This window comes from Novosphingobium sp. FG90 (genome assembly GCF_057808725.1).
On record NZ_JBMDIO010000022.1, the window covers coordinates 1 to 90,904 of the forward strand.

At 65.7% G+C, this 90,904-nt stretch carries 83 protein-coding genes; 51 read left to right on the plus strand and 32 right to left on the minus strand.

Features of this window, described 5'->3' with window-relative positions; all coding sequences use genetic code 11:
- Nucleotides 1–143 (minus strand): flagellin N-terminal helical domain-containing protein (locus ACODRZ_RS17615; RefSeq protein WP_488972928.1); only part of this gene is annotated, 143 nt, incomplete at its 3' end.
- Between the two features lie 174 nt (nt 144–317).
- Here ACODRZ_RS17615 and ACODRZ_RS17620 point away from each other — a divergent pair.
- On the plus strand, nt 318–1,262 hold the full coding sequence (locus ACODRZ_RS17620) for a DUF808 domain-containing protein (protein WP_488972912.1): 945 nt from the start codon (nt 318–320) through the stop codon (nt 1,260–1,262).
- Between the two features lie 112 nt (nt 1,263–1,374).
- On the opposite strand, the gene ACODRZ_RS17625 is transcribed toward ACODRZ_RS17620, so the two are convergent.
- The gene (locus ACODRZ_RS17625; protein ID WP_488972913.1) at nt 1,375–2,799 is read right to left on the minus strand and encodes a glutamate ligase domain-containing protein; all 1,425 of its coding nucleotides are present in this window, start codon (nt 2,797–2,799) and stop codon (nt 1,375–1,377) included.
- A gap of 57 nt (nt 2,800–2,856) precedes the next feature.
- On the opposite strand from ACODRZ_RS17625, the gene ACODRZ_RS17630 reads away from it, so the two are divergent.
- From ACODRZ_RS17630 to dnaN, 5 genes are all read left to right on the plus strand, one after another.
- Nucleotides 2,857–3,666: an LD-carboxypeptidase gene (locus ACODRZ_RS17630; protein ID WP_488972914.1), complete on the plus strand. Its 810-nt coding sequence runs from the start codon at nt 2,857–2,859 to the stop codon at nt 3,664–3,666.
- 42 nt (nt 3,667–3,708) lie between these two features.
- Nucleotides 3,709–4,236 carry a VOC family protein gene (locus ACODRZ_RS17635; protein WP_488972915.1) on the plus strand — a complete coding sequence of 176 codons (528 nt, stop codon included), beginning with the start codon at nt 3,709–3,711 and terminating at the stop codon, nt 4,234–4,236.
- 117 nt (nt 4,237–4,353) lie between these two features.
- Complete coding sequence (fabD, locus tag ACODRZ_RS17640) at nt 4,354–5,289, plus strand: ACP S-malonyltransferase (protein ID WP_488972916.1); 936 nt, start codon at nt 4,354–4,356, stop codon at nt 5,287–5,289.
- Between the two features lie 82 nt (nt 5,290–5,371).
- Nucleotides 5,372–6,136, plus strand: a complete 765-nt coding sequence (gene fabG, locus ACODRZ_RS17645) for a 3-oxoacyl-[acyl-carrier-protein] reductase (RefSeq protein WP_330701966.1) — start codon at nt 5,372–5,374, stop codon at nt 6,134–6,136.
- Nucleotides 6,137–6,492: 356 nt separating this feature from the next.
- Nucleotides 6,493–7,611 (plus strand): DNA polymerase III subunit beta, encoded by a 1,119-nt coding sequence (gene dnaN / locus ACODRZ_RS17650; RefSeq protein WP_488972917.1) that lies wholly within the window; start codon nt 6,493–6,495, stop codon nt 7,609–7,611.
- 90 nt (nt 7,612–7,701) lie between these two features.
- On the opposite strand, the gene ACODRZ_RS17655 is transcribed toward dnaN, so the two are convergent.
- Nucleotides 7,702–9,006 carry an FAD-dependent oxidoreductase gene (locus tag ACODRZ_RS17655; RefSeq protein ID WP_488972918.1) on the minus strand — a complete coding sequence of 435 codons (1,305 nt, stop codon included), beginning with the start codon at nt 9,004–9,006 and terminating at the stop codon, nt 7,702–7,704.
- Between the two features lie 171 nt (nt 9,007–9,177).
- Here ACODRZ_RS17655 and ACODRZ_RS17660 point away from each other — a divergent pair, with 171 nt between their 5' ends.
- The 6 genes from ACODRZ_RS17660 (at nt 9,178) to ACODRZ_RS17685 (ending at nt 16,069) form a co-directional block, all read left to right on the plus strand.
- On the plus strand, nt 9,178–11,901 hold the full coding sequence (locus tag ACODRZ_RS17660) for an EAL domain-containing protein (RefSeq protein ID WP_488972919.1): 2,724 nt from the start codon (nt 9,178–9,180) through the stop codon (nt 11,899–11,901).
- Nucleotides 11,902–11,996: 95 nt separating this feature from the next.
- Nucleotides 11,997–13,799: a translation elongation factor 4 gene (gene lepA, locus ACODRZ_RS17665; protein ID WP_488972920.1), complete on the plus strand. Its 1,803-nt coding sequence runs from the start codon at nt 11,997–11,999 to the stop codon at nt 13,797–13,799.
- A gap of 168 nt (nt 13,800–13,967) precedes the next feature.
- Nucleotides 13,968–14,543: a helix-turn-helix transcriptional regulator gene (locus ACODRZ_RS17670; protein WP_488972921.1), complete on the plus strand. Its 576-nt coding sequence runs from the start codon at nt 13,968–13,970 to the stop codon at nt 14,541–14,543.
- 84 nt (nt 14,544–14,627) lie between these two features.
- Nucleotides 14,628–14,966 carry a hypothetical protein gene (locus ACODRZ_RS17675; protein ID WP_488972922.1) on the plus strand — a complete coding sequence of 113 codons (339 nt, stop codon included), beginning with the start codon at nt 14,628–14,630 and terminating at the stop codon, nt 14,964–14,966.
- A gap of 36 nt (nt 14,967–15,002) precedes the next feature.
- Complete coding sequence (locus ACODRZ_RS17680) at nt 15,003–15,533, plus strand: hypothetical protein (RefSeq protein WP_488972923.1); 531 nt, start codon at nt 15,003–15,005, stop codon at nt 15,531–15,533.
- Nucleotides 15,431–16,069 (plus strand): JAB domain-containing protein, encoded by a 639-nt coding sequence (locus ACODRZ_RS17685; protein WP_488972924.1) that lies wholly within the window; start codon nt 15,431–15,433, stop codon nt 16,067–16,069. The genes ACODRZ_RS17680 and ACODRZ_RS17685 overlap by 103 nt, the downstream gene beginning before the upstream one ends.
- Here ACODRZ_RS17685 and ACODRZ_RS17690 read toward each other — a convergent pair.
- The gene (locus ACODRZ_RS17690; RefSeq protein WP_488972925.1) at nt 16,066–18,099 is read right to left on the minus strand and encodes a TonB-dependent receptor plug domain-containing protein; all 2,034 of its coding nucleotides are present in this window, start codon (nt 18,097–18,099) and stop codon (nt 16,066–16,068) included. The genes ACODRZ_RS17685 and ACODRZ_RS17690 overlap by 4 nt on opposite strands.
- 125 nt (nt 18,100–18,224) lie before the next feature.
- On the opposite strand from ACODRZ_RS17690, the gene ACODRZ_RS17695 reads away from it, so the two are divergent.
- On the plus strand, nt 18,225–18,758 hold the full coding sequence (locus ACODRZ_RS17695; protein WP_488972926.1) for a hypothetical protein: 534 nt from the start codon (nt 18,225–18,227) through the stop codon (nt 18,756–18,758).
- Nucleotides 18,755–19,708, plus strand: a complete 954-nt coding sequence (locus tag ACODRZ_RS17700; protein ID WP_488972927.1) for a cytochrome-c peroxidase — start codon at nt 18,755–18,757, stop codon at nt 19,706–19,708. Before ACODRZ_RS17695 ends, ACODRZ_RS17700 begins: the two co-directional genes overlap by 4 nt.
- A 4-nt stretch (nt 19,709–19,712) precedes the next feature.
- Here ACODRZ_RS17700 and ACODRZ_RS17705 read toward each other — a convergent pair whose 3' ends face one another.
- Nucleotides 19,713–20,693 (minus strand): sensor domain-containing diguanylate cyclase, encoded by a 981-nt coding sequence (locus ACODRZ_RS17705; RefSeq protein ID WP_488972929.1) that lies wholly within the window; start codon nt 20,691–20,693, stop codon nt 19,713–19,715.
- Nucleotides 20,694–20,911: 218 nt separating this feature from the next.
- Between ACODRZ_RS17705 and ACODRZ_RS17710 the strand changes: the two genes are divergently transcribed.
- The 3 genes from ACODRZ_RS17710 to ACODRZ_RS17720 all read left to right on the plus strand — a co-directional run bounded on the left by ACODRZ_RS17710 (nt 20,912) and on the right by ACODRZ_RS17720 (nt 25,198).
- Nucleotides 20,912–22,546, plus strand: a complete 1,635-nt coding sequence (locus ACODRZ_RS17710; protein ID WP_488986219.1) for an alpha-D-glucose phosphate-specific phosphoglucomutase — start codon at nt 20,912–20,914, stop codon at nt 22,544–22,546.
- A gap of 181 nt (nt 22,547–22,727) precedes the next feature.
- On the plus strand, nt 22,728–24,032 hold the full coding sequence (locus ACODRZ_RS17715; protein WP_488972164.1) for an NtaA/DmoA family FMN-dependent monooxygenase: 1,305 nt from the start codon (nt 22,728–22,730) through the stop codon (nt 24,030–24,032).
- Entirely contained in the window at nt 24,032–25,198 is a 1,167-nt protein-coding gene (locus ACODRZ_RS17720; RefSeq protein WP_488972165.1) for an alpha-hydroxy acid oxidase, read from the plus strand. The genes ACODRZ_RS17715 and ACODRZ_RS17720 overlap by 1 nt, the downstream gene beginning before the upstream one ends.
- On the opposite strand, the gene malQ is transcribed toward ACODRZ_RS17720, so the two are convergent.
- Complete coding sequence (gene malQ, locus ACODRZ_RS17725; protein WP_488972166.1) at nt 25,188–27,182, minus strand: 4-alpha-glucanotransferase; 1,995 nt, start codon at nt 27,180–27,182, stop codon at nt 25,188–25,190. The genes ACODRZ_RS17720 and malQ overlap by 11 nt on opposite strands.
- Before the next feature lie 34 nt (nt 27,183–27,216).
- The gene (locus tag ACODRZ_RS17730; RefSeq protein ID WP_488972167.1) at nt 27,217–28,455 is read right to left on the minus strand and encodes a glycosyltransferase family 87 protein; all 1,239 of its coding nucleotides are present in this window, start codon (nt 28,453–28,455) and stop codon (nt 27,217–27,219) included.
- A gap of 178 nt (nt 28,456–28,633) precedes the next feature.
- Here ACODRZ_RS17730 and ACODRZ_RS17735 point away from each other — a divergent pair, with 178 nt between their 5' ends.
- Nucleotides 28,634–29,467, plus strand: coding sequence for an arylamine N-acetyltransferase family protein (locus tag ACODRZ_RS17735; protein ID WP_488972168.1), 834 nt, complete (start codon nt 28,634–28,636; stop codon nt 29,465–29,467).
- A gap of 4 nt (nt 29,468–29,471) precedes the next feature.
- On the opposite strand, the gene moaB is transcribed toward ACODRZ_RS17735, so the two are convergent.
- From moaB to ACODRZ_RS17750, 3 genes are read right to left on the minus strand one after another with little or no spacing between them, the layout of a single operon-like run.
- On the minus strand, nt 29,472–29,999 hold the full coding sequence (gene moaB / locus ACODRZ_RS17740) for a molybdenum cofactor biosynthesis protein B (protein ID WP_488972169.1): 528 nt from the start codon (nt 29,997–29,999) through the stop codon (nt 29,472–29,474).
- Nucleotides 29,983–31,845, minus strand: a complete 1,863-nt coding sequence (locus ACODRZ_RS17745; RefSeq protein WP_488972170.1) for a lytic transglycosylase domain-containing protein — start codon at nt 31,843–31,845, stop codon at nt 29,983–29,985. Before ACODRZ_RS17745 ends, moaB begins: the two co-directional genes overlap by 17 nt.
- On the minus strand, nt 31,830–32,669 hold the full coding sequence (locus ACODRZ_RS17750) for a uracil-DNA glycosylase family protein (protein ID WP_488972171.1): 840 nt from the start codon (nt 32,667–32,669) through the stop codon (nt 31,830–31,832). Before ACODRZ_RS17750 ends, ACODRZ_RS17745 begins: the two co-directional genes overlap by 16 nt.
- On the opposite strand from ACODRZ_RS17750, the gene ACODRZ_RS17755 reads away from it, so the two are divergent.
- The 8 genes from ACODRZ_RS17755 (at nt 32,668) to ACODRZ_RS17790 (ending at nt 41,699) form a co-directional block, all read left to right on the plus strand.
- Complete coding sequence (locus tag ACODRZ_RS17755; protein WP_488972172.1) at nt 32,668–34,314, plus strand: electron transfer flavoprotein-ubiquinone oxidoreductase; 1,647 nt, start codon at nt 32,668–32,670, stop codon at nt 34,312–34,314. The two genes, ACODRZ_RS17750 and ACODRZ_RS17755, sit on opposite strands and share 2 nt — an antisense overlap.
- A gap of 113 nt (nt 34,315–34,427) precedes the next feature.
- The gene (locus ACODRZ_RS17760) at nt 34,428–34,865 is read left to right on the plus strand and encodes an endonuclease domain-containing protein (RefSeq protein ID WP_488972173.1); all 438 of its coding nucleotides are present in this window, start codon (nt 34,428–34,430) and stop codon (nt 34,863–34,865) included.
- Nucleotides 34,862–35,668 (plus strand): 4-(cytidine 5'-diphospho)-2-C-methyl-D-erythritol kinase, encoded by an 807-nt coding sequence (locus tag ACODRZ_RS17765; protein ID WP_488972174.1) that lies wholly within the window; start codon nt 34,862–34,864, stop codon nt 35,666–35,668. The genes ACODRZ_RS17760 and ACODRZ_RS17765 overlap by 4 nt, the downstream gene beginning before the upstream one ends.
- 29 nt (nt 35,669–35,697) lie before the next feature.
- A complete protein-coding gene (locus ACODRZ_RS17770; protein WP_488972175.1) occupies nt 35,698–36,420 on the plus strand; it encodes an N-formylglutamate amidohydrolase in 723 nt (240 codons plus the stop codon).
- Between the two features lie 106 nt (nt 36,421–36,526).
- Entirely contained in the window at nt 36,527–38,383 is a 1,857-nt protein-coding gene (gene ilvD / locus ACODRZ_RS17775) for a dihydroxy-acid dehydratase (protein WP_488972176.1), read from the plus strand.
- A gap of 189 nt (nt 38,384–38,572) precedes the next feature.
- Entirely contained in the window at nt 38,573–38,932 is a 360-nt protein-coding gene (locus ACODRZ_RS17780; RefSeq protein WP_488972177.1) for a hypothetical protein, read from the plus strand.
- Nucleotides 38,919–40,316 (plus strand): NAD(P)H-hydrate epimerase, encoded by a 1,398-nt coding sequence (locus ACODRZ_RS17785; RefSeq protein ID WP_488972178.1) that lies wholly within the window; start codon nt 38,919–38,921, stop codon nt 40,314–40,316. Before ACODRZ_RS17780 ends, ACODRZ_RS17785 begins: the two co-directional genes overlap by 14 nt.
- A gap of 108 nt (nt 40,317–40,424) precedes the next feature.
- Nucleotides 40,425–41,699: a class I SAM-dependent RNA methyltransferase gene (locus ACODRZ_RS17790; RefSeq protein ID WP_488972179.1), complete on the plus strand. Its 1,275-nt coding sequence runs from the start codon at nt 40,425–40,427 to the stop codon at nt 41,697–41,699.
- Here the strand turns inward: ACODRZ_RS17790 and ACODRZ_RS17795 are convergent.
- From ACODRZ_RS17795 to ACODRZ_RS17820, 6 genes are all read right to left on the minus strand, one after another.
- On the minus strand, nt 41,696–41,956 hold the full coding sequence (locus ACODRZ_RS17795) for a hypothetical protein (protein WP_488972180.1): 261 nt from the start codon (nt 41,954–41,956) through the stop codon (nt 41,696–41,698). The two genes, ACODRZ_RS17790 and ACODRZ_RS17795, sit on opposite strands and share 4 nt — an antisense overlap.
- Before the next feature lie 59 nt (nt 41,957–42,015).
- On the minus strand, nt 42,016–42,246 hold the full coding sequence (locus tag ACODRZ_RS17800) for a hypothetical protein (protein ID WP_488972181.1): 231 nt from the start codon (nt 42,244–42,246) through the stop codon (nt 42,016–42,018).
- A gap of 91 nt (nt 42,247–42,337) precedes the next feature.
- A complete protein-coding gene (locus tag ACODRZ_RS17805) occupies nt 42,338–43,306 on the minus strand; it encodes a threonine ammonia-lyase (RefSeq protein ID WP_488972182.1) in 969 nt (322 codons plus the stop codon).
- A gap of 333 nt (nt 43,307–43,639) precedes the next feature.
- The gene (locus ACODRZ_RS17810; protein WP_488972183.1) at nt 43,640–44,320 is read right to left on the minus strand and encodes a DUF2490 domain-containing protein; all 681 of its coding nucleotides are present in this window, start codon (nt 44,318–44,320) and stop codon (nt 43,640–43,642) included.
- A gap of 194 nt (nt 44,321–44,514) precedes the next feature.
- The gene (locus ACODRZ_RS17815) at nt 44,515–45,168 is read right to left on the minus strand and encodes a class I SAM-dependent methyltransferase (protein ID WP_488972184.1); all 654 of its coding nucleotides are present in this window, start codon (nt 45,166–45,168) and stop codon (nt 44,515–44,517) included.
- A gap of 4 nt (nt 45,169–45,172) precedes the next feature.
- Nucleotides 45,173–46,387: a BtaA family protein gene (locus ACODRZ_RS17820; protein ID WP_488972185.1), complete on the minus strand. Its 1,215-nt coding sequence runs from the start codon at nt 46,385–46,387 to the stop codon at nt 45,173–45,175.
- Nucleotides 46,388–46,640: 253 nt separating this feature from the next.
- Here ACODRZ_RS17820 and ACODRZ_RS17825 point away from each other — a divergent pair, with 253 nt between their 5' ends.
- From ACODRZ_RS17825 to ACODRZ_RS17850, 6 genes are all read left to right on the plus strand, one after another.
- The gene (locus ACODRZ_RS17825) at nt 46,641–47,852 is read left to right on the plus strand and encodes a saccharopine dehydrogenase family protein (protein ID WP_008828840.1); all 1,212 of its coding nucleotides are present in this window, start codon (nt 46,641–46,643) and stop codon (nt 47,850–47,852) included.
- Nucleotides 47,852–48,280, plus strand: a complete 429-nt coding sequence (locus ACODRZ_RS17830) for a hypothetical protein (protein ID WP_488972186.1) — start codon at nt 47,852–47,854, stop codon at nt 48,278–48,280. The genes ACODRZ_RS17825 and ACODRZ_RS17830 overlap by 1 nt, the downstream gene beginning before the upstream one ends.
- A 5-nt stretch (nt 48,281–48,285) precedes the next feature.
- Nucleotides 48,286–48,636: a DMT family protein gene (locus ACODRZ_RS17835; RefSeq protein ID WP_008828838.1), complete on the plus strand. Its 351-nt coding sequence runs from the start codon at nt 48,286–48,288 to the stop codon at nt 48,634–48,636.
- Nucleotides 48,637–48,652: 16 nt separating this feature from the next.
- Nucleotides 48,653–49,831: a carboxynorspermidine decarboxylase gene (locus ACODRZ_RS17840; protein ID WP_488972187.1), complete on the plus strand. Its 1,179-nt coding sequence runs from the start codon at nt 48,653–48,655 to the stop codon at nt 49,829–49,831.
- Between the two features lie 414 nt (nt 49,832–50,245).
- A complete protein-coding gene (locus tag ACODRZ_RS17845; protein ID WP_488972188.1) occupies nt 50,246–51,454 on the plus strand; it encodes a type III PLP-dependent enzyme in 1,209 nt (402 codons plus the stop codon).
- 114 nt (nt 51,455–51,568) lie between these two features.
- A complete protein-coding gene (locus ACODRZ_RS17850) occupies nt 51,569–53,083 on the plus strand; it encodes a hypothetical protein (RefSeq protein WP_488972189.1) in 1,515 nt (504 codons plus the stop codon).
- Here ACODRZ_RS17850 and ACODRZ_RS17855 read toward each other — a convergent pair.
- The 4 genes from ACODRZ_RS17855 to murI form a co-directional block, all read right to left on the minus strand.
- Nucleotides 53,073–54,173 carry an NADH:flavin oxidoreductase/NADH oxidase gene (locus tag ACODRZ_RS17855; protein WP_488972190.1) on the minus strand — a complete coding sequence of 367 codons (1,101 nt, stop codon included), beginning with the start codon at nt 54,171–54,173 and terminating at the stop codon, nt 53,073–53,075. The genes ACODRZ_RS17850 and ACODRZ_RS17855 overlap by 11 nt on opposite strands.
- A 162-nt stretch (nt 54,174–54,335) precedes the next feature.
- Nucleotides 54,336–55,550, minus strand: coding sequence for a 5-aminolevulinate synthase (hemA, locus tag ACODRZ_RS17860; protein WP_488972222.1), 1,215 nt, complete (start codon nt 55,548–55,550; stop codon nt 54,336–54,338).
- A gap of 128 nt (nt 55,551–55,678) precedes the next feature.
- Nucleotides 55,679–56,503: a hypothetical protein gene (locus ACODRZ_RS17865; RefSeq protein WP_488972191.1), complete on the minus strand. Its 825-nt coding sequence runs from the start codon at nt 56,501–56,503 to the stop codon at nt 55,679–55,681.
- Nucleotides 56,500–57,348, minus strand: a complete 849-nt coding sequence (gene murI / locus ACODRZ_RS17870) for a glutamate racemase (RefSeq protein ID WP_488972192.1) — start codon at nt 57,346–57,348, stop codon at nt 56,500–56,502. The genes ACODRZ_RS17865 and murI overlap by 4 nt, the downstream gene beginning before the upstream one ends.
- A gap of 110 nt (nt 57,349–57,458) precedes the next feature.
- Between murI and plsY the strand changes: the two genes are divergently transcribed.
- From plsY to ACODRZ_RS17890, 4 genes are all read left to right on the plus strand, one after another.
- On the plus strand, nt 57,459–58,046 hold the full coding sequence (plsY, locus tag ACODRZ_RS17875; RefSeq protein WP_488972193.1) for a glycerol-3-phosphate 1-O-acyltransferase PlsY: 588 nt from the start codon (nt 57,459–57,461) through the stop codon (nt 58,044–58,046).
- Nucleotides 58,043–59,152, plus strand: coding sequence for a DNA-processing protein DprA (gene dprA / locus ACODRZ_RS17880; protein WP_488972194.1), 1,110 nt, complete (start codon nt 58,043–58,045; stop codon nt 59,150–59,152). The genes plsY and dprA overlap by 4 nt, the downstream gene beginning before the upstream one ends.
- A 171-nt stretch (nt 59,153–59,323) precedes the next feature.
- Entirely contained in the window at nt 59,324–61,894 is a 2,571-nt protein-coding gene (gene topA, locus ACODRZ_RS17885; RefSeq protein WP_488972195.1) for a type I DNA topoisomerase, read from the plus strand.
- On the plus strand, nt 61,891–62,070 hold the full coding sequence (locus tag ACODRZ_RS17890; protein WP_008828827.1) for a hypothetical protein: 180 nt from the start codon (nt 61,891–61,893) through the stop codon (nt 62,068–62,070). The genes topA and ACODRZ_RS17890 overlap by 4 nt, the downstream gene beginning before the upstream one ends.
- A 21-nt stretch (nt 62,071–62,091) precedes the next feature.
- Here ACODRZ_RS17890 and ACODRZ_RS17895 read toward each other — a convergent pair whose 3' ends face one another.
- The 5 genes from ACODRZ_RS17895 to lepB all read right to left on the minus strand — a co-directional run bounded on the left by ACODRZ_RS17895 (nt 62,092) and on the right by lepB (nt 67,391).
- A complete protein-coding gene (locus ACODRZ_RS17895; RefSeq protein ID WP_488986220.1) occupies nt 62,092–63,414 on the minus strand; it encodes a glycosyltransferase family protein in 1,323 nt (440 codons plus the stop codon).
- A 305-nt stretch (nt 63,415–63,719) separates the two neighbouring features.
- Entirely contained in the window at nt 63,720–64,808 is a 1,089-nt protein-coding gene (locus ACODRZ_RS17900) for an SGNH/GDSL hydrolase family protein (RefSeq protein WP_488972197.1), read from the minus strand.
- Entirely contained in the window at nt 64,808–65,701 is an 894-nt protein-coding gene (era, locus tag ACODRZ_RS17905; protein ID WP_488972198.1) for a GTPase Era, read from the minus strand. The genes ACODRZ_RS17900 and era overlap by 1 nt, the downstream gene beginning before the upstream one ends.
- A gap of 178 nt (nt 65,702–65,879) precedes the next feature.
- The gene (rnc, locus tag ACODRZ_RS17910; RefSeq protein ID WP_488972199.1) at nt 65,880–66,548 is read right to left on the minus strand and encodes a ribonuclease III; all 669 of its coding nucleotides are present in this window, start codon (nt 66,546–66,548) and stop codon (nt 65,880–65,882) included.
- Complete coding sequence (lepB, locus tag ACODRZ_RS17915; protein ID WP_488972200.1) at nt 66,549–67,391, minus strand: signal peptidase I; 843 nt, start codon at nt 67,389–67,391, stop codon at nt 66,549–66,551.
- A 149-nt stretch (nt 67,392–67,540) separates the two neighbouring features.
- Here lepB and pgi point away from each other — a divergent pair, with 149 nt between their 5' ends.
- Nucleotides 67,541–69,061, plus strand: coding sequence for a glucose-6-phosphate isomerase (gene pgi / locus ACODRZ_RS17920; protein WP_488972201.1), 1,521 nt, complete (start codon nt 67,541–67,543; stop codon nt 69,059–69,061).
- Between the two features lie 64 nt (nt 69,062–69,125).
- Here pgi and ACODRZ_RS17925 read toward each other — a convergent pair whose 3' ends face one another.
- Nucleotides 69,126–69,929 (minus strand): RBBP9/YdeN family alpha/beta hydrolase, encoded by an 804-nt coding sequence (locus ACODRZ_RS17925; protein ID WP_488972202.1) that lies wholly within the window; start codon nt 69,927–69,929, stop codon nt 69,126–69,128.
- A gap of 37 nt (nt 69,930–69,966) precedes the next feature.
- Here ACODRZ_RS17925 and gor point away from each other — a divergent pair, with 37 nt between their 5' ends.
- The 9 genes from gor to ACODRZ_RS17970 all read left to right on the plus strand — a co-directional run bounded on the left by gor (nt 69,967) and on the right by ACODRZ_RS17970 (nt 81,365).
- Nucleotides 69,967–71,313 (plus strand): glutathione-disulfide reductase, encoded by a 1,347-nt coding sequence (gene gor, locus ACODRZ_RS17930; protein ID WP_488972203.1) that lies wholly within the window; start codon nt 69,967–69,969, stop codon nt 71,311–71,313.
- A 251-nt stretch (nt 71,314–71,564) separates the two neighbouring features.
- Nucleotides 71,565–73,091 (plus strand): acyl-CoA carboxylase subunit beta, encoded by a 1,527-nt coding sequence (locus ACODRZ_RS17935; RefSeq protein ID WP_488972204.1) that lies wholly within the window; start codon nt 71,565–71,567, stop codon nt 73,089–73,091.
- A gap of 93 nt (nt 73,092–73,184) precedes the next feature.
- Entirely contained in the window at nt 73,185–74,366 is a 1,182-nt protein-coding gene (gene bktB, locus ACODRZ_RS17940) for a beta-ketothiolase BktB (RefSeq protein WP_488972205.1), read from the plus strand.
- Nucleotides 74,367–74,371: 5 nt separating this feature from the next.
- Nucleotides 74,372–74,812, plus strand: coding sequence for a methylmalonyl-CoA epimerase (mce, locus tag ACODRZ_RS17945; RefSeq protein ID WP_488972206.1), 441 nt, complete (start codon nt 74,372–74,374; stop codon nt 74,810–74,812).
- Between the two features lie 51 nt (nt 74,813–74,863).
- Nucleotides 74,864–77,014, plus strand: a complete 2,151-nt coding sequence (gene scpA, locus ACODRZ_RS17950; RefSeq protein WP_488972207.1) for a methylmalonyl-CoA mutase — start codon at nt 74,864–74,866, stop codon at nt 77,012–77,014.
- Nucleotides 77,015–77,085: 71 nt separating this feature from the next.
- Nucleotides 77,086–78,138, plus strand: a complete 1,053-nt coding sequence (bioB, locus tag ACODRZ_RS17955) for a biotin synthase BioB (protein ID WP_488972208.1) — start codon at nt 77,086–77,088, stop codon at nt 78,136–78,138.
- 53 nt (nt 78,139–78,191) lie between these two features.
- Nucleotides 78,192–80,213: an ATP-binding protein gene (locus tag ACODRZ_RS17960; protein WP_488972209.1), complete on the plus strand. Its 2,022-nt coding sequence runs from the start codon at nt 78,192–78,194 to the stop codon at nt 80,211–80,213.
- A 1-nt stretch (nt 80,214) separates the two neighbouring features.
- A complete protein-coding gene (locus ACODRZ_RS17965) occupies nt 80,215–80,586 on the plus strand; it encodes a tRNA-binding protein (protein ID WP_488972210.1) in 372 nt (123 codons plus the stop codon).
- Entirely contained in the window at nt 80,586–81,365 is a 780-nt protein-coding gene (locus ACODRZ_RS17970) for a thioesterase family protein (protein WP_488972211.1), read from the plus strand. Before ACODRZ_RS17965 ends, ACODRZ_RS17970 begins: the two co-directional genes overlap by 1 nt.
- 4 nt (nt 81,366–81,369) lie before the next feature.
- Here the strand turns inward: ACODRZ_RS17970 and ACODRZ_RS17975 are convergent, their stop codons facing one another.
- The 4 genes from ACODRZ_RS17975 to ACODRZ_RS17990 all read right to left on the minus strand — a co-directional run bounded on the left by ACODRZ_RS17975 (nt 81,370) and on the right by ACODRZ_RS17990 (nt 85,085).
- Entirely contained in the window at nt 81,370–81,546 is a 177-nt protein-coding gene (locus tag ACODRZ_RS17975) for a hypothetical protein (RefSeq protein WP_488972212.1), read from the minus strand.
- Nucleotides 81,546–82,931 (minus strand): peptide MFS transporter, encoded by a 1,386-nt coding sequence (locus ACODRZ_RS17980; RefSeq protein ID WP_488972213.1) that lies wholly within the window; start codon nt 82,929–82,931, stop codon nt 81,546–81,548. The genes ACODRZ_RS17975 and ACODRZ_RS17980 overlap by 1 nt, the downstream gene beginning before the upstream one ends.
- Before the next feature lie 472 nt (nt 82,932–83,403).
- Nucleotides 83,404–84,510, minus strand: coding sequence for a 3-dehydroquinate synthase (aroB, locus tag ACODRZ_RS17985; protein ID WP_488972214.1), 1,107 nt, complete (start codon nt 84,508–84,510; stop codon nt 83,404–83,406).
- A complete protein-coding gene (locus ACODRZ_RS17990) occupies nt 84,501–85,085 on the minus strand; it encodes a shikimate kinase (RefSeq protein WP_488972215.1) in 585 nt (194 codons plus the stop codon). Before ACODRZ_RS17990 ends, aroB begins: the two co-directional genes overlap by 10 nt.
- Before the next feature lie 57 nt (nt 85,086–85,142).
- On the opposite strand from ACODRZ_RS17990, the gene ACODRZ_RS17995 reads away from it, so the two are divergent.
- The 4 genes from ACODRZ_RS17995 (at nt 85,143) to ACODRZ_RS18010 (ending at nt 89,670) form a co-directional block, all read left to right on the plus strand.
- A complete protein-coding gene (locus ACODRZ_RS17995) occupies nt 85,143–85,301 on the plus strand; it encodes a hypothetical protein (protein WP_488972216.1) in 159 nt (52 codons plus the stop codon).
- Complete coding sequence (locus ACODRZ_RS18000) at nt 85,298–87,190, plus strand: hypothetical protein (RefSeq protein ID WP_488972217.1); 1,893 nt, start codon at nt 85,298–85,300, stop codon at nt 87,188–87,190. The genes ACODRZ_RS17995 and ACODRZ_RS18000 overlap by 4 nt, the downstream gene beginning before the upstream one ends.
- Before the next feature lie 5 nt (nt 87,191–87,195).
- The gene (locus tag ACODRZ_RS18005; RefSeq protein WP_488972218.1) at nt 87,196–88,086 is read left to right on the plus strand and encodes a tyrosine recombinase; all 891 of its coding nucleotides are present in this window, start codon (nt 87,196–87,198) and stop codon (nt 88,084–88,086) included.
- Nucleotides 88,087–88,176: 90 nt separating this feature from the next.
- Nucleotides 88,177–89,670 (plus strand): M48 family metalloprotease, encoded by a 1,494-nt coding sequence (locus ACODRZ_RS18010; protein ID WP_488972219.1) that lies wholly within the window; start codon nt 88,177–88,179, stop codon nt 89,668–89,670.
- Nucleotides 89,671–89,775: 105 nt separating this feature from the next.
- On the opposite strand, the gene ACODRZ_RS18015 is transcribed toward ACODRZ_RS18010, so the two are convergent.
- Together ACODRZ_RS18015 and ACODRZ_RS18020 are read right to left on the minus strand one after the other, a co-directional pair.
- The gene (locus ACODRZ_RS18015) at nt 89,776–89,949 is read right to left on the minus strand and encodes a Flp family type IVb pilin (protein WP_232493864.1); all 174 of its coding nucleotides are present in this window, start codon (nt 89,947–89,949) and stop codon (nt 89,776–89,778) included.
- Nucleotides 89,950–90,071: 122 nt separating this feature from the next.
- A complete protein-coding gene (locus ACODRZ_RS18020; RefSeq protein ID WP_488972220.1) occupies nt 90,072–90,260 on the minus strand; it encodes a Flp family type IVb pilin in 189 nt (62 codons plus the stop codon).
- Between the two features lie 142 nt (nt 90,261–90,402).
- Here ACODRZ_RS18020 and ACODRZ_RS18025 point away from each other — a divergent pair, with 142 nt between their 5' ends.
- Complete coding sequence (locus ACODRZ_RS18025) at nt 90,403–90,807, plus strand: (deoxy)nucleoside triphosphate pyrophosphohydrolase (protein WP_488972223.1); 405 nt, start codon at nt 90,403–90,405, stop codon at nt 90,805–90,807.
- Nucleotides 90,808–90,904: the final 97 nt, after the last annotated feature.

Sequence of the window (90,904 nt, forward strand, 5' to 3'; positions counted from 1 at the left end):
GCGAGGCCCGCCGCGTCGTCCTTGGCCGAGTTGATGCGCTTGCCGGTCGACAGGCGCTCCATCGCGGTGCCCAGCGCCTTGTTGGCCGAATTCGAAGCGTTCGAAGCGCGGATCGCGCTGATGTTGGTGTTGATGACTGACATGTGTTGAACCCCGGTAAGCCTTTCGAGCGGCCCCGGAAGTGGAGCGCTCTTCACATGTCCAGAAGAACGGCGGGAGCCGCGCAGTTTTAAGTCGGTTTCGCTTTCGCTTGATCGCAGGCTGATTAGACCGCATTGCTGCGTGCTATTTCGCACCTGCAAACAAAAGGAATTAGAATGCCTTCCGGCCTTGTCGCCCTGCTTGACGACGTATCGGTCATCGCCCGCGCCGCCGCCGCATCTGTGGACGACGTGGCGGCGGGGGTGGCCAAGGCCGGGACCAAGGCTGCCGGCGTGGTCATCGACGACGCGGCGGTGACGCCCGGCTACGTCACCGGCTTCACGCCCGATCGCGAACTGCCGATCATCTGGAAGATCACCAAGGGCTCGTTGTTCAACAAGCTGGTGATCCTGCTGCCGATCGCGCTGCTGCTGAGCGCCTTCCTTCCCGGCGCGATCACGCCGATCCTGATGGCGGGCGGTCTCTATCTGGCCTTCGAAGGCGCGGAGAAGGTGCTGGAGAAGCTCGGCGGCGAGAAGCATGGCGAGACGCTGGAAGACCCGATCGAGGACGCCGCGACTTTCGAAAAGACGCGCGTTTCCGGCGCGGTGCGCACCGACCTCATCCTCTCGGCCGAGATCATGGCGATCGCGCTGGCCGAAGTTGGCGACGAGACGCTGATCGCCCGTGCGGTGACGCTGGCGCTGGTCGGCATTGCGATCACGGTCGCGGTCTACGGCGCGGTGGCGCTGATCGTGAAGATGGACGACGTCGGCCTGCACCTGACGAAGAAGCCGGGCGCCAGCGCGCAGGCACTGGGGCGCGGGCTGCTCAAGGCGATGCCGGTGGTGCTCAAGCTGCTCGGCAGCGTGGGTACGGTGGCGATGCTGTGGGTCGGTGGCGGGATCATCCTCCACGGACTTGAGGAACTGGGCGTGCCGGGGCCTGCCCATGTCGCACACGGCATCCAGCACGCGCTGGCCGAGGCGACCGGGCCGGTGGGGCCGGTGTTCGGCTGGCTGGGGTATGCGCTGGCTTCGGCCGTGGTCGGGCTGGTTCTGGGCGCAGTGGTGGCGGTGATCGTTCACCTCGTCGCCAAGGCGCGCGGCAAGGGGCACTGAGGCGGCGTTTGAAGGGTGGGGGCTTCGACAGGCTCAGCCTGATCGGGGGTGAGAGCTGAGCGTCAAATCCCGCGCATCCTGAGTTTTTCGAAGGATGGGGAAGCGCGCTACGTCAGGGTAGCTGGGCCAGAACATCCTTCGCGAACGGCGTCAGCGTATCGTCTCGCGCGCCCATGATGACCACGCGGTCACCGGGACGGGCGATCTCGGCGATGCGCTTGCCACAATCGGCGCGGCTGGGCACGTACTCCGCCTTGCCGCCATGGCTTTCGATCAGCCTCACGATCCGCTCCGAGCCCTCCGAACGGTCCACGGTGCCGCCGAAATAGACCGGGTCGCACAGCAGGGTCACATCGTCCGGCCCGAGTTTGCGGGCGATGACTTCGGCCAGTTCGGCCCCCATCTGTCGCAAGGGGCCGTAGCCATGCGGCTGGAAAAAGGCGATGACGCGGCCCGGATGCACCTTGAGCGTCGAGAGCGTGGCCGAGACCTTGTCCGGGTTGTGCCCGAAGTCGTCGATCACCGCTATGCCCGAGGGCGAGGTGCCGACAATGTCGAACCGCCGTGCCAGCCCTACGAAGCTGCCGAGCGCGGTCACCGCCTCGGCCAGCGATACGCCTGCGGCATTGGCGGCGGCGATCGCGGCGAGCGCATTGTAGAGATTGTGTCGCCCCGGCACTTTGAGCGCCAGTGCATGTTCAGTGCCGTCGCGTCGGTCGAGGATCGTGGCGGACAGCGAGGTCGGTCCTTCCACCACGTCGATCGCGGCGATCTGGGCCTCGGGCGCGGTGATCCCGAATGTCACCAGCGCCTGCGCCCGGTGCGCCAGTGCGGCGGTTTCCCTATCGTCGAGGTTGATCGCCGATACCTCGGCGCGGGCGAGAAAATCGCCGAACAACTCGCGCAGTTCCTCAAGGCTCTTGTGGTCGAGGCTGACGTTGCCCAGCACCGCGACCTTGGGGCGATAGAGCGCGATCGAGCCGTCGCTTTCGTCCACCTCTGACACGAAGGCATCGCCCTGTCCGACGCGGGCGCTGGCGAAGGGAGCGTCGGACGAGGCGAAGTTCTTCATCACCGCACCGTTCATGATCGTCGGATCGCGGCCCGCGGCGGTCATGATCCAGCCGGTCATCCCGGTGACGGTGGACTTGCCCGAAGTGCCGCCGATCGCCACACCAAAAGGAGCCGCGTTGAACAGCGTCGCCAGCAGCTGTGCCCGGCTCATGTGGGGGCAGCCGAGTTCGGTTGCGCGCACCACTTCCGGCACGGTGTCCTCCACCGCCGCCGAGGCCACCAGCGTCTGCTGCGCCGAAGTCACCCCGCTGCCATCCTGCGGGAAAAGGTCGAAGCCCAGCGATTCGAGCCAGGCGAACTTCTCGGGCGTCCTGCCCTGGTCGCGGCTGCGGTCGGAGCCGCCGATGCTCGCGCCGTGGCCCTTGAGGATCAGCGCCAGCGGCAGCATGCCGGAGCCGCCGATGCCGCAGAAGAACCAGGGGTGGGTGGTGAGGTCGGCAGAGGGCGTGGGCGCGTCGGTCATGGTCGCCAAGCCGTATGCGGCCTTGCCCGCCGTGACAACCTCGATAGGAATGGGCGCATGACACGTATCGCCGTCTGCGCACCGTCCACCCCGATCACTCACGAGGATGTCGAGGCCGTCCGCGCGCTCGCCGCTAACGAGTTCCCCGGCGTGGAACTCGTCGTTCACGAACAGTGCTTCGTGCAAGAGGGCCACTTCGCCGGAACTGACGAACAACGCCTCGGTGCTTTGCTGGAGTGCGCCAACGATCCATCCGTCGATGCCGTGTGGTTCGCACGCGGCGGCTACGGCGCCTGCCGGATCGCGGAAAGCGCGCTGGCGCAGATGAACCATGCCGCAGTTGGTAAGACCTACCTCGGCTACTCGGACGCGGGCTATCTGCTGGGCGGGCTCTACCGGGAGAGGATCGGCAGGCCGGTCCACGGCCCGATGCTGGCGGACATTCGTCGCGAAGGTGGCGCCGATGCGGTGCGCCGTGCGCTCGCCTACCTCACGGGTGACAGGCAGGGCCTCGAACCCTCGCTTGGCGGCGAGCGCCACGCTGTCGCCGCCTTCAACCTGATGACGCTGGCCATGCTCGGCGGCACGCGGCTGATGCCGGGACTCGCCAACCACGTGGTCATGGTGGAGGAAGTCTCCGAGTATCTCTACGCCGTCGACCGCCTGTTCTTCCATGCAACGGCGCATCTCGGCGGTATCGCGGGCTTGCGCCTAGGCCGCGTCAGCGACGTGCCGGAGAACGACCGCCCCTTCGGCACCGATGCCGAGCAGATCGCGCGCTACTGGTGCGAACGCCACGCGATCGCTTTCCTCGGCGTGGCGGACATCGGTCACGATGCCGCAAATAAGATAGTTCCCTTCGGCTGACGAAGACGCCACTCTCCGGCTCAAACAGAACGGGAGAGACTGATGGCGCCCTTGCCGATCCGCCAGATCGCCTACTTCGTGCCGGATGTGCGTGCCGCCGCGCAGGCACATTCCGCGGCCTTCGGCTCCGGGCCTTACTACGTGGCTGACCATATCGCGCTGACCCGCGCCGTCCATCGCGGGGTGGAGCGCGAACTCGATCACTCCAGCGCCTACGGCCAGTGGGGCGAAGTGATGATCGAGTTCTGCCAGCAGAACAATCCCGGCCCTTCGGCCTTTCATGACCTCTATCCGGAAGGCTCGGGGAGGGAGGGCCTGCATCACGTCGCCCTGTTCGTCGATAATCTGGATGCAGCCGTCACCAACTTCACCGGGCGAGGGGCTACGCTGGCGCTCGACGCGCGGATGACCGACGGATTCCGCTATGTTTTCGTCGATACGATAGCGGCTTACGGCCATATGCTCGAACTGTACGAGCCGACCGACAACCTCAAGGGGTTCTACGAATACGTCCGGCGCAAGGCGGGCGACTTCTCGAAAGGTGTCACCCAGGACATCGCTTTCGGGTGACGCGCGTGTCTCAGGGCTTGCCCTGAGCGGCCAAGGTCAATAACCCGCCGCGCCACAATCGATTCGCAATCGGCGAGAGGCTTCCCGCCCGCCGTGCAAGCCAAGGAGCGGTCGCAGATGCGTGCATTCGTTTTCCCCGGACAGGGTAGCCAGAAGGTCGGCATGGGCGCCGAACTCGCACAGGCAAGCGCCGTCGCGCGCGAGGTCTTCCAGGAGGTCGACGACGCGCTCGGTCAGAACCTGTTCCGCATCATGAGCGAAGGCCCCGAGGACCAGCTCACCCTCACCGAGAACGCTCAGCCTGCGATTATGGCGAACGCCATCGCGGTGCTGCGAGTGCTGGAGAAGGAAGGTGGCATCAGCCTCGCCGACAAGGCGGATTTCGTCGCCGGTCACTCGCTGGGTGAGTACACCGCGCTCTGCGCCGCAGGGGCCTTCAGCCTTGCCGACACCGCGCGCCTGCTGAAGCTGCGCGGCCAGTCGATGCAGGCTGCCGTGCCGGTCGGCGTGGGCGCCATGGCCGCGCTGCTGGGCGCCGACATCGAGAAGGCCACCGCGCTTGCCGAAGCGGCGGCGGAAGGTCAGGTCTGCACCGTCGCCAACGACAACGACCCCACGCAGGTCGTGATCTCGGGCCACAGGGAAGCGATCGAGCGCGCCATCGCGCTGGTCAAGGACCACGGTATCAAGCGCGGCATCGCGCTGCCGGTCTCGGCCCCGTTCCACTGCCCGCTGATGCAGCCCGCCGCCGACGCCATGGCCGAGGCGCTGGCCGCGACTCCTCCGGGCGTGCTGCGCGTTGCTCTGTTCGCCAACGTGACGGCTTCGGTTGTGACGGACCCGGCCGAAGTCCAGCGCCTGCTGGTCGAGCAGGTCACCGGCCGCGTCCGCTGGCGCGAGAGCGCGATCGCGATGCACGCGGCGGGTGTGGAGCGCTTCGTCGAGATCGGCGGCAAGGTCGTCGGCCCGATGATCAAGCGCTCGGCAGGCGAAGTGGATGTGGTCGCCGCGATCTCGATGGCCGAGATCGAGGAACTGGCCAAGAGCCTCTGATTTTCCGCACGGCCTCGGGCTTGACCCGGGGCCGTGCGCCGTCTGATGAAGCATCGCCGGGATGGCGATCTAGGAGTTTCCCATGTTCAACCTCAACGGAATGACTGCCCTGGTGACCGGCGCGAGCGGCGGGATCGGTTCGGCCGTGGCCCGCGCTCTGGCAGCGCAGGGTGCGCGCCTCGCGATCTCGGGCTCGAATGCCGACAAGCTGCGCGCCTTCCGCGACGAACTCGACGAGCACACCCCGCAGCACCTGCAGGAAGTCGATCACGTGTCCATCGCCTGCAACCTTGGCGATGCCGAGCAGGTCGAGAAGCTGGTGCCCGCCGCGCTCGAATCGCTGGGCAAGATCGACATCCTCGTCAACAACGCCGGCATCACGCGCGACAACCTCGCCATGCGGATGAAGGACGAGGAGTGGGATCAGGTGATCCGCATCAACCTCGAATCGACCTTCCGCCTGATGCGCGCGGCCACCAAGCCGATGATGAAGGCGCGCTTCGGCCGCATCATCAATGTGACTTCGGTGGTCGGGACCACCGGCAATCCTGGCCAGATGAACTACTGCGCGGCCAAGGGCGGCATCACCGCGATGTCCAAGAGCCTCGCGCAGGAACTCGCCAGTCGCGGCGTAACGGTGAACTGCATCGCCCCCGGCTTCATCCGCACGCCGATGACGGACGTGCTGCCTGATGCCCAGAAGGACGCGCTCAATGCTCGCATCCCAATCGGCCGCATGGGCGAGGGTGACGAGATCGCCGCCGCGGCTGTTTACCTTGCCAGCAAGGAAGCGGGATACGTCACCGGCCAGACGCTGCACGTCAACGGCGGTATGGTGATGGTGTGATTTGATATGACGGTGGGGCAGTGAAACTTCCCCACCGTCATGCTCCGTCGCCCTGCACTTGTTTCAAGGGCCACTGCGCCTATGGCCCGGTGTAGTGGGGCGCAGGTTGTGAGGGAGGGATGGTGCCCGGTGTTCCGGCGCCGACTGCCCGATGGACCCTGAAGCAAGTTCAGGGTGACTGGGAGGAATCGGACGAGGTTGAGGCGCTTCGTACCGCAAACCCCCGATTTATCCCCAGATTCGCCGTATTTCTGCCACTTCCAGCTTGCCGCGCCCCTGACTCCCGTTAGAGATAGTCGTCCGAATTTGAGGGATCTCCGTATCCCGTGCCCGACCAAGGGGGACTTGAGGCTGTCATGAAGGCCACTATCGAACGTTCCACGCTGCTGCGCTGCCTTTCCCACGTGCAGTCGGTCGTCGAGCGCCGCAATACCATTCCGATCCTGTCCAACGTGCTGATCGAGGCGGCCGCAGGCGGCGCGCTCAAGATCATGGCGACCGACCTCGACCTCCAGGTGGTCGAGACGCTTGGCGCCGTCACGGTGGAGCAGGCCGGTGCGATCACGGTTTCGGCGCACCTGCTGTTCGACATCGCGCGCAAGCTGCCAGAAGGCAGCCAGGTCAGCCTCGATTCGGCGGACAACCGCATGGTCGTGAAGGCCGGTCGCAGCCGCTTCCAGCTGCCGACGCTGCCGCGCGACGACTTCCCGATGATCGCGGAGGGCGAACTGCCCACCAGCTTCGAGATCCCGGCTGCCACGCTGGCGCAGCTGATTGACCGCACCCGCTTCGCGATTTCCACCGAAGAGACGCGCTACTACCTCAACGGCATCTTCCTGCACGTCAGCGATGAGGAACTGAAGGCTGCTGCCACCGACGGTCACCGTCTGGCGCGCTTCACCATCGCACGTCCCGATGGTTCGGAAGGCATGCCCGACGTGATCGTGCCGCGCAAATGCGTAGGCGAACTGCGCAAGCTGCTCGAAGAGGCGCTGGACACCAACGTCCTCGTCGACCTGTCGGCCAGCAAGATCCGTTTCACGCTGGGCGGCGAGCACGGCGTCGTGCTGACCAGCAAGCTGATCGACGGTACGTTCCCGGACTATACCCGGGTCATCCCGACCGGCAACGACAAGCTGCTCAAGGTCGATCCCAAGAGCTTCTTCCAGGGCGTCGACCGCGTGGCGACTATCGCCACCGAGAAGACCCGCGCGGTGAAGATGGCGCTTGATACCGACCGCGTAACGCTTTCGGTGACCTCGCCGGACAACGGCACCGCGGCTGAGGAAGTACCCGCGCAGTATAGCGCGGAAGGCTTCGAGATCGGCTTCAACGCTAACTATCTCAAGGATATCCTTGGCCAGATCGACGGCGACACGGTGGAACTGCACCTTGCCGACGCCGCCGCACCGACGCTGATCCGTCAGGATGAAAAGAGCCCCGCGCTCTACGTGCTGATGCCGATGCGCGTCTGACCCGAGGCTCATCTGACCTTTCGGGCAGGCTGAACAACAAAAAGGGCCGGGGCGAAAGCTCCGGCCCTTTTTGCTTGCGGCACAGAGAGTTCAGACCCTTCCGGTCGCTTCGATCATCTTCTCCACCTCGACGAACTTCTCACGCGGGGCGCCATCGCGGGCAGCAGCGACTTCGGCTTCGTCGATTTTCTGCCAGTCGGTGAACTTCACGACCTGGATACCTCGCTTTTCCGCGAGAGCGTCGAAGCCCGGGCGGCCCGGCTTGCCCGAATCGCCGGCCATGTCGACGGCGATCTTCTCGATGATGGCAAAGCCGTCCGGACGGTTGGTGCCGATCGTCCCGGTTGGTCCGCGCCTCGCCCACCCTACGCAGTAGAGGCCCGGCGCGATGCGGCCCTCGACGTTGGCGAAGCGGCCGCCTTGCTCATCATAGGGCACATCGGGAATCGGCGAGGTCTGGTAGCCGATGCACGCTACGACGATACCCGCCGGGATGCGGTAGGTCTCTCCCGTGCCGATTGCCTTGCCGTTCTCCAGCCGGGTACGCTCGACTTCCACGCCTTCGACGTGGGTGTCGCCGAGGATCGCCTTCGGCGCGGCGAAGAAGTCGAACTCGACCGTGACGTCCTCAGGGCGGGGATTTTCGTTGGTTGCAAAAGTGCGCAGAAGGCCGAGCGACTTGCGCAGGCCGGTTTCGAGGCCTGCATCCGCCTCGACAGGCGGGAGGTCCGAGGCATCGACGACCGGGTGGGCGCGCTCCAGCTTGGCCAGCTCACCCAGTTCCTTTGGGGTCATGGCGATCTGGTGCGGTCCGCGGCGACCGAGGATGACGATGCGCCGCACAGCCGATTTCCGCAGCGAGGCGAGCGCGTGGGCGACGATGTCCGACCCCGAGAACTCCGCTTCCGACTTGGCCAGGATGCGGGCCACGTCGAGGGCGACATTGCCGTTGCCGACGATGACGGCGGTATCGTGGCTCAGCTGCGGATCGAGTCCGGTGAACTGGGGATGGCCATTGTACCAGCCGACGAAGGCGGCGGACCCGAAGACGCCGGGCAACTGCTCGCCTGGAAGGCCGAGCTTGCGGTCATGCGGGGCGCCGGTGGCCAGCACGACGGCGTCGTAAAGCTCCTGCAGTTCCGCCACCGTAACGTCGCGGCCGAGCATCACGTTGCCGACGAAACGGACGTTGCGGGTAAGCGCCGTATTCTCATAGCGGCGAGCTACGGCCTTGATGGATTGATGGTCGGGCGCGACGCCTGTGCGGATCAGGCCGAAGGGTACGGGCAGGGTGTCGAATATGTCGACGCGAACCTCGTCCCCCCACTGCTTGAGCGCGGCTTCGGCGGTGTAGTAGCCCGCCGGGCCAGTTCCGACGATGGCGATATGCCGCATGGCTATGTCTCCCGTTCATGGCCGACTTCGTTGCCGGCCGGTTACAGGGAAGCAAGCACGGCGGCGAAGCGGTATCAAGTGAAATGCTTCGGATTTCGGATCGTTGCGCGCTCGATTTGCAGTGGCCGCGCTTAACGGTTTCGCAATGGCGATAAGGGCATGGTTGCAGGCATGAAGAAACCGGGTCTGCGTGGTGAACGACAGGCGGCGCATTCGGGCGCCGGGCGAGGGCTCGTACCCTCGGCACAAGTCGCGAAGGATGATCCGGAAGGTATGGCGGTTGCCGCTTCTCCTTCGGCCTTCGCCAGTTTCGCCCGGTGGGGAGGTCGGCCTGATGCGGGCGACTGCCTCCACTACTTTACCTGTCGTCGCTGGGTGCTGATGGGGCCGACGCTGCTTGTCGCAGCGATTCTCATGAGCCTGATTTCGGGCACGCTGCCGGATATGGTCGCGGCCTCGTGCATGGCTGTCGGCATGGCGCTTTGCCTGCCGGCCTCGCTTTATGCGCGCATCGAGCGTCGCATCGTGCACAACGGATGGCAACGCTACCCCCTGCTGTTCGTCGCGATCCTGCTGCCGATGATGCTGTTCGGCTTTGGGGCGGCGCGCTGGACGAACCTGCACCCCCATCTCGGCTGGGAAGTGACGGTCAACATCTTCGTCATCGTCGTGCTGATGGCGACGGCGCTGCTGGAGAACCGCCTGACCTCGATCATCGGCGCGACGATCGGGCTTTGGGGCGGGGGTTCGCTGCACGACGGTTCGATGGCTTCGTTCACCCTGCTTACGGTAGGCGCGGTGCTTGGCGTGCTGATGACGATTCGCCAGGCGCGCACGGCATCATCGCAGTCGCATCGCCATGCCGAACGTGAAAGGGAACAGCGCCGCGCCGAGCAATTGCTACACGAATACGAACAGACCGGGCAGGGCTGGTTCTGGGAAACCGACCGGCAGGGCAAGATCACTTACGTGACCCAGAGCATCGCCTCGCTGCTGGGAAGCACCGTCGGCGAACTGGAGGGCAAGCCCTTCACCGGCATGTTCATGCTGGAAGCGGCCGGTCAGCAGGGTGAACGCACACTGGTGTTCCACCTCAACACGCGCTCGTCGTTTCAGGATCTCGGAGTGCGTGCCGCGACCGGCGAGAAGGACGAGCGCTGGTGGTCGATTTCCGGCCGTCCGGTGCTCGATCAGTTCAACAATTTCATGGGCTTTCGCGGTTCGGGCACGGACCTGACCGAGAAGCGCCGGTCGCAGCAGCACGTCACGCAGCTGGCCCGCTTCGATTCGCTGACCAAGCTGGCGAACCGTTTCCAGATGTCGGAGTGGCTGGAGAAGATTCTCACCAGCCCGCGCATCGAGACACGCGCCTGCGCGGTGTTCCTGCTCGACCTCGACCGGTTCAAGCAGGTCAATGACACCATGGGCCACCCCGCGGGCGATGCCCTGCTGAAGCAAGTGGCCGAGCGCCTGAGCAGCACCGTGGGCGATCGCGGCCGCGTGGGTCGCCTCGGCGGTGACGAGTTCCAGGTCATCCTCCACGGCGCGCAGAACCGCGAAGGCCTGGCGCATCTGGCGCGGCGCATCATCGAGAACCTGTCGCAACCCTATACCATCGAGGGGGCGCGGGTGACGATCGGCGCCTCCGTAGGCATCGCGCTGTGTCCGGACGACGGCATGACGTCGGATGCGCTGATCCGCAACGCCGACCTTGCGCTCTACGCGGCTAAGGGCGGCGGGCGCGGGCGGCACCACTTCTACGACGAGGACCTGCATTCCGACGCGAAGGAGCGCCAGCAGCTCGAGCAGGATTTGCGCGATGCCATCGCCAGCGGGTCGCTGGAGCTGCATTATCAGCCGCAAGTGCGCACCACGAGCGAGAAGATCACCGGGTTCGAGGCGCTCTTGCGCTGGAATCACCCGGTCCACGGTTATATCTCCCCTGCCAAGTTCGTGCCGGTGGCCGAGGAAACCGGCCTTGTCGCCCAGATCGGCGAGTGGGCCTTGCGCACCGCTTGCTCCGACCTTGCTACGTGGCCCGAAGAAGTGCGCGTGGCGGTAAACGTCTCGCCCCTGCAGTTCGCCAACCCGGCGCTGCCGGCGATCGTCACCAGCGCCATCGCCGCTGCCGGCGTCACGCCGGGACGGCTGGAGCTGGAGATTACCGAAAGCGTCTTTCTGGGTGACGACCGTACTACCGAGTCCATGTTCTCGGCGCTCAAGAACCTCGGCGTCAGGCTGGCGCTGGACGATTTCGGAACGGGTTACTCTTCGCTCGGCTATCTGAAGAAGGCGCCGTTCGACAAGATCAAGATCGACCAGAGCTTCGTGCGCGGCGCCACCATTCAGGGAAGTCGCAACGGGGCGATCATCTCCTCGATCGTCAATCTTGCCGAGGCGCTCGGCATGGAGACGACGGCCGAGGGCGTGGAGACGCTGGACGAACTTGACCTGGTCCGCATGCTTGGCTGCAGCCATGTGCAGGGCTATATCTACGAGCGGCCGCTCAACGCGAAAGCCGTTCTGCCGCAACTGTCCGAGGGGCTCGTCGCAGTGGCCAAGGGGCCGCGCTCTGCCCGAGCGGCGCGCCAGACGATGCTGCGCAAGGTCGTGCTGGAGCACGGGCCGCACAGCTACGAAGGTACGATCCGCAACATCTCGCAGCGCGGCGCAATGATCGAAGGCCTGTGGAACGTCCCGGTGGGGACGAAATTCGGCGTGCACTTGTCGGAAGGATACGTCGTCATGGCGATTGCGCGATGGTGCAAGGAAGACCGCATGGGTCTTGAGTTCGGGCAGCCGCTGGAACTCGACGGCAACGGTGCGGTGCTGTTCACGCCGGTCCGGCCAAGGCGGGAGAAGGCGGAGACCGCCCCGCTGCGCCGCACGGCATGACGCGGGGGTCACTTTTTCGCATTTTCCCGGTCGTCAGGTGATTTCGCGTGTTCAGGTGATTTCACAGGGCCGTAAAATGCTCTAACGGCGCTTCCATGACCGAACTCTCGCAGATCCGTAACTTCAGCATCATTGCCCATATCGACCATGGCAAGTCGACTCTCGCCGACCGTCTGATCCAGACCACCGGCGGCCTGACCGAGCGCGAGATGAGCGCCCAGGTTCTCGACAACATGGATATCGAGAAGGAACGCGGCATCACCATCAAGGCGCAGACCGTGCGCCTGAACTACACCGCGTCCGATGGCCTGACCTATGAACTGAACCTCATGGACACGCCGGGCCACGTCGACTTCGCCTACGAAGTCAGCCGCAGCCTGGCCGCCTGCGAAGGCGCGCTGCTGGTGGTGGACGCGGCGCAGGGCGTGGAAGCGCAGACGCTGGCGAATGTCTACCAGTCGATCGAGCACGACCACGAGATCGTGCCCGTCATCAACAAGATCGACCTGCCCGCCGCCGAACCGGAAAAGGTGCGCAACGAGATCGAGGAAGTGATCGGCATCGACGCTTCCGAAGCGGTCATGGCCAGCGCCAAGTCGGGCATCGGCATTGCCGAAGTGCTTGAAGCCGTGGTCAAGAAAATCCCGCCGCCCAAGGGCGAGCGCGACAAGCCGCTGAAGGCGATGCTGGTCGATTCGTGGTATGACCCCTATCTTGGCGTCGTCATTCTGGTGCGCGTCATCGACGGCGTCATCAAGAAGGGTCTCCCGGTCAAGTTCATGCAGGGCGGCACCGACCACCTTGTAGACCGCGTCGGCTGCTTCACGCCCAAGCGCATCGACCTGCCCGAACTTGGCCCCGGCGAGATCGGCTTCATCACCGCGCAGATCAAGGAAGTGGAGCAGGCCAAGGTCGGTGACACCATCACCACCGTAAAGCAGGGCGCCACCGAGGCGCTGCCGGGCTACAAGGAAGTGCAGCCGGTCGTCTTCTGCGGCCTGTTCCCGGTCGACGCCAACGACTTCGAGAAGCTGCGCGAATCGATCGGCAAACTGCGCCTCAACGACGCCTCGTTCAGCTTCGAGATGGAATCGAGCGCGGCGCTGGGCTTCGGTTTCCGCTGCGGTTTCCTCGGTCTGCTGCATCTGGAGATCATCCAGGAGCGCCTGAGCCGGGAATATGACCTTGATCTCATCACCACGGCACCTTCGGTGGTCTATCGCCTGACGATGACCGACGGCACGGTGAAGGAACTGCACAACCCCGCCGACATGCCGGACCCCGTGAAGATCGACTTTATGGAGGAGCCCTGGATCAAGGCGGTGATCTACACACCGGACGAGTATCTCGGGTCGATCCTGAAGCTGTGCCAGGACCGTCGCGGTATTCAGAAGGACCTGACCTACGTGGGTGGTCGCGCCCAGGTGACGTATGAACTGCCGCTCAACGAAGTGGTGTTCGACTTCTACGACCGCCTGAAGTCCATCAGCCGCGGCTATGCCAGCTTCGACTATGAGCAGATCGGCCTTCAGGAGGGCGATCTGGTGATGATGAACATCCTCGTGAACAACGAGCCGGTCGATGCGCTGTCGATGATCGTTCATCGTGGGCAGGCCGAGCCGCGCGGACGTGCGCTGGTAGAGCGTCTCAAGGACCTGATCCCGCGTCACATGTTCAAGATTCCGATCCAGGCCGCGATCGGGGCCAAGGTCATCGCGCGCGAAACCATCTCCGCCATGCGCAAGGACGTGACCGCCAAGTGCTATGGCGGCGACATCACCCGCAAGAAGAAGCTCCTCGAAAAGCAGAAAGAGGGCAAGAAGCGCATGCGCGAATACGGCAATGTCCAGATTCCGCAGGAAGCCTTCATTGCCGCGCTGCGGATGGGCGAGGAATAAGGTTTACCTGACGGATAATATGCAAAGGCCCGGCAGCCCGACTTGAGGTTGCCGGGCCTTTTCGCATCGTCACATCGGAAATCGATGTTTCTAATGGTAAATTTTTGACTAACACTGTTTATGATTGCAGCTGCGTAACGTCATTGTGTAATTTTGAAGCAGAGCCGGATGGGTCGCTGGCAGAGTATGGCAGACAGGAATTTCAACGATCATGGAGCGAATCGCGCGCAGGGCGCAGGGCTTCAGCATGTCTTTCCCGGTCTGACCCCCAAGCAGCATGAAGTGCTGCGCTTTGTATCCGAGAATCGCACCAGCAAGGAAATCGCCTGGGAACTCGGCATTTCCGAAAGCGCCGTGAACCAGCGGATCGAAGGTGTACGTATCCGTGCCGGTTCGCCGCCGCGCGCGGAACTTGCGCGTTCCTACAGGCAGTACCTGCTCGAACAGGACCTAACCTGTAATCCGATACCAGATAAGATTCCTCAGGTTCCGGAAGTCATGCCCGATGCCCCAGTCAGGGCTCAGGACGAACAGGCGGTCAGCCTCGCTCTTTCGGATGCCATGACGTACACGGTCACGGCTCCCTGGCAGCGCGAGGCTTACGGCCAGGTCGTCCCGGAGGTGCTCGATGGTGCAAATGCCGGGCTAAGCCGGACAGCCGCCATGGTCGCCATTGCCGGAGGCATGCTGCTGGTGGCGATGGTGGGTCTTGGCGTAGTCCGTGCGCTGGCCGATCTGATCTGATCGCAACGGCCTTGTTCCAGCATCCCCGAAACAGTGTTTGTGGCGCAGCCGCCGAGCCGGCCCTGCGTCAGGGGGAATATTGCCATGTCGATGACCATTGCCGCCGCTACCGCCCGGATCGCCCGTCAGCTTCCCGAGGCCGAACTTTCTCTCGATTCCGCACTGCTTGCTTCGGCGCGCCTGATGGAATCGATGCTGCTCGCCCGTCAGGCGGACGGAGTGGAGACCTTTACCGGCCAGACCGCCCTGATGCGCCTTGCCAAGGCCCAGCGCACGCTGATCGAAAGCCAGAACGACATGATCCGCGTCCATCACGAACTGCGCGGCATCGGCCGCGAAGTGAAGGCGATAACGGACGACGAGGGCACCTGTCCCAACGAAAGTGGCTTCCTCGCGGCCGAGCCCCTGCTGCGCAGGGCCTGACATGCAAGATCTTCCGGGCAGGAATGCGGAGGTGTCATGCCTGAGCATTCCTGGCTGGAAATCCTGTGGTTCCACAAGGACAAGATCCAGCTTGCCGTCTATGCGCTGCTTTTCCTCTACTGCCTGGCGCGCAGGATGCCTGCGCCGGAGTGCATCCTGTCAGGGGTGCTCTTCGGCATGGGGGCGATCGACAAGCTGCACCACCTTGCGCTCGGCGGTTCGATCATCTGGCGACACGCCAATGTCGGCCACCTGTGCATCGATGTGCTGGCCATGGCATGCATGTACGTGGTCGCGCTCCATGCGAACAGGATCTATCCGCTATGGATAGCGGGTGCGCAGATCATAGCGATGTTCGGCCATTTCTATCGGCTGGCGCTGGAGGAGATCAACACCTTCGCTTACGACGCCATGGCCGTGACACCGTCCTACATTCAGTTCGTGGCGATGCTGCTGGGCGTGGCGTGTCACATGTCGCGGCGCAGGAGGCTGGGCAGGTATCCATCCTGGCGGCGCTCCTTGTTCCCTATGCCGGAGACGCCGCAGAAGGCATTGCCCGGCGCCTGATCGAGCGTTTCGGTTCGCTGCGCACCATCTATTCCGCATCGCTGGAAGCGCTGCGTCATGCCCTGGGCGATGACCATGCAGCCAGCGCCTGGCTCCCCGGGGCGATCATCGCGGCGCGTCGCCTTGCCGAAGCCGCGTCCCGGGAGGCCATGCTCGGCCTGCCACTGCACACCGGATCGCCCGAGTTCAGGCGTTACCTAGTCGATCGGCTCGGTTGTCGGCGCGAGGAGTGCGTGCTGGTCTTCTATCTGAACGGAGAAGGCATCTACATCGCCGAGGACCTCTATGCAGGTGGCAGGCGGGCCGAGTGCCTGATCCCGCTGCGTCGCACGGTGCGACGTGCCTTCGACCTCGATGCCCGGCGCATCGTGCTGGCGCACAACCATCCATCCGGAGCGGCGCGACCCAGCGGTGACGACATCGCCGCGACCGCCATGTTCAGGCAAGTCGTCGAACCGTTGGAGATACGGCTCGACGATCATTGCATCGTCGCCGGCAACGCAGTCGCCAGCATGAGGATGATGGGGGTATTCTAGTTCTTCAGGCGCAGGCTGACGAACAGCGTGCGGCCCTGTTCGGGATAGCCGTCGACCGTGGTGTAGTTCTCGTCGAACAGGTTGCGGCCGCCGAGGCCAAGGGTCACCCAGTCGGTCACGTCGAAGTCCACGCGCAGGTTCGCTAGCGCATAGTCGCCGGTCTGGTAGTACCGGGTTCCCGCGGTGTTGACCGTCCATCGCTTCGAGGCGACATCGATGCTGGGCAGGATGCGCAGCGTCGGGATCGGCGACCACTCGGCCCAGACGAAGCCCGAGTGCTCGGGAACGCCGGTAATGTGGAACGAGGCGATCTTGGAAAGCGTCGGATCGTCCAGCTTGCGATGCACCCAGCCGTAGTTGGCGCCGACCCGGAGTGTTTCCGCGATCTGCGCGGTCGCCGAAACCTCGGCGCCGTAATAGTCACCCGATCCGACGTTGCGGCTCTGCGCGGTGGACTGGCCCTGGTAGACGAACGGGAACGAGACGATCGCATCGTCCACCTTGGCGTACCAGGCCGAGGCTTCGATGCGCAGCGGACCGAACTGGCGAGCGCCGCCCATTTCGACTTGGGTGGCACGCTCGGCCTTGAGGTCGGGATTGGAGGTGGCGCCGCCGAAGCGGGTGCTGAAACGTTCGAAGATGGTCGGGAAGCGTGCGCGTGACGAGACCGAGAGGTGCATCGTGGTCGCCTCGTCGGGCGTCCAGAGCAGTTGCCCTTGCGCATTCCAAGCATCGCCGTTGCGCAAGTCGTAATAGACGAAGGCTCCCGAAGTATAGTCCTCGGCCCGGCGCAGATCGCGCCAGTCGTAGCTGGCGCCGACTACCAGTTCCAGCTGCGGCGTCAGCTTGTAGCCGTTCTCGATCGCGGCGCTGTAGGTTTCCTCGATCGTGGTCTGCCACGGCTCCCAGGTGCCCGAAGGGAAGCTCTGCTGGATCTCGCGGTGGCGGTCGTTGCGGTAGTGAAACGAGACGCTCAGTCGCTCGGCATCGCTGGGGTTGAGGTCCAGTTGGGCAGAGCCGCCGTAGGCACGATCGCTGTAGGCGCTGTTGAACGAACTGCCGCGCGTCTGGGTGTTCAGATTGGCGTTATCGAAGCTGTCGAGGCTGTTCTTGAAAGTGTTGTAATAGGCCCGCGTGCGCAGCGTCGCGATCTCTCCCAGCGCCGTGGTCGATAGGAAATAGACGTTCTGCAGGTTCCAGTAGGGCCAGGTCCAGTACCGCAGCCCGGTGCTGTCGGAGACGTGGGTGGGCGCCAGCTTCTCGCCCTCCTGGCGGGTGAAGCTGATCGCGTATTCGTCAGTCAGGTTGGGAGTGAAGCCCAGCTTGGCGTTCACGCGCCAGTCCTCGGAGCGCGACAGGTCGCGTTCGCCGCCGTCCTCGTTGCGGGCGGCGTTGAACTTGTTCGAGAGGTCCCAGTGATCGGTGAAGTTGCGCGCGTAGCTGGCCTGCGCGTACCACTTGTCATGCCGCGTGCCGAGCGAAACGAAGCCGGTGTAGCCCGCATAGTCCGCGTCGTTGTCGAGGTTCAGGCTGAAGCGTGCTTCCGCGTCCAGTTCCTTCTGCGGCTTGCGGGTGACGAGGTTAACTGCGCCGCCCATCGCACCGGGGCCGTTGAGCACCGAGACATAGCCCTTGGCGACCTGAATCTCGGCGACGTCGGGGGTCAGGAAGCGGCCATAGTCGAGCCGCCCGTCGGCGGGCAGGTAGACGCGGATACCGTCGATCGACAGCGGCACCTGATAGCGGTCGAAGCCGCGCACGTAGATCAGCCGTTCGTTGCGCGAATTTCCGGAAAGGCCGGAAGTGACGCCGGGGATCAGCTTGACCGCTTCATCCAGGGTATCGCGCGAGAAGTCGTAGATCGCCTCGGCGTTGACGGTGGACGCGGTGATGTCGCCGTTCTCGCTGCGCGGCGCGGTGACGACGATCTGGCCGAGCCCGAACGCGCTATTGGTGTCGTCCGCAGCGAATGCAGGCACGGTCGCACAGACCAGCGACGCAGCAAGCGCTGCGGTGATCGCATACTTCATATTATCCCCCTTGAACCTTCTGTGGATTCGCGCTTGGAGCGAATCTGTATCCCGCCGTACATAATTATGCTCGGCAGTACATAAATATATTCATAGAAACATAGATCAGGCACGGAGCGATGAGCATGAGACGAACCCTGAGTGCAATTATGCTCGTGATGGCAACGATCGGTTCGGCGCAGGCGGCCGAGCCGATGAGCGGGCATGATCAGGCGATCTGCACGGCACCCGTGGGCGTTCCGGCCGATCTGGCGGGCTGGAGCGCGGCGCATCGTCCGGTGAAGGCCGCGATCAAGGCCAGCGCAGCATCCAGGGCGCTGCTGGAGCAGGGTGTTGCGGCCGATACCGCGCTCGTCCCGACGCCGAAGGTGGCTTACGCGATAGAGCCCGGAAAGCCCGGCGGTTCGGTGAGCTTTGGCGGTCTGTTCGCATTCGATGTCGTGACGGCGGGACGCTATCGCGTGGCGCAGAGCGGACGTTCGTGGGTCGATGTGATCGTCGATGGCAAGGCGGTCCCCTCGGTCGCGCATGGCCACGGGCCGGATTGCTCAGGGATTGCCAAGATGGTCGAGTACGACCTTCCGGCGGGCCGCCACCTGCTGCAGATCGCGGCCAATGGAGAGCAGGCGTTGACAGTGATGGTCGCACCCGTTCGATGAGCCGATCGGGCGGCTGGGCACTGCTGCTGTCGAGCCTCGTTCTCGCGACCGGGGTCGGGGTGGCCCGTGACGCCGGGAGCAGCCTCGACGCGCAAGTCGCGCTCGGTCGGCGGCTGTTCCATGACGGCGATCTCTCGATCAACGGCACACTGTCCTGCGCGACCTGCCACGATCCGCGACACGCTTTCGCCGATGGCGTGCGGGCGCATCCCGGCGCTCACGGCGAGCCGGGGCTGCGCAACGTGCCTTCGCTGGTGAATGTGGGGAGCTTCTCGCCACTGACATGGGGCAATGCTTCCCTGACCACGCTGGAGCAGCAGGCAATGGTGCCGATCGCCGGCGAAGACCCGGTCGAGATGGGCATGAAGGGGCAGGAGGCGGAACTGGTGCGCCGGCTTTCGACGAATCCCTGTTATCGCAAGCTGTTCAGGGCGGCGTTCCCGGTGACGCGCGGGCGGATCGACTTCATTTCGGTTTCCGCCGCGCTGGCAGCCTTCCAGCGCACTATCGTCAGTCATGAGACAGCCTGGGATCGTGCGGCGGCGGGCGGTTCCCCGCTGGATGCGGCCACCGTGCGAGGCGAGGCGCTGTTCGGGCGTGAGTGCGCCGGGTGCCATGCCGGGCGGGAGTTCACCGACCTGGCGTTTCATCGCCTTCCGGGTGGGCCGACAGACCCGGCCAACGGCGACTTCGGCCTCGCCCGCGCCACCGGGCGGCAGGAGGATCGCGGCCGGTTCCGTACACCGTCCCTGCGCAACGTGGCCCTGACCGCGCCTTATCTGCACGACGGCAGCGCCGATACCATCGCAGAAGCGATCGCCCGCCATGGGACTGCATTGTCACCTGCGGAAACGGCAGAGGTGGAGACCTTCCTCAACGCCCTGACCGATACTGCGGTGGGTGCCGATCCGCGCTACGCTCGCCCGGGCAAGGCTTGCGAAGCGTCCTGAGGTATCAGGCCACGGCGCAGCGGTTACGGCCGCCACGCTTGGCCTCGTAGAGCGGGCCGTCGGCGCGCGCGATCCATTCCTCGGCGACAGTGATCGCGCTGTCGAGCATTGCGATGCCGAAGCTGGCGGTCACGGCGATCGTGCGGGTCGGCGCGACGACGATGGGCCGCGCCTCTATCGCGGCGCGGAAGCGCTCGGCAGCGGCGAGCGCATCGGGCACGCCGGTTTCAGGCAGCAGCATCGCGAACTCCTCGCCGCCGAGACGGCCGAGCACGTCGGCGGAGCGGCCGGCAGCGCCCAGCGTCGCAGCCAGTTCTCGCAGGACCGCGTCGCCTGCTGGATGGCCCCATGTGTCGTTGACGGACTTGAAGTGATCGACGTCGATCAGCACCAGCGAGGCGGCCCGGCCATAGCGGTGGCAGCGTGCGATCTCCTGGTTGACCTTCTCGATGAAGCCGCGCCGGGTGAGTGCGCCGGTCAACTGGTCGCGCTCGGCAATGCGGCGCAGTTCCATCTCGTTGACGACGATGCGCGCGAAGTTGCGCAGGATGTCGATCTCGCTATCGGTGAATTCGCGGGTCTTGGTGTCGACCGCGCACAAGGCGCCGACATTGTAGCCATCGGAAGTCACGAGAGGCACACCCGCATAGGCCCTGACGTGGGGATCCTGGATAACGGCCGGATAGTCGGCGACGCGGGGGTCCTGCGTGGCGTCTGGAATGAGCAGCGGCGCGTGTTGCTGGATGGCGTAGGCGCAGAACGATTCGCTGCGCGGCGTCTCGCTCGCGTCGATACCCTCGATCGCCTTGAACCACTGACGGTCCTTGTCGATGAGCGTGACGGCCGAAATCGGCACGCCGAGCACCGTGCGCACGAGGTTCACGACATCGTCGAAAGCCGCCTCGCGCGGTGTGTCGAGAATCGCGAGGCGTTGCAGGGCGGCGAGGCGGGCGGGTTCGTCGGCCAAGGCGTTCTGGGCATGCATCCGGCAAGTACTCATGCGGCGCGCCGACGTCCTCGGCGCAAAGTCGGGGGTTCGATCCTCGCACATCTACATAGTAGATCGTTAACGAACTCGGAACGTCTGCAACCCTGCGGCGGTTGCCGCATTGGTCGAGCTATCATTTGACAATGCGCGCCATGACACGAAAGTGTCGCCTATTACGCACATGCCTGCAGTATACCCATTTGGAGACGCTTTCCTTGACCCAGATCGTCACAGTCCCGACCACACCTTTTGAAGGACAGGCACCCGGTACTTCCGGCCTGCGCAAGAAGGTGAAGGTGTTCCAGCAACCGGGCTATGCCGAGAACTTCATCCAGTCGGTATTCGATGTGGTGGAGCGGGAACCGGACGCAGTGCTGGTGATCGGCGGCGACGGGCGCTTCCACAACCGCACCGTGATCCAGCAGGCGATCCGCATGGCCGCCGCCAACGGCTATGCCCGTGTGCTGGTGGGGCAGGGCGGAATCCTGTCGACCCCGGCGGCCAGTCACGTCATCCGCAAGTACGGGGCGAGCGGCGGTCTGGTGCTTTCGGCCAGCCACAACCCGGGCGGGCCGGACGAAGACTTCGGCATCAAGTACAACATCGCCAACGGCGGCCCCGCGCCCGAGAACGTCACCGGCGCGGTGCTGGATCGCACGAAGACGATCGACCGCTGGCTCACGGTGGAGACGCCTGACATCGGTCTCGACGCCATCGGCGAAGTGCAGGTGGCGGGCATGACCGTCGAGGTGATTGACCCCGTCGCGGATTACGCCGACCTCATGGAGGAACTGTTCGACTTCGACGCGATCCGCAAGGTCGTCGCATCGGGCTTCACCATGCGCATGGATTCGATGAGCGCGGTCACCGGCCCTTACGCGGTCGAGATTCTCGAACGCCGCCTCGGCTTCGCTGCAGGCACGGTGGTCAACGGCGTACCGCTGGAGGATTTCGGCGGGCACCATCCCGATCCCAACCTGATCCATGCGAAGGAACTCTACGATCTCATGATGTCCGAGGATGCGCCGGACATCGGCGCGGCGTCGGACGGGGACGGGGATCGCAACCTCATCATCGGGCGGGGGCGCTTCATCACGCCGTCGGATTCGCTGGCGATGCTGGCCGCCAATATCGAGATCGCGCCAGCCTATCGCGGGCGGCTGGCGGGAATCGCCCGCTCCATGCCGACCAGCGGCGCGGCCGACCGCGTCGCCGAAGGGCTGGGCGTGCCGGTGTTCGAGACGCCTACCGGGTGGAAGTTCTTCGGCAACCTGCTCGATGCGGGCAAGGTCACCATCTGCGGCGAGGAGAGCGCGGGCACCGGCTCCGACCATGTGCGTGAGAAGGACGGGCTCTGGGCGGTGCTGCTCTGGCTCAACATCCTCGCGGTGCGCGGGATCAGTGTCGACGACCTCGCGCGGGAGCACTGGGCGCGCTACGGCCGCAACTATTACGCGCGGCACGACTTCGAGGGTATCGCCACAGAAGGCGCCAATGCGCTGATGGATGGCCTCAAGGCGCAGCTCGGCACTCTGCCGGGCAAGGTGTTCGGGCCGTTGACCGTCAGCCATGCGGACAGCTTTTCCTATACCGATCCGGTGGATGGCTCGGTCAGCGCCAACCAGGGCATCCGGGTGCTGTTCGAGGACGGCAGCCGCATCGTCTTCCGCCTTTCGGGCACCGGTACGCAGGGCGCGACCTTGCGTCTGTACCTCGAGCGCTACGAGCCGCGCTTCGGTAACCTCGATGCGGAGACTTCGGCGATGCTGGAGCACCAGATCGCCGCCGCCGAAGAAATCGCCGGGATCGTCGCGCATACCGTGCGCACGGCTCCGGACGTGATTACCTGAGCCATACGTTATCCCGGACTTGATTCGGGACGGCGATACGCTCCGGCGATGAATTGGATATGATACTTTCCAGCTTTGGCTGAATTTCGCGCATCACGCTGCTTGTTGCTCACTTAGTGTATACATTGATCTTGCGACCTCTCTCTGCCCGCTCCATCAGGCGGGCAGGAGAGGCACACGCATGAGCAAGCACATCCATCTGGTCAGCTTCCTGATCAATTCGCCCATCAACCACACCGTGCTGAGCTGGGCGCAGCCGGGCGATAACCGCCTCGACGCGCTGCACAACCTCAGGGTGTGGCAGGATCTTGCGCGGACACTCGAGCGTGGTCGCTTCGACGGCATGTTCTTCGCCGACACGCCCGGTGTTTTCGACCGCTACCGCGACAGCCACGAGGACGCGGTGAAGTACGGCGTGTGCTGGCCATCGCTGGACCCCGTCGTGCTGCTCTCCGCACTGGCGGCAGTGACCACGCACCTCGGGCTGGCGACGACGATGTCGACCAGCGCCTACCAGCCATGGACGATCGTGCGGCAGCTGGGGACTATCGACTACCTTTCGGGCGGCCGCGTCGGCTGGAACATCGTCACCGGGCATTTACGCGGCGAGCATCGCGCGCTCGGGCTCCAGCAACTTGACCACGATCGCCGCTACGATCGCGCCGACGAATACATGGAGGTCTGCTACAAGCTCTGGAACTCGGTGAAGCCGGGGGCGATCCTGGCCGATCGGGAGGCAGGGGTATTCGCCGACCCCGCGAAGGTCGAATTCATCGACCACGCGGGCGAGTTCTTCTCCTGCCAGACCGTCGCGCCGGTGCCGCCTTCGCCGCAGGGGCACCCGGTGCTGTTTCAGGCGGGCAGTTCCGGGCGCGGGCAGCAATTCGCGGTGAGCCATGCCGACGTCGTGTTTTCGATCCAGCCCAATGTCGCGGGGATGAAGCGCTTCATGGGCAATCTGGCCGAGGCCGCGCAGGCAGCGGGTAAGGCAACGCCCGGCGTCAGCTTCGGCATCCAGCCCATCGTCGGCGGCACCGAGGAAGAGGCGAAACGCAAGCTGGCCGATCTTGTCGAGAAGCTGCCGATCGACGGCTGCCTCGCGCGGCTTTCTGGCACGATGGGCGTGGATTTCGCCGGGATGGACCTCGACCAGCCGCTCGCCGAGATTGAGACGCAGGCCTCGCAGGGATTGATGAAGGCTTTCGCCAACATCGAGGACGACAAGCCTCTGACCTTGCGTGAAGTGGCGATCCGCTGGGGTCTTGCGGTGGGCAAGCCACAGATCGTCGGCACGCCCGAGCAGGTTGCCGCCGAAATGGAGCGTATCTGGCGCGAGACCGGCTGCTATGGCTACAACGTGACGCCGACGGTCATGGCCAGTTCGGTGACGGATTTCGTCGATCAGGTTGTGCCGATCCTCCAGAGGAACGGTGTCTACCGGACCGAGTACGAGGGTACGACTTTCCGCGAAAACCTAGGGCTGTGATGGCGGGTATCGCGAAGAAGGCCCACAACATCGCGCAAGTCCGGGCACTGGCGAAGCGCCGCCTGCCGCGCGCGATCTGGGAGTTCATCGAGCGTGGGACCGAGGACGATCTGCTGATCGAGCGCAACGTCGCGGCGCTGCAGGCGGTCCAGCTTCTGCCTCGTACCCTGCGCGATGTCGCAGAACGTTCGGCCGGGATCGAGCTGTTCGGGCGCCGTCAGCCGCTGCCGCTGGTGATCGCGCCGACGGGCGTATCCGATCTGCTCTGGCACCGTGGCGAGCGTGCGATCGCACGCGCGGCGGCCTCGGCGGGCATCCCCTTCACGCAGACGACGAGCTCGACGACCAGTTTCGCCGAGATAGCGAAGTGCGCCACCGCCGGGCACTGGATGCAGATGTACTTGTGGGAGCGGCGCGATCTGTCCTGGCAGGTCGTCGAAGCCGCGCATGAGAACGGGGCGGAAGTTCTGGTGCTGACGGTCGATACTCCGATGTGGCCGCTGCGCGAGTTCAACAAGCGGGCGGGCATGTCCAACCCGATCCGCCCGAACGCGACGCTGGTGTCGGATTTCCTGAAGCGGCCTTCGTGGTTCGCCTCCGTGATCTGCCGCTACTATCTCGAAGGCGGGCTGCCGCAGTTCGCCAATTATCCGCGCGAGGTCGGCGTCAAGCTGACCGGCACCGTCAGTCGGGTGGCGAATTCCGCCTCGGTGTGCTGGGACGACGTTGCGCAGTTGCGTCGCCGCTGGCCGGGCAAGCTGGTCGTGAAAGGCGTGCTGAGCGCCGAGGATGCGCGCATCGCGATCGATCGGGGGGTAGACGGCATCGCGGTGTCGAACCACGGCGGGCGCAATTTCGACAGTTCGCCTCCCGCAATCGATGTGCTGGCGGCGATCGTCGATGCCGTCGGGGATCGTACCACTGTACTGTTCGACAGCGGCGTGCGGCGCGGGGCGGACGTGATCAAGGCGCTGGCGATCGGCGCGAAGGCGGTGCTGGTGGGCCGCGCGACGCTCTACGGCTGTGCGGCCGGGGGCGAGCAGGGCGCAAGGCATGCCATAGACCTGCTCGCCAACGAGATCGACGTGGCGATGGCGATGGTTGGCGTGACGCGGCTCGGGCAACTGGATCGCGGCTACCTGATGCAGGGAACGTTCAGGAGCTAGGCCGTTCCCTGCGCGCCTTGTCCAGCGTCTGTACCCGCGCGGCGGTCGCCGGATCGGCGAGCAGTTCCGGCAGAGGGGCATTCAGGCGACGCCGCCAGTTGGGATGCTCGGTTATGGTGCCGGGCAGGTTGGGTTGCTCCGGCTCGGCGAGAAGATCCTCCAACGGCGCGATAGCGATGCTGCACGGCGCGGCACCGATGTGCCGCAGGGCTGCCTCGACCACCGGGGCGGGATCGTCGGGCGAGGGGCGCGGTGCGGCGTCATGCGTCAGCGATGCCCAGAGCAGGCCCCGATCCCACGCCCGCCGCGCCTCGGCTTCGTCCATGGTCGTGTCTTCGGGAAGGCGGCCGAGGCGCTGCGCCCATTGCAGGTCACGGCCGGTCCACCAGCCGGCCACCGTCGGGGTATCATGCGTGCCCGTCATCGCCACGGCCTGCGCATCGTAGTCCGCTGCGCCGATGAAGCCGTCGTCCGCCGCCCGCTCGAACCACAGAACGCGCATGCCGAGCATTCCGTGGCCGGTGATCGCCGCGCCGAAGCCCTGCGGCATCGTGCCGAGGTCTTCCGCGATTATCAGTGCGCCTGCCAGATGCGCTTCCAGCGTCACTAGGCGCAGGAGATCCCGGAAGGGATAATGGAGGTAGGCGCCGGCATTGGACGGCTGCCCCTTTGGTACGACCCATAGCCGCGCGAGGCCGAAGGCATGGTCGATTCGCAGGGCGCCTGCGGTGGACAGTGCCGCGCGGATCGTCGCGATCCACGGCGCATAGCCGCTGCGCACGAGGCCGCGCGGAGAGAAGCCGGTGAGCATCCAGTTCTGGCCGAGCGGTCCCAGCGGGTCCGGTGGTGCGCCGATGGTGAGGTCTTGCAACAGGGCATGGCCCATCGCCCATGCGTCGGCGCCGCCGGTGTGGACGCCGACCGCGAGGTCCGCCAGCAGCCCGACCGCCATGCCTGCGGCGCGCGCGCGGCGCTGCACTTCGCCAAGGCTTTTGCGCGCCAGCCATTGCGTGAAGAGGTGGAACTCCACTTCGGCGGCATTGGCCCGCGCGAAAGTCGCCGCGGCTTCGCCATCGGGATCGTGGAACTGCGCAGGCCAGTCCTGCCAGCCTTTTGCGCCCTGCGCGCGAAAATGCGTGTCGAGCGCATCGTAGAGCGCCTGGCGCTGCAAGCCTTTGCCCTCGGCGGCGTTATCCCGTGCGATGCGTTCGCGTGTCGCCGCGTCGAGACCGGCGAACAGCGCGCGCATCTGGGCGAGGCGGCGCGGGAGAGCCATTTCCCAGTCGATCAGCGGCCCACCGTCTTGCGCGTCGGCAGGCAGGGGCGGCAGGCCCAGCAGGGCCGGATCGCCCATCGCGCCGTTCAGGTAAAGGCGGCTGGAGGGCGAATAGGGGCTGAAGTCGCGTCCATATCCCGCGAAGAGGGCGTGGACCGGATTGATCGCGAGAGCGTCCGCCCCTTGCGCGGCGAAGATCTCGACGGCCTGCGCCAGTTCGCCGAACGTCCCGAAAGGCCCCGGCCGCTCGCCGCGCAGGGCCGGGATCTGGATTGCCGGTCCCCAGATCCTGCCTTTGCCGAGGGACGCGACTGTCGGGCAAGCGCGCGGCGCGACCGCCAGCGTCAGGTCCCGCCCGTTGATGGAGAGCGGGCAATAGCCCGGGGTGTCGATGGCGGGCAGCGTCCAGTGCGCGGTGTCGAGGCGGTGCATCGATCCGTCCGGGAGCGTGATCTCGGCGCCTGCGAGGCTAGGCGGCAGGGGCGTTGCGGTGCCCACGTCGATGACGATCATCGCCGGAGGCGCTGCGGCCTCTGCTTCGATCCGGGCAAGACTGGCGGCGACTTCGGCGGCGGTATCGGCCGGGTAGCCGAGCGCGGCCGCTATCGTACGCAGGGACGTGTCGGTGACGACCTGCTCCTTGCCGTCGACGTCCCACCAGATCCGTTGCAGGCCGATCGCTTCGGCAAGTACGTGCAAGTCCTGCATTCGTCCGGTGGCTCCCTGCTGCCTGGCAGGCAGGCTAGCGCGAGCCGGGGGCGGCGGCAATCTTGCCTGCGCGCGCATCCCACGCGATCAGGCCTGCCAGCACGACCGCGACCAGGGCATAGCGACCCCGGAAAGGCACGTTGAGCAGCGGGTATTGTCCCAGCAGGTGCGGCGGGTCCGTCCACGCCGGGATCACCAGCGCCAGCCAGCAGGCAAGGATCAGCGGGGTGCGCAGTGGATGCGGTGCTGCCAGCGTCTGCGCAAGGGCCGCCAGGATCACCGGGAATATCAGCGCGTAGTGATAGCCCCACGAATTAGGTGCGGCGACGAGCGAGGCGCAGATGAGCAGGTTCAGGCTGTCGAGCGGGCGGGCTTCGCGGGTGATCGCGCCGTGCGCCATTGCCGCGAGAATTCCCAAGGCCAGCAGCGCTTTCGATGCGAGTTGCACGGCCTCGGGTATCGGCACGAAGTGCAGCACCGGCTGCCCGCCCCCGGCTTCCACATGCGTGGCGATGCCCGCCAGCGACTGTGCGACGCCGGGCATCGTGTAGGCCTGTGCATGGGGCAGCAGTTCGAGGAAGTATTGTGCATAGAGCCCCGGCGCAGCCCAGAGCAGGCCGAGCAGCGCGAACCCCGCGCTGGCGATCACGGTGGCAAGGGCGGCGCGCCACTTGCGCGGCGTCAGGAACAGCGCGGGGACGAGGCCGGGATAGATCTTGAGCCAGAATCCCAGCGCGATGGCGATTCCCGCGCCTGCGGGCTTGCCTCGCGCCGCGCAGTACATGCCGGCCACTGCCGCGCCCATGAGCAGGATATTGACCTGCCCGGCCGCCAGCGAGGTGCCGATGGGCGCGATCGCCAGCGCGGCGAACAGCGCAGCACTGGTGGCAAGGCGCGGACCGTCGATCAGCCGCATCGCCATCCATGCGGCCATCGCCAGCACGGCGACGCACAATGCGGTATGGATCAGGAACGCCGTGTCGATCGGCAGGCGCGACAGCATGTTGAAGTAGATCAGCGAGGGTGGCGGATAGACGAAGCCGCTCACGAACTCGCCATTGTGGCAGATATCGTAGGGCGTGCTCAGGTTCGCCGCGCCGCACATGTAGGTGCGGAAATCTAGCGTCAGCGCCGCCTTGCCCACGCCTTCGCGCAGGACCGCGACGAACTCCATGACATGATGCGCGATCAGCAGCGCGCTCAAGGCCACCACGCTGCCGCACAAGCCGGGCGGCAGCCATCGGGCGGGCGGTCTTGCACCGGTCTCGTTCACGTCACCTCCGCTGTGGCCTGCCTCTGTGGTCTGCAGGCGGCATAGCCGGGGGAGGTTACGTGGAGGTGAAGAGACGCCAGACGATGTTATCCCGCATCATGCCCAACTTCTGCGCACTATATCACCGCTTTATCCACAGGCTTGCCCACGCTGCGTGGGAGCGGCTAGGGCGCACGCCATGGATATCGATCGCTACCTCGCCCGCATCGGACTTTCCCGCGCGCCTGCCGCCGATCCGCAAGGGCTGGCCGTTCTGCAGCGCGCGCACCGGCAGTCGATCGGCTTCGAGAACCTCGATATTCCGCTGGGTAGGGGCATCCGCATCGATGCGGCGAGCGTCTTCGACAAGCTCGTGGTGCAGGGGCGGGGCGGATACTGCTTCGAGCAGAACCGGCTTTATGGCGATGTGCTGGCGGCGCTGGGAATGGTGAACCGTCCGCTGCTGGCGCGCGTGTACATGGGGCTGGCCGAGGATGCCCCGACCCCGCCGCGCACGCATGTGCTGCTGCTCGTCGAGGCGGAACCGGGACGGCCCTGGATCGCAGATGCCGGTTTCGGAGGCAGCTATGTGCCGCCCTTGCCGCTGGAGCACGGCGCCGAAGCGCTGACACCCGACGGTGCGGCGCATCGCCTGCGCCGGATCGGGGACGAATGGCTGCTCGAACGCGCCGGACCGGTGGAGGCCACCGATGGTCGACCGGCGCCGCACGGCGATTGGCAGCCGCAATATCTTTTCGATCTGGCCGAGGTCGTGCCCGCCGATCTGGAACTCTCGAACCACTGGACCTCGACCCGGCCCGACACGCGCTTCACCACGCTTCATGTTGCCAGCGTGGTCTTGCCGGACGGCTTTGCGGCGTTGAGCGAACGATCCCTGCGCATCCATCGCGAGGGGGCAACGCAAATGCGCGAGGTCGTCGATGCGGCCGACTATGCCGTGACCTTGCAGGGCCTTTTCGGCATCGCGTTGAGCGAGGCGGAGGCCGCCAGGTTGCCGCTGTTCGGCGCGTAACCGGTCACGTCTCGGTGAGACGCGGCATCAGTTCCACGAAGTTGCAGGGGCGGTTGCGGCTGTCGAGCTGTTCGGCGAGGATGCCGTCCCAGCCGTCCTTCACCGCGCCGTTGGAGCCCGGTAGTGCGAACAGGTAAGTCCCGCGCGCGACGACGGCCATGGCGCGGCTCTGCACCGTGGACGTGCCGATGGTCTTGTAGCTGAGCCAGCGGAACAGTTCGCCGAAGCCCGGAATCTCCCGGCCGCCGAGCTTGCCCAGCGCCTCCGGCGTGACGTCGCGGCCGGTGAGGCCGGTGCCGCCGGTGGAGATGATCGCATCGACCCGGGGATCGTCGATCCATTCGTTGAACAGTTCGGCGATCCGGTCGGCATCGTCCCGCTCGATCGTGCGGCGGGCCAGCCGGTGCCCGGCATCGACGATGCGCTGGGCGAGGATGTCGCCAGACGTGTCGTTCTCGGCGGTGCGGGTATCGGAAACTGTCAGCAGTGCGATGTTGATGGGCTTGAAAGTACGCTCAAGGTCGATTGCCACGCAGGATCGCTCCATTCGAGGCCATGCGCACGCCTTGCGATCCCGAGAGGCCCGGGAACGTCGGCCACATGCCCTGCACCAGTTCCATGCGGCTCTCCGAAGGGCCGCCCGCCTGACGCTCGTACATCCAGTAATTGCGCATCACAATGTTCACGTAGCCGCGCGTCTCCCAATAGGGGAGCGATTCGATCCACAGCAGCGGATCGCCCTGGCAGTTCACTTCGGTGTTCCAGCGGCGCACCGGCAGCGGACCGGCGTTGTAGGCGGCCATGACCTTGGGCAGCAGCCCCTGCGTGCCGGGATCGTTCTTCAGCGTCTCGAGGTGGCGCTGGCCGAAGGCGAGGTTGACCTCCGGCTTGTTGAGATCCGAGGCATTGCCATTGTAACCCAGCGAGTCCGCATGGTCCTGCGCGGCGGCGGGCATGATCTGCATCAGGCCGCGTGCGCCCGCCGGGCTGACCGCGCTGGCGCGGAACACCGATTCCTGCAGCGTGTGCGCGTAAACGAGGGCGGGATCGACCTTCCAGCCGCCGACCGGAGTCCACTTCGGAGTCGGGAAGCGGGTGGCCGGCTCGGGCTTTCCGCCGTAAGGGGCGTTGTAGGCCATCCACAGCTGGGTGCCGGGCAGGCCGAGATCGCGGGCGAGGCGGGTCAGCGGCGCATATTGGGAGGCATCGCCGATGCGCGCCTGATGGCGCAGCACTTCGTCGGCGAGGCCATCCTTGCCGATTTCCGCGAGTTCGACGGCGGTGCGGACATTGGGGCTGGCGCGCAGGGCCTGCCAGTCGGCCTGCGTGAAGTCGGCGGCGGCGTGCTGCTCGGGCAACTTGAGGCCGAGCTGTTCGGCGGCCAGCATCCCGTAGAGCGTCTCGTCGCGCGCGGCGGCGAGGCGCAGCGCGGCGCCGGCCTGCTCGGGCTTGCGGCAGCGGACCAGCGAGCGGCTGTTCCAGTAATGCGCGGCGGCGGTCAGTTCGGCGTTATCGGAGGACTTGGCCGCCTTGCCGAAGGCGTCGGCCGCGCCGTCGCAATCGCCCAGGCGCCATGCGGCAAGCCCGGCGGTCCACCACGCCTCGCCCACCCACGGACCTTGGCCCAGCGCGGCGATCTGCGCCATCTGGTAGGCGTTTGCGTCCTGGTTCTCGATGTAGAAGCTCCAGGCAACCTTCTGGCGCCACTCGGCCTGCGAGGAGGGCGAGAGGTTGGCGTCGATCCCGTCGAGCAGCAGGCGCGCGCCCATCGGGTCGTCGTTCTTGATGCGGTCGTTGATGCCGTTGGCGATGCCTGCGGGCATCGTGCCGTCGTTGATCGAGGAGGGGCGGACGCGCTTGGCGATGGTCGGCAGGCGGGCGAAGCTCTGCTCGGTGGGAAGCTGCGGAACCGCGGTTGCGCCGCGCTTCAGGGCGAGGCGGCTGATCTGGTCGGCACCGGGAAGTTCGGCACCCTGCGACAGCCAGCTCTGCAGGTCGTTCAGCTCGATCTTGGGAGAGCCGGAAGCGAGATAGTATTCGGCGCGGGCCTGCTGGTGGAGCGGACCGTCAGGACGGTCGGCCAGCATCTTCTGGACCGTCGACCAGTCCTTCGCGTCGATCGCGTCGAACATGGCCTTGTAATACGTGCGATCATCCTGGCTGAGCAGCGAGGGAACCGCAGTACGGTCGGCGCGGGTGCGGAAGTAATCGACCGCAGCGCTGTTTGCAAAGGCCGGTGCCGCAGACACGGAGGCGGCTATGCACGCACCCGTCAACAGTCCGGCCCTGATAAGTCGTTTCAAAGGTATTCCCCGCGATCCTGTGCGATCCACATGCTCCGGCTGACCGATGGCCGCATCTCTCAGGACGCGGTCCATTCCAACCAGGCCCTCCAGAGCACCGGCTTTGCACGCGGCTGCGCGAGCAAGGCAGGCAGCGCCCAGGAGGCGAGCAGGGGTATCGATCCCCCTTCATGATCGAAAGTCCTTAACATGGCAGGCCGATGCGGCGATTCGTGGCCGATTAGCGGCAGGACGTTTCCACCAAGGACAAACAGCCTCTTAGGAGCCACCAAACTCACGTGATGCCGCAGAACCTGCCCGATTCCGCGCTCGCTCATCGCGGCCCAATCCGCGCCCGGTGTGTGGCGGGGCAGGGCGCTGGCAAGGTAAACGTCCTCGCGCCCGGTGCCGAACGCGGTAAGGATGGCGTCGAGCAGCTTGCCGTGCTGCCCGGAGAGCAGGGTTTCGCTGTCCTCGGCTTCGGGTTCCTCGACCACGATCATCAGCTCGGCACCGGCCTTGCCGTGCGGTGCGACGCGCGCAGCGGGGCCGCCTTCGCACAGCAGCGGCTCGCTCAGCCACCACGGCGAAAAGGCCGCGAGATCGGCGGGCAGGCTGGCGGGATCGAGCTTCGCGGGCGGCGCGGGAGCATCCGGATCGGGCTTGGGTTCCGGGCGGCGGCGGGGCGGCGGGGCGCCTTCCTGTTCGGGCGGCGCGAGCCATTCGACCGGCTCGTCGAGGAAGTCGCAGTCCACCCCGGCGTCCCGCCACCAGTCGAGCGCACCTGTGATATCGTCCAGAAATTGCGGATTTGGCGGTTGATCCATCGCGCGGGTCTTGACCTTATGCGCGGGAGCAATCAAGGCATTCGTGAATTTAATCGCTCGACTAAACACGAAAAGAATGCACGGGGCTACCATGATCGAACGCGAAGAGATGCCTTACGACGTTGTCGTCGTCGGCGGTGGACCTGCCGGTCTGGCGACCGCGATCCGCCTCAAGCAGGTGGACCCGGAACTGCAGGTCTGCGTGCTGGAGAAGGGCTCGGAGATCGGCGCGCACATCCTGTCGGGCGCGACGATCGATCCCAAGGCGCTCGACGAACTGCTGCCCACCTGGCGCGAGGACGGCTGCCCGCTGGCCGAGACTCCCGTCACCGACAACTGGCACTGGCATCTGACCAAAAAGGGCAAGTTTGCCCTTCCGCACGTGATCCAGCCGCCCTTCATGTCGAACAAGGGCAACTACACCGGTTCGCTGGGCAACCTGTGCCGCTGGCTGGCCGAGCAGGCCGAGGCGCTGGAGATCGAGATCTTCCCCGGCTTCCCCGCCGCCGAGATCCTCTATGACGACAACGGCGCCGTGATCGGCGTGCAGACCGGCGACATGGGCGTCGACCGCGAGGGCAATCCCAAGGGCGACTTCCAGCCGGGCATGAACCTGCTGGGCAAGTACACCGTGTTCTGCGAAGGCGCGCGCGGTCACCTGACCAAGCGCCTCAAGGCGAAGTACGATCTCGAGGCGAACAGCCAGCCGCAGATCTACGGCATCGGCATCAAGGAACTGTGGGACATCCCGGCGGACAAGCACGTCCCCGGCCGCGTGATCCACACCCAGGGCTGGCCGATGAGCGAGAACGACGCCTGGGGCGGCGGCTTCCTCTACCATCAGGCCAACAACCAGGTGGCATTGGGCTTCGTGACCGCCCTCGATTACAAGAACCCGTACATCTACCCGTTCGAGGAATTCCAGCGCTGGAAGCAGCACCCGGAAATCCGCGCGATCCTCGAAGGCGGCAAGCGCGTCGCTTATGGCGCGCGCGCGATCAACGAGGGCGGCTGGCAGTCGGTGCCGCAACTGGCGTTCCCCGGCGGCGTGCTGGCAGGCTGCTCGGCGGGCTTCGTCAACGTGCCGCGCATCAAGGGCACCCATACGGCGATGAAGAGCGGCATGCTGGCGGCCGAATCGATCGCCGCCGCCATCAAGGCCGGTCGTGAGCAGGACACCCTGCAGGACTACGACGATGCGGTGCGCTCCAGCTGGATCGCCAAGGAACTCAAGCTCGTCCAGAACGCCGAGCCGATGGTGGCGAAGTGGGGCGGCGAGCTGGGCACGATCCTCGCGGGCGCCGACATGTGGCTGCGCACGCTGTTCGGCTTCGGCCTCGCCAAGCCGATGAAGCATCACACCGATGCGTCGGAAACGCAGCGCGCCGACCTGTACAAGCCGATCGCCTATCCCAAGCCCGACGGCGTCATCAGCTTCGATCGCCTGACCAGCGTGTCGTACTCCTTCACCAACCATGAGGAAGACCAGCCGGTCCATCTCAAGCTGAAGGATCCGAGCATCCCGACTTCGGTGAACCTGCCGGTCTACGCGGGGCCTGAGGCACGCTACTGCCCGGCGGGGGTCTACGAGTTCCTCGATGCGGGGGATGGTCCGAAGCTGCAGATCAACGCGCAGAACTGCGTCCACTGCAAGACCTGCGACATCAAGGACCCGACCCAGAACATCGAATGGGTCACGCCCGAAGGCGGCGGCGGCCCGAACTACCCGAATATGTAAATCCTCCCCCATCGGGGGAGGGGGACCACCCGCAGGGTGGTGGAGGGGCACAGGCGGCTTACGTGACGCGAATTTAACACGTCACGTAACCTCTATCCCGATAGCCTCCGCGCATGATCACAGGCCCGCGCCGCAGCGTAAAACTCGCCCGCAAGCTGCGCAGCGAGATGGCGCTGCCCGAAGTCCTACTGTGGCGCGAACTGCGCAAGCGCCCCGCAGACTTCAAGTTCCGTCGCCAGCATCCGGCGGGAAACTTCATCCTCGACTTCTACTGCGCCGCTGCTTCTCTCGCCATCGAGGTTGACGGTTTCGCGCACGACTCTATGCGCGCAGCAGACGGGGACGCGGCTCGCTCGCACTTCCTGCGTTCGCAGGGAGTGGCGACATTGCGCGTTCCCGCGAAGGTCGTGCTGGAGAATGTGAACGTGGCGATTGTGCGCATTGTCGAGGTCTGCCGGGAGCGCTTGCAGCGAAAGCAGAAGGTGCGGCCTGTGCCCCTCCACCATCCTGCGGATGGTCCCCCTCCCCCAGAGGGGGAGGATGGCGGGTGAACGAAATCGCCTACGCCAAGATCAACCTTGCGCTGCATGTCCGTCGTCGCCGCGAGGACGGGTATCACGAACTCGAAACGCTGTTCGCCTTCGTCGATGACGGCGACCGGCTTCGCGCCACGCCCGCCGCAGCCGACAGCCTCGCCACCCACGGCGAGTTCGCGCAGCTGATCGAGGACCCCTTCGGCAACATCGTCGCCAAGGCACTGACGACGTTGCCGCGTGAAACGGGCTGGGCCGTCGATCTCGAAAAGCGCCTTCCTGTCGCGGCGGGTCTCGGCGGTGGTTCGGCCGATGCGGGCGCGGTGTTCCGCATGGTCGAGCGCAGCGCGGGTCTCCCCGACGACTGGCGGTTGCGCGCCGCGAAGCTGGGCGCTGACGTGCCCGCCTGCGTGCTGTCCACCACCTGTATCGGCACCGGCACCGGCACCGATCTCCACCCCGTCGAGAGCGACCTGACGGGCGCCCCTGTACTGCTGGTCAACCCGCGCGAGGCGGTGCCGACCGGGCCTGTGTTCAAGGCATGGGACGGCGTCGATCGCGGCGCAATGCCCACCGGTTCCGTTCGTGCGATCGCTCTCGAGGGGCGTAACGATCTCGAGGCTCCGGCCATCGCGATCTGCCCTGCGGTGGCCGATGTGCTCGCAGCCTTGCGCGCCACCGCGCCGTTCCTGGCGCGCATGTCGGGCTCGGGCGCGACGTGCTTCGCGCTTTACGATACCGTGGGCCAGGCGCAGGCGGCGGCGGATAAGCTGGCTGGGACTCACCCGCACTGGTGGCAAATGCAGGGCAAGTTGCGGTAAGGTCGATCCGGCAAGATCGGAGGTCTGAATTGGAAACCGAATTCCACCGCCTGCTCGGCACGCCCGTTTCGGGCGGCGTTCTGGTCGTATCGGACCATGCCTCCAACCGCGTGCCCGATGACATCGACCTCGGCATCGAGGATGCGCTGCTGGACGAACACATCGCCATCGACATCGGCGTGGCCGCCATCGCCGAACGTATGGTGGAGGACGGAACGGCCGCTTGGCTCGGCAACGTCAGCCGGCTCGTGTGCGACTACAACCGCAAGCACGACGTCCCGGGCATGATGCCCGAGATCAGCGACGGCTACGTGATCCCGGGCAATGTCCTGACGCCCGAGGAGCGGCAGGCGCGGGTGGACCGGTTCTTCGACCCCTACCACGATGCCCTGTCCGCCCAGCTTGAGGCCACGCCCCCCGCGCTGATCCTCTCGCTGCACAGCTTCACGCCGGGCCTCGCCACCTGCACCAAGCCGCGCCCGTGGCAGGTCGGCGTGCTGTACAACGAGGACGAGCGCGCCGCGCGCATCGCTATTCCCTGGCTGGAGGCGCAGGGCTTCGTCACCGGCGATCAGGAGCCCTATTCGGGCAAGCTGCTCAACGCCTCGATGAACCGCCATGCCGAGCCGAACGGGCTCGCGTATCTAAGCATCGAGATCCGCCAGGACCTCATCGCCGAGGAAGCGGGGCAGGCGGAGTGGGCGGACGTGATGAAGCAGCTCTGCGCGGCGGTCGTCGAAAAACTCGCATGAAATATAATTGCAAAAACTCACGTTGAATTGAAATCAATCACCGTGTAGGGGCGGCTCCAACACAGCGCGAAAACTCGTGCGCCCATGACTAATCGGAGTTCCGACAATGCCCGCCCTTCGTTCACGCACCTCGACTCACGGCCGCAACATGGCGGGTGCGCGCGGGCTCTGGCGCGCGACGGGCATGAAGGACGGGGACTTCGGCAAGCCGATCATCGCGGTGGTGAACTCGTTCACGCAGTTCGTGCCCGGCCACGTCCACCTCAAGGACCTCGGCCAGCTGGTCGCGCGCGAGATCGAGGCGGCGGGCGGCGTCGCCAAGGAATTCAACACTATCGCGGTCGATGACGGCATCGCCATGGGCCATGACGGCATGCTCTATTCGCTGCCCAGCCGCGACCTCATCGCCGACAGCGTCGAATACATGGTCAACGCCCACTGCGCCGACGCGATGGTCTGCATCTCCAACTGCGACAAGATCACGCCCGGTATGCTGATGGCCGCGATGCGCATCAATATCCCGGTCGTGTTCGTTTCGGGCGGGCCGATGGAAGCGGGCAAGGTGGTGCTGCGCGGCAAGGAAACCGCGCTCGACCTGGTGGACGCCATGGTCGCCGCCGCCGACGAGAGCTACACCGACGAGGAAGTGAAGGCGATCGAGCGTTCCGCCTGCCCGACCTGCGGGTCGTGCTCGGGCATGTTCACCGCCAACTCGATGAACTGCCTGACCGAAGCACTGGGCCTTTCGCTGCCCGGCAACGGCTCGACGCTGGCGACCCACTCCGATCGCGCGCGCCTGTTCCTCGAGGCCGGCCGCCTCGCGGTGGACCTGTGCCAGCGCTATTACGAGCAGGAGGACGAAAGCGTGCTGCCGCGCAATGTCGCCAGCTTCAAGGCGTTCGAGAACGCCATGAGCCTCGACATCGCGATGGGCGGCTCGACCAATACCGTGCTGCACCTGCTGGCTGCCGCCGCTGAGGCGGGCGTTGACTTCACGATGGCCGACATCGACCGCCTGAGCCGCAAGGTGCCGTGCCTCTCGAAGGTCGCCCCGGCGAAGAACGACGTGCACATGGAGGACGTCCATCGCGCCGGCGGCATCATGGCTATCCTCGGCCAGCTGGACCGCGCGGGCCTGCTCCACACCGATCTGCCGACGGTTCATGCCCGGACGCTGGGCGATGCGCTCAACCGCTGGGACATCAGCCGCACCAACGAGCCGTCGGTGCAGGAATTCTTCAAGGCGGCACCGGGCGGCGTGCCGACGCAGACTGCCTTCAGCCAGTCGCGCCGCTGGGAATCGCTGGACCTCGACCGCGAGAACGGCGTCATCCGCTCCAAGGAGCACGCTTTCAGCCAGGACGGCGGCCTTGCCGTGCTCTACGGCAACATCGCGCGCGACGGCTGCATCGTGAAGACGGCGGGCGTGGACGATTCGATCCTCAAGTTCACCGGCACCGCGCGCGTCTACGAATCGCAGGATGCCGCCGTGGCGGGCATCCTTGGCGGACAGGTCGCGGCGGGTGACGTGGTGGTGATCCGCTACGAAGGGCCGCGCGGCGGGCCGGGCATGCAGGAAATGCTCTACCCGACCAGCTACCTGAAGTCGAAGGGCCTCGGCAAAGCCTGCGCGCTCCTCACCGACGGGCGCTTCTCGGGCGGCACCTCGGGCCTCTCGATCGGCCATGCCTCGCCCGAGGCGGCGGAAGGTGGGGAGATCGGCCTCGTCGAGAACGGCGATACGATCGAGATCGACATCCCCGGCCGCACCATCAACCTGATGGTCTCGGACGAAGTGCTCAGCCATCGCCGTGCCCAGCAGGAAGCGCGCGGTGACGCGGCATGGTCGCCGGTGCACCCGCGTCCGCGCAAGGTCTCGGCGGCGTTGCAGGCTTATGCGGCGATGACCACCAGCGCGGCGCGCGGCGCGGTGCGTGACGTGACGCAGCTCAAGCGGGGCTGATCCGTCGTCCCGGATCTGATCCGGGAGCGCTGGTCGTGAACAGCCCACATTTCGGCGTGCGACGAGGGGCTTCGACAAGCTCGGCCTGAGCGGGTTCGGAAAGTTTACGCAACTTCCGCTTGCCTTGGGCTTGCCGAAGTGTCGCAGCCTCATCTTGCCTCGCGCGTTTGCGGGGCTATGACCTTTACCATGCCCGTCAAGCTCGCGCCGCTTGCCTGCCTCCTGCTCGCCGCCTGTTCGGGTAGCGAGGAGCCGTCCCCTGTCGCCCTGGCGCGCGAGCACATCGACTGCGCCGTCGGCGGCGAGCCGGAACTCAGGCCAGCCTGCACGGTGGAGCGGGTCGAGAGGGACGGCGCGCTGACGCTGGTGGTCCATCATCCGGACGGGGCCTATCGCCGCTTCGCCGTGACGCGGGACGGCACAGGGGTGACGACCATCGACAGCGCGGCCCCGCCGAAGGTCCGTCTTGCCGGCGAGCGGCTCGACGTCTCGGTCGGCACTGACCGCTATCTTTTTCCAGCTACGGTGAAGAACGATGCCCCGCGATAGCCAGATCCTCAGCGCCACCCAGATGCGGGAGGCAGAGCAGGCGCTGATCGACGCTGGCTCCAGCGTCGATGCACTGATGCAGGTCGCAGGACGGGGCGCGGCCGAGTGGATCTGGCGCATGGCCGGTCGCCACCGGGTCACGGTTCTGTGCGGCCCGGGCAACAATGGCGGCGACGGCTACGTCATTGCCGAGGCGATCCGCGAGCGGGGCGGTCATGTCGTCGCTGTCGCCGCGAGCGAGCCCGCCACCGACGCCTGCTGCAATGCCCGCGCCCTGTTCGGCGGCGAGGTGCTCGGGCCGGATGCCGGGATCGGCGGGGAAGTGCTGGTCGACTGCCTCTTCGGCACCGGGCTGACCCGGCCGCTGTCGCAGGACCATGCTGCCTTGCTGACGCGCCTCGCCGCAACGCACCCGCGCCGCGTGGCGGTGGACCTGCCGAGCGGGGTGCAGTCCGACTCCGGCATGGTGCTGGGCGAGGGGCTGCCCGACTACGATCTGACGATCGCGCTCGGCGCCTGGAAATTCGCGCATTACCTGATGCCCGCCAGCGCCCGCATGGGGCGGTTGCAGCGTGTGTCCATCGGTGCAGGCGCCGTCGCGGGAGCCGCCCGGGCGATCTGCCGGCCGCAAGTGCAAGCCCCGGCAGCCGATGCCCACAAGTACCGGCGCGGGTTGCTGGCTGTCGTCGGCGGAGCGATGCCGGGCGCGGCGGTGCTCGCCGGGATCGCGGCACAGGGCGCGGGTGCGGGCTATGTGAAGCTCTTTGCCGAGAGCAAGCGCAACGTGCCCGCCGACCTCGTGGTCGATCAGGGCGCGTTGAGCGAGGTGCTGGCCGACGATCGCAATACGGCGGTGCTGGTCGGCCCGGGGCTCGGCCGCGATGCCGCCGCGCGCGAGCGGCTGTCCGTGGCGCTGGCGGATTCGGTGCCGGTGGTGGTCGATGCCGATGCGTTGGTATTGCTCGCCCCGCGTCATCTTGCCGAGCGCGCCGCTCCGGTGATCGCCACCCCGCATGAGGGCGAACTGGTCGCGCTGGAGCGGGCATTCGCACTCGATGGCGCGGGCACCCGGCCCGACAGGGCGCTGGCGCTGGCCGTCGCAAGCGGGATGGTGATCGTGGCGAAGGGGCCGGACACGGTGGTCGCGGCGCCGGACGGTCGCATCGCCTGCGCCTCTCGTGCAAGTTCTTGGCTTTCCACCGCCGGGACCGGCGACGTGCTGGCGGGGCTGATCGCCAGCCGCCTGGCCACCGGGGTCGAGGCTTTCGCGGCGGCCTGCGAAGGGGTGTGGCTTCACGGCGAGGCGGCGCGGTTGTGCCCGCCTGCGTTTACCGCAGGGCAACTGGCGGCGGCAGTGCCACTGGCTCTGGCAGGGTGCTTGTAGGAAAGGCCCTTCCACGGCCTTTCCGGCAAGCGGGCAGGGCGCGCTGGCCCTCAATTCCTCCCCTCCCGCTTGCGGCAGGGGCTGGGGGTGGGCATACGCGCGAGCACCATGACCGAATCCGAGGAAATCCTGCGCATCGCCTCCAAGGGCGACGGCGTCACCGCGTCCGGCCGCTTCGCCTGGGGCGCCGCGCCCGGCGACACGCTGCATGCCGACGACACGCTCGAATGGGGGCCGCATCACGTCGAGCCGCCGTGCCGCCACTTCGGTCGCTGCGGCGGGTGCCAGTTGCAGCAGCTGGACGAGGAGAGCCTGACCGCCTTCGTCGAGGGCCGCGTCGCCAATGCCTCGGCATCGCAGGAGCTGGGTGCCGAGCTGCTCGCCGCGCCGCACCTTTCGCCACCGCACTCCCGCCGCCGCGCATCGCTGCGGGCGGAAAGCTCGGGCGGGCGCGTGGTGATCGGGTTCCGCGAGGCGAAGTCGCACCGGCTCGTGGAACTGGAGGAATGCCCGGTCCTGGTGCCCGAGATCGTCGCGCTGCTCGGTCCCTTGCGCAAGCTGCTCATCACCATGGGCAAGGCGGCTCCGGCGAAGAAGGGGCGCCACGGCAAGCCGGTCCCCGGCAAGCAGCAGGCCCGCATGGCCGCCGACATCGAGATGACGCTGGTGGACCAGGGCATCGACCTGGGCGTCAAGGGCCTGACCGCCGAGGGCCTTGCGGCCACCGAGGCGATGCTGGACTTCGCGCGCGAGCACAAGCTGGCGCGCCTGACGATGGACGGCGGCTATGGCTTCGAGACAGTCTGGGAGCCGGTGCCGGTCACCGTCACTCTCGGCCAGAAAGCGGGGGGCGGTGTGAAAGTGCCGTTCCCGCCGGGCACGTTCCTGCAGGCGACGCTCGATGGCGAGGAGGCGCTGGTAGGGGCGGCGCGCGAATGGCTGGCAGGCGCACCCACGGTGGCCGACCTGTTCTCGGGCCTCGGGACGTTCGCCTTCGCGCTGGCCGGACCGGAAACCAAGGTGCTGGCGGCCGAGGCCGCGCGCGACGTGCACTTCGCCTGCAAGGCGGGCGCCGACCGCGCACAGCTGCCGGTGTTCAGCGTCCACCGCGACCTGTTCCGCAACCCGCTCCAGCCCGACGAGTTGAGCCGTTTCGCCGCCGTCGTGCTCGACCCGCCGCGCGCCGGTGCGCGCGAGCAGGTGGAGTGCATCGCCGATTCCACAGTCGGCCGCGTGGTCTATGTCAGCTGCAACCCGTCAAGCTGGTCGCGCGATGCGGCGCGGCTGATCGAAGCGGGCTTCCGGCTGGTGGAGCTGCGTCCGGTCGGCCAGTTCCGGTGGTCCACCCATGTCGAACTGGCAAGCTACTTCGTGCGGGACTAATCCGCGCCGAACTGCGCCATCATGTCCATGAAATCGCGCGCGGCATTGCGCTCGTCCTCGGTCTTGAACGCGACGTCGAGGTCGGGCGCCGAGCCGAGAATGTACATGAAGGTCCAGAGCGCGAAGCGTCGGCCCTTGTCCTGCTCCATGCCGAAATCGACCTTCATCCGCTCCACCCCGGCCTCGATCGCGGCGGGGGTGACGGTGGAGAGGTCTTCGGTCGCGAAGTAGCGGCGCAGCTGGTCGTCGAAATCCATGCGGCCGCATTAGCAGCTATGGCGCGCCTTCATCAACCGGGGGCATCAACCGGGGGGCATCAACCGGCTTCCCGATCCCAGCCGCAGCATCCGCAGAACACGGGGTAGGCGACCGCACCCCAGGCACTGGCGATGAAGCCGATGAAGAAGACGCTCCATCCCAGCCCCCAGTTCTCACCCAGGACCACGTCCGCCAGCGCCGCCAGCGTGATGCATATGAAGAACAGTTCCACGCCGATGAAGACGATCTTGAACGGCTTCAGGGCGTGGACGGGGATTCCCTTGCCCACCGCGCGATACTCCCGAAGTTTATTGTCTTTGTCCGGGGAATATATCGCGCAATCGCCACTGGTTCCATCGGGAGTTTGTGGGACCCGGCGTTCAATCCCGGGACACCAGCACCTGTGCGAAAGCCGCCGCGTCGGTGTTCCCGCCTGAGAGGATCACGGCGGTGCGCTCTCCGGGTTCGACCTTGCCGGCCAGCACGGCGGCGAGGGCGGCCGCGCCGCCGGGCTCCAGGACGAGGCGCAGCTTCGCGAAGGCCAGTCGCTGCGCCGCGCGCACTTCGGCAGGCGTCGCCACCACGCCGAACGGGCAGCGCGCCTGCAGGATCGCGAAGTTGATCGGCCAGGTTCCGGGCGTCTGCAGCGCATCGCAAGGCGTAGGCGGCGCATCCGGACCGACGCGCTGGATGGTTCCGGTTTCGAGGCTGCGGCACACGTCGTCCCAACCCTCGGGTTCAACCGGCACGATCCGCGCGTCGGGGCAGGCGAGGGCGAGCCCCGCCGTCAGGCCGCCGCCACCGCAGGGCGCGACGAGCAGATCGGGGCCGGGCAGTCCCTGCTCGGCCAGTTGCGCGGTGATTTCGATGCCGGTGCTGCCCTGGCCTTCGATGATCCACGGGTCGGCATAGGCGTGGACGAGAGTGGCACCGCGTTCGGTGCACAGGCGGCGCGATACCTCGTCGCGATCCTCGCCGCCGGGGCGGTCGTAGAGCACGACTTCGGCGCCCAGCGCGCGGGTGTTGGCAAGCTTCACCTGCGGCGCGTCGACCGGCATGACGATCGCCGCCCTGATGCCCAGCCGCCGCGCGGCCCAAGCCACGCCCTGCGCATGGTTGCCGCTCGACACGCCGACGACGCCGCGCGCGCGTTCCTCCGGCGTGAGCGCGGTGAGGCGGTGCCAGGCGCCGCGAATCTTGAAGGCGCCGACCGGCTGCAGGCTTTCGGCCTTGCACCAGATCGTGCGGCCATCGACCTCGAGCGGGAGAAGGGGCGTGCGGGGGAGGATTTCGGCCACCTTGCGGGCGGCGAGGGCGATGCCTTCGGGCGTGGGGGTGCGCTGGGTCATGGCGCGGGTGTTAGCCGCCAGCGCGATGCGTGCAAGTCCCGGGGGCGGAGGAGGGACCTGGGGCGGCGGCTTGCGCTCCATAGCTGCCGCCCAAACATCGTCGTCATTCCAGCGAAGGCTGGGACCGCTCTGACCATCACGCGGCTTCTCGGCGAGGCCGGGATGAAGTTGGCAATGCCTTGCCGCTGGGGCTCGTCATGGTCACGACGGTCCCGGCCTTCGCCGGGATGACGGTTCTGTTTCTGGATCGGCGGCTCCCCAACCCAAAGCCGGACTTCCGGCCCTGCCCGGCACTCGCTGCGTATGGGCAAGCGCCGCGCTCCGCCGGTCGTTTCAGAAATTGAATCCCAGCGACACAGAGGCCACGTTGTCGTTGCTGTCGTCGGCGTCGGGACGGAAGCCATGCTGGTGGAGGTAGCCGACCTCGAGGTTCAGGTTCTTCGCCACCGGCGTCGTCACGGCAACCATGTTGCGCATCCGCTCCTCGCCCTGGACGCGCTGGAAGTTGGTCCTGTTGAGATCGATGAAGCTTTCGTGGCTGAGCACGAGCGCGGTCTTGCCGCCTTCCCGGAACGGCAGCACATACTTGACGTAGGGCCGCAACCGATAGGCAGTTCCACCGATGCCTTCGCGCCAGCGCTCCTCGACACGCAGCCTCGCGCTGAGTTGACCGGGACCGATCTTCACGATGTTGTCGAGCGTGATCTGCTGGCGGCCGCGGTGCTCCATCACCGTGAAGTGTCCCGCATTGTAGTTCGGATTGTGCGTGTAGCCGACCCAGACGGTCACCTTGTCAGCCACCTTGTAACCGATGAGGGAGTTGGATTCGATTTCGTAAAGCCCGTCGCGGTCGTTGCTGAAGCGGCCGATCACGTCCTGTGAAAAGCGCCACTTGTCATCCAGCTTCACGGTGACGGTGCTGCCGACCCAGAGTTGTTCATCCTCTGACGCGCAGGCCGGAGCCGCAGCGAGCAGCGCGGCAGGCGTGCAAAGTCCAGTGACGATCGAGCGCATTCGGTACTTCCCCTCCCCAAGGTGGAGGATGCCCATTATTGCGGAATTATGACAGTTTCATGTCTGTGAAGCATCTGCGACATGACTATTTGATAACAGTCGCTGGGCCGCGCCCGGCAAAATATACCGTCTTGCCTGCACTGCGTAAACAGGTCCGGCGTCGGGGAGGTGGTCCGGTGTTTCTTCGACTCGGCTCAAGGGCGCGAAAGCCGCACCATCTGGTAGTAGCCGAAAGGTCCGCGTCGGTGTTCCAGCGTCAGTCCCTGCTCGTGCGCGACATGTGCCGCGACGTCGCCGAGTTCGAGGCGCGGGGTGACATGGAACTTCGCCAGCCATCCCAGCAGGGCCTTGCGCAGCGGCGAGGGGAGGCCGGAGCAGTCGCCGAAGTCGACGACGTGCAGGGCGCCGCGCGGCGCGAGCGTGGCGGCGGCCTGCGATAGCGCGGCCTGCCAGTCCGGGATCATCGAGACGGCGTAGGACAGCATCACCCGCTCGAAGCCGGCGCGGCCCAGCAGCGCTCCGGCGTCGAACCGGGTCGCATCGCCCAGCGCCAGCGTGCCGTTGCCGCCCAGCGTCTTCCTCGCGCTGCGCAGCATCTCGCTGGAGATGTCGAGGCCGAACAGCTTCACGCCCCGCCAAGTCCGCCCGACCATTGCCAGGTTGCGGCCGGTGCCGCAGCCGATTTCCAGCACGGCCATGCCGGGCTTGGCGTCCAGTTCGTTGATCAGTCGATCGCGGCCGAACAGGTAGTACTTGCGCGTCAGGTCGTAGATCGGTCGCTGCCAGCGATAGATGCGATCCATCAGTGCGGCGTGGTCAGGGGCATGGGTGATCGGGGGGCTCGCCATCGGTTCAGCCCTTCAGCACGTAGAGGTGGACGCCGCCATAGATCGACGAGCGATCGGCGAGCGTCGCCGTCTGCGACTGCTCGACGCGATAGTCCCAGCGGTCGAGGATCGCATCGGGCACGCGGCCGGGAAGCAGCGAGGGTTCGGCGGCGGTGCGGAACAGCACGCGGGCGCCGGGCTTCGCGGTGCGGGTGATCTCGGTCCACAGTTCGGTGAGCTGGGTGTCGGTCATCCAGTCCTGCGCATCGAGCAGGACGTAGCGATCGTAGCTGGCGTTGTCCGCCGCCATCAGGACGTGCGTGAAATTGGCGTGGCGCAGGTCGAGGCGGTCGAGCCGCTCGCGCACTTGCGGCAGGTTGGCTTCCTGGAGGTACGGAGGCAGGGGGGCTTCGGTGCCCTTGCCGTATCCGCGCGAGAACGCCTGCCAGGCAAAGTAGTTGTCGTTGACCGGGAAGTGGCAGGCCAGCTTCTCCAGGCGGCCGCGCAGCACGTCCGCCATCGACTGACCGCCGGCCAGCGCGTCGTACTGGGCGGGCGGGATGCCGAGGCCGAACAGCGAGGCGGGGTGCTTGGTCAGCCAGCGCACGAAGCGGCGCTCGAACACCGGGGCGAAGCGCTCGTCGAAGATGCGGCGCTGTTCTTCCATGGACTCGGCGTCGAGGATTTCGGCGGGGTTCACCTTGTGGAGCCTGGCGATGACGTGCGCCGCGCCGATGAAGCCGCCGAGCAGCCCGTGGCGATAGACCCCGCGCGTGAAGGCGCCGATGCGGCGGCGGCCGACGAGGTCGCGGCCTTCCCAGTAGCGGCGCGTCGCCTCATCGAGATGCGGGGCCAGCTTCTCGCGGTAGAGCGCGATGTTCTCGGCGCGGTCGGCCTCTGCGATGAAGCGGCGCACTTCGGCATGGCTGAGGTGGCGCACGGCGGCGTGCTTCAGGTTGTTGAGCGCGATGTGCGCGGTGTTGAGATCCACCACGGTGATGCCCGCCGGGTCCGCCGTCAGATACGACAGCGCGTTGCAGCCGCCGCTGGCGATGGTGATGATGCGATTGTCCGGCGTGATCTCCATCGCCGCCATGTCGGCGACCGGGTCCTCCCAGATCTGTGCGTAGACGAGGCCCTTGAAGGCCATCGCGAAGGCCTTGTCGAGCAGCTTGCTCTTGCGCGATGCTTCGTCGCGGACGACCGCGTTCTCGATGAGGTTCGGACGGGGAGTGGGCACGGCGTCGGCTCCTTCGTAGGGATGCGGCGCGGATGACACCGTGCGGTGACCGGGTGATGACGGGTTGAAGGCGGTTTGTGACACTTTGGGGCGGCTCGTGCGGTGTTGCGGCCACGCTGTGTGTCGCTAGGGTGCGTTTGGGTGCCGTTGAGTGCCGTTGTGTGCGGGGCAGTTGAGTTGTCACAGAATGGCCCTATATGGCGCGCTTTCGATTGGCCCCCCGTGGCCTTGATGCCGCAATGGAGACAGGTTGATGAGCAAGGTTCTGGTGATCGGCGCGGGCGGCGTCGGATCGGTCGCGGTCCACAAGATGGCGATGAATCCCGACATCTTCTCGGACATTCATCTCGCCAGCCGCACGGTCTCGAAGTGCGAGGCGATCGCGGAATCGGTCAAGGCGCGCACCGGCGTGACGATCGGCACTTACGCCATCGACGCCGACGACGTGGCGGCGACCTCGGCGCTGATCCGCGAGATCGGTCCGAAGCTGGTGGTCAATCTTGCCCTGCCTTATCAAGACCTTGCGATCATGGATGCCTGCCTCGCAACCGGCACGCACTACATGGACACCGCGAACTACGAGCCCAAGGACGTGGCCAAGTTCGAGTACCACTGGCAGTGGGCTTACCAGGAGCGCTTCAAGGAAGCAGGCCTGATGGCGCTGCTCGGTTCGGGCTTCGACCCGGGCGTCACCAGCGTCTTCGCGATGTGGCTCAAGAAGCATAAACTGAAGACCATCCGCACGCTCGACATCCTCGACTGCAACGGCGGCGACCATGGCCAGGCCTTCGCGACGAACTTCAACCCGGAGATCAACATCCGCGAAGTCACCGCGCCGGCCCGCCACTGGGAGAACGGCGACTTCGTCGAAACCCCGGCGATGGCCAAGAAGGTGAGCTTCGACTTCGAGGGCGTCGGCCCCAAGAACATGTACATGATGTACCACGAAGAGCTTGAAAGCCTTGCGAAATTCCTGCCGGAAATGGAGCGTGGCCGCTTCTGGATGACCTTCGGCGATGCCTATATCCAGCACCTCACCGTGCTGCAGAACGTGGGCATGACCCGCATCGACCCGGTGATCTACAACGGCGTCGAGATCGTGCCGCTGCAGTTCCTGAAGGCGGTCCTTCCCGAGCCTGCATCGCTTGGTCCCACGACCAAGGGCAAGACCAACATCGGCGACATCGCGACCGGCGAAGCGCTCGACGGTTCGGGAGAAAAGACGTTCTACATCAAGAACATCTGCGACCACGAAGACGCCTATGCCGAGACCGGCAACCAGGCCGTCAGCTACACCACTGGCGTGCCCGCGATGATCGGCGCGGCCATGGTCGTGACGGGTGCATGGTCGGGTGAGGGCGTGTTCAACATGGAGCAGTTCGACCCCGATCCCTTCATGGACATGCTCAACAAGCACGGCCTGCCGTGGACCGTGGAAGAGCTGTCGGAACCGCTTCCGTTCTGATGGGCTGCCGCTCGCGCCTCTTGTTCCTGACCGCGCTGGGTGCGCTGGCACTGGGTGGCTGCACCCCGGCCGAAGCGCCCCAACCCGGGCCGGTCACGCCCACGGCGCCGACCGGTCCCGCCGAGCCTGCAGGCGACCAGTCCTACGCGCGCGACATGAGCGCGGCGGACAAGGCGGCCTGCACCTCCGGCGGCGGCACGGTGCAGCGGCGCGGGATGCTCGGCATGGAGATGTGCGTGCATGCTTACGCGGACGCGGGCAGGCAGTGCACCGATTCAGCGCAGTGCGAGGGCAAGTGCGTGGGCAGCGCGGGCTCGGTAGCGCCGGACAAGGCGGCGAGTGGGCAATGCCAGGCCGATGATCGCCTGTTCGGCTGCTATGCGGAGATCAAGGACGGCAAGTCCGCCTATGCGATCTGCGTCGACTGAGCGGCATGAACTGGTCCTTCGTCGCGCCCGTGGCTTTGCTGGCGGGCTCCAACTTGTTCATGAACACGGCGTGGTATCTCCACCTCAAGGTGCCCGGAAAGGCGCTGTGGGTGGCGATCGCGATGAGCTGGGGCATCGCATTCTTCGAGTATTGCCTCGCCGTTCCAGCCAACCGGATCGGCAGTTCCGCCTATTCGCTCGGCCAGCTCAAGGTCATGCAGGAGGCGTTCTCGCTGCTGGGCTTCGTGCTCGTGGCCTGGGCGCTGTTCGGGCAGAAACCGGGCTGGAACGAGATCGTCGGCTTCTGCCTTGTCGGGGCAGGGGCGTGGTTCATCTTCAAAGGCCCGCTGGGCTGACTTGGGACTAAGCATCATGGAAACCAGAGCTGGCGATCCGGGCGCTTTCGCGAACTTCGACCTGTCGCGCGTCGACAGCCCCGCATTCGTGGTCGATGCCGCGAAGCTGCGTTCGAACCTGCGCATCCTGAGCGAGATCGGCGAGCAGTCGGGCGCCAAGGTGCTATCGGCGCTGAAGGCCTTCTCGATGTGGTCCACCGCGCCGATCGTCGGCGAATACCTCGACGGCGTCTGTACCTCGGGCCTGTGGGAAGCGCGCCTCGCCTCCGAGTTTTACGACGGCGAGATCGCGACGTACTGCGCGGCCTACAAGGCCGAGGACATGGACGAGATCCTGCGCCTTTCGGACCACGTCATCTTCAACTCGCCCGCCCAGATCGAGCGTTTCTGGCCCTTCATCGAAGGCGCCCGCGCGCGCGGTGAGAGCTTCGATATCGGCCTGCGCGTTAACCCGCTGCACCCCGAAGGCGAAGTACCCAAGTACGATCCGAGCGCCCCGCATTCGCGTCTTGGCTTCCCGATAGACCAGTTGACCGAGGACCATGTCGAACTGATCGACGGCATCCACTTCCACAACTTGTGCGAGCAGGACTTCGAGCCGCTGGCCCGCACCTGGGAAAAGGTGTTCGACTTCCTCGAACCGTTCTTCGGCCAGCTCAAGTGGATCAACATCGGCGGCGGCCACCACGTCACCCGCGCGGATTACCAGCGCGAGGAACTGATCGAATTCCTCGCCGACATGGCCGAGGATACCGGCGCCGAAATCTACATCGAGCCGGGCGAGGCGGTGGCGCTGGACGCCGGGATTCTCGTGGGCACCGTCCTCGATGTGGGCTGGAACGGCATGCCGGTGGCGATCGTCGACATTTCCGCCACCTGCCACATGCCCGACGTGATCGAGGCGCCGTATCGCCCCGCCATGCTCGGCGAACGCGGTGAGGATGAAGCAGAAGCCATACGTCTCGGCGGCCCGTCGTGTCTCGCGGGCGACGTCATCGGCGATTATGTCCTGCCTGCCGATCCCGAGGCCGGACAGCGCTTCGCGTTCCTCGACCAGGCGCATTACTCTATGGTCAAGACGACGACGTTCAATGGCGTGCCGCTGCCCTCGATCTGGCTGTGGGACTCGGAAACCGACTCGCTCGAATGCGTGCGCCGGTTCGATTACGAGGACTTCCGTAGCCGCCTGAGCTGATCCCCGGAGGTATCCGAATACGGCCATTAAGCATGAAAGGAGCGGGTGTGTGCGAAGCACCATCCACCCGCCGCGCCCATGATGCAGCCAATCCCGTTAACGCGAATCGTTGGGGACCGATCCTGCGCCTTGCCGCGTTGCAAACGATGACGCGAACGACCCGACTGTCACCGGGTCGTCATCACACTGCAATGGAGTGGATCAATGCAAGCCGCTGCAGAGAAACGAAATTTCCCGAGATCGCGCGCCCGGTTCGGCACAGGTGTTTGGGTAGATGACGTTTTTGTGAAAGTCCCCGTTTTTCACTTGCGATTCATGTCCTGAGCCTTATATCCCGCCCCTCGCTGCCCCATGGGGACTTCCAAACCGCAAGGCAGCTCTTGTCGTTAACACACCGTTTGGGGGTCCCTTGAGTTGCACGCATTCCTCGACGCACCGGCCGTAGCGCGCACCCTCGCGCCTGACGAACCAGTCATTCTGAACCGCCCGCATGCTGCGGCGCGCGCTGCCCGATTCTTCGCCACGAAGTTTCCGGGCAAGTCGCTCTATGCGGTGAAGGCGAACCCGTCGCCCGATCTCGTCCAGATTCTCTGGGACAACGGCATAACGCATTACGACGTCGCCTCGATCACCGAGGTGCGCATGGTGCGCGGCGTGCTGCCGGACGCGACCCTGTGCTTCATGCACCCGGTCAAGACCGCCAGCGCGATCCGCGAAGCCTACTTCCAGCACGGTGTACGCACCTTCAGCCTCGACACCCTCGAGGAAGTCGAGAAGATCGTCGAAGCGACCACCGATGCCGAAGGTAACGCCGCCGCCGACCTGCGCCTCTGCGTGCGTCTGCGCGTGTCGTCCGAGTATTCCGAGCTGAGCCTCGCCTCGAAGTTCGGCATCGACGTCGCCGATGCGGGCGAACTGCTGCAGGCCACGCGCCAGGTCGCTGACTGGCTGGGCGTGTGCTTCCATGTCGGTTCGCAGGCGATGACGCCCTTCGCCTACGTGCAGGCGCTCGAGCGCGCCCGTGCGGCCATTGCGGCTGCCGGCGTGGTCATCGACATGGTCGACGTCGGCGGGGGCTTCCCTTCGTCGTACCCGGGCATGGAACCGCCGCCGCTGGAGGACTACTTCGCGATCATCCACCGCCACTTCGAGGCGCTGCCGATTGCCTACAACGCAGAGCTGTGGTGCGAGCCCGGCCGCGCGCTGTCGGCCGAGTACAACTCGCTGATCGTCAAGGTCGAGAAGCGCCGCGGTGACGAACTGTACATCAACGACGGTGCCTACGGCGCGCTTTACGACGCGGCCCACGTCGCCTGGCGTTTCCCGGTCAAGGCCATCGCCATGGATGGCGAGCGTTCGTCGGAACTGAAGGAGTTCTCCTTCTACGGCCCGACCTGCGACGATGCCGACTTCATGGAAGGGCCGTTCCTGCTCCCCGCCGACATCAAGGCGGGCGACTGGATCGAAGTGGGCATGCTGGGCGCTTACGGCGCGGCGATGCGCACCGCGTTCAACGGCTTCGGCGGCGGCGAGGTCGTCCTTGCCCAGGACGAGCCGATGGCGAGCCTCTACACCGGCCGCAAGGACCCGCGCGTTTCGGACAACGTCGTCTCTCTCCGCTGATCTGACGCTTCGAGTACGATAATAACGAGAGGCCCCCGGGACAGCCGTTCCGGGGGCTTTCGTTTGTGCGGGTGGTTGGGGTGATTTTAACTCTCGCCCGGTTAGAGGGCAGCGATGCCGAACCACGAAGACCGCCTGCCGATCCCGAAATGGCGCCTGCTCATGCCTGCGATGGTGGCGCTTGCGTTCCTGCCGGTGCTGCTGGCGCCGGTGCCTGGCTTTGTCGATATGCCCTCGCACATGGCGCGCCATCACGTGCTGGCGAACATCTCGACCGATCCGGTGCTGGCGCGGATGTTCGCGGTGCACTGGCAGTGGATCGCCAATCTTGGGGCGGACCTGCCCTCCGTGCTGCTGACGCCGCTGCTGGGAAGCGAGCGGGCGACACTGGCGGTCGGCGCCTTGCTCGCCCCACTGATGGTCATGGGGCTGTTCCAGCTTTCGCGTGCGGCCCATGGGCGGGTAAGCGCCAGCGCCTTCATCGCACTGCCTTTCGCCATGCACCAAGCGTGGATGTGGGGTTTTCTCAACTACTGCATGGGCGTCTGCCTGGCGCTGCTGGTCGCGGCTTGGCTCTACACGCGGCCGCGCGTGAGCGGGCGCGCGCAGGCGGTGCTGGCAATCGCGGCGCTTGTCGTCTGGACGGCGCATATGGCCAGTTGGGTCATCCTGCTGATTCTCGCTGCGGGTAACGAACTGGGCGCGCTCAAGGGCTGGCGCGATGTCTGGCCTGCCATCCGGCGCAACCTCGTGCTGCTTGTTCCGGTGGTGCCGCTGCTGCTGTGGCGGTCGGAAGCGGCGGGGCAGGGGAGTGGGCTAGCCTATGTCGACTTCCTGAACACCAAGATCGTGGTGTTTGCGAGCGTGCTGCGGGGCACGGAAAAGCTGGTGGACCTTGGCCTGCTGGCCGCCATCGCCTGTGTCGGCGGTATTGCGTTACTTTGGGCTTCGGGGCGCAGGCTGGAGCGGCGTCTGCTTGTCAGCGGCATCCTGCTGGTGCTCGCAACGGTGGCGGCGCCCACGACGATCCTCAATGCATGGGGCACCGATCTGCGCACGGCTCCCGTCGCGCTGCTGGTCCTCGTCCTGGCGATCACGCCAAGCGCCCGGCCCGAAAGGGAGCGACTGATCGCGTGCGCTGGGATCGCCCTGTTCTTCGTGCGGGTGGCGACAGTGACGCGCGACTGGACTGCGCATGGACGTATTCTGGAGCAGCGGCTGACGTTGCTGGATGCGGTGCCTCGCGGTGCCCGCCTCGGCTACTTGTGGACGGCGCCGGATTGCGGCTTTCCCTGGCGGCTGGTGCCGGATGAAAAGCTGGGCAGCTATGCCCTCACGCGCAGGGATGCCTACGTCAACACGCTGTTCATGGTCGATAACGCCAAGCTGATGACCATCCGTGACCCGATTCTGTCGCAGCGCTGGGCTGGGGGGACACAGGACGTGCCACCGCTCTGCCCGCAGAACCGGCCCGATCTTGATGCACTGCGCACGAAGATGGAAGCCCTGCGTGGCGACCATTTCGACGCCGTGTGGGTCTCGGGAAGCATCCCGGCGAACCTGCCGCCGCCGTCCGGCTTCGACGTGGCGAAGCGGGCCGGCGGCGACACGCTGTTCCTCAGGCGCTGACGAACAGGTCCTTGTAGGCGCGCGGCTGGCTGCGCAGGAACTGCGGCGCGACGGAGATCTTCGCGCCGAGCGCGGCAGTGGCATGCCATGGCCAGCGGGGATCATAGAGTACAGTGCGCGCAAGCCCGATCATGTCGGCGTCGCCAGTGGCGACGATCGCCTCCGCCTGTTCCGGCTCGGTAATGAGGCCGACGGCGATCACGGGGATCGATACCGCCTGTTTCACCGCGCGCGCCAGCGGCACCTGGTAATTGGGGCCGACCGGGATTTGCTGCGCAGGGTGGAGTCCACCGCTGGATACGTGGATAGCCGAGGCGCCGCGTGCTTCCAGTGCCCTGGCGAAGGCGATGGTCTGTTCGATGTCCCAGCCGCCTTCGACCCAGTCTGTGCCGGAGAGGCGCACGGTCACCGGCTTGTCGGCGGGAAATGCGGCACGCACCGCGTCGTAGACCTCCAGCGGGAAGCGCATGCGGTTTTCCAGACTGCCGCCGTAGTCATCCGTGCGGGTATTGGAGAGCGGCGAAAGGAACTGGTGCAGCAGGTAACCGTGGGCGGCGTGGATCTGGATGGCGTCGATACCCAGACGGGCAGCGCGATGCGCAGCCTCGGCGAAGGCATTGCGGACGCGGGCGAGCCCGGCGCTGTCCAGCGCAACCGGCGCATTTTCATGCTCCCCGAAGGGCAGATCGGAGGCGGAGACCGTCTGCCAGCCGTTGAGCGCGTCCGGCGCGATCTGGGCGCCGCCGTCCCACGGCTTTGCCGTGCTGGCCTTGCGACCGGCGTGGGCAAGCTGAATAGCGATAGGCATGTCCGACCAGCGGCGGACGCTTTTCAGGACTTTGTCCATGGCTTCCTCGGTCGCGTCGTCCCACAGGCCCACGTCGCCGTAGGAGATGCGCCCTTCGGGAAGGACGGCGGTGGCTTCGATCGTCAGGATCGCGGCACCCGACTGGGCAAGCTGGCCGAGGTGCTGGACGTGCCAGTCGGTCATGCGGCCATCCTCTGCGGAATACTGGCACATGGGGGCGATGACGATGCGGTTGGCGAGCGTGATGTCGCCGAGAGTGAGGGGCTCGAAGAGCTTTGCCATGGATGGTCCTCTGGTCATGTCGTTGCGAGGAGGAGCGCGCAGGGAAGCGCCGCAACGTTCGTGCACTTGGGAACGCCGCGCACGAGAAAAAAGGCCCTCCGCAACGTGCGGAAGCCCTTTCCCGATAGAATATCTTGCAATCGCTAAAGCGTGCAGCGCGATTTACGCGGCCAGGCGCATCTCCAGCCGGTCCCAGATTTCCACCAGAGCCTCGGTCAGTTCGCGCATCATCTCTTCGGTATGCGCAGGGCCGGGGGTGAAGCGCAGGCGCTCGGTGCCGCGCGGCACTGTCGGGAAATTGATCGGCTGCACGTAGGCGCCGTACTCGGCGAGCAGGATGTCGCTGATCTGCTTGGCCCGCACCGGATCGCCGACCATGAGCGGGACGATGTGCGTGACCGAGTCCATCACCGGCAGGCCCGCATCGCGGAACATCTGCTTCATCATCGCGGCGGAGCGCTGCTGACCCTCACGCTCGACACTGGAACTCTTGAGGTGGCGCACCGAGGCGAGCACGCCCGCGACCAGCACCGGCGAGAGCGAGGTCGTGAAGATGAACCCCGGCGCGTAGGAGCGGATGCAGTCGATGATCTTGGTGTTGGTGGCGATATAGCCGCCCATCACGCCGAAAGCCTTGCCCAGCGTACCTTCTATGATGTCGATGCGGTGAGCGGCTTCGTCACGATCGGAGATGCCGCCGCCGCGCGGGCCGTACATGCCGACTGCGTGGACCTCGTCGATGTAGGTGAGGGCGTTGTACTTTTCCGCCAGATCGCAGATCGCGTGGATCGGTGCGACGTCGCCGTCCATCGAGTAGACCGACTCGAAGGCGATCAGCTTGGGCAGGTTCGGGTCGGTTTCTGCCAGCAGTTCCTCGAGGTGTTCGAGGTCGTTGTGGCGCCAGACCTTCTTTTCGCAGCCGGAGTTGCGGATGCCCGCGATCATGCTCGCGTGGTTCAACTCGTCCGAGAAGATCACGCAGCCCGGCAGCAGCTTGGCCAGCGTGGACAGCGTGGCATCGTTCGAGACGTAGCCCGAGGTGAACAGCAGCGCGCCCTGCTTGCCGTGCAGGTCGGCGAGTTCGGCCTCCAGATCCACATGATAGTGCGTGTTGCCGCCGATGTTGCGGGTGCCGCCCGAGCCCGCGCCGACGTCGTGCAGCGCCTCTTCCATGGCTTCGATCACCTTGGGGTGCTGGCCCATGGCGAGATAGTCGTTCGAGCACCACACGGTAATCGGCTTCGGCCCGTTGTGGCCGGCGAAGCACCGCGCGTTCGGATAGGCGCCCTTGTTGCGCAGGATGTCGATGAAGACGCGGTAGCGCCCTTCGGAGTGAAGGCGCTCGATCGCCTGGTCGAAAATGTGCTCGTAGTTCACGGTGTCGACTTTGTCCTGCCTTGCCTGTTCCGGCGCCTGCCCAAAGCGTTGCGTCCGTTGCCCGGACTGCATTTGCTGCGCCCAATAGCTTATCGCGTCTCTCATTGCCAGTCGCTTGTACCTAAGGGCTAATCGGAAAACGTGCCTGCGGAAAACGGGATTTTGGAAGGCTCGTGCCCCGCAACGATCGTCATCTGCGGCGCGGCGCGGTGCAATGCATTGATCGTCATCAACCACGAGAGGGTTTCCCCGCGGAACGAGGACATTTCTCCGCGAGTTGCTATGCGCGCGGGAAGGCGTTGTTCCTTCCAGTTGGCGGCCAGCTTGGCGATGTCGCCGGTAAACAGGTACTCATGGTCGTCCGCCAGTCTGACGTAGACCATGTTCGCGTCCGGAGCGACGCCCCTCGCCGGGATCACCACGACCCCGGGGGCGAGGGCATACGGTGCGTCGCCGGAGGGAGGAGGTTCCTGTGAGGCCCGGTGCGTACCTGTCGCATGGCCGCCGTTGTGAGTCGGCTTGTCGGCCAGGATGACTACATGCGCCGCTTTCAAAAGCGCCACATCGACGCGGACCTGGGCGTCGCCGTTGTATTGGTCAAACTCGCTAGTGGCCGCGGCCGTGCGCGAAATCCCGGCGTCTATCACGATGGGGCCGCTGCCTGGCACGATAAGTTCGTAGGCGCGGATGATGTTCGGATACTGCCGAAGCCCTCCGCCGGCGATGAGCATGTTGCGGGAGGTCATGCGCAGACCCACCGTCTCGACGCGCAGTTCGACAGGGCGTTGCCCATCGTCCGCATCCGCAAGTTTGCGCAGAACGCCGATCGTCAGCGGCTTGGCCTTCGGCTCACCGCCTCCCGGTCCGGTCCCGGCATCGGCCAGGAACCAGTAGTACGGAATGGCGATGATGAGCAGTACCGACAACAACCACAGATTGAGCCGTCGCGTCAAAATTTCTCGATCCTCAAGAGCCCGTAATGCGCCAGTTTACCGGCATAGGCATCAGGCAATTCTCCCTGCCCGGTGAATAGCGCGAGGTCAGGCTCTTGGCGAGAATATTCCTGTCCCGCCGTGAGACGCGCAACCTGCCGCGCTATGCCTTGGGCACCGTGTACGAAGCGCACGCCGGGGCCGAACGCTTTGGCGAGTTCCGCCTCGACAAGCGGGAAGTGGGTACATGCCAGGACGACGGTGTCGATCCTCTCGCCATCAGGCTGGGAGCGTAGCGCCTCTGCGGCATGGCGGATGAGGGCGGGGTCGACGGCCTCGCCGCGCAGCTTGGCCTCCGCAGCCTCCACGAGGCCCGGCGCGCCATGGCGCAGCAGGCGCTTGTCGGCGGCGAATTCGTGTTCCAGCCGGTCGACGTAAGCCTGCCGGATCGTCGCCTCGGTGCCGAGCAGTCCGATCACGCCGGTCCGTGTCATCGCGGCGGCGGGCTTGATGGCAGGCACGGTGCCGACGATCGGAACCTCCAGCACCTCGCGCACCATGCCCAGCGCAATGGTCGAGGCCGTGTTGCAGGCGATGCAGACGAGACGCGGGCGCAGTCGTTCCGTCATGCGGCCGAGCAGGCCCGCGACCCGGGCGGCGATCTGGGCCTCGGTCTTGGTGCCGTAAGGCAGTCCGGCGGTATCGGCTGCGTAAATGACCGGTGCGTCGGGGAGTGCCTTGCGGACCTCTTCCAGTACGGTGAGGCCGCCTACGCCCGAATCGAACAGCAGGATCGGCGCCGTCGCATCGACCCTGGTACGCGCGGTGGCGGCCCTTTTCGGCGCGCTCTCGATATCGGAAGCCATCATCAATCCCTGGACCTTGCCACCTGTTAACCGCGAGAAGGTTGTTCCGGCAACGTCGAATGCTGCAACCTGTCTTCTGCAAAGCGCGATAGGGCGCTAAGGCGCATGGCATGGCGTGGATTCTCTCCCTGGCACTTGGCTACATCTTCGGTTCGGTGCCCTTCGGTCTCATCCTGACCCGGGCTACGGGCGCGGGCGACTTGCGTTCGATCGGCTCTGGCAACATCGGCGCAACCAACGTGCTGCGTACAGGTCGCAAGGGTCTTGCCGCAGCAACCTTGCTGCTCGACCTGGTCAAGGGGCTGGCCGCGGTGCTGATCGCGGCGCAGATATGGCCGGAGTGGGCGCCTCTGGCGGCGCTCGGCGCGTTCCTGGGCCACTGCTTCCCCGTCTGGCTGCGGTTCAAGGGCGGCAAGGGCGTTGCCACTACGGCAGGCGTGGCCTTCGGTCTCGCATGGCCGGTGGGGCTTGCTTATGCGGTGACCTGGATCGGCTTGCTCGCGACGGCCCGCATCTCTTCGGTTTCCGGCATGACTGCGGCCATCGTTGCGCCGCTCGTCGCTTTCGTGCTCGGCTATCCGCAGGCGGGGCTGGTCCTGACCGTCATCGCGGCGCTCGTACTCTTCCAGCACCGCGAGAATATTGCCCGCCTGCGCGCCGGGACCGAACCACGCATCGGGAGCGGCAAGAAGAAGTGAGCGCGTCGGGCGGTCTCTCGCAGGAGGAAGCCTTCGCCCGCATCCGCCTGTTGCGTTCGCCGAATGTCGGGCCTGTCACCTACCGGCACCTGCTAGCCCGTTTCGGGGATGCGGCGAGCGCGACGGCGGCTCTGCCCGAAATTGCCGGCCGCTCCGGCCGCCCATATGCCCTCGCTGCCGAGCATCGCATCCATTCCGAGATCGCGGCGGCCCGCAAGGCGGGCGCACGCTACCTCTTTCACGATTCGCCCGATTATCCGCGCTTGCTGGCCGAAACGGAGGGTGCGCCGCCGATCCTGACCTGGCGTGGAGAACTCTCGGTCCTTGAGCGACCCTGTGTGGCGATGGTCGGTGCTCGCAATGCCTCGGCGGCGGCGATTCGGCTGGCGCGGGAATTCGCGCACGATCTCGCGAGCGAGGGTTGGACGGTCGTTTCCGGCCTTGCCCGGGGCATCGACGGCGCTGCGCATCAGGGAGCGTTGGCGGCGAGAGGGGCGACCGTGGGAGTCATTGCCAGCGGTATCGACATCACCTACCCCCCCGAGCACGCGGCCTTGCAGGAAGACATGGCGACACGCGGGCTGCTGCTGGCGGAACAGCCCCCCGGAGCCGAGCCGCTGGCGCGGCACTTTCCCGCGCGCAACCGCATCATCGCCGGCCTTTGCCTGGGAACCCTGGTGGTCGAGGCGGCTCCGAAATCCGGCTCGCTCATCACCGCGCGGCTGGCGGGAGAGATGGGGCGGCAGGTCATGGCGATCCCCGGCTCGCCGCTCGATTCCCGCTCGCACGGCTGCAACCAGCTGATCCGTGATGGCGCGACGCTGGTTCAGGGCGCTCGGGACGTGATCGAGGAATTGACCGATTTCTTCGGTGCGGTGCCCATGCCGCTGCACCCGTCCGATGGCCCGTCGGCAGAGGGCCTGCCGGCCGCACGTCCTGCCGATCCGGCCGAAGTCACTGGTCTGCTGACGACTGCGCCGGTTGCCGTCGATGAATTGATCCGCCAGTCGGGAGCGAGTGCCGCAGCTGTGCAACTCGCGTTGCTGGAGATGGAACTGGACGGGCGGCTTACCCGGCACGCAGGCGGCCGGGTAAGCCTCGGCTGAATCTGCCAGTTTGAAGAACGCACCGCAAGAAATCGACCGAGCGTCTTTATCCCGCAGCGCATATGCGGCAATGGGGCCGTCCCGGCGGGGCTTGACGGCCCGGTCGAACACGACCCACCTTGTACGTGTATGTATGCGTGCGCGCACGCGAGGGGCAGATCGAGTTAAAGAATGCAGCTAGTCATCGTAGAATCGCCGGCCAAGGCAAAGACCATCGAGAAGTACCTGGGCAAGGACTACAAGGTTCTCGCCAGCTACGGCCACGTCCGAGACCTGCCGCCCAAGGACGGCTCGGTCCGCCCGGACGAGGAGTTCGCGATGGACTGGGAACTCTACGGCGACAAGCAGCGGCAGGTGAAGGCGATCACCGATGCGGCCAAGACCGCCGACCGCCTGATCCTCGCGACCGACCCTGATCGCGAGGGCGAGGCGATCTCGTGGCACGTGAAGGAACTGCTGGCCAAGCGCAAGGCGCTGCCCAAGGACGTGCAGCGTGTCACTTTCAACGCGATCACCAAGGAAACCGTCACCAAGGCGATGACCCAGCCGCGCGAGCTGGACCAGGACCTGATCGACGCCTACCTCGCCCGCCGCGCACTCGACTACCTGTTCGGTTTCACGCTCTCGCCGGTGCTGTGGCGCAAGCTGCCGGGCGCCAAGTCGGCGGGCCGCGTGCAGTCGGTGGCGCTGCGCCTGATCGTCGATCGTGAGCGTGAGATCGAGGCGTTCCGTCCGCAGGAATACTGGTCGGTCGCGGCGCAGATGGCGCACGACGGCACGGACTTCACCGCCAAGCTGGTGACCTTCGAGGGGCAGAAGCTCGACCGCCTGAGCCTGGGTGACGAGGGTATCGCCCTTCGTGCCAAGGCCGCCGTGGAGCAGGGCGCCTTCAAGGTCGAAGGCGTCGAGACGAAGCCCCATCGCCGCAACCCGCAGCCGCCCTTCACCACCTCGACCCTGCAGCAGGAGGCCGCGCGCAAGCTGGGCTTCTCGGCCAGCCAGACGATGCGTGTGGCGCAGACGCTCTACGAAGCGGGTGCGATCACCTACATGCGTACTGACGGCGTGCAGATGGATCCGAGCGCGATCTCGGCGGCCCGCGCGGCCATCGCCGAGCGGTTTTCCGGCCATTTTGTGCCCGAAAAACCCCGTCACTATGAAACCAAGGCGAAGAACGCGCAGGAAGCGCACGAAGCGATCCGTCCGACCGACTTCACCAAGGACCGCTTCGGCTCCGGTGACGAGGCCCGTCTCTACGATCTGATCTTCAAGCGTGCGATGGCCAGCCAGATGGCCTCGGCCCAGCTGGAGCGCACCACCGTAACGCTGCGCGACGGCACCGGGCGCAATGAACTGCGCGCGACCGGGCAGGTGGTGAAGTTCCCGGGCTTCCTCGCCGTCTACGAGGAAGGTCGCGACAACAAGTCCGACGACGACGACGATGGCGGCCTGCTGCCCTTCATGAAGTCGGGCGACATGCCCGCCAAGAAGGACGTCACCGCCGAGCAGCACTTCACCCAGCCGCCGCCGCGCTTCTCCGAGGCAAGCCTCGTCAAGCGGCTGGAGGAACTGGGCATCGGGCGTCCTTCGACTTATGCGGCGACCATCCAGGTCATCAAGGACCGCGCTTACGTGCGCACCGAGAAGAACCGTTTCTTCGCAGAGGAAACGGGCCGGCTTCTCACGTCGTTCCTGGAGCGTTTCTTCCCCCGCTACGTGGCTTACGAGTTCACTGCGGGGATGGAGGACGAACTCGACGACGTCTCGGGTGGTCGTCAGGAATGGAAGGCTCTGCTCGAAGCCTTCTGGCGCGACTTCAAGCCCAAGTCCGACGAAGTGATGGAAAAGAAGCCCTCGGAAGTGACCGAGGCGCTGGACGAGTTCCTCTCCGACTATCTGTTTCCGCCGAAGGCCGACGGCACCGACCCGCGCGTGTGTCCCAAGTGCGGCGAGGGCCGTCTTTCGCTGCGTGGTGGCCGTTATGGCGCCTTTGTGGCCTGTTCAAATTACCCTGAGTGCAAGTTTACCCGTAAGTTCGCGCAGCCGGGCGGCGCCAACGATGGCGGTGACGACGAAGGTCTGGGCAAGGATCCCGAGACAGGCATGGAGATCATGCGTCGCACGGGCCGCTTCGGTCCCTACATCCAACTCGGTGAGGGCAAGGAAGCCAAGCGCGCCTCGATTCCCAAGGACATCGATGAACTCACGCTGGAATGGGGCATCAAGCTGCTCAGCCTGCCGCGCACGGTGGGACCGCATCCGGAAACGGGTAAGGACATTACTGCCAGTATAGGGCGTTACGGTCCATACCTCGCGCATGACGGCAAGTATGCGCGCCTGCGTTCGACGGCGGAAGTGTTCGACACCGGCATGAACGCGGCAGTATCGATGCTGGCGGATGCCGCCAATCGCGGCGGCGCGGCATCGCGCACCAAGGCGGAACCACTCAAGGTTCTGGGCGCGCACCCCACAAGCGGCGGCGAGATCAAGGTGATGGCGGGCCGCTATGGCCCTTACGTGACGGACGGCACTACCAACGCCACCCTGCCGCGCGACCAGAAGCCCGAAGACCTCACCGCCGAGCAGGCGATCACGCTCATCGACGAGAAGGCGGCGAAGGGGCCTGCGAAGGGCAAGAAGAAGGCCGCGCCGAAGAAGGCTGCAGCGACCAAGAAGGCGCCTGCGAAGAAGCCCGCCGCAAAGAAGGCGCCCGCGAAGAAGACGAAGGAGGCTGCAGAATGAGCGACAAGGTCGCAAAGCACAAGCAGCCCTGGAAGCCGGAGGAGTTGCAGAAGCTGCAGACCCTCGCGGGCAAGGGCAAGGGGCTCAAGGAAATCGCCAAGGCCCTTAACCGTACCGAGGAATCGACCAAGGATGCCGCGAGGCAGCACGGAATGAACATCGCCAAGGCACGCTGATCTTTCAGTCCCGTGGTAGTTTCATTTGAGATGCCACAGGGTGAATCGACGGGTGCCCAGCGTTACTTGCGCGTAGGTTTCGTAGTCTTTGCGCAGCGCGCCCATGACGATCCGGCGGGTTTCGTCGTTGGCGCGGCTCGGGCGCCGCGACAGTGTCGTGACTACTACTCCTGGGCGGCTCGCCATGATGCGCTGGGCCTCCCGCGTCGCATCGATTCCCAGCGCGCGGGCTTCGTTCATGGCGTTGAGGTGGCTGGGGTAGGCGAAGCGCGTCGGGATGCAGGCGTTGGTTGTGCGGTAGAGCGCACTGTCTCCTTCGAAGACGTAGAGGCAGCGCCCATGCAATTCGTGCGCGATCGCTTTCGTGACGCTTGCGAATTGCGCTGCGTTTCCCTTTTCACGAACCTGCAGGGCGGGAACAACGACCGCGCCAATCGCCCCCAGTGCGAGCAGCAAATGGCCGTACCAGCGCTCGGTCGAGTGCCGGCGCGCCAGGGCAGGGGCGGCGAGGATGCTGAGGGGCACCAGTACGGGGCCGAGATAGTGGTCGTACCACGTGCCGAAGATCAGAAAGCCGCCGATGCTCGCCAAAGCCCATATGCGGAGCGAAGGCAGGGCAGCAGGCTGTGCGCCACGGACGGAGCGAAGGCGATACGGAGCTACGACCACGGCAAGCGCAAAGGGCAGCAGCGCCGCAAATTCCTTTCCGAGCCTGCCGAAAGCTTCTGCCATGTCGGTGGTGCGGCCCAGGATCGAGGTGAAGTTTGCCTGCGCGAAAGCCTCGCCTTGGCCGAGCATCGCGTAATACAGCCAGACGGCGGCCGTCGGGGCGAGCGCTGCGGCAATCCATCCGGCACCGGTGAGCGCGACCCGGCGGGATGACCAACCGTCCGTCCAGCCGCGGCCAAGCAGCATGAGGCCGAACGCGACGCCTTCAAAGACCACATTATACTTGATCTGGATCGCCACCCCGAGCAGCAACATTGCTGCCAGCCCGTGCCTTGGGAGCAAAGGGTCGTGCGCCCGCGTCCGCGCATCAATGACGATCAGCGCGGCAAATGCCACCGGCAGGTTGTAGAACACCGGTGACTGACCCAGCGCGACATTGAACACCGGCTGCCACAGGAGATATACCAGACCCGCCATCCGTGCCGCATTCGGCGGAGCGATGCGACGGGCGAGGCGTTCGATGACCAGCGCGGTAAGCACCGAGCAGGCCAGGCCCAGCAACTGATATGTCAGCACTGGATCGAAGGGGAGGGCGTAGACTGCACGATAGATCGCGAAAAGGCCCCAGGGCTTGCGATCCCATATGTCGATGTACGGCAACGCGCCTTGCGCCATGCGTTGCCCGACGAGAAGGTAGAACTGCTCGTCGGACTGGAACGCGGGCTTGCCGAACATCAAGAGCCGCAATGCGAAGGCGACCAGCAGGTATAGCGCAAGCGAACCCGCCCGCAGCCGAGCGCCGATGGGACGGCGAACGGTTACGGGAATATCCCGTTGCGCCGCAGCGGCAGTCCGCGCGACCATGAGCGACCCCTTCCTTGTTCCTGCCGTGGGGACGGCGGTGTTGGGCAAGGGCGCTTAATGCACTTTGATTGCAGGAATGCGACGACGGTCCGCGCCATCGCGAACCGCGTCAGGGACTACGAGCGCTTCTTCTTCTCGGTGGAGGGCTTTGCAGTTGGGGCTGGAGCCGGCTTTGCGGTCGGCGCGGCCGTCGGAGCCGGCACCGGGACGGCGGGCACCGGCTGGCCGGGTGCAGGCTTCGTAGGCGCCGGGCCGGGAGGATTGAGGCCGGGCTCGACGGTCACTGATGGCTTTACCGGCCTTACGCCTGCCTTGATGAGCCAGGAAGAAATCCCGTCAGCGGTCGCCTGCATCCCGGCCTTGTTGAGATGCCACTGCAGGCCCTGCCGTCCGTCGTAGCCCTGCGGGGACCCGATCATCCAAGGCTCCTTGTCGCACGGCGTGTGTGTAGCCGAAGACTGGTTCATCTCGACGACGATGGTGCCGTGCGCCTGCGCCACGCGGCCGGTGATCTCGGCAAGACGGCGACCGATCTCGCGCACGATGGCCGCGTCGGTTTCGCTGACCGGAGTGTCGGCGCAAAGCTTGCCTGGCGGCGGCACGGGGGTCAGGTACTGGACGAAGACGATGCGGGCCTGCGGCGCCGTCGTCTTGATGCGGCGGGCGATCTCGTTGAGTTGTGCCTCGTCGCGGACATAGTCGGCCTCCGTGGGGATGCGGACCGGGCCGCAGGCCTTGGTCTTGGCGCCCGAGGCGGCGATGATCTTCGCGTTGAACGCGCAAGTCGCCGAGAACAGGTTGCCGATGTACGACAGGTCGTTGCCGCCGATGGTGATCGTCACCAGCCGGGTGTCGGGCGTGACGCTGTTGATCTGCGGCGGCACTTCGCCCCAGGGGCCGAGCACATTGTCGGTCACCGCGCCCGAGCAGGAACGGTCGATCAGCACCATGCCGAAGCGTTCGGCGAGCAGCGTCGGGTAGTTGTTGAAGCTCTGACCGCAGCGTGCGGGCCAGCTTGGCTTGACCGGCGGCAACTGCGGCCCTGCCGCAAACGACGAGCCGATGGCGACGTAACGTTGCCCGGCCAGGTTCTCTTCCACTAGCGTGACCTGCGCCTTCTCGGCGGCCACGGCCTTCATGTAAGGCGTGGCGCAGCCGCACAGCAGGAAAGCGGTGGCAGTGAGGGTCGAGAATGCGGCCTTCATCATTTCACCCAGTCGAGCCCGATTTCCTCGTAGATGTCCTTGGTTTCGGCCCAGTTTTCCTCGACCTTGACGTGGAGGAACAGGTGGACCTTCTGGCCGAGAACTTCGCTCAGTTCCTTGCGCGCGGCCTCGCCGATCGCCTTGATCTTCGAGCCGCCCTTGCCCAGCACGATGGCGCGCTGGTTGTCGCGGGTGACCACGATCTGCTGGCGGATCTCGACCGAGCCGTCCTTGCGCGGGGTATAGGCCTCGGGGCGCACGGCGGCGTCGTAGGGCAGTTCCTCGTGGAGCTGGCGGTAGAGCTGCTCGCGCGTGATCTCGCAGGCGAGCAGGCGTTCGCTGGCGTCGGAAACCTGGTCTTCGGGATAGTGCCAGGGGCCTTCGGACATCTGCCCGGCGAGCCAGGTCTTGAGCTGCGGCACGCCGTCGCCGCTGAGGGCGGAGACGAAGAAAACTTCGTCGAACTGCACTTCCGCGGTGAATTCCTGCGCGAGCACCAGCAGCTTTTCCTTGGCGCTTGCATCGACCTTGTTGAGCACCAGCACCTTGCGTTCGGTGCGGTCCTTCAGCGTTTCGAGCAGCGGCATCAGTTCGTGCCGGCGCAGCTTCACCGCATCGACGATCAGCAGGATCGCGTCGGCTTCCTGCGCGCCTTCCCAGGCAGCGGCGACCATCGCGCGGTCGAGGCGGCGGCGGGGCGCGAAGATGCCGGGGGTGTCGGCGAGGATGATCTGCGCGTCACCCTCCAGTGCGATGCCGAGCAGGCGGGCGCGGGTGGTCTGCGCCTTGGCCGAGGTGATCGCCACCTTCTGCCCGACGAGCGCGTTGACGAGCGTGGACTTGCCCGCGTTGGGGGCGCCGATGACGGCGACGAGACCGCAGTGCTGGGTCATTTCTGTGCGGCTCCGGTTGCGCCCTGCGGCTTGTGCTTCGACAAGCTCAGCATGAGCGGAAATTCAAAAATCTTCAGAGGAAATTCAATCATGGCGGACTTCAGAATAACAAATTCCCGTATTTCACAACACCCGCTCACCCTGAGCTTGTCGAAGGGTGATGCAGAGTGACGGCCGATTAGCCGAATTTCCTCATGAACTCTTCCGCGGCGCCGGTCTCGGCGCCTTGTCTGGAATTGGCGGTGGCCTGTGCCGAACCGACGTTGTGAATCGAAACTTCGACCGTGAAGCGCGCCGCGTGATCGGGGCCTGAACGGTCGACGAGCTTGTATTCGGGCATGCGGCGGCGATTGCCTGCGGCCCATTCCTGCAGCGCGGACTTGGGATGCTTGCGCTTGCCGGTCTTGCCCTGGAGCGTGTCCGCCCACAGGCCCAGTACCATGTCGCGCGCCGCTTCGAAACCGCGCTCGGTGAAGCAGGCGCCGATGATCGCCTCCATCACGTCGCCTAGGATGTTCTCCGAATCCTGTCCGCCGTCATCGCGGGCCTGCTTGCCGAGGCGCATGTGCGGGCCGAGGCCGATCTCGCGGGCGATCGTGGCGCAGGTGGCGCGGCTGACGAGCGCGTTGAGGCGCTGCGACAGGCGGCCTTCCGCCTCGTCGCTGCCGCGGTAGAGCCATTCGGCCACGGACAGGCCGAGCACCCGGTCGCCCAGGAACTCCAGCCGTTCGTAATTGCGTTTCTCGCCGGTGGAGCCGTGCGTCAGGGCCGCTTGCCAGAGCGCTTCGTCGAGCGGCTCCTGGCCGGAATGCTTGATCAGAAAGGCGCGTGTATTGGCTTCAAGCACTCAGATCACGCTCCCGATCCGGCTCCAGCGCGCGGCGGTGAACCAGGTCCAGGGCTTGATCCACTCGGCCGAGCCGTCGGTCGAGAACATCATGACCGCCGCCTTGCCGACGAGGTTTTCCTGCGGAACCATGCCGACGCCGCCGCCCTCGACCGCCGGGAAACGGCTGTCCATCGAATTGTCGCGGTTGTCGCCCATCAGGAACAGGTGGCCTTCGGGGACCACGAAGACGCCGGTGTCGTCCTGCGGGGTCGGCCCCATGTCGAGCACGGTGTAGCTCTTGCCGTTCGGCAGCGTCTCGCGGAACTGGGGGTAGGAGCAGACGTCCTTGCCCTTATCCGTCGTCTCGAAGCCGGGGCCGCAGTCGGTGTTGGGGCTGACGGGCACGATGAAGTTGGCGACCTTCACCTTGGGCACGGACTTGCCGTTGATCCACAACTGGCCGCCCTTCATCTGGATCTCGTCGCCGGGCAGGCCAATGACGCGCTTGATGTAGTCGACGTCGTTGTCTGGCGGAGCCTTGAAGATGACCACGTCGCCGCGCTCGGGCTGGCTGGCGAGGATGCGGCCCGGGATCAGCGGCACGCTGAACGGCAGCGAATACTTCGAGAAGCCGTAGGACCACTTGGTGGCGAACAGATAGTCGCCGGTCAGCAGCCGGGGCAGCATCGACTCGCTGGGGATGTTGAAGGGCGAAATGATGAAGCTGCGCAGCACCACGACGCCCAGCACCAGCCAGAACAGGAACGAGAAGAAGTTCTCGTCCTTCTTTGGCTTGGCGTCAGGGGCTCCGGCGGGTGCCTGGCCGGCTTCGATCTTTGTCGCGCTATGGGTGTCGCTCATGGGCAAACCCTTGCCCATGGCCGCGTGCTTCCGTCAAGAGCGATCCCGACCAACGTGAGGTACTGGCCGATAATTGCACAACTCGGGCTTGGATTTCGCAACTGCGGAACGCATAAGGCGCACCGAATGCTTACCAGGAGATGCGTTGTATGAGCGAAGCGGTATGGAACAAGCTGCAGGGCCTCGACAAACCCACCTTGAAGCAGCTTTTCGATGCCGATTCCGGCCGTCTGGATGCTTTCGCGACGCGCTTCGAACTGGGTGAGGAGGAGAACTCCACCGGGATCCTGTTCGACTGGTCGAAGACCCACCTCGATGCCGCGCACGTCGCCGCCTTCGAGGAACTGGCGCAAGCGCAGGACTTCGCCGGTCGCCGCGCGGCGCTGTTCGCGGGCGAGATCGTCAACCCGACCGAAGGCCGTGCCGCCGAGCACACCGCCCAGCGCGGCGTCGGCAAGGACGAGAGCGTCCAGACCGCGGCCGAGAACCATCACCGCATGGCCGCCATCGTCGAGGCCATCCACCGCGGCGCCATGGGCGAGGTGAAGCACCTGATCCATGTCGGCATCGGCGGTTCGGCGCTTGGTCCGGCGCTGGCGATCGACGCGCTGGCCCGTGAAGGCGCGATGGTGGACGTCCATGTCGTGTCCAACATCGACGGTTGCGCGCTGGAGCAGGCCTTTGCGAAGTGCGATCCGGCCACCACGATGCTGGCAGTCGCGTCCAAGACCTTCACTACCATCGAGACGATGACCAATGCCGACAGCGTGCTCATCTGGCTGCGCGAGAACGGCGTCGAGGATCCCTATGGCCGCGTCGTCGCGCTGACTGCGGCGCCGGAAAAGGCGATGGAATGGGGCGTGGACGAAACCCGCATCCTGCCGTTCTCCGAGAGCGTGGGCGGGCGTTACTCGCTGTGGTCCTCGATCGGCTTCCCGGTGGCGATGGCGCTGGGCTGGCCGGACTTTGCCGAGTTTCTCGACGGTGCGGCGGCGATGGACGTGCATTTCCGCGATACCGACGGCCTTGCCAACCTGCCGCTGCGCGCCGCTTTCGCCGACCAGTACTACACTCGCCTGCGCGGCTGCCAGACCCGGGCGGTCTTCGCCTATGACGAGCGCATGGCGCTGCTGCCCGACTATCTTCAGCAGCTGGAGATGGAATCGAACGGCAAGCGCGTGACCTTCGACGGCAAGCCGATTGATGGCCCCACCGCGCCTATCACTTGGGGCGGTGTCGGCACCGATGCGCAGCATGCGGTGTTCCAACTGCTGCACCAGGGCACCAACCTGGTGCCGGTGGACTTCATCGCCTCGATTGCGCCCGGCCACGACCTTGCGTTCGATCACCACCGCATACTGCTTTCGAACTGCTTCGCGCAGGGCGCCGCGCTGATGGCGGGCAAGCACAGCGACGATCCGGCGCGCGCCTATCCGGGCGACCGCCCCTCGGCGACGATGCTGGCGGATGACCTGACGCCCGCCACCTTCGGCGCGCTTGTGGCGTTCCATGAGCACCGCACGTTCGCCAACGCCGTTCTGCTCGGGATCAACCCATTCGACCAGTTCGGCGTGGAACTTGGCAAGGAGATCGCAAAGCAGATCGAGCAGGGCGGCGTGGAGTTCGATCCCTCGACCACCGCGCTTCTGGCTCTGGCCGGCATCGCCTGATCACCGGAAAACGCCGGGGCAACCGAAAGGCCGCCCCGGCGCCCTGCAAGGAAAGTTTTGCGTTTCAGGCGCGCATTTCGGTGCCTGCCCAGTCGCCGTTCACCGGCAGGGCCGCGCCAGGCGGCGGAATTGCGCCGTCTACCAGACGTGCAAGCAGGCGCTTGCCGTCTTCCCAACCTTCGAGACCGGAATCGGCGTTGATGTGCCCCGCGTGACCGGCATCCACGAACGTACTGCCCCAGCGCCGCGCCAGGCTCTTGGACGTTTCGAAGCCCATCCACGGATCGTTCCGGCTGGCAACCAGTAATGAGGGGAAGGGCAGGGCGTCGGCAGGTGTCGGCGCAAACCCGGTGACGCGCTCATCGCGCGGAAAGAAGTCGACCTCCGGCGGAGCGACCAGCATTGCGCCGATCACGGGCGCCGACCAACTCGGCTGCTCGAACTTGGACCACCATGCGGTAAGGATGCAACCAAGGCTGTGCGCCACGATCACCACGGGTCGTCCTGCATGATGCACCGCCAGGTTGAGGCGATTGATCCAGGTGTTGCGGTGGGGGTTATCCCAGGTGCCGAGTTCGACTACCTGGCAGTTCTCGATCTCTTCCGTCCAGCGCCGCTGCCAGTGGCGCGGTCCGCTGCCGTCGAGGCCGGGAACAAGAAGAATCAGCGGTTCCTGCTTTTCCGAAACGGCTGCGTTGGATGACGATAGGGGCGAACGGGGCATCGGCGATCTCCCTTGTGCTATGGTTTGGAATATAAACTCAACCAATAAAGTTGACAATGCGTTCCGGTGGTAAAGCGGCAGGAAGAAATTCTTGAGCGCCGGATGGAAATGGCCGCTCCCCATGCTGGCAATCGCCCTGACCATGGCCCATATGCGCCGCGACCCTAAGGAGCTTCATCGCATGGCCGACTACGATTACGACCTCTTCACCATAGGCGCAGGTTCGGGCGGTGTTCGCGCGAGCCGCGTGGCGGCTGCGCATGGTGCGCGCGTGGCGGTGGCCGAGGAGTTCCGTGTCGGTGGGACCTGCGTGATCCGCGGTTGCGTGCCAAAGAAGATGCTCGTCTATGGCGCCCACTTTGCCGAAGACCTTGAAGATGCCAAGCACTTCGGCTGGGAAATTACCGGCTGCACTTTCGACTGGAAGAAGCTGCGTGACAACGTGCTGGGCGACGTCGACCGCCTCAACGGCCTGTACACGCAGACCCTCGAGAACAATAAGGTCGAGATATTCCACGAGCGTGCGACTATCACCGGCCCCAACGAGATCACGCTCGGCAATGGAGAGAAGAAGACCGCGAAACATATCCTCATCGCTACCGGCGCCCGCCCGCACGTGCCGTCGTGCCCGGGGCACGAGCACGGAATAACGTCCAACGAGGCTTTCCATCTCGATGCGATCCCCAAGCGCGTCCTGATTGCCGGTGCGGGCTACATCGCTAACGAGTTTGCGGGCATCTTCCACCAGTTCGGGGCGAAGGTGACTTTGATGAACCGCTCCGACCAGCTTCTGAGAGGCTATGACGAGCAAATTCGCGACCGCCTGCTCCAGATTTCGCTGACCAAGGGCATCGATTTCCGCTTCAACGCGAACTTCGAGAAGATCGAGAAGCAGGAAGACGGCTCGCTGCTGGTCTTCATGAGCAACCACGAGCCGCTTGAAGTGGATTGCGTTCTCTTCGCTACGGGGCGCGTGCCCAATGTCGAGGGGCTCGGATTGGAGGATGTGGGCGTCGCCGTCAACGAGCGGGGAGCGATCCAGGTCGATGGGAATTCCCGCACCAACGTCGAGAGCATCTATGCCGTGGGCGACGTGACCGACCGGGTGCAGCTGACGCCCGTGGCCATTCGCGAGGGCCAGGCTTTCGCCGATACGCTGTTCGGCGGTAAACCGACGACGGTGGATTATTCCTGCATTGCCTCGGCCGTGTTCAGCCATCCGCCGATCGCCGGAGTCGGTCTTACCGAGGCGCAGGCGACGCAGCAGTTCGGCACCGTCAAGGTCTACACCAGCGACTTCCGGCCGATGAAGAACGTCGTTGCACACCGCAACGAGCGCTCGCTCTACAAGATGGTGTGCAATGCCGAGACCGGAAAGGTTCTGGGCATCCACATGATCGGCCCGGATGCGCCGGAGATCATGCAGTTGGCGGCAGTCGCGGTGAAGGCCGGGCTGACCAAGGACGATTTCGACGCCACGGTGGCAATTCACCCGACCATGTCGGAGGAGATGGTGCTGCTCAAATAAGGCGGACCCCCCAACGGGCCTTCAGCCCCGTCATTGCTGACGCAACAGGAACCCGGGGCCGTGTCTGGCTGCTCCGGGTTTCGTTGTTTCGATGCAGTAACGGAGCCTTTGCATATCGCCTGACGGATAGTTCGCATTCTCCCGTGCGATAAGTTTTAATCGGGCGGTTAAAAACAGTTGACCTGACGCCTTTCCCGGTCTTACGCGATTGCAGCAATTGACGCTGCATGCGCCGAGGCAAGGGAATCCGGATGTCCGCAAATATCGCCGAAATGGAGAAGCGCCGCTCCGCCGCAAAGCTGGGTGGTGGTCAGAAGCGCATCGACGCGCAGCACGCCAAGGGCAAGCTGACCGCGCGCGAACGCCTCGACGTGCTGCTCGACGAAGGCAGCTTCGAGGAGATGGACCTCTACGTCGAGCATGACTGCGTTGACTTCGGCATGCAGGACCAGAAGATCCCCGGCGACGGCGTGGTCACCGGCTCCGGCACCATCAACGGCCGCCTCGTCTATGTATTCAGCCAGGACTTCACCGTGTTCGGCGGCTCGCTCTCGGCCCGTCACGCGCAGAAGATCTGCAAGGTGATGGACGCGGCTCTGAAGGTCGGCGCGCCGGTCATCGGCCTCAACGATTCCGGCGGCGCGCGCATTCAGGAAGGCGTCGCCTCGCTCGGCGGTTATGCCGACGTGTTCCAGCGCAACGTGCTGGCATCGGGCGTGGTGCCGCAGCTTTCGCTCATCATGGGCCCCTGCGCGGGCGGCGCGGTGTATTCGCCGGCGATGACCGACTTCATCTTCATGGTGAAGGACAGCTCGTACATGTTCGTCACCGGCCCCGAAGTGGTGAAGACGGTGACCAACGAAGTCGTCACGCAGGAAGAACTGGGCGGCGCGATCACGCACTCCAGCAAGACTTCGGTGTCCGACCTCGCGCTGGAAAACGACATCGAGGCGCTGCTGGCGGCGCGCGATTTCTTCGACTTCCTGCCCTCGTCCAACCGCGACGGCGTGCCGGAACGTCCCAGCGCCGACGCATGGGACCGTCTGGAACCCAGCCTCGACACGATCATCCCGCCTTCGGCCAACCAGCCGTATGACATGCACGAAGTGATCCGCAAGACGGTGGATGAGGGCGAGTTCTTCGAGCTCCAGCCGCTTCATGCAGGCAACATCATCATCGGTTTCGGCCGGGTCGAGGGCAAGACCGTCGGCATCGTCGCCAACCAGCCGATGGTGCTGGCGGGCGTGCTCGACATCAACTCGTCGAAGAAGGCGGCGCGGTTCGTGCGCTTCTGCGATGCGTTCAGCATTCCGCTGGTCACCTTCGTCGACGTTCCGGGCTTCCTGCCCGGCACCGATCAGGAGCACAACGGCATCATCAAGCACGGCGCCAAGCTGCTGTTCGCCTATGCCGAGGCGACCGTGCCCAAGATTACCGTCATCACCCGCAAGGCCTATGGTGGCGCCTATGACGTCATGAGTTCCAAGCACCTGCGCGGCGATCTCAACTACGCATGGCCCACTGCGGAAATCGCGGTGATGGGCGCCAAGGGCGCGGTGGAGATCATCTTTCGCGGGCAGGACGCCGAGGGCATCGCCGCCAAGACCAAGGAATACGAGGACCGATTCGCCAACCCCTTCGTGGCGGCAAGCCGGGGCTACATCGATGAGGTCATCTATCCGCACTCGACCCGCCGCCGCATCGCGCTGGGCCTGCGCAAGCTGCGGAACAAGGAACTCGAGAATCCCTGGAAGAAGCACGACAACATCCCGCTGTGATGCGCGGCAGGTGGCCTTTTTGAGAGTACACTGACCGGATGCGAAGGCCGAATACGGCGCCCGGTCGAAGGATAAGGGATTGGAAGTCAGGTCATGGAAGAAGTCTACATCGTCAGCGGCGTGCGCACGGCAGTCGGCGATTTCGGCGGTTCGCTGAAGTCGTTCATGCCTTCGGACCTCGGCGGCCTCGTCGCTACCGAAGCGCTTGCCCGCGCCGGGATCGAGGCGGGCGCGGTGGAGCATGTGGTCATCGGCCAGGTCATGCCCACCAGCGCACGCGACCAGATGCTGGCCCGCGTGATCGGCATCAATGCCGGTATCCCGCTCGCCACTCCGGCGCTGACGCTGAACCGCCTGTGCGGCTCGGGCGTGCAGGCGATCGTTTCGGCGGCGCAGATGATGAAGCTGGGCGAGGCCTCGGTGACGCTGGCGGGCGGCGCCGAAGTGATGTCGAACGTGCCCTACCATGATCACGGCGTGCGCTGGGGCAGGAAGATGGGCGCCAATACGCAGGAAGATGCGCTGACGCTCGGCCTGTCGGATGCCATCGGCGGCTACCACATGGGCATCACGGCGGAGAACGTGGCGGAGCGCCACTGCGTCAGCCGCGAGGACATGGACGCGCTTGCCGCGACCAGCCACGCGCGCGCCGCGCATGCCATCGCTGAAGGCCGCTTCAAGGACCAGATCCTCCCCGTCGAGGTGAAGACCCGTAAGGGCGTGACCGTCTTTGACACCGACGAACACGTGAAGGCGGACACCACCGTCGAAGTGCTGGGCAAGATGCGCCCGGCCTTCAAGAAGGACGGCACCGTCACCGCAGGCAACGCCAGCGGCATCAACGACGGCGCCGCCGCTGTGGTGCTCGCCACCGGTTCGGAAGTCGAGAAACGCGGCCTCAAGCCGCTCGCGCGTATCGTCGCCTGGGGTCATGCGGGCGTCGAGCCGGAATACATGGGCGAAGGCCCGATCAAGGCGGTGCCGATCGCGCTGAAGCGCGCCGGTCTCAGCCTCGACCAGATGGACGTGATCGAGAGCAACGAGGCGTTTGCCGCGCAGGCTGCCGCCGTCGCCAAGGTGCTCGGCTTCGATCCGGCGAAGGTCAATCCCAACGGTTCGGGCGTGTCGATCGGTCACCCCGTGGGCGCCACGGGAACCATGCTCACCATCAAGGCCATGTACGAGTTGAAGCGCATTGGCGGGAAGTATGGCCTCGTCACCATGTGCATCGGCGGCGGGCAGGGCATTGCCATGGTCATCGAGAACGTAGGATAATTGCCATGAAGCTCGGCCGCCTCAACCACATCGGCGTCGCTACGCCCGATCTCGATGCTTCCATCGCTTTCTACCGGGACGTGATGGGCGCTACGGACGTGACCGAGCCGTTCGTGCTCGAAAGCCAGCAGGTGCGCGTCTGCTTCGTCAATACGCCGGGCGAAAACGGCACGGCGGGTACGCAGATCGAGCTGCTCCAGCCCACCTCGCCGGATTCGGCGGTGGGCAAGTGGCTGGAGAAGAACCCGCTCGGGGGCCAGCACCACATCTGTTATGAAGTGCCTGATATCCACGCCGCGAAGGCGTGGTTCGAGGGCCTTGGCAAGCGCGTGCTGGGCGAGCCGCGCATGGGCGCGCACGGGACGCTGATCTTCTTCGTCCACCCCAAGGACATGGGCGGCCAGCTCACCGAGATCATGGAAACGCCCAAGGGCGACCACCACTAATTCGACCCGAAGACCCGGCTTTGCGGCCGGGCGATCCGAGGAATAGCGAACATGGCTGACATCAACGACTGGCAGGCAGCGGCGACCAAGGAAGTCAAGGGCAAGGACCTGACCTGGGACACGCCCGAGGGCATCGCGGTCAAGCCGCTCTACACCGCCGAGGACGTGACCGTGGACCCCGGTCTGCCCGGCTTCGCGCCCTTCACGCGCGGCGTGCGCGCCTCGATGTATGCGGGCCGCCCCTGGACCATCCGCCAGTACGCGGGCTTCTCCACCGCCGAGGAATCGAACGCCTTCTACCGCCGCAACCTCGCGGCCGGCCAGAAGGGCCTCTCGGTCGCCTTCGATCTGGCGACGCACCGTGGGTATGACAGCGATCACCCCCGCGTGGTCGGCGATGTCGGCAAGGCCGGCGTGGCGATCGACTCGGTCGAGGACATGAAGATCCTGTTCGACGGCATTCCGCTCGACCAGATGTCGGTCTCGATGACCATGAACGGCGCGGTGATCCCGATCCTGGCGTTCTTCATCGTCGCCGGCGAGGAGCAGGGCGTTGACCGCAAGCTGCTCGACGGGACCATCCAGAACGACATCCTCAAGGAGTTCATGGTCCGCAACACCTACATCTACCCGCCCGAGCCCTCGATGCGGATCATCTCGGACATCTTCGGCTACACCAGCCGCGAGATGCCCAAGTTCAACTCGATCTCGATTTCCGGCTACCACATGCAGGAAGCCGGCGCGACGCAGGTGCAGGAACTGGCCTTCACCATCGCCGACGGCGCCGAATATGTGCGCTACGGCGTGGCCTCGGGCCTCGATATCGATAAGTTCGCGGGCCGCCTGTCGTTCTTCTTCGCGATCGGCATGAACTTCTTCATGGAAGTGGCCAAGCTGCGCGCCGCGCGCGTGCTGTGGCACCGCGTGATGACAGACCTTGGCGCCAAGGACGAGCGTAGCAAGATGCTGCGCACCCACTGCCAGACCTCGGGCGTGTCGCTGCAGGAGCAGGACCCTTACAACAACGTGATCCGCACCACGATCGAGGCGATGGCCTCGATGCTGGGCGGCACCCAGTCGCTGCACACCAACGCGCTCGACGAAGCGATCGCGCTGCCCACCGACTTCTCGGCGCGCATCGCCCGCAACACCCAGATCATCATCCAGGAAGAGACCGGGATGACCAAGGTGGTCGATCCGCTGGGCGGCTCCTACTACATCGAGGCGCTGACCCAGCAGCTGGTCGATCAGGCCTGGGAGATCATCGAGCGCGTCCAGTCCGAAGGCGGCATGGCCAAGGCCGTTGCGGCCGGCTGGCCCAAGGCGATGATCGAAACCGCCGCCGCCGCCCGTCAGGCCCGCGTGGACCGGGGCGACGACGTGATCGTCGGCGTCAACAAGTACCGTCTGGCGAACGAAGACCTGCTGGAAACGCTGGAAGTCGATAATGCCAAGGTCCGCGAATCGCAGATCGCGCGCATCAACAAGATGAAGGCAAGCCGCGACGAAGCCGCCTGTCAGGCCGCTCTCAAGGCCCTGCGCGAAGGCGCCGCCGCGCCCGCCAGCATCGAGAACAACCTCCTAGCACTCGCCGTGGAATGCGCCCGCGCCCGCGCGACTCTGGGCGAAATCTCCTCTGCCATGGAAGAGAGCTTCGAGCGTTACGGCACCCAGCCGACCCCGGTGAAGGGCGTCTACGCCGCGCCTTACGAGGGCGACAGCCGCTGGCAGCAGGTGCTGGACGGCGTGGCCGCGGTGGAGCGTCGTCTGGGCCGCAAGCCCAAGCTGCTTGTCGCCAAGATGGGCCAGGACGGCCACGATCGCGGCGCCAACGTCATCGCCTCGGCCTTCGGCGACATGGGCTTCGATGTCGTGTCCGGCCCGCTGTTCCAGACGCCTGAGGAAACCGTGGTGCTGGCGCTGGAAAACGAAGTCGACGTCGTCGGCGCTTCCAGTCTCGCAGCGGGACACAAGACGCTGATCCCCGAACTGATCCAGCAGCTGCGCGATGCCGGCCGCAGCGACGTGAAGGTGATCGCCGGCGGCGTGATCCCGCCGCAGGACTACGAATACCTGCGCAATGCGGGCGTTCAGGGCATCTATGGCCCGGGCTCGAACGTGGTGGAATGCGCAGCCGACGTGCTCAAGCTGCTCGGCCACAACATGCCGCCGCTCGGCTCGGAACTGCAGGCGGCGGAGTAAGGCTTATGCTGGATCGGGGCCACGCCTGCGCCTATGGGTGTGGTTTGGCTCCCGCCAGCTAGGGAATGATTATGACCGATACCCCCTCCATCACCCCCCGTAACGACTGGACCCGCGATGAAATCGCGGCGCTGTTCGACCTGCCGTTCACCGAGCTGGTCTTCCGCGCCGCCGAGGTTCACCGCGCCAGCCATCCGGCGAACGAGGTGCAGCTGTCCACGCTGCTCTCGATCAAGACCGGCGGGTGCGTGGAGGATTGCGGCTACTGCTCGCAGTCGGTCCACGCGGAAAGCGGCGTCAAGGCGACCAAGCTGATGGAAGTCCAGCAGGTGCTCCAGCGCGCGGCGCAGGCGGCGGATCAGGGCTCGACCCGCTTCTGCATGGGCGCCGCCTGGCGCAATCCCAAGGACCGCGACATGCCCGCCATCATCGAGATGGTGAAGGGCGTGCGCGCCATGGGCATGGAAACCTGCATGACGCTGGGCATGCTGACGCCCGATCAGGCCGACATGCTCAGCGATGCGGGCCTCGACTACTACAACCACAACATCGACACGTCGCCTGAGCGCTACGATCAGGTCATCACCACGCGCACGATGGAAGACCGCCTCGATACGCTGTCCAACGTGCGCATGGCGGGCATCAACGTATGCTCGGGCGGGATCGTCGGCATGGGCGAGACGCGCGCGGATCGCGTGGGCTTCGTCCACACGCTGGCGACGCTGCCGGATCACCCGCAGTCGGTGCCGGTGAACGCGCTGGTGCCGGTGAAGGGCACCGTGCTGGGCGATATGCTGGCCGATACCCCACTCGCCAAGATCGACGACGTGGAGTTCGTGCGCACCGTGGCGGTGGCGCGCATCACCATGCCGCTGTCGATGGTGCGCCTCTCGGCCGGGCGTGAGTCCATGTCGGAGATGACGCAGGCGATGTGCTTCATGGCCGGCGCCAACTCGATCTTCACCGGCGACAAGCTGCTGACCGCGCCGAATGCGGGCGACGATAACGATCTGGCGATGTTCGCGCGCCTTGGCATCAAGCCGATGGCGATCGAACTGACGCCTGCTCAGGTCGAAGCCCAGCGCATGCCCAAGGGCTGCGCAAAGCTGGAAGCTGCTGAATAGATTTGAACCGGACGCGGCCTGTGGGTCGGTGACGGAATTTGAAAGGTACGGGGTTGTTCAAGAAAATCCTCATCGCAAACCGGGGCGAGATCGCCTGTCGCGTCATCAAGACGGCGCGGCGCATGGGCATCCAGACCGTTGCCGTCTATTCCGATGCCGACGCCCGCGCGCCGTTCGTGCAGATGGCCGATGAGGCGGTTCACATCGGCCCGGCACCGGCGGCGCAGTCCTACCTGATCGCCGACAAAATCATCGCCGCCTGCAAGCAGACCGGCGCCGAAGCGGTCCACCCCGGTTACGGCTTCCTGTCCGAGCGCACCTCTTTCGCAAAGGCGCTGGCGGCAGAGGGCATCGAGTTCATCGGCCCCCCCGTTGGTGCCATCGCGGCGATGGGCGACAAGATCGAATCCAAGAAGTTGGCCAAGGAAGCGGGCGTCAACGTCGTCCCCGGTTTCGTGGGTGAGATCGAGGATACCGAGCACGCGGTGCGCATCTCGAACGAGATCGGCTATCCGGTGATGATGAAGGCCTCGGCCGGTGGTGGCGGCAAGGGCATGCGCCTGGCCTACACCGAACAGGACGTGCGCGAGGGCTTCGAGAGCGTGAAGCGCGAGGGCCTGAACTCCTTCGGCGACGACCGCGTCTTCATCGAGAAGTTCATCCTCAACCCGCGCCACATCGAGATCCAGATCCTTGGCGACAAGCACGGCAACATCCTCTACCTGAACGAGCGCGAATGCTCGATCCAGCGCCGCCACCAGAAGGTGGTCGAGGAAGCGCCGTCGCCCTTCGTCACCCCGGCGATGCGCAAGGCCATGGGCGAACAGTGCGTCGCCCTGTCGCGTGCGGTCGGATACTACTCCGCGGGCACGGTGGAACTGATCGTCTCGGGCGCGGACCCGACGGGCGAGAGCTTCTACTTCCTTGAAATGAACACCCGCCTGCAGGTGGAGCACCCCGTCACCGAAGCGATCACCGGCGTCGACCTTGTCGAGCAGATGATCCGCGTCGCGGCGGGCGAGAAGCTGGAGATGACGCAGGACGACGTGAAGATCGACGGCTGGGCCATCGAGAACCGCGTCTACGCCGAAGATCCCTATCGCGGTTTCCTGCCCTCCACCGGCCGCCTCGTGCGCTACAATCCGCCGGTCGAAGGCTGGACGGATGACGGCGAGGAGAACGGCCGCCGGGGCATCGACGGCATCCGCGTGGACGACGGCGTCTACGAAGGCGGCGAAGTCTCGATGTTCTACGATCCGATGATCGCCAAGCTGATCACCTGGGGCGAGACGCGCGACGAGGCGGCGGACAAGCAGATCGCCGCGCTCGATGCGTTCGAGATCGAGGGTCTGGGCCACAACATCGATTTCGTCTCGGCGATCATGCAGCACCCGCGCTTCCGCTCGGGCGAGCTGACCACCGGCTTCATCGCCGAGGAATATCCCGAAGGCTTCCACGGCGCGCCTGCGTCGGACGAGCTGAAGGTGCAGCTGGCCGCCGTCGCCGCTTTCGTCGCCACCGCGCGCGCCGATCGTTCGCGCCGGGTCGAAGGCCAGCTGGGCGCGCCGCTCGATCCTCCGGGTGAGTGGACCGTGACCATCGATGGCGATGTCTTCGCGGTGGAGCTCGACGAAGACCTGCTGACGGTCAACGGCGAGGAAGTCGAGCTTGAGCTGGAATACACGCCGGGCGACCGCTTCGTGGACGCCGAGGTCGATGGCGAGGATCTGACGCTCAAGCTGGACGTCACCCGCACCGGCTTCCGCATGACCACGCGCGGCGCGATCCACAAGGTCGACTGTCTGCCCGCACATATCGCCGGTTACACGCAGCATATGATCGAGAAGATCCCGCCGGATCTCTCGAAGTACCTGATCTGCCCGATGCCGGGCCTGCTCGTTTCGCTCAACGTGGGCGAGGGCGACAAGGTCGAGGCGGGTCAGCCGCTGGCCGTGGTGGAAGCCATGAAGATGGAGAACATCCTGCGCGCCGAGAAGTCGGGCACGGTGAAGACCGTCAACGCCAAGGCAGGCGAGAGCCTTGCGGTGGATGCGATCATCCTCGAAATGGAGTGACATGCATCTCGACCACGACCCCGCCGCGCCTGCCGGCGACACGATAGGCTTCGACGACTTCCTCAAGGTGGACATCCGCATCGGCACGATTGTCGGCGCGGAAGTCTACGAGGGGGCACGAAAGCCCAGCTACAGGCTGCGGATCGATTTCGGTCCCGGCATCGGCGAGAAGAAGAGCGTCGGCCAGGTGGCCGCGCTCTATTCTCCCGAGGAACTGGTTGGGCGGCAGGTGGCGGCCGTGGTCAACTTTCCCGTCCGCCAGATCGGCAAGGCGCTGTCCGAAGTGTTGACGCTGGGCTTCGCGGACGAGGAAGGGCGGGTGACGCTGTTTTCCCCCGACAGGCGCGTACCTGACGGGTCACGGTTGTTCTGATGGCCGGATTAGGCGCCATGCTAGCCGGGGCGGAGCCGCTGGAGGGTGGTTTCGCGCTCGAGATTACCGAGGACTGGCTGCAAGGGCGCACGGCTTACGGCGGGCTGACTTCCGCAATTGCACTGGCCGTGGCGAAGGGTGTGTCCAACGACATGCCGCCGCTGCGTTCGAGCCAGATGTCGATGGTCGGGCCGCTCGCCGGACGTATTGAGGCGAGGGCCAAAGTGCTGCGGCAGGGGCGCAACGCAACCTGGGTTGCCACCGAGTTGACCGGCGAGGCCGGGGTGGGGTTCACGGCCGCTTTCGTCTTCATGCGCCAGATCGAGAGTGTGCTGTCGATCGACCACTATGCGCTACCGGATGGTGTCATTCCTGTCGACGAAGCGAAGCCGGTGCCGATGGATCATGCCCCGGCTTTCCTGCGCAATCACTTCGAGGCGCGCTTCGCCATGCCGAAGGAGGCGCTGGGGGAGGCTGACCTCGCCTGGTGGGTGCGGCCGCGCGAGCGTGGAGGGCTCGATCCGGAGGTCGAGTGCCTCTTGTGCGGTGACGTGCTGCCGGTGGCGGTCTGGCCGCTGCTTGGTTTCAAGGTGCCGATCTCGTCGATGCAGTGGCACGTGAACATGCTGGACGCGAAGCTTTCGGCGGATGGCTGGTGGATGATCCGTTCGACCAGTCGCCATGCCGCGCACGGAGGGGCGAGCGAGCATATCATGCAATGGAATGCGGACGGTGTTCCGGCGATCTCGGGAATGCAGTCGGTGGCCGTCTTCGGTTAAGCCGTCAGCGGCCGCGTATACCCTTGATGAAGGCATAGCTGCCGCCGGCGAAAACTGCGAGGGCGACCGCAAAGCCGATTCCCGCACCCCATTTCGCGCCCTGCGGCCCCCAGAGGAATCCGCCTGCCGCCAGCCCGAGCAGCGGCAGGACGATCAGCAGCAGGCAGCCTATGACGGGCATCAGTGCGCAGTGCCCATCAGCCTTTTCGCGAAGAACAGTTTGAAGATGGCGAAGCCTATGGTCGCCACCACGGCAGAGGCAACGTGGAGCAGCCAGAATTGCTTCGTCGGCATGGTCTGGAACAAAGTCCCGATCTTGCCCACCGCCAGGTTGGCGCCGAAGAACGAGAGGTAATAGATGCCTACGATCGAGGCATTCAGCGCCTTGGGGGCGAGGCGGGTGAACAGTGCGAGGCTGACCGGCAGCAGGTGGGCGAAGCCGATCGAGTTCACGAGATGGAACATGACCGGCCAGAACAGTCCGATCTTGCCCGTCCCCTGCGTTGCGGCCGCCATATATAGACAGGCTCCGCCGCCGACGATGAAGGCGCAGCCGATGATCATCTTGCCCAGTTCATCCGGTTCGCGGCCCATGCGCTTGCCGAGGAAGGCCCAGAATGCGGCGACGGTCACCAGCATGGAGAAGCTGAGCGTCGCGTCGATGGTGATCATCCAACTCGTCGGCAGGGTTTCGCCCATGAAAGTCAGCTGAAACTGCTGGTCCGCCCATACGAGATAAGCGTTGAATATCTGCTGGTTAGTAAGGAGCGAGATGCCCATGATCGGGACCAGAACAAGTACGGCGAGCAGGCGCGGGCCGTCGCCCTTCTCGAACTTCGCGCGCGGCTGCGCGGACTTCTTCGGCTTGTCGCCCGCCGGGAGCCAGGGCTTGGCGTAGAGGTAGAGCAGCAGACCGAGGACCATGACCACGCCGGCGCAGCCGAAGCCCCAGTGCCAGCCGATCTTCTCGCCCAGCGTGCCGGATACCAGCGGCGCGGCGATCACCGATACGTTGATAAATATATAGAAAATCTGGAATGCCATGGCGCGGCGGATGTCATCGGGCTTGTAGAGTTCGCCGACCTGGCTGGCGATGTTGCCTTTGAACAGGCCGACGCCGATGACGAGCGAGATCAGGGCCAGCAGGAACGCGCCCTCGAATGCCATGAGAAAATGGCCCAATGCCATGATCACACCGCCCGCGATCAGGGCGGCGCGGCGGCCCAGCAGAAGGTCGGCTAGGATACCGCCGAGGATGGGGGTGAGATAGACTAAGGCTGTGTAAAGACCGAAGATTTCCGAGGCGAGGGGCTGGCCGAACAGGCCGGGAAACAGGTGGGTCGTCACCCAGTCGAGGCCGAGGACGTGCTCCTGCCGACCGGGGACTAGCAGATACTTGACCATGTAGAGCGTCAGCAGCGTCTGCATCGAATAGTAGGAGAACCGTTCGCAGGCTTCCACCAGCCCGAGATAGCCGAGGCCCTTGGGATGGCCGAGAAAGGCGCGGTCGTGGGGCGAGGCTTCTTCCGAGAAGTCGAGTTCGGGCGTCGCTTCGGGTGCGGTCATATCTGTCCCGTAATTATCTTGTGCGCAGGCGCAATCGCCAATCGTGGGCGAGCAATGTCATGAGGATGTAACGAGGTCAAACTGAATGCCGAATGGCCGAAAAGGCGGCAGGCTGACCGGCCTGCCGCCTTCCGCAACGCCCCGGGGGATTCTCAACGGGGCGTCTCGGCCCCCCGGCCAGCGTGACAGCGCCTACTTCGTTGAAAGAGCGCATAAATCTGTAATGCGCGAGGAGCCGTTGCGATCCGGTATTCGTCGCTCAAGTGGCACAAGGCGGCGCGGAAATCACGGATCCCAAATGGTGCACACAACGGCACATAACGGCACTCAACGGCACTCAACGGCACTCAACGGCACTCAAAGGCGCGACAAAGGCGTCACAGCGGCAAATAGCGAAACCAGAGCAATGACTTGGCATACCAATGACGCGCGAATAGGCGGCAGTGGTCAGGAGAGCGTCAGCACTCCGTCGTCAGCGAGCCAGTTCCTCGTCGAGGAAGGCGGCAACGTCCTCCAGTGAAACCTGCTTGTCGAGGTAGGTCTGGCCGATGCCCTTCATCAGCAGGAAGGGCAGGGTGCCCGCGTCCATCTTCTTGTCGTGGAGCATGTGGCCGACCAGCGCCGCACCGTCGCAGTCGAGGCCAAGTGCCCTGAGGCTGGCGGGCAGACCGATCTCGCCGATATGCTGCGCAACATGCTCGGCGCTCGCTTGCGGCATCAGCCCGCGCCTTGCCGAGTAGCGTGCCGCCAGCACCATGCCCAGCGCCACGCCCTCGCCGTGGAGCAGGCGGTCGCCGAAGCCGGTCTCGGCCTCCAGCGCGTGACCGAAGGTGTGGCCGAGGTTGAGCAGGGCACGGCGGCCGGTGGTCTCGAACTCGTCCTCGGCGACGATGCGCGCCTTGGCCGCGACCGAGTGCGCCACCGCATATTCGCGAAGTGCGCTGTCGCCCGCCAGCATCGCGGCGGCATTGCCGTCACACCAGGCGAAGAAGTCGGCATCGTCGATCAACCCGTACTTCACGACTTCGGCATAGCCCGCGCGCAAATCGCGCTCGGGCAGCGTTTCCAGCGCCGAGAGATCGGCCAGCACCAGCGAGGGCTGGTGGAAGGCGCCGACGAGGTTCTTGCCCGCAGGCGTGTTGATCGCGGTCTTGCCGCCGACGCTCGAATCGACCTGCGCGAGCAGCGTGGTGGGCACCTGGATGAAGTGGCAGCCGCGCTTCAGCACCGAGGCGCAGAAGCCGGTGAGGTCGCCGATCACCCCGCCGCCCAGCGCGATGATGTGATCGCCGCGCTCGACTTCGAGGGCGAGCAGCCAGTTCACCGTTGCGGCGAGTTCGTCCCAGGACTTCGTCGCCTCGCCGGGGGACAGGATGCGCCAGTGCGGCTCATGGCCGTTGTCGCGCAGGCTCTTCTCCACCACGTCGCCCCATGCTGCATGGACGTTGGCGTCGGTGACGATCGGCACGCCGCGCTTGCGCAGCTTGCCCCGGCAGTTGGGCGCGAGTTCGGCCAGCAGCCCGGCGCCGACGCGCACCTCGTAAGGGCGACCGGCGATGTCAACGGGGATCACAGCCATTGGGAAATTCCCTGAAGTACCTTGTTGATCGTCTGGACGTGCGGGCCTGCTCCGCTCATCACGTGAATAGGCGCCTGACAATAATGCTGCGCCCGTTCCTCGCGCAGGCGGCCAAGGATCTCGCGCGGGTTGCCGCCGCGCAGCAGCGGGCGGTTCTCCTTGCGCGCGGTGCGCTCGACCAGAGTATCCACTTCGCTGTCGAGCCAGATCGTGATCGCCTTGTCGAGGATCAGCGCGCGCGTCTCGGCATTGACGAAGGCGCCGCCGCCGGTGGCGATGACGATGCGGCGCCTGGCGGTCTCGCTCTCGGTGATGAGGCGGGAGATCACCCGGCGCTCGCCGTCGCGGAAGTAATCCTCGCCGTAAGCGTCGAAGATTTCCGGAATGGTCATCTGCGCGGAGCGCTCGATCTCGTCGTCGGCATCGACGAAAGGACAATCGAGCAGATGCGCAAGCCGCTTGCCGACGCTGGACTTGCCCACGCCCATCATGCCCACGAGCACGATGGGGCGGTCGATACGGCGGGCGAGCGCCGCAATCTCCTGCGCGGAAAACCGGGTTTGTTGAACGTCCATTGCCCGATCGCCTATAGTTGCGCTAGGTCGCAGCGCAAGCATGGTGAAGGAAGCCGAGTGAACATCGTAAAGCGCAGGCGCCGTATAGCGCCCGCCGTTGCCATTCTCCTGCCGATTGCCGTGGTCGGCCTTGGCATTGCCGCGTGGAATGACGCAGGCGTGCAGCCGGTGACGGAGCAGACCGTGTCGATCCCGCTGCCGGAGCTTTCCAAATGAGAGCGGTGCACCTGCTCGCGGGAGGCGCGCTGGCGCTGACTTCGGTGTGGGCGGTGGCGCAGGACAGCCCCGAATCGCTGCTGCCCAAGATGTTCGACGAGCCCGCACCCGCGCGCACGGCCACGCCGCGTCCGCAGGCGCCGCGCACCCAGGCACCTAAGCCGCAAACTTCCTCCGCGCCGAGTGCTGCGGCGTCGAGCGCTCCGCGTCCCGCCGCGACATCGACCCCGGTGGTGCAGGCGATCCCGACCGGTACGCCGGGCGCGACGCCCACGGTGATCGCGCAGGATGACGGCACCTTGCGCCGTATCCCGAGCCTCGAGGAACTCGAGAAAATGTCGCCCGAGGATTTCGAGGCGTTGCTCGGGGCCAAGGTGGTGATCGACATGCCGCCCGCCGCGCGGCGGGCGGCCGACGAGGCGGGGATGCTCGGCGCCGACGAAGGCGGCCTGCCGCTGGCCTCGCTCGCCGGGCAGAACGGCAGCCTGATCCGCGTCGCGCTCGAAGGCAACCGGGGACAGCTGGTCTCGCGCTGGGGCCATATCCTGCTGCGCCGCGCGCTGGCCTCGCGCCTCAATCCGCCGAGCGGGATGAGTGCGGCCGATTTCATGGCGATGCGCGTCGGGCTGCTGCTGCGCATGGGCGAGACCGATGCGGCGCGCGTGGTGCTGCAGGATCTCGACATCGCCGATTACACCCCGGCTTTCGGGCAGGTGGCTTTCGACGTCTATGCCCGCAATGCCGACTTTACCGGCATGTGCCCGGTGATGGCGACGCAGGGTTCGCTGCGCGACGATGCCGCGTGGAATACCTCGCGCACCATCTGCGAGGCGTTTCGCGGCAACAGCACGGCGGCGATCTCGAAGCTGGAGCGCGACCGGGTGCGCGGCAGGATGGACCAGATCGACCTGCTCCTCGCGCAGAAGTACGCAGGCGCCGCAGGCAAGGCGCGGCGCGCGGTGACGATCGAGTGGGACAAGGTCACGACGATGACGCCGTGGCGCTACGGCCTTGCCATCGGGACCGGGCTGGAGCCGCCCGCCGCGCTGATGGCGACGGCGGGGCCGTCCTACGATTACGCGACGGCGCTGGCGCCGATGGTCAGCCTTGGTCGCCGGGCGGCGGCGGCGGACCGGGCGGCTGCTGCGGGCGTGCTGTCCAATGCGGCGATGGTGGACCTCTATTCGCAGATCTTCGCCGATCCCGACGTTACCGGCGAGTGGCAGGACCGGGCGGAATCGCTGCGGGATGCCTATACGCTGGAGGACCCGGCGGCGCGTCTGGCGGCGATGCAGGCGCTGTGGAACGTGACCGGATCGGCGCTCTATGCGCGGCAAGTGCTGACGGCGGCGGCGGCCGCGCGCATGGCGCCAAGCGCTCAGCTGGCCGACAGCGCGCCTTTGCTGATCGCCTCGATGCTGGCGGCGGGCTACGATGCCAACGCGCTGCGCTGGTCGAGCGTGGTCGAGGCCGGTTCGCGGGCATGGGGCATGCTGATCCTTGCGGCGCCGGGGCGCGTGGCGACGGTCGGCAGTTCTACGCTCAACAGTTATGTCGATGAGGACGACAGCACGCAGAAGCGCCGCTCGGCCTTCCTTGCCGCCGGTCTTGCCGGGCTGGAGCGCGTCGATCGCGCCGATGCCGAGCGGGTCACCCGCGATGCCGGGATGGACATGGGCGGCAGCACCCGCTGGACGCAGGCGATCGACCATGCCGCCGGTCGCGGTGACGAGGCCAGCGTGGCGCTGCTCGCGGCCTTCGGCATGCAGGGCGACAACTGGCAGCGAATGACGCCGCGCCACCTCTATCACATCGTCTCCTCGCTGCGGTCGGTGGGGCTCGACGCCGAAGCGCGGATGATCGCCGCCGAGGCGGTCGCGCGGGTCTGAATGTCATGACTGCGGCCGGAGGCGACCTCGGCGAGCGGTTCCTGGCGATGCTGGCGGCGGAGCGCGGCGCTGCGGCCAATACGCTCGCTGCCTATCGCCGCGATCTCGAAGCTGCGCGTGAGGTGCTGGGCGATGTCGCCAATGCCACGCCCGAGGCGCTTGAGGGACTGGGCGGTGCGTGGAGCGGGCTGGCGGCGTCCAGCCTCGCGCGGCGGTGCTCGGCGCTGCGGCAGTTCTACGGTTTCCTGATCGACGAGGGGCTGCGCGAGGACGATCCTTCCGGCGCGCTGCCGAAGGGGCGCGTGCGTCGCCCGCTGCCGCGCCTGCTCAGCCATGACGAGGTCGAGCGGTTTCTCGCGCAGGCGGACGAGGAGGCGGTGTCCGAGCGTTCCGACGCGGTGCGGCTGCTGGCGCTGCTCGAACTGCTTTATGGGTCGGGCCTGCGCGCGACCGAGTTGGTCTCGCTCCCCGTCACGGCGGTGCCTAGGGATGCGCCGTTCCTCCACATCATCGGCAAGGGCGGGCAGCAGCGCATGGTGCCGGTCAGCACGCGCGCCCGGGCGGTGCTCTCGCGCTGGCTGGCGTTGCGCAAAGGTACCTCGCGCTTCCTCTTCCCGTCGAGCGGGGCGAGCGGGCACCTGACGCGGGTGCGGCTGTTCCAGTTGTTGCGCGCGCTGGCGGGCAGGGCGGGGCTCGATCCGGAGCGCGTCTCGCCGCACGTGCTGCGCCATGCCTTCGCGACTCACCTGCTGGAAGGCGGCGCGGACTTGCGCGTGCTGCAGATGCTGCTCGGCCATGCCGACATCGCGACGACGCAGATCTACACGCATGTGGACAGCGCGCGGCTGGTCGAACTGGTGAACTCGCGCCACCCGCTCGCGAAGGGGCAGATGTAGGGCGCAAGGGAACAAGCCCGCCGTGCGACTCGTTGCGGGCGTGGGAAAAAGCGCGGGTGGCGGCCCGCAGCATGGAAGGAAGGGAGCGACATGGTATCGAACGTGAAGCGTGTGGTTCGGGGCGGCGCGGTCGTTTCGGCGCTGGGGCTGCTGGTGGTCTCGGCCGGACCGGCGCGGCTGGAGGCGCAGTCATCGAAAGCGCCGCGCGTCTATGCGATTTCCGCTGCCGACAAGTCGCAAGGGGCCAAGGCCCATCCCGAACTGCTGGCCGAATTCGGCGGCGGGCTGACCGGGCCGCAGGCCAGCTACGTCGAGCAGGTCGGCAAGCGAATCGCGGTGCAGTCGGGCCTGTCGAACGCGACCGGGGACTTCACTGTCACCCTGCTCAATTCCCCGGTGAACAACGCTTTCGCGATTCCCGGCGGTTATATCTACGTGACCCGCCAGTTGACCGCGCTGATGAACAACGAGGCGGAGATGGCGGGCGTGCTCGGCCACGAGGTCGGCCACGTTGCCGCGCGGCATTCGGCGCAGCGGCAGAAGGCGGCGCAGCGCAACCAGATTCTCGGCGTGCTGGGATCGGTGCTGGCCGGCGCAGTGCTGGGCGACAATGCTTTCGGCCAGTTCGGGCAGAAGCTGTTTTCGCAAGGTTCGCAGCTGCTTACGTTGAAGTTCTCCCGCTCGCAGGAGCTGCAGGCAGACCAGCTGGGCATCACCTACCTCAAGCGTGCGGGCTACGATCCGCGCGCCATGTCGAGCGTGCTGGAAAGCCTGGCGCGGCAGAACGCGCTGGAGGCGCAGCTGCGCGGGAGCACGAATCAGACGCCGGAATGGGCCTCGACTCACCCCGATCCCGCTTCGCGCGTGCGCTCCGCGCTGACTTATGCGGGGCAGGGCAGCAGCGGCGCCACGAATCGCGACACTTTCCTCACGCGAATCGACGGGCTGGTCTACGGCGACGACCCCAAGCAGGGCGTCGTGGACGGTCGGAAATTCACGCATCCGACGCTGCGATTCGCCTTCGAGGCGCCCGACGGCTTCTTCATGGTCAACGGAACGCAGGCGGTGACGATCAGCGGATCGTCCGGGAAGGCGCAATTTTCCGGCGGCAAGCTGAACGGCAACCTCGATTCGTATATCACGGGCGTCTTTGCCGGTCTGACCGAATCGAATCAGGCGCGAATCACCCCCTCCAGCATCGAGAAGACGACGGTGAACGGCATCCCCGCCGCGTACGGAGTCGCGCGGGTGCAGCAGCAGAGCGGGTCGGTGGACGTCGTCGTCTTCGCCTACGACTTCGGAAACGGGCAGGCTTATCATTTCGTGACGCTGGCGCAGGCGGGCGGGGCGGAAGTATTCACGCCGATGTTCCGCTCGATCCGGCGCATCTCGGCGGCCGATGCGGGCAGTGTGAAGCCGCGATTGCTGCGCGTCGTGACTGTAAGGCAGGGCGACACCGTGCGCTCGCTGGCGGCGAAGATGGCCTATACCGACGCGGCGGTGGACCGCTTCTTGGTGCTCAATGGGCTGGATGCGAATTCGACGCTGACGCCGGGGCAGAAGGTCAAGGTCGTAACCTACTGATATTGCTGCCTTGTGGTCTCTGCGGACCATAACGCGAAAGGGGCGGCAGGTTTTCCTGCCGCCCCCGAAACTTTAATCCGTAAGTACAGATCAAGTATTCAGCTATTAGCCAACGCCCTTCGACATAGCCGACGAGGTCTTCGAGAAGGTCGAAACGAGCTGCGAGCCCATGCCCTGCATGGCGGCGATGGCGGCAACTGCGATGAGAGCGGCGATCAGGCCGTATTCGATGGCGGTCGCGCCCTTTTCATTGCGGCGCAGCTTGGCGAGAAACTTCATGGTGGTCTCCTGATAAAGCAGTCTTAGTGTACCCGGTCCGCCTCGCTTCAGTCTCTCTTCTGCGCCTTGGACAATCTCTTTTTAGCCTGCAATCGTTGATAAACGCTTAAGGCTGTTTCACCCTAGTTTTTGGACATCGCGGCGGACGACTTGGCGGCTACGTTATTCCACATAGCCACGGTCTGCCCGGCGACGGCCTGCAGGGTGGCGAACATGGCCAGCACGATGAATGCGAGGATCATCGCGTATTCGACCGTGGAGGCGCCCTCCCGGTTCTCGATGATCGTCTTGAGAAAGCGATGAAGGCGCATGGTCACCGTGCTAGTTCGCGCGAGGGACGTCTGATCCCACGGCAGCGTTAATTAGGCATTAAGGCAGGAGGCCAAGCTGGAAAGTACACCGACACCCCTATTCGTGGTCGCAGGCGCGCTCGTGCGTTCCGGCACCGTGCTTATGCAGCAGCGCGATTTCACCGGGGTGCATGGCGGGCTATGGGAATTCCCCGGAGGCAAGGTGGAGCCGGGCGAAAGCCCCGAGGCGGCGCTCGTGCGCGAACTGGAAGAGGAGCTGGGCGTCACCATCGCGCCGGGCGATCTGGAGGCGGTGAGTTTCGCCAGCGGGCGTACCGCTTCGGTCGGGGAGGGCGGCAAGGGGCCGTCGCGCCCGCTCGTCATTCTCCTCTACATGTGCACCCACTGGCAGGGCGAGCCGCGCGCCGTCGAGGCCGCCGACGTGGCCTGGGTCGCGCCCGGCGCGATCGCGGGGCTGAGGATGCCGCCGCTCGATTACCCGCTGGCCGAGGCGCTCGAACGGCATCTGTGGGCTGTGGAAAACAATATTCAAAAAAGCGGAACATAGGCGTTGACCGATCCCGATTCCCCCCCTAGAGGCAGCCCTCCAAGGCGCCCGTAGCTCAGCTGGATAGAGCATCAGACTACGAATCTGAGGGTCGGAC

What these genes read in the sequence shown, in the direction of transcription:
- ACODRZ_RS18005 (WP_488972218.1), top strand. Translation starts at nt 87,196, where the DNA reads ATGACTGCGGCCGGAGGCGACCTCGGCGAGCGGTTCCTGGCGATGCTG.
- ACODRZ_RS17975 (WP_488972212.1), bottom strand. Translation starts at nt 81,546, where the DNA reads ATGCCCGTCATAGGCTGCCTGCTGCTGATCGTCCTGCCGCTGCTCGGG.
- mce (WP_488972206.1), top strand. Translation starts at nt 74,372, where the DNA reads ATGAAGCTCGGCCGCCTCAACCACATCGGCGTCGCTACGCCCGATCTC.
- ACODRZ_RS17705 (WP_488972929.1), bottom strand. Translation starts at nt 20,693, where the DNA reads ATGCATGCCCAGAACGCCTTGGCCGACGAACCCGCCCGCCTCGCCGCC.
- ACODRZ_RS17675 (WP_488972922.1), top strand. Translation starts at nt 14,628, where the DNA reads ATGTCGATGACCATTGCCGCCGCTACCGCCCGGATCGCCCGTCAGCTT.
- ACODRZ_RS17830 (WP_488972186.1), top strand. Translation starts at nt 47,852, where the DNA reads ATGGGCTGCCGCTCGCGCCTCTTGTTCCTGACCGCGCTGGGTGCGCTG.
- scpA (WP_488972207.1), top strand. Translation starts at nt 74,864, where the DNA reads ATGGCTGACATCAACGACTGGCAGGCAGCGGCGACCAAGGAAGTCAAG.
- ACODRZ_RS17670 (WP_488972921.1), top strand. Translation starts at nt 13,968, where the DNA reads ATGGGTCGCTGGCAGAGTATGGCAGACAGGAATTTCAACGATCATGGA.
- ACODRZ_RS17790 (WP_488972179.1), top strand. Translation starts at nt 40,425, where the DNA reads ATGACCGAATCCGAGGAAATCCTGCGCATCGCCTCCAAGGGCGACGGC.
- ACODRZ_RS17980 (WP_488972213.1), bottom strand. Translation starts at nt 82,931, where the DNA reads ATGACCGCACCCGAAGCGACGCCCGAACTCGACTTCTCGGAAGAAGCC.
- ACODRZ_RS17620 (WP_488972912.1), top strand. Translation starts at nt 318, where the DNA reads ATGCCTTCCGGCCTTGTCGCCCTGCTTGACGACGTATCGGTCATCGCC.
- ACODRZ_RS17840 (WP_488972187.1), top strand. Translation starts at nt 48,653, where the DNA reads ATGGAAACCAGAGCTGGCGATCCGGGCGCTTTCGCGAACTTCGACCTG.
- ACODRZ_RS17990 (WP_488972215.1), bottom strand. Translation starts at nt 85,085, where the DNA reads ATGGACGTTCAACAAACCCGGTTTTCCGCGCAGGAGATTGCGGCGCTC.
- ACODRZ_RS17825 (WP_008828840.1), top strand. Translation starts at nt 46,641, where the DNA reads ATGAGCAAGGTTCTGGTGATCGGCGCGGGCGGCGTCGGATCGGTCGCG.
- bioB (WP_488972208.1), top strand. Translation starts at nt 77,086, where the DNA reads ATGACCGATACCCCCTCCATCACCCCCCGTAACGACTGGACCCGCGAT.
- ACODRZ_RS17925 (WP_488972202.1), bottom strand. Translation starts at nt 69,929, where the DNA reads ATGGTCAGGGCGATTGCCAGCATGGGGAGCGGCCATTTCCATCCGGCG.
- ACODRZ_RS17850 (WP_488972189.1), top strand. Translation starts at nt 51,569, where the DNA reads ATGCCGAACCACGAAGACCGCCTGCCGATCCCGAAATGGCGCCTGCTC.
- aroB (WP_488972214.1), bottom strand. Translation starts at nt 84,510, where the DNA reads ATGGCTGTGATCCCCGTTGACATCGCCGGTCGCCCTTACGAGGTGCGC.
- ACODRZ_RS17635 (WP_488972915.1), top strand. Translation starts at nt 3,709, where the DNA reads ATGGCGCCCTTGCCGATCCGCCAGATCGCCTACTTCGTGCCGGATGTG.
- ACODRZ_RS17965 (WP_488972210.1), top strand. Translation starts at nt 80,215, where the DNA reads ATGCATCTCGACCACGACCCCGCCGCGCCTGCCGGCGACACGATAGGC.
- ACODRZ_RS17780 (WP_488972177.1), top strand. Translation starts at nt 38,573, where the DNA reads ATGCCCGTCAAGCTCGCGCCGCTTGCCTGCCTCCTGCTCGCCGCCTGT.
- ACODRZ_RS17655 (WP_488972918.1), bottom strand. Translation starts at nt 9,006, where the DNA reads ATGCGGCATATCGCCATCGTCGGAACTGGCCCGGCGGGCTACTACACC.
- ACODRZ_RS17680 (WP_488972923.1), top strand. Translation starts at nt 15,003, where the DNA reads ATGCCTGAGCATTCCTGGCTGGAAATCCTGTGGTTCCACAAGGACAAG.
- ACODRZ_RS17890 (WP_008828827.1), top strand. Translation starts at nt 61,891, where the DNA reads ATGAGCGACAAGGTCGCAAAGCACAAGCAGCCCTGGAAGCCGGAGGAG.
- bktB (WP_488972205.1), top strand. Translation starts at nt 73,185, where the DNA reads ATGGAAGAAGTCTACATCGTCAGCGGCGTGCGCACGGCAGTCGGCGAT.
- fabD (WP_488972916.1), top strand. Translation starts at nt 4,354, where the DNA reads ATGCGTGCATTCGTTTTCCCCGGACAGGGTAGCCAGAAGGTCGGCATG.
- plsY (WP_488972193.1), top strand. Translation starts at nt 57,459, where the DNA reads ATGGCGTGGATTCTCTCCCTGGCACTTGGCTACATCTTCGGTTCGGTG.
- ACODRZ_RS17805 (WP_488972182.1), bottom strand. Translation starts at nt 43,306, where the DNA reads ATGACCCAGCGCACCCCCACGCCCGAAGGCATCGCCCTCGCCGCCCGC.
- lepB (WP_488972200.1), bottom strand. Translation starts at nt 67,391, where the DNA reads ATGAGCGACACCCATAGCGCGACAAAGATCGAAGCCGGCCAGGCACCC.
- ACODRZ_RS17855 (WP_488972190.1), bottom strand. Translation starts at nt 54,173, where the DNA reads ATGGCAAAGCTCTTCGAGCCCCTCACTCTCGGCGACATCACGCTCGCC.
- ACODRZ_RS17970 (WP_488972211.1), top strand. Translation starts at nt 80,586, where the DNA reads ATGGCCGGATTAGGCGCCATGCTAGCCGGGGCGGAGCCGCTGGAGGGT.
- era (WP_488972198.1), bottom strand. Translation starts at nt 65,701, where the DNA reads ATGACCCAGCACTGCGGTCTCGTCGCCGTCATCGGCGCCCCCAACGCG.
- pgi (WP_488972201.1), top strand. Translation starts at nt 67,541, where the DNA reads ATGAGCGAAGCGGTATGGAACAAGCTGCAGGGCCTCGACAAACCCACC.
- ACODRZ_RS17895 (WP_488986220.1), bottom strand. Translation starts at nt 63,414, where the DNA reads ATGGCGCAAGGCGCGTTGCCGTACATCGACATATGGGATCGCAAGCCC.
- dnaN (WP_488972917.1), top strand. Translation starts at nt 6,493, where the DNA reads ATGAAGGCCACTATCGAACGTTCCACGCTGCTGCGCTGCCTTTCCCAC.
- ACODRZ_RS17750 (WP_488972171.1), bottom strand. Translation starts at nt 32,669, where the DNA reads ATGGTAGCCCCGTGCATTCTTTTCGTGTTTAGTCGAGCGATTAAATTC.
- ACODRZ_RS18015 (WP_232493864.1), bottom strand. Translation starts at nt 89,949, where the DNA reads ATGAAGTTTCTCGCCAAGCTGCGCCGCAATGAAAAGGGCGCGACCGCC.
- ACODRZ_RS17695 (WP_488972926.1), top strand. Translation starts at nt 18,225, where the DNA reads ATGAGACGAACCCTGAGTGCAATTATGCTCGTGATGGCAACGATCGGT.
- ACODRZ_RS17625 (WP_488972913.1), bottom strand. Translation starts at nt 2,799, where the DNA reads ATGACCGACGCGCCCACGCCCTCTGCCGACCTCACCACCCACCCCTGG.
- ACODRZ_RS17720 (WP_488972165.1), top strand. Translation starts at nt 24,032, where the DNA reads ATGGCGGGTATCGCGAAGAAGGCCCACAACATCGCGCAAGTCCGGGCA.
- ilvD (WP_488972176.1), top strand. Translation starts at nt 36,527, where the DNA reads ATGCCCGCCCTTCGTTCACGCACCTCGACTCACGGCCGCAACATGGCG.
- ACODRZ_RS17690 (WP_488972925.1), bottom strand. Translation starts at nt 18,099, where the DNA reads ATGAAGTATGCGATCACCGCAGCGCTTGCTGCGTCGCTGGTCTGTGCG.
- ACODRZ_RS17700 (WP_488972927.1), top strand. Translation starts at nt 18,755, where the DNA reads ATGAGCCGATCGGGCGGCTGGGCACTGCTGCTGTCGAGCCTCGTTCTC.
- ACODRZ_RS17835 (WP_008828838.1), top strand. Translation starts at nt 48,286, where the DNA reads ATGAACTGGTCCTTCGTCGCGCCCGTGGCTTTGCTGGCGGGCTCCAAC.
- ACODRZ_RS18000 (WP_488972217.1), top strand. Translation starts at nt 85,298, where the DNA reads ATGAGAGCGGTGCACCTGCTCGCGGGAGGCGCGCTGGCGCTGACTTCG.
- ACODRZ_RS17630 (WP_488972914.1), top strand. Translation starts at nt 2,857, where the DNA reads ATGACACGTATCGCCGTCTGCGCACCGTCCACCCCGATCACTCACGAG.
- ACODRZ_RS17660 (WP_488972919.1), top strand. Translation starts at nt 9,178, where the DNA reads ATGAAGAAACCGGGTCTGCGTGGTGAACGACAGGCGGCGCATTCGGGC.
- malQ (WP_488972166.1), bottom strand. Translation starts at nt 27,182, where the DNA reads ATGCAGGACTTGCACGTACTTGCCGAAGCGATCGGCCTGCAACGGATC.
- ACODRZ_RS17815 (WP_488972184.1), bottom strand. Translation starts at nt 45,168, where the DNA reads ATGGCGAGCCCCCCGATCACCCATGCCCCTGACCACGCCGCACTGATG.
- ACODRZ_RS17715 (WP_488972164.1), top strand. Translation starts at nt 22,728, where the DNA reads ATGAGCAAGCACATCCATCTGGTCAGCTTCCTGATCAATTCGCCCATC.
- ACODRZ_RS18020 (WP_488972220.1), bottom strand. Translation starts at nt 90,260, where the DNA reads ATGCGCCTTCATCGCTTTCTCAAGACGATCATCGAGAACCGGGAGGGC.
- fabG (WP_330701966.1), top strand. Translation starts at nt 5,372, where the DNA reads ATGTTCAACCTCAACGGAATGACTGCCCTGGTGACCGGCGCGAGCGGC.
- ACODRZ_RS17795 (WP_488972180.1), bottom strand. Translation starts at nt 41,956, where the DNA reads ATGGATTTCGACGACCAGCTGCGCCGCTACTTCGCGACCGAAGACCTC.
- ACODRZ_RS18010 (WP_488972219.1), top strand. Translation starts at nt 88,177, where the DNA reads ATGGTATCGAACGTGAAGCGTGTGGTTCGGGGCGGCGCGGTCGTTTCG.
- murI (WP_488972192.1), bottom strand. Translation starts at nt 57,348, where the DNA reads ATGGCTTCCGATATCGAGAGCGCGCCGAAAAGGGCCGCCACCGCGCGT.
- ACODRZ_RS17755 (WP_488972172.1), top strand. Translation starts at nt 32,668, where the DNA reads ATGATCGAACGCGAAGAGATGCCTTACGACGTTGTCGTCGTCGGCGGT.
- ACODRZ_RS17760 (WP_488972173.1), top strand. Translation starts at nt 34,428, where the DNA reads ATGATCACAGGCCCGCGCCGCAGCGTAAAACTCGCCCGCAAGCTGCGC.
- ACODRZ_RS17810 (WP_488972183.1), bottom strand. Translation starts at nt 44,320, where the DNA reads ATGCGCTCGATCGTCACTGGACTTTGCACGCCTGCCGCGCTGCTCGCT.
- ACODRZ_RS17735 (WP_488972168.1), top strand. Translation starts at nt 28,634, where the DNA reads ATGGATATCGATCGCTACCTCGCCCGCATCGGACTTTCCCGCGCGCCT.
- topA (WP_488972195.1), top strand. Translation starts at nt 59,324, where the DNA reads ATGCAGCTAGTCATCGTAGAATCGCCGGCCAAGGCAAAGACCATCGAG.
- ACODRZ_RS17935 (WP_488972204.1), top strand. Translation starts at nt 71,565, where the DNA reads ATGTCCGCAAATATCGCCGAAATGGAGAAGCGCCGCTCCGCCGCAAAG.
- ACODRZ_RS17745 (WP_488972170.1), bottom strand. Translation starts at nt 31,845, where the DNA reads ATGGACCGCGTCCTGAGAGATGCGGCCATCGGTCAGCCGGAGCATGTG.
- ACODRZ_RS17785 (WP_488972178.1), top strand. Translation starts at nt 38,919, where the DNA reads ATGCCCCGCGATAGCCAGATCCTCAGCGCCACCCAGATGCGGGAGGCA.
- ACODRZ_RS17900 (WP_488972197.1), bottom strand. Translation starts at nt 64,808, where the DNA reads ATGAAGGCCGCATTCTCGACCCTCACTGCCACCGCTTTCCTGCTGTGC.
- ACODRZ_RS18025 (WP_488972223.1), top strand. Translation starts at nt 90,403, where the DNA reads ATGCAGCAGCGCGATTTCACCGGGGTGCATGGCGGGCTATGGGAATTC.
- gor (WP_488972203.1), top strand. Translation starts at nt 69,967, where the DNA reads ATGGCCGACTACGATTACGACCTCTTCACCATAGGCGCAGGTTCGGGC.
- lepA (WP_488972920.1), top strand. Translation starts at nt 11,997, where the DNA reads ATGACCGAACTCTCGCAGATCCGTAACTTCAGCATCATTGCCCATATC.